Consider the following 89,555-nt stretch of genomic DNA (forward strand, 5'->3'; position numbering starts at 1 on the left):
CGACCTTCCTGCTTATACCTGTCGGCTTTACGTCACAGCGTTCCGTGTAAGTATTGGGCTTTGACGATACTAGCCGCCTCACCCCACTGTGCCGCCTAAACCGCTTCCTGTTCGTCAGGCCAGCATTTTGCTTTCGGTTTCCTTCAGATCCGCAGTCACCCACGGCACCCTTACCGTTCAGCTAACACTTCCCCTTACCGGGTGTGTAGAGGACTTTCACCTCCAAGTCACCGGTTTGGTCACCACAACCAACCCGGTTGCGCTCACGCGCAACGCGCCATGCCCAGCGCACTAGAAAAAAAAGAGGTCAGCAACCACGCTGACCTCTTTAACGATAACTTTCGGATGTAACGAAAGCGTATTATTTGCTGCTCAGACGCTCTTTAATACGAGCAGCCTTACCAGAACGCTCACGCAGATAGTACAATTTAGCTCTACGAACAGCACCACGACGTTTAACATTGATGCTGTCTACGACTGGGGAGTGAGTCTGGAATACACGCTCAACGCCTTCGCCGTTAGAAATCTTACGAACAGTGAATGCAGAGTGCAAACCGCGGTTACGGATAGCGATAACCACGCCCTCGAATGCCTGCAGACGTTTCTTAGAACCTTCTACGACCCATACCTTAACTTCCACGGTGTCACCTGGACGGAACGAAGGTACGTCTTGCTTCATCTGCTCTTGTTCAAGCTGTTTAATAATGTTGCTCATAATAACTCTCTTACCCTAGGTAAACTGATATATCAAAGACATTCCCTTCAGGGATATGTCTGGATTAACTTATTGCCTTAGTCAGATATTCCTGTTGGAACTCTACTAGCAATATCCTCTGCTCGTCAGTCAGAGCTAGGTTTTCTAGAAGTTCAGGTCTTCTAAGCCAAGTCCGGCCAAGCGATTGTTTCATACGCCAGCGATTAATCTCAGCATGGTTACCCGACAGTAGAACTGATGGAACCACCATACCATCTAATACCTCTGGGCGGGTATAGTGTGGACAATCCAGCAATCCATCAGCAAAAGAGTCTTCTTCTGCCGATGACTGATGCCCCAGAACTCCCGGGATAAACCGGGAAATGGAGTCAATCATAGCCATAGCAGGGATCTCACCGCCACTAAGCACGTAATCACCGATAGACCACTCTTCGTCAATCTCAGTTTGAATAACCCGCTCATCTATCCCCTCATAGCGACCACAAATCAGAATCAATTTCTCATTTGTTGCCAGCTCACAAACTCCTTGTTGAGTAAGTTTGCGCCCCTGAGGTGAAAGATAAATCACCTTCGCATCTTCGCCTGCCGCAGTTTTTGCTGTATGAATGGCTTCCCTTAAGGGCTGAACCATCATCAACATGCCTGGACCACCACCATAAGGCCGGTCGTCAACAGTACGATGCCGGTCATAGGTAAAATCCCTCGGATTCCAGCATTCAATACTTAACAAGCCATTTTTTACTGCTCGGCCAGTTACCCCATAATCGGTTATTGCGCGGAACATATCAGGAAACAGGCTAATAACCCCAATCCACATTACAGTGTCCCACTCATTTCAACCGTTTATAACCGGAGTTTAAAAACCAGGATCCCAGTCTACTTCAATAGTTTTAGTAGCGAGATCGACTTTCTTGATAACCTGCCCATCAAGAAACGGAATTAACCGCTCCTTGATACCGAATGCATCTTTCAGGTTTGCTTTAACTACCATTACGTCATTAGAGCCGGTTTCCATCATGTCACTAATAGTACCCAGGCTATAACCTGCTGTGTTCACTACTTGGCATCCTATAAGGTCCTTCCAGTAGTAATCACCAGCATCCAGCTCCGGCAGTTGCTCTGAATCCACGATAATTTCGCAATTAGTCAGCAAATTCGCAGCATCCCGATCATCAACACCTTTAATTTTGATGACCATATCCTGATTATGGTATTTCCATGCTTCCAATTCGATGTGCTGCCACCGGCCTGCACGTTGGATAAGCCATGGTTGATACTCAAAAATGCTTTCAGCATGCTCGGTGGAAGAAAAAACTCTGAGCCAACCACGAATACCATAAGCCGAACCTAGTTTTCCCAATACAATTGGTTCCACAGGAAGCTCAAAACTGGCTTGTTTGCTCATAGTTACCACCACGACAGATTAAGCTGCTTTTTTTGCGTCTTTGATCAGTGTAGAAACACGATCAGACACTGTTGCACCCAGACCAATCCAATGCTCAATACGGTCCAGATCTAAACGCAGTGCTTCTGCATTCCCTGTTGCAATAGGGTTGAAGAAACCAACGCGCTCAATAAAACGACCATCACGCGGGCTGCGGCTATCGGTCACTACTACTTGGTAAAACGGACGCTTTTTGGCGCCGCCACGAGCTAAACGAATTGTTACCATAACATCCTCATTAGTTAACAAAACAATCAGACTTCATCGAGGAATGAAGTCCGGTTGTCAGATAAAAAGCCCGAAAATTTTACTCACTTTGGCGCAAAAAGCAATCCAAAGTGGATATTCTTCGAGACTTTATCAATTAACGGCCCATAAATCCGGGTGGCATCATGCCTTTCATGCCACGCATCATTTTCGCCAGACCACCTTTTTTCATTTTCTTCATCATGCGCTGCATTTCATCGAATTGTTTAAGCAGGCGGTTAACATCTTGAACCTGGGTACCAGAACCATTAGCAATACGACGCTTACGGGAACCTTTGATAATTTCTGGTTTTTCCCGCTCCTTACGCGTCATCGAATTTATAATAGCTTCCATTTTTACCAGCACTTTATCATCCATCTGGGATTTCACTGCATCTGGCACTTGAGACATCCCCGGCATTTTACTTAACATGCTAGCCATGCCGCCCATATTGCGCATCTGCTTAAGTTGATCCAGAAAATCACTAAGATCGAATCCATCGCCTTTCTTCAGTTTGGAAGCCAGCTTTTCTGCCTGAGTGCGATCAACTTTACTTTCAATCTCTTCAATCAGGGAAAGAACATCACCCATTCCAAGAATACGAGATGCAATACGATCTGGATGGAAAGGCTCCAATGCATCAGTTTTTTCACCAACACCTAAGAATTTGATCGGCTTACCGGTAATATGACGAATAGACAACGCAGCACCGCCACGAGCATCACCATCGACTTTGGTCAACACAACACCTGTCAGAGGCAATGCTTCATTGAAAGCTTTTGCCGTATTAGCGGCATCCTGCCCAGTCATAGCATCAACAACGAATAAGGTTTCTACCGGATTGATGATTTCATGAACTTGTTTGATTTCATCCATCATGGCTTCGTCAACATGCAGACGACCAGCAGTATCTACTAAAAGCACGTCATAGAATTTCAACTTGGCGTGCTGTACAGCTTTCACCACGATATCAACTGGTTTCTCCTGAGCATCAGAAGGGAAGAAATCGATGCCGACCGTTTGTGCCAATGTTTCAAGCTGTTTAATAGCGGCTGGACGATAAACATCCGCAGATACAACTAAAACTTTTTTCTTCTGTCTTCCTTTCAGAAAATTACCCAGTTTAGCAACGCTAGTTGTTTTACCAGCACCTTGCAAACCTGCCATTAATACAACAGCTGGAGGCTGAGTAGAGAGATTCAGTTCACTGTTAACTTCTCCCATCGCCTTGACCAGCTCATTCTGAACAATTTTGACGAATTCCTGGCCAGGTGTAAGGCTCTTGTTAACTTCGTGGCCTACCGCACTCTCTTTAACGCACGAAATGAAGTCACGCACTACAGGCAATGCAACATCAGCCTCAAGTAAAGCCATGCGAACTTCGCGCAGTGTTTCTTTAATATTGTCTTCAGTCAGTCGCCCACGGCCACTGATATTGCGCAACGTGCGCGATAGTCTGTCGGTTAAATTATCAAACATTGTCTCTGCTCAATTTTTAAAAATGGGCTGCCTGTAAAGCGTATTTTGAAAATTATAACACGATGATAAAGGGATCTCTGCACAGAGATTTGCACTGATGAATGAACAACGGTTGGAGGCTATCCTTGCTGGCGTTATACTTAAGCTTGGTTCAACCTAAAACTATCGTTAAAACGACTAACGCTATGCCAGTATTCTTTATAATTGCTCTACTCGCTTATTTATTCAGCCTGGTACTGATTATTCCCGGCTTATTGCAGAAACCTAATGGATACCGCAGACTGGCATTGATTTCTGCGATTGTAGCCTTAATTTGTCATGCTATTGCGCTTAAATACCAAATCTTTCGCGTCGGCAGTGGGCAGAACCTCACACTACTGAACTTGGGTTCTATTGTTAGTTTGCTCATCTGTATCATAATGACAATTGTCGCTTCCCATGGTCGTGCCTGGTTTCTGCTGCCCATAGTATATAGTTTTGCCATAATAAATCTGGCATTAGCTAGCCTTATGCCAGGTGAATTTATTACCCATTTAGAAGCTAGCCTTGAATTATCCATTCATATTGGTCTAGCGCTTCTTGGTTATGCGACCTTACTCATTGCCGCGCTGTATGCTTTACAGCTTAGGTGGTTAGATCATAAGCTTAAAAATAAGAAACTGACTTTTATTCAAAATATGCCCCCATTGATGTTCATAGAACGCAAAATGTTTCATATCACTCAGGTTGGCGTAATATTGCTGACTCTGACACTCTGCACCGGTATTCTTTACATGGACAATATTTTCAGTAAGGAAAATATCCATAAAGCAGTTTTGTCTATCGTCGCTTGGTTTGTCTACATTGTTTTATTATGGGGTCATTACCATGATGGATGGCGCGGTAAACGAGTCATCTGGTTTAACCTAATTGGTGCATTTACCCTGACGCTCGCCTATTTTGGTAACCGATTGCTACAGGAAATTATGATTTATTAAGAATCATGATGGTCAATCAATAGTTAGAAGGAAACCTGCTTTGGAGCATGTCCCAACAAGCACATTAATTATTATTTTAATCATTATGCTTATTGTTTCTGCATACTTCTCCGCTTCAGAGACAGGTGTAATGACACTAAACTGCTACCGCTTACGTCATCTGGCAAAGCAAGGAAGCCGGACTGACTGTTGATGAATACGGAGATATTCAAGGGCTGGTAACTGTTGAAAATATCCTCAAAGAAATTGTTGGTGATTTTACAACATCAATGTCTCCTTCCCTGTCTGAAGAAGTTTCACAACAAAGCGGTGGAACTATTTTAGTTGACGGAACAACCAATATCCGCGAATTGAATAAAGCTTTTGACTGAGCATTACCTGTTGATGGATCACAAACTGTTAATAGTATGGTACTTGAAGAATTAGGAGACATACCTTCTCTAAATGTACAAGTACAAATCGGTAAATATAATTTTGAAGTACTTTCAATGAACGATAATGTTATTAAACAAGTTCGAGTAACACCTGATTAGCCAACTTTCTGAACAAGAAACACAGACAACCCAGACAATTTCTGATGAAAACCTCACACCGCCGGAAGTACGTAACCACAACCTCCAGCGGCATATTCCTGTTAATATCTTATCTCAGGAATTCGAAATATCATCACTACTGAACTATACGCGCAATTCTGTCAGTTTTTCTTCTGGCAATGCTAATTCATCATTCTTATTAACACGAACATCCGAATCAAGAATATGGTGTGCAATATCCTGAGCTTCTGCCAGTGAATGCATGTGATAAGTACCGCACTGATAAACATTCAGCTCTGGAATCTGACTCTGATCTTTCACTTTCAAGACATCAGCCATAGCCGCTTTCCATGCATCCGCAACGCGGGTTTCTGCTGGTGAGCCAATCAAGCTCATATAAAAACCTGTTCGACATCCCATTGGCGATATATCAATAATTTCAACACCTTCGCCATTGAGGTGATTGCGCATAAAACCAGCAAATAAATGTTCAAGTGTATGAATGCCCTTCTCAGGCATAACTTCTTCATTTGGTACACAGAAACGTAAGTCAAAAACTGTGATGGTATCGCCATGAGGAGTCTTCATGGTCTTAGCAACTCTTACAGCGGGTGCCGCCATACGAGTATGATCAACAGTAAAACTATCCAGTAAAGGCATTTCTTCATCTCCATAAAAAATTCAGATTTTTACAAGCAAATGAAACCTTTTCATCTGCCACCGGTTGTAAAGAATGAAAGACGCGTCATTATTATCCCTATTTCTAAAGAATTCATTTGGCCACTTTTACTTAGTGGCCATCTTCTTTCCTAACACCCTGTCTGTTGTTTCAGATACTCATCAAAACTAATGGTTTCTTCTTGTTCCAACGCGCCTTGTCGCTCCACGGAAGCTCTGCGTTCTATAGCGAACTGTTCGTCGCTAATAACCTCATATTCTTCATTAATCAATTGCTGATGATATTCATCTGCCAACTCTAGCCCAAAACTACCAATGCCTTGGATCTTCATTTTTTCCAACACACGAGCCGATAACGTTAGTGATGAATCATCAAACATAGCAATCAATTCTTCACAAACCTTCTGATATTGTGTGCCAGAACAACTATCCAATATTACAGCAACCCGTTTCAAGTCATTGAGTAATTCTTGGCCAACTTTTATTAACGGCTCTTCTACATTTCCACAACCAAAACCTATTACTTGCCCTGGTTTACGTCCTTCAAGGATTACCCTATCCCAGTTTTTGCGGCAACAATCCAACTCATCACTGCTCATTTCCGGCGCTTCAGCGAGCACACACCATATTAAAAATAGATCAAGAAAACGAATTTGTGTTTCATCGACACCAATCGCTGTAAATGGATTAATATCCAATGAACGGACTTCAATATATTCCACGCCCCCACGCAGTAAAGCATCAGAAGGCGATTCATTCTCTTTTATGACACGCTTAGGCCGGATTGGTGCATACAACTCATTTTCAATCTGTAAGACGTTTGTATTGAGCTGAATATGTTTATCACCTTGCTTAATTCCCAATCTAGCAAACTCTTCAGAGGGTTTGTGAATTGCTTTTTTCAGTTCCGCCACGTAGGTTCGTAAATTATTAAACGTAATATTCAGATCACTTTGTGATTTATTGGTATATCCTAAGTTACTCATCCTCAATGAAGTAGCATAAGGCAGATAACAAGTGCCCTCTTGTACTTGTTCAAAAGACAAAGAAGTCTCTCTACCACGCAAGAATGAAGAACAAATCGCAGGGGAGGCCCCAAACAGGTATGGGATCACCCATCCAAAGCGATAATAGTTACGGATCAGTCGGAAGTAACCATCAGAGATCTTATCCTTACCACTCTCCGCATCTTCAACTCCAGCCCATGCCTGCCAAAATTCAATTGGTAATGAAAAATTATAATGAACCCCCGAAATGGTCTGCATTAGAGCGCCATAACGATTCTTCAAACCTTCACGGTATAAGGTTTTATAACGACCAATATTCGATGTGCCATACTGAGCCAAAGTAATATTTTCTTCCGCATCAATAAAACATGGCATACTCAAAGGCCACATTTTTTCCTTACCCAACATACGCGCTGCATGACGATGAATATCTCTAAGAAACGAAATAGTATTTTTTATGTCATTATCAACTGGTGTTATGAATTCTAACAATGACTCTGCAAAGTCAGTAGTAATCCATTTATGCGTAAGCGCTACGCCAAGTGTTTCAGGGTGCTTCGTTACTGCCAAATGACCATCTGGAGTAATACGCAATGCTTCACGCTCAACACCACGACGAATTCCCTTTAAAATTGTCGGATGCGCCTCTAGCCATGACAGAGCTTTTGATACGTCCGGGATCAATTCGACCTCCCGTAGTGTTTTAGAAGAATTTTTATAAGCGTTTACTTTATATTAAACGAGGCGAATTGTCGCTGATTAGATATATAAGCCAAAACGTTTCAGTTCCATATGGAAGCTAATTATGGAAAGGAATAAAAACAAAAGCCCCGGCTATTTAGCCGGGGCTTAATATGGCGCATCCAGAAGGATTCGAACCTCCGACCGCTCGGTTCGTAGCCGAGTACTCTATCCAGCTGAGCTATGGATGCGTATTCTGTTTTTTATCCCGGTAAGAAGGCAACAGCTGCTTTGATTACCCGAATGACACCCTGAACAACTTCATCTCAAGGCTAAATATGGCGCATCCAGAAGGATTCGAACCTCCGACCGCTCGGTTCGTAGCCGAGTACTCTATCCAGCTGAGCTATGGATGCATATTCTGTTTTTTATCCCGGTAATAAGGCAGCAGCTGCTTTTATTACCCGAATGACACCCTGAACAATTTCATCTCAAGGTTAAATATGCGCATCCAGAAGGATTCGAACCTCCGACCGCTCGGTTCGTAGCCGAGTACTCTATCCAGCTGAGCTATGGATGCGTGATTTAAATGGCGGTGAGAGAGGGATTCGAACCCTCGATGCAGCTCTTAACCGCATACTCCCTTAGCAGGGGAGCGCCTTCAGCCTCTCGGCCATCTCACCTTACGCTTTCTTTCGAACTGTGGCTAAGAACTTTTGTTTAAGCTCCTCGTCACTGCGTGGCGCACATATTACTTTCCCAGACTTATAAGTCAAACAATTTTTCTAAACCCGTGTTTGTTTGAACATTTAGCACACAGAGCGGCCAGTTTAACATCGAAAAGTGTGCTTTATCAGCAGTAAATTATCTCAAAATTGAAATTTATGTAAGTCATTATTCACTACAATAATAACATCATAGGCATTGCCTTTTCTTACCAATAGAAAAACAAAAAAGAGGAAACAATAGGTAGGAATAAAGACCCATAGGATACTAACAGAGGGGGAAATACCTCAAAAATGGCGCCCGGTTCCGGTTCTGACAGAGATAGGACGCCAACTTAGAGTCAATAAGTTGTTGGCTGAGATTTTTCGGCCTGAATTCGCTGATAAATTTCTTCACGGTGAACAGAAACTTCTTTAGGGGCATTCACACCAATACGAACTTGGTTACCTTTAACCCCCAGTACTGTAACTGTTACCTCATCGCCTATCATGAGTGTTTCACCAACTCGACGAGTCAGAATAAGCATTCTTTGCTCCTTGAAAATTTAAAAGAGTCGGGTCATTAGGTTTCCCCGCTATTATCCATCAAACACCGTGAAAACGTAAAACAATGGTATATGCTTAAAGTATAAGCAATTTTGAGCGCATTTCCTACATATTATAGTTTAGCCAAAATAAATATGCACTCAACCTTTTAACAATTTCACAACAAGATTTCAAGGCACCATAAAATAACGATTATAGTGCCTTTAAAACTCAGGTAACTTAGGTAATACCGCTTATAAACGCGATGCTACCCAATCTTCCACGCTATCCAAAGCAGACGGTAATGCCTTAACATCAGTCCCCCCCGCTTGAGCCATATCAGGACGACCTCCACCCTTGCCACCGATTTGCTGAGCTATAGAAGAAATTAATTCACCTGCTTTTATTCTAGCAGTCAGATCCTTTGTGACACCAACAATTAAGCTGACTTTATCATCACTTATAGTAGAAAGCACAATAATTGCTGAACCTAGTTGATTTTTAAGATCATCGACCATAGTTCTCAACGTCTTAGGTTCTGTATTATTCAATTGGCTTACCAATAATTTCACACCCTTCACTTCTTTCGCTTTGCTTGCCAAAAAAGAGCTTTCCTGTGCTGCGTTTTGATCTTTAAGCTGTTGAAGCTCTTTTTCTAGTACCTTGGTTTTATCCAGTATTCCCCGTACTTTATCGTTCAGGTTATTGATATCACCTTTCACCAATTGAGCAATATCCTGAAGCAAATCATCCTGTTGATACACAGATTCTAGTGCTTTCTTGCCTGTAATTGCTTCTATTCTACGTATACCAGCAGCAGTACCAGACTCAGCAGTAATACGGAATAAACCAATATCACCAGTACGGCTTGCATGAGTTCCTCCACATAACTCAGTGGAAAAATTCCCCATTGAGAGTACACGGACTTTCTCTTCGTATTTTTCACCAAATAGTGCCATTGCCCCTTTAGCTTTCGCTGCTTCCAGATCCATTAATTCAGTAATGACAGGTGAATTCTTACGAATTTCAGCATTAACTAGATCTTCTACCTGACGGATCTGTTCCAGTTTCATCGCCTCAAAATGCGAGAAATCAAAACGAAGATATTTATCGTTAACCAAGGAGCCTTTCTGAGATACGTGTTCACCCAAAATCTGACGTAGTGCAGCATGTAACAAATGGGTTGCTGAATGATTTAAACGGATCGCATCACGGCGTTCTATATCAATAACAGCATTGATCTCATGGTTTACACTTAAGGTCCCCTTTTCAAGCATACCGATATGACCGATAGCTTGACCATATTTTTGTGTATCAATAACACAAAAAGCACAATCAGCATTACTCAGAATACCTGAGTCACCAACTTGTCCACCGGACTCAGCATAAAAAGCTGTTTTATCCAATATAACAATTGCTTCTTCACCTGCTTGAATTTGATTGACTGATTCACCATGACAGAAGATAGCGGTTACTTTTGTCTGCTGTTCGTTATGAACGTAACCAGAGAAATCACTGCGCTCATCAACCTTAATCAGTTCGTTATAATCCGCACCAAAACCACTTGATTCACGTGCGCGACGACGCTGATTTTCCATTGCTACTGCGAAACCGTCTTCATCAACCTTAATATTACGCTCACGACAGACATCAGCGGTTAAATCCACAGGGAAACCATAGGTATCGTACAGACGGAATGCAGTTTCACCATCCAGGATATCACCGGACAATTTTACTAGTTCATCGTCCAGCAACTGAAGCCCACGTTCCAGAGTACGGGCAAATTGCTCTTCTTCTGTCTTCAAGACCTGCTCAACAATGGCTTGCTGGCGTTTAAGCGCTTCTCCCGCAGCGCCCATCACTTCTATCAATGGTGCAACCAGTTTGTAGAAGAAGGTATCTTTAGCCCCCAACATGTTACCGTGACGGATAGCGCGGCGGATAATGCGGCGCAGCACATAACCACGATTTTCATTAGAAGGAATGACGCCATCACAAATCAAGAAAGCACATGAACGAATATGATCAGCAATAACCCGCAAAGATTTATTACTCAGATCATCTGTAGCACCAGTAACATTCGCTACAGCCGCAATCAAGTCACTAAACAGATCGATCTCATAATTGGAATTGACATGCTGTAGTACAGCCGCAATACGCTCTAACCCCATTCCAGTATCTACGGATGGTTTTGGCAATGGTTCCATCACGCCGTCAGCATGGCGGTTGAACTGCATAAAGACGATATTCCAGATTTCAATATATCTGTCACCATCTTCTTCCGTGCTTCCAGGCGGTCCACCCCAAATATGGTCACCATGATCATAGAAAATTTCAGTACAAGGGCCGCAAGGTCCAGTATCACCCATCTGCCAGAAGTTATCTGATGCATAAGGAGCGCCTTTATTATCACCAATGCGGATAATTCTTTCTGCGGGTATTCCAACCTCATTTTGCCAGATATCATAGGCTTCATTATCGGTATGATAGACAGTCACCCATAATTTTTCTTTAGGCAAATTGAACCAATCTTTGCCCGTCAGAAGTTCCCAAGCATAGTTAATAGCATCATGTTTGAAATAGTCACCAAAACTAAAATTACCCAACATCTCAAAGAAAGTATGATGACGCGCGGTGTAACCTACGTTTTCTAAATCATTATGCTTACCACCGGCACGAACACAGCGTTGAGCAGTTGTTGCTCGGGAATAAGATCTTTTGTCCAGTCCAAGAAATACATCCTTAAACTGATTCATTCCTGCGTTGGTAAACAGTAGAGTTGGGTCATTATTTGGAACCAAAGAACTACTTGGTACTACCTGATGCCCTTTAGTATGAAAAAAGTCGAGAAACGCTTGACGGATCTCAGCGGTGCTTTTGCTCATAATTGTCCCGAAATCAAGCTGGAAAAAACAGATTTATGAATTGGTCAGGTGGAATGTTCATCACCTATTTTCAACTCACGAATAAACAAAGTGGGGATAAGATAAAATTTCTTCTATTAGAAGTAAAATCCCAGATACATCCATTCGCCGACAGCATTGTAAATCGTCTGGGTATTTTCTGAAAGCATGATCGCATTATACGGATAACACTTGCTCTCTCAAGAAGGAACCGCACCATCATTAATGCGGTTAAAGTTTAATAGTAAACTAAGCTTAGTAATAAAATTTTACCGATGTAATACATCCTGTCTTTATTACAAGAAATTTACCATTTCATAGGCCATGACTGCTTGTTCAGAACTGATCTAATATAAGATTCCGCATAGACAAAAAAGCATATTTCACCACTTATTATCCAGAACACAACGCATTACTCTTGCTTTTATCCCTGTCCAATATTAGACAGGGGTTACGGAAATTCTTGCTAATACAGACTATCGATACAGTTAGACTAAAATTCTTCGTTATTAATCTCTTCGCTTCCGCTGTCTCCGTCTTCATAGTCAGAAGCGGCGCTGCTAAATTCTCCAGCATTATGTAACAACATTTCGCGTAATTTTTTATCCAACTCAGTAGCAGTTTCAGGATGTTCTTTCAGATAGGTAGTAGCATTCGCTTTTCCCTGACCAATTTTATCACCATTGTGGCTGTACCATGCACCTGCTTTTTCTATCAGTTTATGCTTCACACCTAAATCGATTAATTCCCCATAAGTGTTGATGCCTTCACCATACATAATCTGGAATTCTGCTTGCTTAAATGGCGCCGCCACTTTGTTTTTCACAACTTTAACGCGAGTTTCACTCCCAATAACCTCTTCACCATTTTTTACAGAACCAATGCGACGAATATCCAGACGGACAGAAGCATAGAATTTCAGTGCATTACCACCGGTTGTCGTTTCAGGGTTACCAAACATGACACCTATTTTCATACGGATCTGGTTAATAAAGATCAACAGTGTATTGGAGCTTTTCAGGTTACCCGCTAATTTGCGCATTGCCTGGCTCATCATACGCGCTGCCAACCCCATATGAGAATCGCCAATTTCCCCTTCTATCTCAGCTTTTGGTGTTAAGGCAGCAACGGAGTCCACAATAATGACATCAACCGCACCGGAACGCGTCAGCGCATCACATATCTCAAGAGCTTGTTCACCCGTATCTGGTTGAGAACACAATAGGTTATCAATATCAACACCGAGTTTCTTAGCATATACAGGATCAAGAGCATGTTCAGCATCAATAAACGCACAGGTTTTACCTTCGCGTTGTGCTGCGGCAATAACCTGTAATGTGAGCGTTGTCTTACCAGAAGATTCTGGCCCATAGATTTCAACAATACGCCCCATCGGCAAGCCACCAGCACCTAACGCAATATCCAGTGACAGTGAACCAGTGGAGATAGTTTCAACGTCCATTGAACGGTCTTCGCCCAGACGCATAATGGAACCTTTACCAAATTGTTTTTCAATTTGGCCTAGTGCCGCTGCCAGTGCTTTTTGTTTATTTTCATCAATAGCCATTTTTACTCCCTCGTAAGCAATGAAAGGTTACCTCACTGCCGATGAATAATTGTCTGATACTAAAATGTTACCTGCAATTATACTGTATAATCATACAGCATCAAGCTAATTTTTTATAATCACTAATAGCAATGTCTTTAGAGAATAGATTGCAGCTTGAAGGCGAACTTCATTTCGATCGCCGTTAAAACAGCAATGACGGGTGACAACTTCTATTCCATTTTCTGTACGGTGTGCAAACCCAAACCATACTGTACCAACAGGTTTTTTTTCGCTGCCTCCATCAGGACCAGCGATACCACTGACAGAAACGGCAAGATCTGCTTGCGCTGCTTTCAATGCCCCTATTGCCATTTCTTTCACAACCTGCTCACTGACAGCACCATATTGTTGTAAAACTGTTTCTGATACACCAAGCATCTGATGCTTGGCTTTATTGCTGTATGTCACAAAGCCCCGATCAAAATAAGCGGAACTACCAGCAATATCCGAGATTACTTTCGCTAGCCAACCACCTGTGCAGGATTCAGCAAAAGTTACCCACCGTTTTTGCTGTTTCAGTTTCTTTCCCAACTCAATACTAAGCTGAGTCAAAATTTTTTCATCCATAACACACCTTTTATTCAGCAAAAGATCAATTTTTTTGAAACCGATTCCAAATCCACAAACTAGTAATTGTCAGCGCAAACAATGCACCAAAACCTATTCCTGCAGTAACAACCGGGACACCTATTTTTACGGCCAGTGAATACAAACCAAGCATCAGCAACATGGCTGTATTTTCACCTAAATTCTGCACTGCAATTGCATTACCCGCTCCAACTGTTTGTCTTCCTCTTTCCTGCAATAATGCATTCAATGGAACAACAAACACTCCTCCTAAAATACCGAGAATAATTAATATGATATGAGAAGCCCAAATATTCTGCTGAACAGCAAAAATTGCCACCATCACACCAATTAGAATGCCAGCCGGCATACAACGGTACACTGTCTTCAAAGTAATAAGACGGGCAGCAACACCTGCACCAATAATAACCCCAATAGCAACCATGACGTTAAGTACTGTTGGTGTGCTGTTATCAGTAATTCCCAGAACGACAGGTACCCATAAGACCAACAGAAATCTCAATGTTACACCCGCTCCCCAAAACAAACTGGTGCCAACCAAAGAAAACCGTGCTCCTTTGTTATACCAAAGAATACAACATGCTGAAATAAAGTCTGTCAGCATCCTTTTCAAATTCCAATCCCTATCTTGATGGACTGCCGATAAGCGAGGAATGAAGAAATTAGCAATGGCAGCGATACCATATATTGATGCACAAGCAAATAACGCGACGGTCAAGTTCCAATCAGATAAAAAACCACCAGCAACAGAACCAATGAGAATAGCCATTATGGTTGAAGCCTCCATTAAACTATTAGCTTTCACCAAACGATCACCATCGGTTAGTTCAACCAAAATTCCGTATTTAGCCGGTGAATATGAAGCTGCACCAATCCCAACCAAAGCATAACCAAAAAATGGATCGTAACCCAGGCAAATACTAAGCGCGCCCAATAACTTGAAACTATTAGCAAATAACATCACTCTGCCTTTTGGGAAGCCATCTGCTATTTTCCCCACAAAAGGCGCTAATAAGATATACGCAACGACAAACATAATCTGCAATATCGGCTGGCTCCAGTCTGGGTAAAGCTGTACCTTCAACTGTGCCAGAATTGCAAAAAACAGAGCATTATCTGCAAAAGCCGAACAAAACTGCGATATTAATACTGCTTTCATACCGCGGGTTAATAGCGGTTGAGCCACAACAGAAGATTTATCCACAATTGCTATTCCTGTCCAGCTTCAGTTATTTTATGTTTCATTCTACCGAGAATAGTACAGAATCCCTGCTCATCAATTGAAACAATATCTCCGGTGTCGTACCAACCAGACTGGATATTCCCATACTCATCTTCCGCCGATGGTTGTTCCAAATGATTTGGATCTTCAACTCTCAGATACCCTTTCATCATATTCGGGCCTCGCAATTGCAAACATCCTCCTTCTTTGATACCTGCTACCGATATCAAACGGAATTCCATTTCCGGCAAAATTCGCCCGACAGTACCAACTTTAGCCATCATTGGCACATTTAATGCAACAACAGGCGCACACTCTGTCATTCCATATCCTTCCAAAATGCGAATACCGAATTTATCTTGCCAAATGCGCTTAGTATTTTCAGAAAGCTTTTCAACACCAGCCAAAACATTGCGAAGACGTGCAAAATCATATTGATGAGCAAAAGAGGCATAATTTTCCAGGCAAGTGGATGTGCCTAATAATACAGTGCAATTGCGTTCATATACCAATTCTGGCACCATCCGATAATGCAATGGATTTGGGTAGAGAAATATCCGGCAACCCGCCAACAGAGGAGTCAATAGGCCAACAGTCAATCCAAATGCATGAAACAATGGTAAAGAAGACATAAAACGATCAAGTGGATTGAAATCAGTAATAGTTTTTATCTGTTCCACATTGGCCAATAAACTGGAATGACTATGAACTACTCCCTTTGGTACTGCTTCTAAACCGGACGTAAATAACACCAAAGCGTCGTCATCGGGTTTTTGTTCCACCATCGCTTGCTTCGGAAGAAGGAGGTGCCACAAGATCCATAATTTATCCAGAAAAGTAACCGTACCTTCCAAATCCTCAAGATAAACCCAATTAACTTCGGTAACCTGTTCAGATAAATAAGTTAACTTCTCCTTTTTCAGAAACTGCCGAGAAGTCACAATAGTTTTAATACTAGCTGCTGTTACAGCATTTTTCAGCCCATTACTATCCACCGTATAGTTTAACAGAGCGGGTATTCTTCCCCTCAAAGATGCCCCGAATATCGCAGACACCATAATAGTAGAATTTGGTAAAAGAAAACCGACACGTTCCCCCTGACAGGTAAAACGCTGCAAAACACAGCTGATACCCAGTATTTTTTTGAGTAAACTGTTATAACTATCCTCTTTAAAAGAAATATCTTCAATACAGGGCTTAAAACGACCAAATCGTTTCTGTGCAGCTAATAAAGATTCAAATATTGTTTCTTGCGGACGAGCTGCCATTCGTGCACTCATCATTATTTGATGCAAGCGTTCTCCCGCTAAACGACGTTTCTGTTCCGCATTAGGTGCATCTGGCATCGGTAATTGTGTAGCTGGCAGGATTTTTATTGTCACCTTCGGAAAAAGATGCAATTTGAAAATACCTTTTAATCGACTGAATATCGTTTTTTCCAACCCTTCAATGCGTACAGGCACTACCACCGCTTCCGATATCGCTGCAATAAAAGCTGCCCCATCATAGGTTTTCATTAAAGAACCGGTAACAGTAATTCTCCCTTCAGGAAAAACAACTATTGGTCGTCCTTTTTCTATTTCTCTGACGAGTAACCTGACTGCCATGGGATTGATTGGATCTAAAGGAACTATTTCAACATAGCGCCTTACCAGTTTCATAAAACCACGGTTGGCAATGCTGGAATAGACAGCGAATACCGGCTTGGTTGGTAAGAAGAGTGTTAGTAAAACACCATCAAGAAAAGAGACATGATTAGGTGTAATAAGACATTTTGGGTAGGTAAATTGTTTAAGATCCCCTTCTATTGTTAAACGAAACATTAAACGAAAAACAAACTTTAGAAATTTAAACAACATATCGGTATCTCAGCTTATTTGAAAAATAAATAGAAAATACTATTTATTACTCAATACCATAATATTCTTATTTTTAAATAAAAAAAAATTCTCAAATAGCGTTAAGAGATTATTCTGGAAAGAATAATTTCCTTCACACAAGTTGTAATTTTTTCCGGTGAAAGTTGTGCATTAATAATATGATTTGCACATTCACAATAGAGTTTTTCCCTTGCTGCAAGCACTTCTTCCATTTCTTCAACAATAGATTTTCCTGTCAAACTGGGACGTTGAGTATTTTCCGGCTGCTGCATTAATCGTTCTGCTAATATGTCAGCTGAAGTCTGAAGATAAATCACCGTACCATTTTGCTGCATATATTGGCGATTTTCAGCTGAAAGAATGATTCCGCCACCCGTGGAAACAACCCGATTTTTTTGACTAACTTTTTGTAAAGCCTGACTTTCCAATTGCCGGAATTGTAGCCATCCTTGCTGATTAACAATATCAGCAATTGTCATATTACTGGTTTGTTGAATATGATGGTCGGTGTCAATAAATGTGTACGATAATTCATTCGCTAATAGTTTTCCAACCGTCGTTTTTCCTGCTCCACGTGCACCTACAATAAACAATATTTGGTTCATTGCCTGATATCCTTGGTAAATTTCATCATTAAAAATATATTAGCACCTATAGTAACCAGTACTTTACATCAACGTAAAATCAAAAGTTAATGATACATGGAAAAAACTACCCCAAGGCATGATTCTACTGATATCTCAATTAATCAAATACGCTTTTGGGGTAACAATAAAACAGATTATTTACGGATTAGATCATCGCCATAACCAACCCATTTATACGTAGTCAGCGCATCCAATCCCATTGGGCCACGGGAATGTAGTTTCTGAGTACTGACTGCAACTTCTGCTCCCAAACCAAATTGCCCACCATCAGTAAAGCGAGTACTGGCATTCACATAAACCGCTGCGGAATCCACCTGACGAACAAAATAGTCAGCATTGTGCAAAGATTGCGTCAAAATTGCATCAGAGTGGGATGTACCGTATGTACGGATATGGTTAATTGCCTGTTCAATATCACTGACAATTTCTACATTCATATCCAGAGATAGCCATTCATCGCTGTAATCTACTTCTGTTACCTCTACGACCTTAGCAGGACCCTCTTGCAAAAATTCCATTGCTGACTTACTTGCATGGAGAGTAACACCTTGTTCTTTCATGTCTTCGCTCAGCACAGGCAAAAAGTCTGCCGCGATTTTCTCATGCACCAGCAAAGTTTCCAAAGCATTACAGGCGCTTGGGCGTTGTACCTTAGCGTTAGTGATTACAGTCAATGCCTGATTAAAATCCACACTTTCATCAACAAAAATATGACAGACACCAATCCCCCCAGTGATAACCGGAATAGTTGATTGCTCGCGGCACAGTTTATGCAACCCAGCACCACCACGTGGAATCAACATATCCACATAACGGTCCATTTTCAGTAGCTGAGTGACTAATTCACGATCCGGTTTATCTATCGCCTGCACGGCAGCGGCAGGCAACCCACTCTGTTCAAGTGCGCGCTGAATCACTTTAACTGTTGCCTGATTGGTGTTGTGAGTTTCTTTACCACCACGCAAAATAACCGCATTACCGGTTTTCAAACACAGAGATGCAACATCAATAGTGACATTAGGGCGCGCTTCATAAATCACCCCAACCACCCCAAGGGGCACACGACGACGCTCCAACTTCAAACCACTGTCGAGCAAACTGCCATCAATGACTTGTCCAACCGGATCAGATAAACGGCATACTTGGCGAACATCATTCGATATCGCTGCCAAACGTTCAGATGTCAGTAACAGACGATCCAACAATGCTTCATTCATCCCCTGTTCACGGGCCTGAATCACATCAAACTGATTAGCGTCGAGAATGACAGCACTTTCCTGTTCCAGCAAATCTGCAATATGGATTAATGCCTGATTTTTCTGTTTTGTACTTAGCTGTGCCAGTTGCCATGAAGCCTCTCTGGCAGCCTTTCCCATTTGTTCTAACATTATGAATCCTTAACTCACGATCATGTCGTCACGATGAACCGCAACAGCACCATATTCATAACCGAGGATTTGGCTTATCTGTTGTGAATGATGGCCGGCAATCAAGCGCAAAGCATCACTATTATAGCGGCTAACACCACGTGCCAAATCCCTGCCAGACAGACTACGAATGCAGATAACCTCTCCTCGGGAGAAATTGCCTTTAATATTTTTAATCCCTTTCGGTAATAAAGAGCTGCCTTTTTCACAGATTGCAGTTCCAGCACCGTGATCAACAATAATTTCACCCGCAGGAGGTGCACCAAAAATCCAACGCTTACGGTTTTCCATCGGACTTGGCAACCCATGGAAGCGAGTACCAACTGGGTTACCTTCAATGACATCAGAGATGACATTAGGTTTACTGCCCGCTGCAATAATCACATCAATACCAGCGCGACCGGCAATCCCCGCAGCCTGAAGTTTAGTTGCCATTCCCCCCGTTCCTAAACCAGAAACGCTACCACCAGCAACCATACGTAATTCATCACTGATGTCATAAACTTCCGGGATAAGTTCTGCATTTGGATTGCTACGTGGATCAGCGGTATATAACCCTTCAATATCAGTCAACAATAACAACTTATCTGCTCCACCCAAAATTGCTGCCAATGCAGATAAATTATCATTATCACCAACTTTAATTTCGGCAGTAGCAACCGCATCATTCTCATTGATTACAGGAACAATACGATTATCAAGCAAAGCATGTAGAGTATCTCTGGCATTTAAAAAACGTTCACGATCTTCCAAATCTGCACGAGTCAATAGCATCTGTCCAACATGAATGCCATAAATAGAAAAAAGCTGCTCCCATAACTGAATCAACCGGCTTTGGCCTACCGCAGCCAATAATTGTTTAGAGGCAATAGTAGCAGGCAAATCAGGGTATCCCAGATGTTCCCGACCTGCTGCAATAGCACCGGAAGTCACAATTATAATGCGGTGGCCTTTTCCATGTTGCTGAGCGCATTGGCGTACAAGCTCCACAATATGGGCTCGATTGAGACGACGCGATCCACCCGTCAGTACACTTGTTCCCAGTTTCACAACCAATGTTTGGCTGCTATTCATCATATTTCTGCCGTTATATTTAATTAAAAAACAGTGTTCAGTTTTAACAGGAGAGAAGCATTATGCCAACAGGCATCACGCTAAATTGAAAAATTGTTAGTTTAAAACAAACTTATGCTATTAATTTCAACTGAAAATGCGCTAACTCTTCAGAACACACTGTTTTAATCTACAAGAGTCAATGGCTTCGATAAAGCATGTGAGAGAATCCTGTAAATTGGTTAGAAATCATAAAGTAAGAACAATTAATAACAGATCTTATTTTTCAACCATTGACTGGTCTCTTGTAGCGCCTTATTGAAACTGCTGTAAACAGGCGTTGTCGGAATAGCAAGTAATTTACTATCTATAGACGACATTGCTATCAGCTTCGACTCTTCTTTCGAGCTGAAAATATCATTCTGCCAGTAACCTGCCAACATAGGAACGGGGCAACGCCGGCCTAACAAACCTTGTTTTTTAAGAGAGTAACAGCTGAGTTCAAGACGAAACGCATTTTCATCCACATTATCAATACCCAACCTGCTGGCAAACATATCAAGATACATTGCTGGCGCATTTTGCTGGCGCTCAACACTATTGAGCCATTCATGAACAATAGCACCAAGAACAGCAATACCTTTAATACGTTTAGATTCCAAATAGGCTAACCGGACAGCAACATTAGCACCAAAACGGAAACCAAAGATGCCAACCCGGGTATGGTCAATCCAGGGGATTTCTCTCAATTGATGGATAACTTGCTGATGAAGAGTACAAGAATCTTGTGTCAACTTTAGACGTGAAGAATAACCTATTGAAGGCATATCCACCGTCAACATGGCAAACCCGAGAGGAGCCAAATAATCGCGGAATAGCCGATAATAATCACTTTGCAAATTATCCAGGCTGCCACAAACCAAAATGGTTGGAGACGGTCCCTGCGGTTGCTGAGGCAAGTGAAGGAAACCGGTCACACAACCGCCTTCTTTCAGTTTGAACTCTATTTTCCTCAACTGATAGTCAGAGTAATGAGCTGCATTTTCATAAGCTTTATTTGCCAAAATAACTGCCTGCTGAGACAACTCATCACCTTTAAGATGGGGATAACCGGCAATGCTATACAAATTGGCTGCTTTCAACCAGAAACTGCCAGCTTCTGGCGTTTGTCCCGTCTGCAATGCTTTCTGCTGCCAGAACATAGCCTGATGTGACCACTCAAAAACCCAGTTACCTTTACGATATCCAACTACAGTATCCAATAAACCATCATTACTACGTTGGGAACTTGTTATGGCAATCCGGCACAATACTTCTTCTATTTCAAATGGATCAACTCCCCGCCAAATCCACATCAACCGGTTAATCATACGATACCAGCGCCTGTGGCTATTACCGTCCAACGTATTGTAATTACCGGTAATCAATCGCGAATAGCGGCGCTTTACCAGCGTAGAGGTTTCCTGATGTTTTTGCCTTGGCTTAAAAAGTGATTCTGAAAGATTCTGTTTTGCCATAACAAATGCTGACTTTATTTGCCTTCACAAATTGGTGGAACGAACACTACACCCATATCCCAAGGTTGCTCAATCCAGGTATCTTGTGGAATATCAATAATATAATCATCAACCAAAGGACGACCTGCCGGCTTAGCAAAAATAGTCACAAAATGAGCTTTTGGGTACATTTCACGAATAGCCTGAGCGGTGCCACCAGTGTCAACTAAATCATCGACGACGATGAAACCTTCACCATCACCTTCTGCTTTCTTCAATATTTGCAGCTCACGTTGATTATTATGGTCATAGCTGGAAATACAAACTGTATCTACATGACGGATACCCAGTTCACGCGCAAGGAGCGCTCCAGGTACAAGGCCCCCACGACTGACAGCAATGATGCCTTTCCACTGTTCGACAGGAAGCAAACGTTGTGCCAATTTACGGGCATGTATTTGCAACATATCCCAGGTTACGACGTATTTTTCGCTCATAAGAATTGATCCCGGCAACTAAGAATATTTCAGAAAAGATTTTTTGCAGAAAAAAGTTGCGCGAGATTATAGTGATTTAAGTGAGCAAAAACCAGCGGAAACAGGGAATCGACGAATCATATTATTCTTACCAAAAGAAAATGGTATTCTGAGTTTAACAACATCATAGCGTTAAGCGCTCGTAATAATAAAACCTATATCTCGGGTAGAGATTAGTATTTTCATCTTATTGAAATGCAGTCACAGGAGATTCGTCGTGTCAGAACTATCACAATTATCCCCTCAACCTCTATGGGACATCTTTGCCAAAATCTGCTCTATTCCTCACCCTTCTTATCATGAAGAAGCGCTGGCAACTCACATTGTGCAATGGGCTCAAGAGAAACGCTTACATGTTGAACGAGATCAGGTTGGCAACATTCTGATCAGAAAGCCAGCCAGTAAAGGACTGGAAAATCGTAAGGCGGTTGTTCTACAAGCACACCTTGATATGGTGCCGCAGAAAAACAACGATACAGAGCACGATTTCACTAAAGATCCTATCCGCCCTTATATTGATGGGGAATGGGTTACGGCACAAGGTACAACACTCGGTGCCGATAACGGTATTGGTCTGGCGTCAGCATTAGCTGTATTGATTGATGACAATGTAAAACATGGCCCGCTGGAAGTTTTACTGACCATGACGGAAGAAACTGGAATGGATGGTGCTTTTGGCCTGCAACCGGGCTGGCTTAAAGCTGATATTTTAATCAATACCGATTCAGAAGAAGAAGGCGAAATCTATATGGGTTGTGCTGGCGGTATCGATTTCACGGCAACTTTAGCACTGACTCGTGAAGAAGTTCCGGCTAACTACAAAACATTAAAACTGATAATCAAAGGTCTCAAAGGCGGGCATTCCGGTTGTGATATTCATTTGGGGCTGGGTAATGCCAACAAACTTCTGGCACGATTCCTTGCCGCCCATACGGAGGAATTGGCGCTCAAACTGCTCGATTTCCAAGGCGGTACTCTGCGTAATGCTATTCCACGTGAAGGCCATGTCATTGTTGCCATCCCCGCAGATAGAGCAGCACAGCTTACCCAATTGAAAGATAAATACCTTGGCATACTGAAAAACGAATATGCCATAGTCGAGAAAAACCTGACTATATTGCTGGAAGAAGTTGAAACCAATATTCAGGCATTAACTGATGACTGCCAAAATCGTTTTATCTCATTGTTAAACAGCACTCCTAATGGTGTTATCCGTATGAGTGATGTCATCAAAGGTGTGGTAGAAACCTCGCTAAACGTGGGTGTTGTTGCTATGGAGCAAGGTAAGGTGAACGTTATTTACTTAATCCGTTCGCTTATCGACAGCGGCAAATCTTACGTCATCAGTATGCTCTCTTCTCTGGCTAAACTGTCGAATGCTGAAATTTCCGCTAAAGGTGATTATCCCGGCTGGCAACCAAATGCAAATTCCCCAGTCATGCATTTGGTACGTGAAACTTATCAACAACTATTCGATAAGACACCTAATATTATGGTGATTCATGCAGGACTAGAATGTGGATTATTCAAGAAACCTTATCCTGATATGGATATGGTATCCATCGGGCCAACTATCACAGGCGCTCACTCCCCTGACGAACAGGTTCACATTAAGAGTGTCGGGCAATATTGGCAACTGCTGACCGCAGTCCTGAAAGCCATTCCTGAAAAAGTTTAATCAGCTCTCCCCTGCCTCGATGTGATGGTAGGGGAATTACCATTCAAGCAAAAGCTGCCGCTCAATCTGCGGGTCCTGCAAAGTCACATGCAGACCGACTAAACGAACACCACGCCCTTCCCGCCGGGATACCCATGTTTTCTGAGCCAATTGCAGTAAATCCTGTTTATCCAATAGTGGATGAACATGCTCCTGAGTGGTTAGTTGAAAATCATCAAATTTCATTTTAACCCCTTGACGGGCAATTCTCAGATCAGGTTTAACGTGACTCAATCGTTTTTCTAATTCCAGATATAAACTTTCTATAAGTTCAATACACTGTTCCCATTGATGAATATCACTTACCAGTGTCCGCTCCACACCAACCGATTTTCGCAGACGATCTGGGTTCACCAATCGCTCATCAATACCGTGACAACGATCCCAAAGTACCTGACCAAATTTCCCCAACTGTTTCACCAAAACAATGACGTCATACTTTTGCACATCAGCGCAAATTTCTAATCCCATATCAGCCAGCCGTTGCACCGTGACTTTGCCAACACCTGGGATTTTTCGTAAAGGTAAAACCTTAACAAAATCAGCCAATTGATCAGGAGGAATGACATACTGCCCATTCGGTTTATTTATATCAGAAGCGATTTTTGCCAAAAATTTCACCGGTGCAATACCGGCTGATGCCGTCAATTGTAGTTCATCAAAAATAGATTGACGGATTTCTTGCGCTATAAGAGTGGCAGACCCATAACAATAATGACTATCAGTCACATCCAGATAAGCTTCGTCCAATGAAAGAGGCTCTATCCACTGTGTATAACGGGAAAATATCTGACGGATATGTAACGAAACCTCCTTATACAACGCCATACGCCCCGGAAGAACCTTAAGCTGAGGACAAAGTTTCAGCGCCATTGCAGTAGACATTGCACTACGTACCCCAAAACGACGGGCGGGATAATTAGCAGTACTAATCACACCCCGTTTGTCTGCACTGCCACCCACAGCGATTGGAACATGACGAAGTGACGGATTATCACGCATTTCAATAGCCGCGTAGAAGCAATCCATATCAATATGAATAATCTTTCGCATTCTGCTTTAGCCCGTCAACAACAACTGTATAAACATACATAAAAACAGACTTAATAACAACATAAAGAGAATGTCATCGCATTACTGTTAAAAATATTTTGTTAAGAAAAATAAATTAATTAATACCGTTATTAACTCTTTACTGACCAATTATTTTCGTTAAGTGACCTATCCTTTAAGTGCAACTTTATTTAGTGACACTTCAAGGATGCTTATGATAATGAAAAATAGCGGTAAACCACAAAAAACCCCAACGACAGCGACGATAAAACAAATTAATCGTACTCTTTATTATGCTTTATCAGGCATGATTATGCTGAGTACTGGCCTACCAGGCTATCTGGCTGCACAAGAAAATAGCGAACAAAAAGCAAGAGAAAAACTGGAAAAACCAGAGAAAGTCATCACACTTTCTACACTTTCTGTTATTGGCGAATTGAACAATAGCGTCAGTGCTGGTAGCTCAGTATTGAAAAAAGAGGATATCGAACGTACCCAGGCAGATAATATTGCCGAGCTACTCGATCAACTTCCCGGCGTCTCTATGTCAGGATCGCCTCGCCCAGGCGGCCAAACCCTTAACATCTGGGGAATGGGCGACACAGAAGACGTTAAAATCATCCTAGATGATGCACCAAAAGGATTTGAGAAATATCGCCAAGGCTCTATCTTTATTGAACCCGAATTAATCAAACGAGTCGATGTCGATAAAGGCCCACATAATCTACTGGATGGGAATGGCGGATTTGGCGGAACAGTTAAAGTGGTCACCAAAGATGCCAGTGATTTATTACGCCCGGGAGAAGATTTTGGTGGATTACTAAAATACAGTTATCACACTAATGATCGCCAAAATATTTATAGCAGCGCAGTCTATGGCCGGACAATAGAAGGCTTTGCTGACGGTCTGTTATATATGAGCAAACGAGATGGTGGCAATATTAAGAGACCAGATGGTACCCGTTTTGCTTTCTCTAAAAGTGATCAGGCATCCTACTTACTAAAAACTAACTTTTATTTAAACGATACTCACGCATTAACGCTTTCCGCTATGCGTTCTGAATCTAACGGCTGGCAACCATGGGCAGCAAAACGTGATGAAATAGCCGTTCCGTCAGAAGCCGAGATTGAAAAATATGGTTGGAATGAAGCCTGGCGCCGGAAATTGGTTTACCGTGATCAAACAGACCAAAATTACACAGCTAAATGGAATATTGCACCGGAAGATAATCCATTACTTAACCTAACAGCAACTTATGCTTATTCCAAAACCGAACAACATGATAAACGCTCTAAAAAAGCCCATAATAGTTTTATTGGTTCATTGGGAAATGAAAGCTGGATTGACTATGTGGATAACGTAGTAGATATAAATAACAAAAGTGATTTTATAACCGGACCAATAGAACATACATTATTAGCTGGAGTTCGTTGGCATAAAAATCAACGTAGTACCCTTATCCATGATAGAAGTAAAGACAAAAAACCTGAATATAATCATGGCTATTTTCAGCCAACCTATATGCCTTCAGGCGAGCAAAAAACGAATAGTTTCTATTTGCAGGATACAATGGTTATCGGCAGTGTTACTGTGACGCCCGGTGTTCGCTATGACCATATCACCAATATTGGCAAACCCAATATCGCGGCAATCTACAATGATAACTCACCAAATGTAGGTCATGATTATCGCAATGTCACCTATACTGGCTGGTCTCCTCATTTTGGCATCATGTGGAAAACAACACAAAACCTGTCACTATTTTCAGATATCAGCCGGACATGGCGCGCTCCGTTGGTGGATGAACAGTATGAAATGCAATATGCCAAGGCAAGTGTCACTGCCACCAGCCGTAACTTGGATGTAGAAAGAATAACTGGTTTACGCTTCGGTGCGATTCTGAATTTCAATAGCCTGCTGGCGGACCAAGATAGTTTGCAAATCCGTACGACTTTATTCCGTAATAGAGGCAAGGATGAAATATTTGCCCGTCGCGGAATAGTATGTAAATCACCGGATTGCGGAAAGCCTTTATCCAACTACCGTAATTTACCGGGATATACCATTCAAGGATTGGAAATCGAGACTTTCTACGACAGCAATTCCTTGTTCGGAAAACTTTCTTATTCGACTATCCGTGGTCAAAGAGATGCTTCACCACGCAATCCTTGGGGTAATAAAACCTGGATTGCGGAAATTCCACCCACTGCTGCTCGCACTATGTTAGGCATAAAAATCCCTCAATGCCAGATGGCAATAGGCTGGACCGGAGATTTTGTCCGTAAACAAGACAGATCGCCTAAAGATGGAGATCCAATGGCAACACTCTGGTCAATACCCAAAAGCAAAGGTTATGTACTGCATGGCTTATTCGCCAGTTGGCAACCTACTTTCTGGCAAGGTATTGAAGCGCGTGTCACGGTCAATAACCTGTTTAATCGTGATTATTACCCATATCTCAGTGAATCTGTTGCTGGGGTCGGGCGTAACGTTAAATTCAGCGTCTCACTGAAGTTCTAACATCCCACTAAAAAGTTCCCTCTATATACGAGGGAACTCACTTAAGGCCAACAGCTTGACAGATGATGACAATATGAAAATAGTTGGAAATCATAATAACAACACCAAAGACATGCCTAAAATTAATAATTCTGCGCAACAATTTTACTTTGAACATCATGACTGGTTATACAACTGGCTACGCTGTAAAGTCCCTTGCCCCTGCCATGCTGAGGATCTCACACAGGACACTTTCCTGAACGTTCTATCAAGTTCAAATTTGTCAGACATCCGCCAACCACGGCCTTTTCTGGCGACCGTAGCTCGCTGCCTGGTTGCCAACTATTACCGTCGAAGAAAGACCGAAGAGAACTATTTGGAATATATAAACTCGACACCAGAAATGACCATGCCCTCTGCTGAAAGCAGAATTTCCGCATTTGAACAGCTTGAAAAACTTGAGATCACTCTTGATAAATTGCCTGTCCAAGTAAAAAGCGCTTTTTTGCTGGCACAGCTACAGGGACTGCGTTGTAGCGAAATAGCGGATCAACTTGAGGTTTCTTCCCGTTCAGTAAAACAGTATTTGCAACGAGCACATAACAAATGTAAAAAAATTCAAATTTTTACTTAAAATTTAAAAACCATGTTACATTCAAGTTGATTTCATTTAGAAATTATTAATGAAGTTGATTATTCTATATTAACTATAATTGGCTATCACGGAGAAAATTATGCGACACGGAATTACCGCTATAATCCTGCTTTGCTGCTCTGTCAGCGCTTTCGCAACACCACCACAAATTATCGCCCATCGTGCTGGTACAGGTGATGCACCTGAAAATACCGAGTACGCAATTTCCAAATCCTTAGAGAATAAAGCAGATGCTATTTGGATCACTGTTCAGCTTTCAAAGGATGGTATTCCAGTACTCTATCGTCCATCCGATCTAAATAGCCTAACCAATAAAAGCGGACCGGTTTCTGCTTATAAAGCAAAACAATTGGCAAAATTCGATGCTGGTTACAAATTTGGCTCTGATAGTGACCATCCATTCCGTAATAAAGGATTAGGTATCCCAACTTTGGAGCAAATTTTAAAAAAATACCCAGATACTTTCTTCTATATTGATCTGAAATCACCGGATGCAGATCCAGCACAGCAAGCCAAATCACTGGAAAAAGTACTGACCAAACAGCAGGCTTTTACTCGTACCCGTTTCTATTCCACTGACGAAACCTACCTTAAGGCATTACCAAAAGAAATTCAGCGCTTTGAAAGCCGTGATGAAACCCGCACCATGCTGGCAAATATCACCATGGCTCATCAATGTGATATTCCTGCAAATACCGACACCGCTCGTTGGTATGGTTTAGAAATGCGCCGTAACGTAGAAGTTGTTGAGAAATATACGCTTGGTGAAGCGCGCTCCAAATCAGTATTAACATGGGATAACGAAGCAATGAAGTGTTTCCGTGCCAAGGGTGGAGCCAACATCATTTTATTTGGCATTAAAACTGAGGAAGATTTCAAACAAGCTAAAGAGCTTGGTGCCGATGGTGTGCTGGTGGATTCTCCCAAGCTGTTCAGTACCTTAAAAACAGAATAAGAATTTAGGATTCCCGGCAAGAAACTCTTCCAGTAATTATTTTGCAGGAACACTTTCCCCCATATATACCTGTTATCTTTCAAGTTGCCTCTTTGTTGGCTGCACTCACTCACCCCGGTCACATAGTTCTCTATGCTCCCGGGGATTCGCTCCCTTGCCGTCGCGATCCATCTTGAAATCTATTGGGACTAGGGTAAATAAGGTGCGAATACATATAAAACGCATTTTCCAAACTCAAGATAAGCTTTTTAATAATCAATCCCCAATTTCTTTAAGCGTGAGATCAATGTCGTTGGATTCATTCCCAACAATTTTGCTGCGCCGTCATCACCAAAAATTTTCCCCTTGCATTGTTTAACGGCAAGAGAGAAATTTTTAATTTCCAGGTCTTTCAGTTGTTGCATAGTCAGCACATCTTCGATTTGTTGAAACTCATTATAAATATTCTGATGCGTAGTTTCATTTTGTTGTTGATCTTGCTCCAGCAAATATTTAAAGGAAACAGCACCTTGTTTGGCTGTAATTAATGCGCGTTCAATGACATTTTGCAATTCACGAATATTACCCGGCCAGTCATATTGCTGTAGTTCTAAAACATGCTTTTGTGAAAATGGTAGATAATTAATTTTACGCTTGTCACAAATCAACTTAGTAAAGTGTGTAACCAAAAGAGGAATATCTTCTTTACGGTCACGTAAGGCTGGTGAAGAAATCGGGAATACATTTAAACGGAAATACAGGTCTTCACGAAAGCGTTTATGTTTAACTTCTTCTTTTAAATTACGGTTGGTGGCAGCAATAATCCTCACATTCACATGCCGCGTTTTTTCTTCGCCAACCCTCTCAAAAGTTCCTTCCTGTAACACACGCAGCAATTTACTTTGCAACTCGACAGGAATCTCGCCTATTTCATCTAAAAACAGTGTACCCTGGTCCGCTAGTTCAAAACGTCCAGCGCGATCACGCACCGCTCCAGTAAATGCCCCTTTGACATGTCCGAAAAATTCACTTTCAAACAGTTCAGAAGGAATGGCAGCACAGTTAACCCGAATAAGTGGTTGCTCTTGACGGTCACTGGATTGGTGAATGGCACGGGCAATCAGCTCCTTGCCTGTACCTGATTCACCATAAATCATCACGTTGGCATCGGTTGAAGCAACCACCTTGATTTTTTCAATAATCTGTAAAATGGATGCGCTACTGCCAATAATTTCATGATATTGATTTTCTTGTAAAATTTCTTCCTGCAGATATTCGTTTTGCTGTTCCAGTCGGCTTTTTAAATCTTGCAGTTCTTCAAGGGCATGGGTCAGTTGTTTTTCGGTATTCAGCCGATCGGTAATATTGCGGAACACCACTACCGCGCCAATAATTTCACCGCCACGCATCACTGGGGTACTGGTAAATTCCACGGGAAAACAACTGCCATCACGACGCCAAAAAATTTCCTGAATACCTTCATGCACAATACCGTCATGTACCGCCGCATAAATTGGGCACTCTTCTACAGGATAATCTTCACCATTTTCATGGGTATGGTGATGAATCTGATGGATATTGTTACTTAATACATCTTCAGGTTGCAGCCCCAACATTTTAGCCCCAGCAGGGTTAATAAAGGTACACAAGCCTTGTTTGTTAATACTGTAAATACCGTCACCAACTGAGCTCAGCAATAAATGTTTGCCTGTGTCAGAGTCAATAAATAGTTCTTGTAAGGCTTGCGATTCCTTTAAACCTGTGCAGACAGCTTCATCAGCATTTTTATTGGGTTGCCGCAGTTCTAACTCTTTGACATCCACCAGCGACCATATCAGCAAGGTTTTATTTTTATAGGGCAATGAAATAGAAGTAATATCCAACTGGATTTTTTCACCATTTTTATCCAAGGTATACAGCTCATTGTTCCAGGCCCGACCTTTTACTAACGCTTCTTCGGTAAATGCCACAAGGTACGGCAGCTGTCTGAAATGACCAAAAATGGAAGTTACCGTTTTTTGAATAATTTCATGACGTTCATATCGTAATAATTGGGTGGCGCTAATATTCACATCAATAAATTGATTTAGGTGTGGATCTAACACAATTAATGCCTGTGGCGCGTATTCAAACACCAACGGGCGAATCGAATTTTCAGAAACTACCCAGTCCGAGATAAAATCAGTCGTATTCATACTATGCCCGTCATCTTTCAAGTTGCCTCTTTGTTGGCTGCACTCACCCCGGTCACATCGTTCTCTATGCTCCCGGGGATTCGCTCCCTTGCCGTCGCGATGCAACTTGAAATCCATAGGGTATATGAAATTTCATAATTAAAGTTATGAAATTTCATAATACTACGAAAAATCCTAATTCCCTAGTAGTCCAATTTATCTCCATGAAAAATACTTTTATAGAAATTAAATGCTATTTTTCAATGTGATAAGCATTCACCTCCGTTCTAAAATATAACCTGGCACAGCTTTCGCAATAATACAAACAGACTACATGTTGGTTCATTCACAAATAACATTGAACTAGGAGCTGCTTATGCCAAAGATCGATATTGAACAATATAAAGACGGTGATTTTCTTGTTGATTATGAGGAAAAAGTGTTTGAGGACGTCAAAGCCCAGCCAGGTGAAAAGGCACTGGTGACTTTCCATACCGTTGCATTTGAAGGATCAATTGGCTTGGTCAATGTGTTACAGGCAAAACGTTTGTTGCGCAAAGGCTTTGAAACCAAAATTTTGCTTTACGGCCCAGGTGTACAACTGGGTGTACAACGTGGTTTTCCAACTTTAGGGGCGGAAGCCTTTCCGGGTCATCTAGCCGTCAACAATCAGTTGAAAGCCTTTATGGCAGAAGGTGGCGAAGTCTATGCCTGCCGTTTTGCGTTACAAGCGTTTTATGGTCAAACCGAAAAAGCGCTGATTCCGGGAATTCGTCCAATTAATCCATTGGATGTGATGGATTTAAAACTGCTGATGCGTCGCGATAATGCCTTGATCATTGATACCTGGACTGCATAAAAACATAAACTAGGGGATAAGGTTATGAACCGAATAATTAAAGCTGCCGCAGTACAATGTAGTCCTGTGCTTTATAGTCAAACCGCAACAGTAAAAAAAATCTGTGACATTATTTTAGAGCTTGGAAAACAGGGAGTGCAATTTGCAGTCTTTCCTGAAACCGTCGTGCCTTATTACCCTTATTTTTCCTTTGTACAACCGCCATTTGCCATGGGTAAAGAGCATTTAAAGCTGTTGAATGAATCGGTGGTTGTACCTTCCGAAGCAACCTTAACGATTGGTCAAGCCTGTCTTGAGGCCAACATGGTGGTGTCGATTGGCATTAATGAACGTGCAGGCAGTACGATTTATAACGCGCAACTGTTATTTGATGCTGATGGTTCAATCATTCAGCATCGCCGCAAAATTACCCCAACTTACCATGAACGAATGGTGTGGGGACAAGGTGATGGCAGCGGTTTACGTGCCATTAATTCTGCAGTGGGACGTATTGGTTCGCTGGCATGTTGGGAACATTACAACCCGTTGGCACGTTTTGCTTTAATGGCAGATGGTGAGCAAATTCATGCCGCTATGTTTCCGGGTTCGTTGGTAGGGCAAGTCTTTGCCGATCAAATCCGCGCCACCATTCAACACCATGCATTAGAGTCCGGCTGTTTTGTGATCAATTCCACCGCATGGCTGCATCCTGAACAGCAGCAGCAGATTATGCAGGATACTGGCTGTGATATCGGTCCAATTTCAGGGGGATGTTTTGCCGCCATTGTTTCTCCCGAAGGCAAGCTCCTGGCTGAACCGGTTACACAAGGGGAAGGTTATTGCATTGCCGATCTGAATTTCAGCCTGATTGATAAACGCAAGCGCATGATGGATTCGGTTGGACATTATAGCCGTCCTGAATTGCTCAGCTTATTGATTGATCGTCGTCCAACACAGGTATTACACGAACTGAAAGTTGAAACGTCAGATCAAAGTCATCCCGAAAAGCTCTCAAAACTCAATGAAAAACATGTCGAAACCGTATTGATGTAAACCTAATCGATAGGGGGTTAAAGATGTCTGCAGTACAACTATTAACCGATTTGCAATGTAATGGTCTGAAATGGGAAGGCAAGTTTGGCTTGTCCCGTAAAGGCGGCGCTGGACCAAGTGATCATAAAGCGCTGAGCCTTGACGGGCTGACCATGATGATTCCGGTGCTGAACCTTGCAGCACAAGATTCTCCCTATACCGCCAAACCTGAACCGCACTCTGACAAAGTGATTGTCTTTAAAAACCGGATTCCTGTGGCGACCTTAACTGCGACTGCACGGCCACGTTTTTACGATTTAAAAACCGCAGAAGGCATTGCCTACGAACAAATTGCCACCTTACATAGCCGTGATGTGCTGGCGACAACGGTGTTACAACATTGCATTCGAATGAAAGACAAAGCAACTGCCTGCCAATTTTGTTCGATTGATCAGTCTTTAAAAGAAGGTCGAACCTTGATCCGTAAGCGCCCGGAACAATTGGCGGAGGTCGCGAAAGCCGCCGTTGAACTGGATGGCGTCAAGCAAATGGTGATCACCACAGGCACGCCAAATACGGCAGATCGTGGGGCAAAGATTTTATATGACTCAGTTAAAGCGATTAAGGCTCAAGTCGAGTTGCCAATACAAGTACAGTGCGAGCCACCTGATGATTTTGCCTGGTTTCAACGTTTAAAAGATGCAGGAGCGGTGTCGATTGGGATGCACCTAGAGGCAGTGAGCGAGCGTGTACGGCAGAAAATTATGCCGGGCAAAGCCGAAGTATCGTTGGAAAAATATTTCGCGGCATTTGAAACAGCCGTCGCAGTGTTCGGTCGCGGACAGGTTAGTACCTACATTTTGGCCGGTTTGGGTGACACCGAATTGGAAATCGTCGAGATGACCGCCAAACTAACCGAAATTGGCGTGTATCCGTTTGTGGTCCCGTTTGTACCGATTCGAGGCACCCCCTTAGAACATCACCCTAAACCCGATCAAGCCTTTATGCAGTCGCTTTACTCGAAAATTGGACAGCAACTCAAACAACATGGTTTGAACTCGGAAAATACTCAAGCCGGCTGTGCCAAATGTGGCGCTTGCTCTGCTCTGAAAGCATATGAATAAGGAGAGTGTGATATGGAACTTTCTCACTCCCCTTATGAAGGTCTGAAACCATTTCTTAGCGATGACATTACCATCAAAATTGTGTCGGAAGATTGGGAATATCGCCAATATTATCGTTTGCGTGAAATGACCTTTCGCGATGAACAGAAAATCTTGCAAGAAGATCGTGACGAATATGATGTTAAAGCATTAGGTATCGTTGCCATCGGGAAAATATTCGGTGAGCATGACCAAGTAATTGGCGCCGTGCGGATTTTCCCTGATGGCGAACAGACATGGTATGGCGGGCGTTTATGTGTAGAGCCTTTATATCGACGTCGCCACATCATTGGTAAAGCCTTAATCAATACCGCGGTATCAACCGCCAAGAACCTGGGATGCCGTACTTTTTTAGCCACCGTGCAAAGTCAAAATGAACACTATTTCCAAAGGTTGTGTTGGGATAGTTTGCGTCGGTTGACCGTTGCTAACATTCCACATGTATTGATGCAGGCACAGATTGAAAACTATCCATTACCGCATGTCCCAATGCAAACCTATATGCAAAAGGAGACGCAATGATGGAGCTCAATCAATTACTCAAAATGTTAAAACAGACACCCGCTATGCTGTCCAAACAGGCAATAGCTAACCGTGTTTCAATCAATACAACTTGCCATGTGAATTCATTGGATAGCTTATATACCTATCCCGGAGATGACACGGCAGCAGTGTTGCTAAATGGTCAATATATATTGCACGCCTGTGAAGGCATGTTACCCAATTTTGTGGCTAATCATCCTTATTTTGCAGGATGGTCAGCGGTCATGGCGAATATAAGTGATATTGCTGCAATGGGTGGTCGGGCATTATCAGTAGTGAATAGTTTGTGGCATACCAGTAACGAACATGCCCTGTTGTTAATGCAAGGTATGCAGGATGCTTGTCGTGCTTATGGTGTGCTATTGGTTGGCGGGCATACCAATCTTGGAGTTGTTTATCAGCCCACTTTATCCGTTGCGATTCAAGGCATAGCGCAAAAACTGCTCTCAGTGTTGCATGTCAAACCACAACAAAAAATTCTGATTGCTTTAAATTTGCAAGGGCAATTCCACCCCGAGACCACTTATTGGAAATGCTTTGAGCATGTGCCTGACCACATTTTACAGTCACAAATTGCCTTGTTGCCGCAATTGGCAGAGGCAAATCTGGTTCATGCCGCCCGTGATATTAGCAATGCTGGCATCTTAGGCAGTTTATTGATGCTGCTCGAAGCCACGGCATCAGGGGCACATATTAACCTAGATGCCATGCCTAAACCTGATGATGTGGACTGGTTTAAATGGCTACAAATCTTCCCCAGTTTTGGTTTTCTACTGACCGCCGATGCAAATGAATGTGAAGAAATTATCGAGCTGTTTCATCGTCAAGGCATTACCAGCGCGGTGATTGGTGAAACCAATGTCAATGGTGTAGTTACCGTACAGCAACAGCAGCAATACGACATATTTTGGGATTTTAACCACCAGGTGTTTACCGGTTTTTGTTATGCCGATGCTTTAAAAAAGTTACCGGCTCAATCCGTACAGATTAAACCTCAAAGTCAGCAGGAGTCTATGTTATGCCCAGTGTGAATTTTACTGTGAAATGGCCTGATGGGAAGTTGACTCAATATTACTCACCCTCAACGGTGATTTATGAATATCTATCTATTGGACAACCTTATCCAAGTGCGCAGTTCTTGCATCAAGTTGAAAATGGTCTGCATGCCGCATCGAAAAGGGTACGGGCACGTTATGGCTTTTTCTGTAGTTCGGCCATGGACAATCTGGCGCTGATCAAACGCCAGGCCAAACTCTTCGGGCTAAATCCAGAAGATCAAATTGAAGTGATTGAAATGACGAATCAATGAGAGGGATATTCCATGTTAAGTATCCAAAATCAAATGTTACAGCCCAATTATGATGTGGTGATTGTTGGTGGTGGTCAGGCTGGTTTATGTATCAGTCATTATTTACAAACAGCAGGCATTGACCATGTGATATTGGAAAAAGAATCCAAGTTAACTCATAGCTGGCGTCGTAAACGTTGGGATAATTTTACCTTAGTAACACCGAACTGGCAGTGTTTATTGCCTGAACATCCTTATCAAGGGAACGACCCCGACGGTTTTATGACAAAGCCTGAGATTGTGGCCTATCTTGACGAATTTATTGAAAAAACCCATCCTCCTGCCATTTTAAATATTCAGGTAGAACACGTGGAAAAAGTGGCCGCACATCAGTTTGTCATTAAAACCAATCACGGAACAACCACAGCCAAACAGCTTGTCGTTGCAGCAGGTGGGTATCACACCCCGATTTATCCAAAACTCAGTGATGCCTTGCCAGAGCATGTGAAAGTGATGCATTCGGAAGAATATTTAAATGTAGATCAACTGCCTAAAGGTGCGGTGTTGGTGGTCGGGTCAGGGCAATCCGGTGCACAAATTGCCGAAGATTTACATCTGGCAGGCAAAAAAGTCTATTTATCGACAGGCAATGCCCCACGTTGTGCTCGCTTTTATCGCGGCAAAGATGTAGTGAAATGGCTGTTTGATATGGGTTATTACGAAACGACTGTCAAAAATCATCGTTACAGTGAAGAAGTACGTAACAGTACCAACCACTATGTTACAGGGAGAGACGGTGGGCGTGATATTGACCTGCGTAAATTTGCCTTAGAAGGAATGCAATTGTTCGGACATTTTGATGACTTTAAAGAGGGTCAATTCTGGTTTAAACCTAATTTATCAGAAAACCTAGACAGTGCTGATGACACTTATAATCGCATTAATGCCTCGATTGATGAGTATTTAGAGAAAAACAATATTGCAACCGATGAACCTGCATCGATGTATCAACCTGTTTGGCGGCCTGAACAGGAAATCACCCACATTGATTTAGCAAAAGAAAATATTACTTCTGTGATTTGGTGTATTGGTTTTAGACCAGATTATTCATGGCTTGATTTAGATATTTTTCAAGCCAATGGTTATCCAAAACATGACCGTGGTATTACTGTCGATCCGGATGTCACGTTTATTGGTTTGCCGTGGTTATATACATGGGGCTCCGGGCGTTTTATGGGGATTGATCAGGATGCCGCCTATGTGGTGCAGCATATTGAGCAACAAATAAGTCAGCAAAATATAGATATGTTATATACTTTAATTAAAGGTGCTAAATCTGAAATCAAAGATAAAAGAATATCTCAAATGTGAAATTCCTCACTTCACCTGACAGAAGATTTTTAAACTCTCCAGGTGATATAGAACGGTCAGATCACTGGCTGTTCTATATCACCCTGGACCCTATCAAGAGCCTGTCTCGCCCTGAGGCTGAAAAATCCGGCACGAAAGAAAAACATGATGGTGCGAATACATTAATTAAAGGACAAGGCATAACGACGGGTTATTGGCATCTCTCTATTGTTTAACGCTGAGAATATCGCTCATTTCAACAATTAATAATATGACATCATTATTATAAGAATAATAACTTCAAAAAAAATATCATAAGTATTTTATATTTACCTCCTGATATTTATCCGAAAATTAACCGATATAAAAAATCATATCTAATTCATCACCAACGTATTAATATATAATAATAGAAAGCCTTGCAGTAATTATTAAATTCATACTAAATAATACATCTCTTCAATAAATAAAGTACTTTGGCCTTTAACTAAGGATAAAAAACATGAAAGACGACGCTTTATATGACCCTATTGCACATCTTTACGAGAGCTTTTCAGATACTGCTGCCCATGTCAAAGTAGAAATCAGAACTATCTTCGATCTGGCAGGAGATATACACGGGAAATCAGTGTTAGATTTAGCCTGTGGCTATGGTCTCTTTAGTCGAGAATACAAGAATCGTGGCGCGTCAAAAGTCATCGGAGTCGATATATCAGAGAACATGATAGCCATTGCGAAAAGCAAATCACAACAATACGGTGACGATATCGAATTTCACGTAAGAAATGTCTGCAAAATGGAATCATTTGGCAAATTTGATATAGTCAATGCAGCCTGGTTATTCTGCCATGCAGAATCTATTGAAGACCTTGAAACTATGTTCCGTGTCATTGCCGCTCATCTCAAGCCTTCTGGTAAATTAATTGCATATACCGTTGAACCTGATTGTCAATTAGAAAAAGTTAATTATGAGAATTATGGTATAAAAATTCTGAGTAAAGAGCCCGTGAAAGACACAATTTTCGTGAGAGCTGAATTTCTTACCACACCACCCAGCCCTTTCACTATGTATCATTGGAGTCGTGAACAACATCAAACAGCGATTCAAAAGGCGGGGTTCAAACAATTTAGATGGCAAAAACCCATGCTGTTAGAAAGCGATATTGCGGAATATCCCCCAGGTTTTTGGGATGATTATCAACGAAATTGCCTTGATACAGCTCTTATTTGTCAATTTTAACCAGATAATGCCCTGATCCGCAGTCTTTCCTACACAAATCCCCCGATTGAAAATCGAGGGATTTTTTTGAATTTCCCTCGTCCCGCCAGACAACGCTTCCAGACCTCCAACCTGACCATTTAAAAGCGTGAATATAAAGAGATTAAAACTTTCATATAAACAGGCTAATTTAATTCAAAAAATGAAATTTTCAAACAAATAGTAAATTATGTTTAATATAAATTTATTAAACATTAAAAAAGAATTGAAAATAAATCAGCTCTTTCCGAAAAAAGGATAAATAAGTAGATGAATGGCTTTAATACCGGGGTTCCTTTCTAAAACACAGGGGCTTTTATTTACTTGTTCGAGTTAATCGTTTTATTTGTCGGAAAGGGTTGGGAAAACAGAATTTAAAGCATTTTATCTAATCATTTTCATACTTATAAATTCATTCTCACCTCATCAGGTTAAATCAGATTTAGATGTGAGGCTTTGCTCTGTTACTCAGTTTTAAGCATGATAAAAGCCTAAGCCTGTAAAGGGTTTAAGTTATTATATAATCAATGTGGATTTTTTTTACACAATGATGTTATACTCAAATTGGAAACTCCATCCGTTAAATACCGATGTGACAATTTTTGATTTTAAGAATATTAAAGGAAGTTTCGCGATGACATATATACCCAATAGATTTCAAGATGCATCGCGACGGCAAGGGAGCGAATCCCCGGGAGCATAGATAACTATGTGACCGGGGTGAGTGAGTGCAGCCAACAAAGAGGCAACTTGAAAGATAACAGGTATAAAAGATATAGGCCCTCTTGGGAAGGTTATATGGGAGATTTTCTAACAGGTAATGTTGGAATTAATCAATTCAGGAATCAATATCAGTCCTTTAATGCGATTGATCTTGAGAAACAGTTAAATGAGAATACAACGTATATTGCACTGCTATCCTTAGAAGAAGCGAAAAATGTTTTAGAGGATATTGATTCTCCAAAACCCAAAAGCCCATTTATGAAGAAAGTGTTTTCGGTTGCCGATCCCATATCACCCTATGCAAGTAATATACGCGATGCTTTTGACTTTACAAATGTAGTAAGAGAATTTAAAAGATTAGGAATTAAAGCCACAGAGTATGTTGGTAAACATGGGCAAAAATATATTAAAATTTCAGGTCATGCGGGGCTTAGAAAAATCATCACGGCTTCAAGATACAGCGCTTCTAATATGAAGATAATATCTATGGGGATAGGGCAACAAGGGATAAACAGTGGCATAGTTAAAGGAGTTAAATTCAGTATATTATTTGCCGCAGCTTATCGAACGGTTGAATATATCTTTAAGGATGAATATACACTGGCTGATTTCTTAGACAATATTTCAATAGATCTGGCTAAAGCGGCAGTAGCAGCTTTTGCTTCTTGGGTTACAGGTGCTTTTCTTTCATTTTTATTTGTGACAGGTGGTAGTGTAATTGTTGTGGCCGGAGCAATGCTTATTGCAGGTGTTTTAACGACATATATACTTGATACTGTAGATAAAAAATTCAAAATTAGTGAAACTGTGGTTAATTTGATCAAAAAAGAAATGGAGAGAAAACCAAGAACGCCAGAAGCTAATTTCAATCAATTTCTTTATAACTGGGTAAATTATGGTAAATAAAAAAAAGATTATGCATATCATCGGCGCTTTTACTATTTTTATTTTAGCGCTATCAGGTTTCTTTTTGACTGGGGAAAATTTAATTTCCTTAGTTAAAATGGAAGATAAAATAACATTCTCAGGGCCTGTTTTTATAATATTTTTTTCTTTTCCTTTTCTTTCATACCTTATAGTTTCTGTTATTTTCCTTAATATAACAAATCGCTATCCAAAACATTACGATAGTTTCATTAACTGTTTTTTAGTGATATCTATTGTTTCATTTATTTTAAGTTTCCCCCTATCTTTTTATGTGGATTATAAATTAAAAAGTGAGAATTATTTAATATGTAAAAAAATATCCTGGAGGTCGCCTAATACCTATGTAAAAAACATTAAGCTATGTGATTAACATTATTGTGTTTAATTTCTTCCTAGCTGTGGTGATTATGAAAAACAAGAAAAATATCTTACCAATAATCTGTGCTCTTGCTATTTTTATTTTATCGTCATGCACTTTCTTTTTGACAGGAGAGAATTTAATTTCTTTAATTAAAATGGAAGATAAAATAACATTCTCAGGTCATATTTTTATAATATTTTTCTCTTTTCCTTTGATTTCATATCATATGATTTTAGTTATTATTGTTTATATAACTGGTAGTTATCCTAAACATCATGATACCTATGTTAAATACTCAGCCGTAATAGCTTTTTCTTCATTTATTTTAAGTTTTCCTCTATCTTTTTATGTGGATTATAAATTAAAAAGTGAGAATTATTTGGTATGTAAAAGAATATCCTGGGCGTCACCTAATACCTTGTAAAAAATATTAAGCTATGTGATTAACATTATTGTGTTTAATTTCTTCATAACTGAGTGAATTATGGTAAATAAAAAAAAGATTTTGCATATTATAGGAGCTTTTTCCTTTATTATTCTAACGTTATTTACTTTTTTTTCTAGCGGAGAAAATTTAATTTCCTTAATTAAAATGGAAGATAAAATAATATTCTCAGGCCCTGTTTTTATGCTATTTTTTGCTTTCCCTTTCCTTTCATACTTTATAGTTTCTGTTATTTTCCTTAATATAAAAAATCGCTGGCCAAAACATCACGATAGTTTTATTAACTGTTTTGGGGTGATAGCCATTGTTTCATTCTTTTTAAGTTTCCCCCTATCTTTTTATGTGGATTATAAATTAAAAAGTGAGAATTATTTAATATGTGAAAAAATATCCTGGAGGTCGCCTAATACCTATGTGAAAAACATTAAGCTATGTGATTAATATTATTGTGTTTAATTTCTTAATAACTTGGTTTATGGTAAATAGAAAAGAGCTTGTACATACCCGATTAAACTCACTTTACACTGTTTTAATCGGTCGCATTTAATCTGACATCCATTCAGCTCAGCTAAACGTGGTTTCGTATACGCTTTAATAACTCTGCATACCCGGACTTACTTGCCCAAATCTTGATGATTTTTGCTCTACTTGGTATATCTTGTTCCCCCTCACAAAATGACGTCATTTTGTCACACATATTGACTTTTGTTAAAACAGTGTTAGATTAATCAATGAAGGAAACTTAGCATTTCACCAAATAATATGTTCCGCTAGCTCCAAATAAATAGTGTAAGAGAGTAGTGGATATCTATAATGAACTAATAATTAAGAACTAACAACCGCAATGCAGTAGGAGTAAAGCTTATGGCCACATTAGCAAATGAAAGAATCACTACAAGGGTGAGTTCAGAGACTAAAGAGTTACTCGAAAGAGCGTTATCATTATCAGGGTATGCAAGCTTGAATAGCTTTATTGCAAATGCTGCTGTAGCAGAGGCAAAAAGACTTATTGAACAAAATATGCGTATTCGATTGTGTCAAGAAGATGCATTGGCGTTTGTTCATGCATTGGAAAAACCAATCAAGGTAAATGAACGTTTCCTTCGTGCTGCTCGTAGACATAAAGAAACAATAACAAATGAAGATTGAACGTTTAGATAAAAACAAACACAACAGAAATAATTTTGACTGTGGTGAACCCGCGCTAAACAACTATTTGAAAGCAGTATCGGGACAACATGATAAAAAGGACTTATCAAGAACATTCGTCCTGACAAGTAGTCAAAATGGAACTCAAATAAAGGGATACTATTCCCTAGCACTATGCACGGTAGAACTAGACGAACTACCAGAAAAAATATCGAAAAAATACCATTCAACACTACATTGCGCACTTATTGGTCGCCTGGCTATAAGTAAGTCATTTCAACGCCAAGGATTTGGTGAAATCTTACTTATAGATGCAATTCGAAAAGCTATGGAGTCGTCAAAATCTATTCCCACCCCAATGATTATCGTCGATGCTAAAAACGACATAGCCCAAAAACTGTATATGAACGTAGGGTTTGAGGAATTTCCTCAGACAAAGAGTAAACTGTTCATGCCTATGACTGTTGCAATAGAAATGATAAAAAGGGTAGATCTGATGTAACATATCAAAAGCAGGCAAATACACAATTCAGTCTCGGTTCAAATTATTTTCTCGCCCTATTAACGCTTAAATACCCATTCAACCCACTTTTTATACCCATCTCCCCCCTAATACTAAAAACTCGCGTTGCTCTCAATTATACCCGTCATCTTTCAAGTTGCCTCTTTGTTGGCTGCACTCACGCATCCCGGTCACATCGTTATCTATACCCTTCATCTTTCAAGCTGCTGCTTTGTTGGCTGCGTTCACTTACCCCAGTCACATAGTTATCTATGCTCCTGGGGATGCGTTCTCTTGCCGCCGCTCTGCAACTTGAAATCTATTGGGTATATGCTCCCGGGGATTCGCTCCCTTGCCGTCGCGATCCATCTTGAAATCCATTGGGTATAGCATTCAGGAAAGAGAATTCCGCAAATTCGTTAAACTCAGATAATCCGATGTTTCTCTAATTGAACCTGCCGAGCCGCTTCACGCGCCATTCGCTTTTTACGGACATCACAAGGTTCTGGACAATCACAGACTTTTTCTACACCAATGCTGCCTAAACCACCACAGCTCCCTTGTATACTTTTACGTTTAATCATATAGCCCAACGACATTCCCGCAAAAGCCAGCAGGAAAAAGACAAAAGCTGCAATAAATACTTTCAGCACTTATTTCCCCTCCTCATTGATTTTTCTGTAGATATGGCTCAAAGGCTTTACTGTAACGCTCTTCAAAACCTTTTTCCGTTTTTACAATCATAAAAACCGGGATATTAAGTTTTTCTGCAACTTCCATCCCTTTTTCCGGCCCTAAAACATTCAGTCCGGTAGAAAGCCCATCAGCACTCATACAAACCGGAGCAATCACTGTAATAGAGACTAAATTATGAGAAATAGGGTTTCCTGTTTTTGGGTCAATCGTATGTGAATAACGCACACCATCTTGCTCAAAGTAATTACGGTAATCACCAGAAGTCGCTATCGACATATTCCCAGGCATTATCACTTCCTGAGCATTTTGTGCTATACCAGTGTCAGATGGCTTTTCAATTGCAATCCGCCACGGTAGATCTTTTCCACTATGGCCTGATGTGCGAACTTCACCGCCAATATCAACCATATAATCCTGAATATTCTGCGATTCCAAATATTCAGCAACAACATCTACGCCATAACCCTTAGCGATAGATGATAAATCAACATACAACTCTGGAACGGTTTTAATCAGGTTATTACCTTCTACCGCCAATTTTTCAATCCCAATCCATTTACGGCGTTTTTCCAGTTCACTCGCAGAAGGTGCTTTCGTCACACGGCCTTCAGGGCCAAACCCCCATAAATTAACCAATGGGCCAACCGTCACATCTAAAGCACCATCGGTTAATTTATTAATGTAGATCGCTTCTTTAACCACTCTAGCTGTCGCTGGCGATACCGGGAATGGCTGATTAATTTCACGACTTTGATTAAAACGACTCAATTCAGAATCAGGACGATATGTCGACATCTGATCGTTAACTTCCTCCAGCAAACGATCAATCTCTTTTTGCAGAGTTTCTAGCGAAGGCGCCGACGAACCCGTGACAAATTTAATGGAATAGTAAGTCCCCATTGTTTGCCCATGAATATTTTTCTGCTCCAGACCATCACATGCCGCCAATAGCAACACTGCAAACATTAACGCTATCCAGCTATTTATCTTTTTACGCACAGTTAATTACTCTTTCCGAATTGTTAGCGCCCACAAAATTGTGGGCGCCCGTCATTAAAATCAAATCACTTATGGCTTATCAGCCACCGAAATCATCCAACATGATGTTTTCATCTTCGACACCGAGATCTTTCAACATCTTGATCACCGCGGCATTCATGACCGGAGGCCCACACATGTAAAATTCACAATCTTCAGGCGCCGGATGATCCTTCAAATAATTCTCATACAGAACATTATGGATAAAACCGGTGTAGCCATCCCAGTTGTCTTCAGGCAACGCATCGGATAGGGCCACATTCCAGGTAAAGTTTTCATTTTCCGCTGCTAGCTGATCAAAATCCTCTGTATAGAACATTTCACGTTTAGAACGGGCACCATACCAGAAACTAATCTTACGTTTGGAATTCAATCGGTTAAGCTGATCAAAGATATGAGAACGCATTGGTGCCATACCTGCACCACCACCGATGAAGATCATTTCCGCATCAGTATCTTTTGCAAAAAATTCACCAAACGGGCCAGAAATAGTCACTTTATCACCGGGTTTCAGTGACCAAATATAAGAAGACATGATTCCCGGAGGAGCTTCTGAATTCTTTGGCGGCGGCGTCGCAATACGAACATTAAGCATGATAATACCGTGTTCTTCTGGGTAATTCGCCATTGAATAAGCACGAACTGTCGGCTCTTTCACCTCAGAAACGAAACGGAACAAATTAAATTTATCCCAGTCTTCACGGTATTCTTCCGGTACATCATAATCCGCGTAATGCGCAATATGTGGTTCAGCCTCAATCTGAATATAACCACCTGCACGGAAAGGCACAACTTCCCCATCAGGGATCTTTAATTTCAGCTCCTTAATGAAAGTTGCCTTGTTATCATTGGAGATAACTTCACATTCCCATTTCTTAACACCAAATATCTCTTCTGGCAGGTCGATTTTCAGGTTCTGTTTTACATTGACCTGACAAGCCAAACGGCAGCCCTCTTTTGCTTCACGCTTATTAATATGAGAAAGCTCCGTCGGCAAAATATCGCCACCACCATCTTTAATTTTTACGCGGCATTGACCACAAGAACCACCACCACCACAAGCAGAGGATACAAAAATACCCTGGCTTGATAACATATTTAGCAATTTATCACCGGCTGGAGCCGTAAAGCTCTTTTCCGGATCACCATTAACTTCAACTTTAATATCCCCAGTGTTAACTAACTTTGATTTTGCGAACAAAATTAGGGCCGTTAGTACCAACACGATTAGGGTAAACATCACTACGCCTAAAATTATTATATCCATGAACTCTTCTCGCCCTTATAGCTGCACACCGGAGAAGGACATAAAGCCCAATGCCATTAAACCCGTGGTGATAAAGGTGATCCCCAACCCTTTCAAACCAGCCGGAACATCAGCGTATTTCATCTTTTCACGGATAGAAGCCAACAGAACAATTGCCAGCATCCAACCTATACCTGAACCAAAGCCATACACGATGGATTCAGAAAAGTTATAGTCACGCTGCGCCATGAAAGAGACACCACCGAAAATCGCACAGTTAACGGTAATAAGTGGCAAGAAAATGCCAAGAGCGTTATAGAGCGACGGAAAATAGCGATCAAGGATCATTTCCAGAATCTGTACCAACGCCGCAATCACTCCGATAAAGGTGATAAAGTTCAGGAAGCTGAGATCAACCCCTTCAACCAATGCGCCATCACGTAAGACCAGGTTATACACCAAATTATTGGCAGGAACAGAGATCCCCAGCACCACTGTTACCGCAATCCCCAGACCAAACGCCGTAGCTACATTTTTCGATACCGCCAGGAAAGTACACATTCCGAGGAAGAAAGCCAACGCCATATTCTCAATAAAGACCGCGCGGACAAACAGGCTAATATAATGTTCCATGTTGTCAGTTATTCCTTCTCAACCTGCGCCGGTTTCAAAGTCCGCAGACCCCAAATCAGCATACCAATAATGAAAAACGCACTAGGTGCTAACAGGAACAATCCGTTAGGTTGATACCAGCCACCATTCTGTGCCGATTCCATAATGGTAATACCGAACAGTTTGCCGGAACCAAATAGCTCACGCAGGAAGCCAACCAGTACCAAAATAACACCGTAACCCAAGCCATTACCGATACCATCCATAAAGCTTTCAATAGGTGGAGATTTCATCGCATAGGCTTCTGCTCGCCCCATCACGATACAGTTAGTAATGATAAGACCAACAAATACAGATAATTGCTTGGAAATTTCATAAGCATATGCCTGCAAAATCTGATCTACGACGATAACCAGCGATGCAATAATTGCCATTTGTACAATGATTCGCACACTGCCAGGGATGTAATGACGGATCAACGAGATAAAAAAGCTGGAAAAGGCAGTAACCAATGTTACCGCTATTGTCATTACCAATGCGGTTTCCAGTTTGGTTGTTACAGCCAGCGCTGAACAGATCCCCAAAACCTGCAATGCAATCGGGTTATTATCCAATAGTGGCCCAAGAAGGACGCGTTTTATTTCTTTGCTATCAGCCATCTTTCAACGCTCCTTCGCGTACTTTTTTCAGGAACGGACCAAAGCCGTTATCCCCTAACCAGAAATTAAACATATTCTGCACACCATTAGAGGTCAGAGTCGCACCAGACAAGCCATCAACACCATAAGAGTCATCAGTAGCCGCGCCGCCACGGACAATTTTGATCGCCGGATTACCTTCATCGTTATACAGTTTTTTACCTACCCACTGCTTACGCCATTGTGGATTATCAACTTCGCCACCCAGCCCCGGTGTCTCACCGTGTGAATAATAAGTGATACCACGAGCCGTCTTACCGTCCACATCAACGGAGATAAAGGCATACATGACAGACCACAGACCAGAACCATAAACAGGCAGAACAATTTCTCGAGTTTTACCCTGCTCATTCTTTATCAAATAGACTTCGGCCATATTGGCACGACGGCGTATTTTTGCCAGATCCTTCTCCGGTGGTAATGCGATACTGGTATCATCACTGCGCAACGCATCGTTCAGGTTAAACTTGCCCTGACTGCTTTCAAGCGTTGCCGTCTCCAGATTTAATAACTCAGTTTTAATACGGCTTTTGAATGTTTCTTTAACTTCATCAGCGCTCATTTGAGGTTTCAATAAGCCAGCAACATCGAGAATATTACGTTGTTTATCCAGCAGTTTTTGTTCCTGTTGCTGAGATTTTAATCCCACCGCCGAACCTGCCACAACAATCGAACAAACGAGACATAGCACAAAAACAACAATAAACGTTCTGCCGATGCTGTCATTATTTTTTGGTTTATCATTAGCCACGGGCTTTTCTCCGCTTAACATTGGCTTGCACTACCAGATAATCAAACAATGGCGCAAACAAGTTTGCGAACAGAATCGCCAACATCATACCTTCTGGGTATGCTGGATTAACGACCCTAATAAGAACGCACATCACACCAATCAGAATGCCGTACCACCATTTACCTTTATCGGTAAATGAAGCGGATACCGGATCTGTCGCCATAAAAATCATACCAAAAGCGAAACCACCCAAAACCATATGCCAATACCACTGCATAGCAAACAACGGGTTAGTATCTGAACCAATAGCATTCAACAGGTAAGAAGTTGCAACCATACCCAGCATGACACCAGCAACAATGCGCCATGAAGCAATACGGGTAAACAGAATGATTGCGCCACCAATGAGAATCATCAAAGTGGACACTTCACCAATAGAGCCAGGAATATTGCCAATGAAAGCATCCATCCAGGTAATAGGCTGACCAGTAACCGTATTCACCAATCCATGACTACCACCAGCCGCCCACTGAGACAGAGGAGTTGCACCAGAAAAACCATCAGCCGCAGTCCATACCAAGTCACCTGAAATCTGTGCCGGATAAGCAAAGAACAGGAAAGCACGGCCAGCCAGCGCCGGGTTTAAGAAGTTACGACCGGTACCACCGAAGACCTCTTTCGCAATGACAACACCGAATGTAATACCCAGCGCCGCCTGCCACAAAGGAATTGTTGGTGGAACAATCAACGCAAACAGAATAGAGGTAACGAAAAATCCCTCGTTAATTTCATGTTTACGGATAATGGCAAACAGCACTTCCCAGAAGCCACCGACTAAAAATACAACGATGTAAACGGGCAGAAAGTAAGTTGCACCAAGCAACATTTTACTGCCCCAGCCAGCATCCAGTGTCAGTGATGCACCCAAAAACTGAGCAACACGATAGTGCCAGTCAGATGCCAGAAGTTGTTGTAACTCTGCGCCACTGTATAAGTGATACAGTGCAGGAATCGCCTGCTGACCAACGTTATACATTCCCCAAAACATTGCCGGGAATACCGCCAGCCATACCGTGATCATCATACGCTTTAGATCGATAGCATCGCGGACATGAGCACGACCAGAAGTTACTGTACCTGGTGTATAAAAAATCGTCGTTACCGCTTCATACAACGGATAATATTTTGCTAACTTGCCCCCGGGCTCAAAGTGATGCTCAATTTTTTCAAAAAAGTTTTTCAGGCCCATGGATCATCCTTCCTGCTCAATCTTAGTCAGCACTTCACGCAGCACCGGACCATATTCATATTTGCCCGGGCAGACGTAGGTACAAAGTGCCAAATCTTCCTCATCTAACTCCAGGCAACCCAGCGCCTGAGCACTGTCAGTATCGCCTGCCAGCAAATCCCGCAGTAAATGCGTTGCCATAATATCCAAAGGCATAACACGCTCATAGTTGCCGATTGGTACCATAGAACGTTCACCGCCATTGGTTGTGGTTGAAAAAGCAAAACGCTTATTCTTCAGGAAATGACCAATAGTAGTACGAGTAATGGAAAATTTATCAGAACCCGGCATGATCCAACCGAACAGCTCTTTTTCACGGCCTTCACGCAAAACAGAAACCAGAGTGTGGAAACGACCAAGATAGTGATGAACTTCATCTGACTGAGTACCGCACAATACGGAGCCCGAAATAATACGATTTTCACCCTCTTTAAGCTGATCCTGAGTTAACTCAAGCAGATCAGCCCCTAAACAAGTACGTACAAGACGCGGTTTCTCAACCTGTGGACCTGCTAGCGCAATAACACGGTCAGTATAAAGTGTACCGGTAGTGAATAATTTACCGATAGCAATCACATCCTGATACCCTAGGTGCCACACCGTTTTAGTCGCACTGGTGGGTTCAATAAAGTGAATGTGAGTTCCAACTAATCCCGCAGGATGTGGGCCAGAGAACTGATTATAAGTGATTTGTGCATTACTACTGGCATTTGGCAAATTTCCTACACCATGGCAAACATGGACTTTACCTTCTGTCAGTTTAGTCAGCACATTCATGCCATCAATGAAAGCCTCTTCTTCGGTAGCAATAATAACCTGTGGATTTGCAGCCAGAGGCTGAGTATCCATAGCAGTTACAAAAATTGCTTTTGGCGTGGAACCTGGAACAGGACTTCGACTGTAAGGACGGGTACGCAGAGCAGTCCATAACCCGGAATCGATGAGATTCTTTTCTACTTGTTGACGGGATAACTGAGAAAGTTGGATTCGATCATAACGGTCAAAATTAACCTGTTCGTCTCCCGTTATCTCAATCACGATTGACTGTAAAACACGTTGCTCCCCGCGATTAATCGCCACAACCTGCCCACAGGCCGGACTGGTAAAAACCACACCTGGATTCTTTTTATCTTCAAAAAGAATCTGCCCTTTTTTAACATGCTCACCTTCCTTAACCAACATAGAAGGACGCATTCCAACATACTCTTCACCTAACAGTGCTACATGGCGAATCGTCGGACCGTCTTCTATTACTTGAGCAGGCGCTCCTGCTATCGGGAGGTCGAGTCCTTTTTTAATTTTAATCATAAGATTTGCACAAGTTTATCAATTAAATCATATGCTACAAATTACCTGGTGGTAACATAGCCACTCTATAAAAAACCCTTTAAGCCACGAATCGCACCCGGGTTATTATTCTCCGATAATTATTACGATTTTCTTAATCTCCGGGCGGCAATTTTAACATCTCCCCCCTTAGGCTGTCTGACTAATCAAGTGATTTACTTCAAGCAAACAGGAATAATTTTGGCACTGAACCGTCAATAAATCGTAAAAAACGAATAATTATATCACCTTTATCGACAGTTGATTATTTTTTAATCTTAAAGTCACTTTGTAGAAAAAAGCCACGGTTATTATTCTTTATTCACAAAGTTGATAATTCATGGCAATCTTAAGCTAAATTTTTAATGAATTCCCTACGTTTCTATACGGTAGTCACATGAAAAAAACAGCTGCTTTTGCTGCAATAATATTGATGCTTTTTAGTTCACTCCTGCCTATCTATGCCCGGGATACTCCCTTTGATTTAAAGTCAAATCCATCTGAACAACCTGGTTATCCTGTATTTATCCAGATATTCAAAGAAGAGCGGATACTAGAGCTTTATACTAAAGACAATCATGGAAGCTACCAACTAGCTAAAAGTTATCCCATCTGTAATTACTCTGGCGGCCTTGGCCCCAAAACCATGGAAGGGGATCTGAAAAGCCCGGAAGGATTTTATCGTATAAAAACCAATCAATTAAATCCGAATAGTCGGTATTACCGATCTATTAATCTGGGTTTTCCAAATGAATACGATAAATCCAGAGGTTATTCCGGTAACTATTTAATGATCCATGGAGAATGTAAATCTGTCGGTTGTTACGCTATGACTAACAATTACATGGATGAAATCTACCATTATGTAGAAAGTGCATTACTAAATGGACAATATGAAATTAATATCAATATTTATCCATTCAGAATGACACCGCAAAATATGTTACGTCACCGGGCATCTTCCCATTATATATTTTGGCTACAATTACAACCGGCCTATGAGTATTTTGTAAAAAACCGCCGACCGGCAGCTATCAGCGTCATCAATGGTCAATATGCCGTTAATGCTATACCTCTTAAATCGCCACTTTTGCAAAATCAATCACAATATGCGTTCACCAAGGTGAAATAATGCATAGCAACCCGGCTCGATCCGATTCCAGGATTCATTGCCAGTTAAAGGCTGGGTAACAATGACGGAAACGACATCATCCGGCTGAGTGTGCTGCTGAAAATCAATTTCAACATCCTGATCCAAAAGTTTTGCTTTCCCAAACGGCGCACGGCGGGTAATCCAGTGAAGATGCGTTGAACAATATGCCATTACAAAACATCCATCTGACAATAGCATATTAAATACCCCTTTTTTTCTCAGTTCATCCGCTAATGACGCGATGAAACGAAATACTGCCGGCCAGTTAGAGGGCGTCCTTGGATATTTTTGTGAGAGTCGATGCAAAATCCAGCAGAAAGCATGTTCACTGTCAGTTTGCCCGACAGGACGATATTGGCCTGTTTCAAGCTGACGATAGCCTTGAAGCTGCCCATTATGGGCATAAGTCCAATTACGTCCCCACATCTGACGAATAAAAGGATGTGTGTTTTCCAACGCAACATTACCGCGGTTAGCCTGTCGGATATGAGAAATTACCACTCTGGATTTAATCGGGTATTCCTGCACGAAGCGGGCAACAGGTGAATAACAACCTGGTTGATGATCTTTAAATGTGCGACAACCCCGCCCTTCATAAAAAGTGATCCCCCAACCATCTTTGTGGGGTCCAGTATGACCACCACGCTGAATCAGACCACGCAAACTAAAGCAGATATCTGTTGGCACATTTGCACTCATGCCAAGTAACTCACACATTTCCCACCTCTGTAACCTGTAAAATCAGGCTTTAACCATCTCTTTTTCAATCAGTTGAATCAGGATATGAATAACTTTGATATGAATTTCCTGAATACGATCTGCATAACCAAAATGCGGGACACGAATTTCCACATCAGCGGTTCCTGCCATTTTGCCACCATCTTTGCCTGTCAGCGTAATTACTTTCATGCCTTTCAAATGAGCAGCTTCAATTGCTTTAATAATATTACCGGAATTACCAGAAGTAGAGATACCCAGTAATATATCTCCCTCTTTCCCTACAGCTTCCACATAACGGGAGAAAACAAATTCATAACCAAAATCATTACTAACGCAGGAAAAGTGACTGACATCAGAAATCGCAATCGCCGGATAGCCAGGGCGATTTTCACGGTAACGGCCTGTCAATTCTTCAGCAAAATGCATCGCATCACAATGCGAGCCCCCATTACCGCAGGACAATACCTTGCCACCCGCTTTAAATGAATTAGCCAGTAATACTGCTGCTTTTTGAATTGCTTCAATATTTGCATCGTCACTTAAAAACTTTGCCAGCGTATCCGCGGCCTCGTTCAATTCACTACGGATCAGGTTTTGATACATAGGCTCCTCACTTCGGTCAGGTAATTTAATGTTGTGCCGAACGGCAGTTTACCGGATCAAGAGAATTGAAAGAAGACAGCATCACGTTTCTGGAGAATTAATCCGTAGCCAATCACCATGAGTTTGTGAGCTACATTGTAATTAAGATGTAAAGATATTGATAAAAACAATTTCCTGGTCTAAAAAGAAAAGAACAACACAACAGGTCCGACCTCTGACAACTTACCTGACCCTGAGATTAACCAGGAGCTTTTATTATGACCACATTGAGCATTGTTCTATTCTTAGTATTGATTGGGATACTTTGCTATCACAAAGTCACTCTCAGTCTTAGCAGCCTACTACTCCTTGTCTATACCGTCTTGATGGGCGCTATCGATGCATGGAGCTACTGGATGCTGTTACCCATGGCCATTATTCTGTTCCCGCTGAATTTTGCGCCAATGCGTCACTCCTTACTTACTGTTCCGGCCTTAAACGCCTTCCGTAAAGTGATGCCAAGTCTGTCCCGCACAGAAAAAGAAGCGCTTGACGCCGGTACTACCTGGTGGGAAGGAGACCTGTTCCGCGGTAAACCTGACTGGAAAAAATTACATGACTATCCAAAACCTCAACTGACCGCTGAAGAGCAAGCATTTCTCGATGGACCTGTAGAAGAAGCTTGCCGTATGACCAATGATTTCCAAATAAGCCACGAACTGGCTGATTTACCACCTGAGTTATGGCGTTACCTGAAAGAACATCGTTTCTTTGCCATGATTATCAAAAAAGAATATGGTGGTCTGGAATTCTCAGCTTATGCACAAGCACGAGTGTTGCAAAAACTGGCAGGAACTTCCGGCATTCTGGCCATCACTGTCGGCGTACCTAATTCCCTCGGCCCCGGTGAATTGTTGCAGCATTATGGCACCGAAGAGCAGAAAAACCGCTATCTACCTGGGCTTGCCCGTGGTGAAGAGATCCCATGCTTTGCACTGACTAGCCCGGAAGCTGGCTCTGATGCCGGAGCTATCCCAGATACTGGCGTCGTTTGCATGGGAGAATGGCAAGGTAAACAAATTCTAGGTATGCGTTTAACCTGGAACAAACGCTATATCACACTTGCCCCTATTTCTACTGTGCTTGGTCTGGCTTTCAAACTGTCTGACCCAGACCATTTACTGGGTGATACAAAAGAATTGGGCATTACCTGTGCACTGATTCCAACCAATGTACCGGGAGTAGAAATTGGTCATCGTCATTTCCCACTAAATATCCCATTCCAAAATGGCCCAACTCGCGGTAAAGATGTTTTCGTGCCAATCGACTATATCATTGGTGGACCGAAAATGGCCGGACAAGGCTGGCGTATGCTGGTTGAGTGTCTGTCTGTTGGCCGTGGTATCACTTTACCTTCAAATGCAACAGGGGGATTGAAAAGCGTTGCTATGGCAATTGGCGCATACTCTTATATCCGCCGTCAGTTCAAAATGCCAATTGGTAAAATGGAAGGAATTGAAGAGCCACTGGCACGCATTGCGGGTAACGCCTACCTGATGGACGCAGCTTCAACGCTTGCTACAACAGGTATTATGCTGGGCGAGAAACCTTCGGTATTATCCGCTATCGTCAAATATCACTGTACCCACAGAGGCCAGAAATCTGTTATTGATGCGATGGATATTGCTGGTGGTAAAGGTATTTGCCTTGGTCCATCTAACTTCCTTGCCCGTTCTTATCAAGGTGCACCTATCGCTATTACCGTTGAGGGTGCCAATATTTTGACCCGCAACATGATTATCTACGGTCAAGGCGCTATCCGCTGCCATCCTTATGTTCTTGATGAAATGGCCGCAGCTGAAAATAACCGTATTAAAGATTTTGATAAGGCATTGTTTAGTCACCTTGGTCACGTTGCCCGTAATATGTTACGCAGCTTCTGGCTTGGCCTGACTAATGGCCGTACCAGCAGCACACCCGTCAATGACGCAACACGCCGTTACTATCAGCAATTAAATCGCCAATGTGCCAACCTTGCTCTGTTATCAGATGTGGCAATGGGTGTATTAGGTGGCAGTCTGAAACGCCGTGAACGTGTTTCCGCCCGCCTTGGAGATATTCTAAGTCAAGCTTATCTGGCTTCAGCAACGTTGAAACGCTATGAGGATGAAGGTCGTCAGAAAGAAGATTTACCGCTAGTACAGTGGGCTGTTCAGGATAGCCTGTACCAGGCTGAGCAAGCGATAGATAACCTACTACGTAACTTCCCAAACCGACTGGTTGCTGGCCTGATGCGCATTATTGTCTTCCCATTAGGACGCGTACATTCAGCACCATCTGACCATCTGGATCACAAATTAGCACAGCTCTTACAACAGCCTTCAGCTACCCGTGATCGCATTGGTCGTGGTCAATTCCTGACACCAAGCGAGCATAATCCTCACGGATTATTGGAAGAAGCTCTGCAAGATATTATTGCCGCAGAGCCGATCCATGCCCGTCTGAGCCGCGAAGCGGGTAAACGTCTCGGCTTTACCCGCCTGGATAAACTGGCAGAACAAGCACTCGCAGAACGTAAGATTACTCAAGAAGAGGCTGAAATTCTAAGACGTGCTGAAGCAAGCCGTTTGCGCTCTATTAATGTTGATGAGTTTGAACCGGAAGCACTGGCTGTTCCTGCTTCAGTTAAAAAGCCAAAAACAAAAGCGGCCTGATACTGACGACTGAAAAAGAGTGAACATTCATCACGGGGCGATAATTGATAATATCGCCCCGTATTTTATACCCAATAGATTTCAAGTTGCAGTGCGGCGGCAAGAGAACGCATCCCCAGGAGCATAGATAACTATGTGACTGGGGTAAGTGAATGCAGCCAACAAAGAGGCAACTTGAAAGATAGCAGGTATATACTCATGTAAAGGATATTTCTTCCAATACTAATAACTCTTCAATCGTTTGACGACGACGAATCAATTGAAACTTACCATTAATAAACAGCACTTCGGGGATAAGCGGACGGCTATTGTAATTAGAAGACATTGACGCACCATAAGCACCAGTATCATGGAAAACCAAATAATCGCCAACCTGAACAGGTGGCAATATTCTTGGCGCAACACCCCCTCCCTCAACCTGGGTAAAAACATCGCCGGATTCACATAGCGGACCTGCAACTAACGTTTCCCGCAATGGAAATTGCTCGATCTTACGTCCATCAGCAGGCAACACTGAGATATGGTGATAACTGCCATACATGACTGGACGCATTAAATCATTGAACCCCGCATCCACCAGAACATAATTACGGCTACCCATCTGCTTAACCGCCCGAACCTCTGTCATCAGAACGCCAGATTCCGCAACCAAAAAACGTCCCGGTTCAATTTCTAGTTCAACTTTATGACCTAAATGCTGCTCAATTCTTTTACGAGCATCATCCCACAATCCAAAATAATGAGCGATATTAATCCGCTCATCTCCCTGCTGATAAGGAGTTGATAAACCACCACCCGCTGAAATTGCCTGAATATCTTCACCACAGAGAATAACCTGCTCAACCATTGCATCGCACACACTGGCAAGGTGCTGATAATCAACACCAGAACCGATATGCATATGTAAACCAAGCAACTTCAATTCATAGTGACGTATTTTCTCAATTGCCTGTGGCAGATCCTGATACCAAATACCATGTTTGCTGTTTTCACCACCCGTATTGGTTTTCTGGCTATGACCATGACCAAATCCCGGGTTAATCCGTAACCATACCGGATGCCCTTTTCTATATTGACCAATATGCTCCAACATATCGATAGAACCTGCATTTACTGGGATATCCAATTCAGTTACTTGTTGCAACGTCGACACATCGATTAAATCAGCAGTAAAAACAATGTCTGATTCTGCTTGCCCTGGACAAAACCCGGCCAGTAAAGCGCGCTCAATTTCCCCTGGCGAAACAGCATCAACTTTCACACCATACTCACGCATCAAGCGTAAAATATGAGTATTAGAACACGCCTTCTGAGCAAACCTAACTACATCAAACTGACATAACAATTTAATTTTTTGAATAATGGTTTCACTATCGTAAACCCATAACGGGGTACCATACGTTTCTGGCAGACAACTCAAACTCTCCGGCATCCGACCAAGACAACTATTGCGGGTAAAAAGACTCATCAAGGTTTCTCTCACAAAGTCAGCAGATAACCCATTATTGGCAGTAAAAAACAGGAATAAAAATATCCATTTCGTTATAGTCTATTCATCTGTGATATAGAATTATTATCTGGAGGAATAATTTATGTCTTCTTGTTCATGGCGCCATATTGAAATTTTCCATGCGGTAATGACGACAAAAAACCTGACAGAAGCGGCTATTTTATTACAAACATCACAACCAACAGTCAGTCGTGAATTAGCACGATTCGAGCATCTAATACAATTCAAACTATTTGACAGAGTAAAAGGCCGCCTGCGTCCGACAGCACAAGGATTGCGCCTTTTTGAAGAAGTTCAGCGTTCTTATTATGGACTTGAAAGAATAATGAATGCGGCTGAAAGTATCCGCAAATTTCAGCATGCCCGGCTTTCTATTGCTTGCTTACCAGTATTCTGTCAATCATTGTTACCAAAAGTTTGCCACAATTTCACTCGCCAATATCCTGATACCAATTTGACAATCATTCCGCAAGAATCCCCTCTGCTAGAAGAATGGTTGTCAGCTCAACGCTATGACCTTGGTTTGACTGAACATTTGCAAACACCACCAGGTACTCAGAGAGAAACCCTGGTAACGATGAATGAGATTTGCATACTGCCCGTCGCCCATCCACTCAGTCATAAATCATTACTTACTCCGGAAGATTTCAGAGAGCAAAACTTTATCAGCCTGTCGATAACAGACAGCTACCGCCAACTCATTGATGGAATATTTACCGAACATCATGTTAACCGCCGGATGATTATGGAAACTCACAGCGCTGCGTCAGTATGTGCCATGGTACGTGAAGGTATCGGTGTTTCTATTGTTAATCCGTTGACCGTACTTGATTATCTAGACAGCCAAGGCAAATCTGAAATATGCGCTCGCCCATTTAGTATTAACATTCCTTTTACTACCAGTCTGATAAAGCCCATTCATCGCCCTTCTTCTGCGCCAGTCGATACTTTTATTGAACACCTAAAAGCACAAATTGCCCTGTTTCCTCAAAAACTAAAATCAGCTTTTCAGCATTAGTGCTTGCCAGTATGGGGAAGAAGCAAACCATTGAACCAGAAAATCCAGTAATGCTCTCAACGTCGCTGGCATATTTTGACGACTAGCATAAATACCATAAATTCCCATAGACTGAGGTTGATATTCTGGCAACAATTGAATCAATTTTCCTGATGCCAAATGCGAAGCAACAGAATAATAAGGTTGCATGGCGATTCCCGCCCCTTGCAACGTTGCCTCCATTAATACAACCGATTCATTAGCACTTAAAGTACCGCTAACAGGAACAGAATACTTTTCCCCTCGGCGTTCAAATAACCAAAGACTTTTACCAAAGAAGTTATAAGTCATACAGTTATGCAAAGCTAAATCAGCAGGCTTTTGCGGGAGCATTTTTCCTGCCAGATAAGAAGGAGCAGCACAAACTACAGAATGGCATGTTGATAACGGTCTGGCGATCAAATTCGGTTCCAGATTATTCGTGATACGTAACGCTAAATCTATCCGCTCTTCAACCAAATTTATTGCCTTATTGCTCATCTGCATATCAATGGCTATCTGAGGGTAAATTTGCATAAACTCAGGGATAGCGACAGACAGTGCACTCATTGCCAGAGACTGAGAGCTGCTTATCCGCACAAGACCACTAAGTTCCTGTGCCTCCACTGGCTGGTGAACTGGTATTTCCTCTGATAATTGCAATAGTTTACGGCTGCGCTGATAGACAATCTCTCCTGCTGATGTCAGGCTGATCTTTCGCGTTGTGCGATGTAACAGACGTACTCCCGCCCATTTTTCCATTTCAGCCAGATAACGGGATACCATTGCCCGTGACATATCCAACCGTTCCGATGCAGCAATCATGCTGCCTTGTTCTACAATTATAGTGAACACTTGCGCAGCAGTGACTCTATCCATCAATTAGCTCGATTTATGCAACAAATAATTGCCAATTATGTGGTTTTTCCACCGAAAAACGCAACTTATTATAAACCTCGTTCATACAACATCAGGAATTCAATCATGACTCGCAAAACAAAATTAAACATCGCGCTGGCTGGTATCCTTTCTATGGGTACAGTTTCTCTGGCACAAGCCACTGATCTGAAGCTGGACGTTTACAATCCAGGTGAAAAAAGCATCTTTCCTGTCTCTTCTGAAATCATCAGTGGTGATAAAGAAGTTGTATTGATCGATGCCCAATTTCAAAAAAATGATGCTGAAGCACTAGTCAAAAGAATTAAGGATACCGGTAAAAAACTGACCACCATTTACATCAGTCAGTCCGATCCTGATTTCTACTTCGGCCTTGAAGTACTGACCAAAGCGTTTCCTGATGCAAAAGTCGTTGCATCACCAGAAACCATTAAAGAAATCAACCAGACCAAAGATGGCAAACTGGCTTATTGGGGAGGTGTCCTGAAAGAACAGGCACCCAAAAAGGTTATCGTGCCGAAGCCGCTGGAAGGTAACACTTTTACAGTTGATGGTGAAAAGCTGATCGTCGAAGGTCTTGATGGCCCTGCGGCTGACCGTACTTTCGTTTGGATACCAAAACTAAAAGCGGTAGTAGGCGGTGTTACCGTTTCAAGCAACATTCATGTCTGGATGGCAGATACACAGACTAAAGATTCTCGTAAAAACTGGATGCAGACATTAGATCGTATAAAAGAGTTGAAACCGACAATTGTGGTTCCGGGACATTTCATTGGTAATACTCCAATGACGTTGGAATCCGTTCATTTCACGCAAAATTACCTGACTGTTTTTGAGAAAGAATTGTCAAAAACGAAGGATTCTAAAGCACTGATTGCAGCAATGGAAAAGCACTATCCAAAACTTGGAGACAAATCCAGTCTCGAATTAAGTGCTAAAGTGCTGAAAGGTGAAATGAAGTGGCCCCAATAAGTGAATTAACTCTTTCTCAGGAATAAGTAATATGCCCGGAATGACTCTGCATTATATCTATGATCCACTATGTGGCTGGTGTTATGGCGTTTCCTCTCTGATACAAGCAGCACAAGAGGTCGCACATGTGAAAATTGAATTGCATGGCGGCGGCATGCTGACAGGTGATAACAGACGCCAAATAGACAACGCATGGCGTGATTATGTCCTTAGTCAGGATAAACGAATAGCAAGCCTTACCGGGCAAGTTTTCAGTGAACAATATGTCACACTGTTAAACGATAAATCGCTGATTATGGATTCATTACCACCAATATCAGCCATTCTTGCAGCAGAAAAGCTGGCTGGTAAAGGTGTTGAAATGTTACTGGCAGTACAAAAAGCGCATTATGTTCGTGGATTAAAAATCAGCGAAACTGAAACATTATTGAATTTAGCAAATGAATTACAGCTTAATTCACAACTGTTCCAGCAAGAGCTGACACTGAATAATGAATCAGAAAGTCTCCGACATATTAGTAAAAGCCGTGAGCTATTAGCACAAGTCGGTGGCTCAGGTTTCCCCACTTTTATTCTAGAAAATGACAGAAATGAGCTATCTGTTATTTCTCTTGATAAATATCTTGGGCAACCAGAGCGCTGGCAATATGCCCTGATTCACTCTCAATTTTAATACCACAGTTTTAAGACCACAATTTTAAACTCCTGGCGCCCATAACTTAAATCAGTTACCGGGCGCCATCCACGATAACCCATCAACTCCCTTTAAATTCAAGTAGATCATGATGATCGCAGAAATAGCTATATATGGGCCAAAGGCAACAGACTCCTGGTAATTTCCTCGTATTCTCCACATCCACAAACAGCCAATAACACCAAACAGTGAGGATAAAAACATTAATAAAGGAATTGCACCAATCCCCAACCAGGCACTAACCGCCGCCATTAACTTAAAATCACCATATCCTAACCCTTCTTTATGACAAATTATTCTGAATAACCAATAGAACAACCATAAAATCAAATAACCCGCAATCGCACCTGTCACAGCTTGTTCGATAGGCACAAAAGTTTGATTCAAATTTAATAATAATCCTAACCATAAAAGGGGATAAATTATTATATCTGGCAATAACTTAATTTTCATATCAATAAAAGAAAGTATAATTAGCATCCAAATAAACATTAAAACAATATATAAATAAAAATCCAATGGAAAATAAATCATAAAAAAAGCCGTTATAAACAGTGTCACCAATTCAACCTGGAAATAACCAAAAGCTATTTTTTCATATCCATAAATAATCTTAGGAAATAATGATATCATTTTATTCAGAGTTATTCCTGCTACTATTCCAGTAAAAACAGCCAGAATACAAACATTAATATTAAAATACACTTAATAAAACACCCCTAACTTTATTATATAATTAACGTTTTAATTAAATAACAAAACAAATATTCATTATATTTTTAGCATAAAAAGATAATAATAAACCTTTCTACTTTAAAACAACAAAATAAATATAAAACAATCAAATTAGATATAAATATGCGAGCGGACTCGCAATATCTATCCAGAGATAAAAATCAGTGTTAGAGATAACTTGATAGTTGGATTGGGCCTCCCTTATCATAGTCACCATTATTTATTGCCATGTGTACAGCTATACCCCGCAGATAAGGAAAGAAAAGCATGCGTATACCCCGCATTTATCATCCGGAATTACTCTCATCTAACACTGAAATTTATCTGAGTGATGAGGCAGCTAACCATGTCGGGCGGGTACTCAGAATGAGTCATGGTCAACAGCTACAATTATTTGATGGCAGTAATCAAATCTTCAATGCTGAAATTACAGAAGCCAATAAAAAATCGGTCAAAGTACATATCAGTAATAGCACATTTGCCGATAATGAATCACCGCTTAATCTCCATCTGGGGCAAGTCATATCCCGCGGTGAGAAAATGGAATTCACCATCCAAAAATCTGTAGAGTTAGGAGTAAATACCATCACACCGCTAATATCCGAGCGTTGCGGTGTAAAACTGGATGGAGACCGACTGGCTAAGAAACTTCAACAATGGCAAAAGATCGCTATTGCCGCTTGTGAGCAATGCTGTCGTAACCGTATACCTGAAATTCGTCCAGTTATGCAACTTGAACAATGGTGTGCGGAAAATGACGGTAGTTTAAAATTGAATTTACATCCACGAGCCAGCCAAAGCATCAACACACTGCCTTTACCTGTGGAAAAAGTACGTTTACTGATTGGCCCTGAAGGTGGTTTATCAACAGATGAAATTGCTATGACGGCTAACTACCAATTTACTGATATCCTGCTAGGACCACGCGTCCTGAGAACAGAAACCACAGCGCTCACCGCAATTACTGCATTACAAGTGCGTTTCGGCGATTTGGGTTAAGGAGAAAGAATGATCAAACTCGGAATAGTGATGGACCCAATTTCATCCATCAACATCAAGAAAGACACAAGTTTTGCTATGCTATTGGAAGCACAACGCCGTGGCTGGGAACTCCATTATATGGAGATGAGCGATCTCTATTTACACCAAGGAGAAGCTCACGCACGTACCCGCCTATTGCAGGTAGAAAACAACCCTCAGCAATGGTATCAACTTAATAAAGAACAGGATCTGGCATTAGAAACATTAGACGTTATCCTGATGCGTAAAGATCCCCCATTCGATACTGAATATATTTACACTACATATATTCTAGAGCGTGCTGAGGCGAAAGGTGCTCTTATTGTCAATAAACCCCAGAGTCTGCGCGATTGTAATGAAAAACTATTCACAGCCTGGTTCCCTGATTTAACGCCAGATACATTAGTTACCCGCAATGCTATTCGCCTGCGTGAATTCCATCAGAAACATGGTGATGTCATCTTTAAGCCTTTAGATGGCATGGGTGGTGCATCCATATTCCGCCTGAAAAAAGATGACCCAAACGTTGGTGTTATTATTGAAACCCTGACGGAACATGGCAGCCGCTTTTGCATGGCACAAAATTTCTTGCCTGCGATAAAAGAAGGCGATAAGCGGGTATTAATTGTCGATGGTGAACCTGTTCCTTATTGTCTGGCGCGCATTCCAGCGCAAGGTGAAACTCGTGGTAACCTTGCTGCAGGTGGCCGTGGTGAAGCACGCCCACTTTCAGAAAGTGACTGGGCTATAGCCAAAGCTGTTGCTCCTACTTTACAAGAAAAAGGGTTAATTTTTGTTGGACTGGATATTATTGGTGACAAACTAACCGAAATTAATGTCACCAGCCCAACCTGTGTACGCGAGATAGAAGCCGCTTTTCCTGACATTTCAATAACTGGCATGCTGATGAATGCTATTGAAAAACGATTAGAGAAATAAAAAACTCTTTTTGTTAATTTGCCTGTCAAGATTTGTCATTTACACTTTTAGCCCACATACTATGGGCTAAATAACTCTCACACAGCCAAGTTAATTACTAAAAATAAAATGAATCTACAGCACCATTTTCTTATCGCCATGCCCGCATTATCTGATCCTTACTTCAAACGCTCAGTTGTTTACATTTGTGAACACAATGAAAATGGGGCAATGGGATTGGTGATAAATAAACCTATTGAGCAAATCTCTGTTCGGAAAGTTCTACAAAAACTGAAAATATCACCAGAAGATCAGGATGAAAGTATCAATCTAAATAAACCTGTCATGACGGGAGGCCCCCTTGCTGAAGATCATGGTTTTATATTACACACGCCAAAACCAGGTTTTAGCTCAAGTATTAAAATCTCTGATGACACAATGATAACTACATCCAAAGATGTACTTGAAACCCTGGGTACGCCTCGTCAACCAAAACAGGTATTAGTCACGCTGGGATACGCAAGTTGGGAAAAGGGTCAACTCGAAAAAGAGATAATGGAGAATAGTTGGCTGACAGCAAACGCAGATCCACATATCATTTTCAACTCACCAATTGCGGACCGCTGGCGTGAAGCTGCATCTTTGCTCGGCATCAACATCTACAATATTGCTTTACAAGCAGGACATGCATAGATGAATAACCGCACAATAATGGCTTTCGATTTTGGCACCCGCAGCATCGGCGCAGCTATTGGGCAGGAAATTACGGGTACTGCCAGAGCATTAACCTCGTTTAAAGCCACGGATGGTATCCCTAACTGGCAACAAATCGAAAAATTACTCAAAGAATGGCAACCTGATCTGGTTATCGTTGGCCTGCCTCTCAACATGGATGGTACTGAGCAATTTGTAACAATACAGGCCCGTAAATTTGCAAACCGGCTGCATGGCCGGTTTGGTGTACAAGTTGAGCTACAGGATGAACGTCTGACAACTGTTGAAGCCCGTGCTCATCTATTTGACCGTGGTGGTTACAAAGCCTTAGATAAAGGAAAAGTAGATGCTGCATCTGCTGTCATTATTCTAGAAAGTTGGTTTGAGCAACATTATTAACAAAAGTCACTAATAGCACTTTCTTTAACTTTCACCCCTTCCTGTTCTGCGAGTAATCCCTGTAATTTACGCTGCTGCCAGCCTTGCTCATAGGTTTGCATCCCACTGGCAGCGCCTGTCTGCATAAGCGTTAATATCTGATGATTTTTCCCCTCCCGTATCAGATGACTAACCGCTTGATTAACTACCAATATTTCATACACAGCAATTCGCCCTCCTCCCCGCGCCGAAACTAATTGCTGTGCTATCACTGCCTTTAAACTCCCTGCCAATTGGCTACGTACCCATCCTTTTTCTTCAGCTGAAAAGATATCCACCAGCCGGTCGATTGTCTGTATAGCCCCTCTGGTATGTAAAGTTGAAAATACTAAATGCCCGGTTTCTGCCGCAGTTAACGCCAGGCGAATTGTCTCTTTATCCCGTAGTTCACCCAACAGTAGTACATCAGGATCTTGTCGGAGAGCCCCTTTCAATGCTTCTTGATAGCTGGACGAATCCAAACCAATTTGTCGTTGTTGTATCAGGCAATTGCGACTACGATGGACAAATTCCACAGGATCTTCCAATGTAATAATGTGCTGACAACAATAACTATTCAGCATATTCACAATGGCAGTTAACGTTGTTGACTTCCCACTACCTGTAGCCCCCGTTACCAGGATCAATCCACTTTTTTCTCGCAAAATCATTTCACCGATAATGTCAGGCGCTTTTAATTGCTCCAAAGTCAGGCACTGAGATGCAATTAAACGTAAAACTACTGACAACCCAGATTGCTGGCGAAAAAAGTTCCCTCTCAATCTTTGACCATTTTCCGTCTCCAGCACAAAATCCACATGTCCACTAATTAATAGCTGTTGCCGCTGATTTTCTGATAAAAATTGCCGTCGCCACTCTTCCAGCAATGCATTATTTACCGATGGCAGTTGAGTTTGTGGATAAAGCGCACCATCTATACGTAATACAGGAACCTGCCCAACACAAAGATGCAGATCTGAAGCATTATGCTTTACACTAAGGGCCACTAACTTATCCATATTCATTTTTTAATCTCCTGAGTCACCATGAACAATATTGAACAAAATTTACAAGATGTCAGGACCCACATAGCCATTGCCGCACAGAAATGCGAACGCGCTCCAGAAGAAATCACCCTACTTGCAGTAAGTAAAACTAAACCTGTGGAAGATATCGAAAAAGCCATCACTGCCGGACAACGCCAGTTTGGTGAAAATTATGTGCAGGAAGGGGTAGAAAAAATTGCTCATTTTGCAAATCGTGATGATCTGGTATGGCACTTTATCGGTCCATTGCAGTCCAATAAAAGCCGGTTGGTAGCAGAAAATTTTGACTGGTGCCACACCATTGACCGCCTAAAAATAGCACAACGACTGAACGAACAACGCCCAGAAGGAATGAAACCACTGAATATTCTTATTCAAATAAATATCAGTGATGAACAGAGCAAATCAGGTATTCAACTTGATGAATTATCAATGCTGGCAGCCGAAGTGAATAAACTTCCCAATGTGAAGCTACGCGGTTTAATGGCAATCCCGGCACCGGAGCCTGACCATGAACGTCAATTAGTGGTTTTCAGGAGAATGGAGCAAGCTTTCCTGAATCTGAAAACTAAATATTCTCAAATAGATACCCTTTCAATGGGGATGACTGACGATATGGCTGCTGCTATTCATTGTGGTTCCACATTAGTACGAATTGGAACAGCCATTTTCGGTGCACGTCAGTATCACAACTGACCATTTCAACGCTACGAGGTATTTAATGGAAAAACGTAAAATTACCTTTATTGGTGCAGGAAATATGGCTCACGCCATCATTGCTGGATTGGTAAAAGGAGGTTATCCCACTGAGTTAATTAATGTTTGTTCTCCAGGTAATACTCGCCGTGATGTACTGGCAAAAGAATATGGCGTCAACAGCAGCAGTGATAATATTCGCTACGCACAGGAAGCTGATGTTATTGTTCTGGCGGTAAAACCGCAAGTGATGGCAGATGTTTGCCAACCTCTAAAAGATCACGTGGATTTCAGTAACAAACTGGTTCTGTCTATCGCCTCAGGTATTTCCGTTGCACGCTTTAATGCTTTATTACAAGGCAAACTTAATATTGTTCGTATCATGCCAAACACGCCGGCATTAGTTGGTCAAGGATTAAGTGGATTATTCGCATCTGAACAAGTCAGCCGGTCTGACCGTGATTTCACTCAAGCATTAATGAACAGTGTCGGTAAAACCTATTGGGTAAAAGATGAAAACGGCATTAATGACATTATCGCCGTAGCAGGCAGTGCACCGGCTTATTTCTTCCTATTTATGGAATCAATGCAACAGGAAGCAGAACGTTTAGGTTTTGATAGCCAAACAGCTCGTGAAATTGTGTTGCAAACGGCAATAGGTTCTGCGGCACTGGCCGCATCAAATGTCGATCTCCCTTTTGCAACCCTGCGTGAACAGGTAACATCTAAAGGCGGTACTACTGCGGAAGCATTACGTATCTTTTACGAAGGCAAATTGCCGGAAACCGTATCCAACGCTATGCAGGCGGCTATTCGCCGGGCACAGGAAATGGAAAAACAATTTTAATTTTATCAAGGCTGCTAAATGCAATTTTTAACCTTTATTCTATCCACAGTTCTGGATTTATACATTGCTGTTTTATTACTTCGTGTATGGATGCAATGGGCGCGCTGTGACTTTTACAACCCATTTGCCCAATTTATCGTGAAAATGACTCAGCCGATCGTTCGGCCATTACGCCGAGTTATACCAGCTATTGGCTCGCTCGATACTGCCTCCATTGTTTTCGCTTACGTTCTGGTATTGTTTAAATTCATCATGCAACTTTGGTTCAGTTCCGGGACATTTACCTTTATCACGCTTTTCATCCCTATTGGGTTAATCGAATTGCTGACAGCAGCAGGTAAACTGGTATTTTGGCTGGTGTTGGCTCGTGCTCTACTAAGCTGGATCAGCCAAGGGCGCAATCCGATTGACTATGTTCTGATGCAATTGACAGAACCATTAATGGCACCTATCCGCCGTATTATCCCAACAATGGGCGGCCTTGATTTTTCAGCAATGATCGTCATTTTGATCCTCTACGCCCTGAACTATCTTCGTGCTGATGTTCTCTCATGGTTAATACAGTAAATAAAAATTAAATTGGATTCAAAATAATGCAAAAAGTCGTTCTGGCAACCGGCAACCCCGGAAAAGTTCGTGAACTGGCACAATTACTGGCTGATTTTGGTCTGGATATTGTCGCTCAAACTGAGCTAAACGTAGATTCAGCCGAAGAAACTGGGCTGACATTTATTGAAAATGCCATTCTTAAAGCTCGCCACGCTGCACAAGTTACTGGCCTACCGGCGATTGCGGATGACTCTGGTCTATCCGTAGACATCCTTGGCGGCTCTCCTGGTATCTATTCAGCCCGCTATGCAGGTGAAAATGCCACTGATCAGCAGAATATGGAAAAACTGCTAGATTCGATGAAAGATATTCCTGATGATCAACGTCAAGCTCAGTTTAACTGTGTGCTGGTTTATATGCGCCACGCGGAAGATCCAACGCCGCTGGTATTTCATGGCCGCTGGACGGGGATTATCACACGCCAACCTGCCGGTAATGGTGGGTTTGGTTATGATCCTATCTTCTACATACCGGAATTAGGTTGTACTGCGGCTGAATTAACTGGTGAACAAAAAAATGCCGTTTCACATCGTGGGCAAGCACTAAAGATGATGTTGGATACACTAAGTAATGCTTAAACTCCCACCACTTAGTCTTTATATCCATATTCCGTGGTGTGTACAAAAGTGCCCTTACTGTGATTTCAACTCTCATGCACTGAAAGGTGATGTTCCACATCAAGAATATGTTGACCATTTATTGGCAGATCTGAAAGCAAATCTGTCAATGATCAAAGGGCGGGAAGTTACCACTATCTTTATTGGTGGCGGAACCCCCAGCCTACTCAGTTCACAAGGGATGCAACAATTACTGGATGGTGTTCGTACTCTCTTACCCGTGTTGCCGCAAGCTGAGATTACCATGGAAGCCAATCCCGGTACTGTGGAAGCCGACCGTTTCAGCGGTTATCAACAAGCAGGTATTAACCGAATATCCATTGGCGTGCAGAGTTTCAGTCCAGATAAACTGGTACGCCTTGGCCGCATTCACGGGCCAAATGAAGCCAAACGAGCGGCACGTTTAGCCGCTAGTCTGGGGCTACGCAGTTTTAATCTGGATTTGATGCATGGTTTGCCAAATCAAAGCCTTAATGAGGCCCTCGATGATTTACGTCAGGCAATCGCATTATCACCACCGCATCTTTCATGGTATCAATTGACCATTGAACCCAATACCAGTTTTGGTTCCCGCCCTCCAGTGCTGCCTGATGATGATGCTTTGTGGGATATTTTTTCACAAGGTCACCAATTGCTGACAGCAGCGGGTTATCAACAATACGAAACTTCTGCTTATGCCAAACCAGGTTACCAATGTCAGCATAATCTCAACTACTGGCGTTTTGGAGATTACCTTGGTATTGGCTGTGGTGCTCATGGAAAAATCACATTTGAAGATGGTCGTATTCTGCGTACAGTAAAAACCAAACATCCTCGTGGATATATGCAGGGGCGCTATCTGGATAAACAAAATCAGGTAGAAAATGAAGATCGGCCATTTGAATTTTTTATGAACCGATTCCGTTTACTAGAAGCAATGCCAAAACAAGATTTCAGTGATTTCACTGGATTATCTGAAGCTTCAATCCGCAACCCAATAGATCAAGCCTTAGCCGCAGACTATCTTTCTGAAACAGCAACACATTGGCAAATTACACAGAAAGGTAAATTATTCCTGAATTCATTATTGGAGCTATTTCTTTAACACAAAATTATCTCCGCAAAATTCAGTTTCACAAAGATCATCTGGTACATGAAAGGGTTTCGAATCTATTCATAATACATTTATCCCCACTGGGCTTCAGTGGGGATTTCCAGACAGTAAAACTGATTGCTCAGTAGCAAATTACTCTTCAGCAAGGCTAATTGTCCCACTGAAAATCCTCACCTTCCTAATATCAGAAGAAGTATCCTTTTGGTGAATTGATAACGCCCCCGAGATTAAAATGCCCGATGTTTCAATGAATAAAGATAATAGGGTAATGCCCTAAATATTTAGTTAAAACAGATACATTTATATAGAAAGTCATTATATTTTATATGTCATTACTGCAATCAAAAATAATATATACCATTCATCCTTCAAGTTGCTACTTTGTTGGCTGCTTTCAATTACCCCAGTCACATAGTTATCCAGGCTCCTGGGGATGCGTTCTCTTGCCGCCGCGCTGCAAATTGAAATCTATTGGGTATATAAGTTACAATTCAATTACAAACAATAAAATGCCAATATATTTAAAAAATAATTATCCTAAAGCAACAACATCAATATTCCTTCAATTCTTCCTGAAAATATATTTATCCACGAGGACAATAGTTAAATAAGACTCCAAAATAGCGCTGCATCTTATGCCACTAATAATTCTATGTATAACAATGGGTTGAAAAAGGCCATGTGTAGCAGAATTATGAAATATTATTTAACAATGATCATCAATAAACGCATTAATCCCAATCAAATAAAATTAAAAAATATATTTACCACGATATTATAAAAATAAATTTTTAATATATGTGAATTGCGACACAATAATATCATTTAAATTATCTCAAATACGACTATATTTAATTTATGCTTGATTATATTTCTATTTATAAGCATGAACACTTTTAAAAACATCTTTAATTTCACTTTGCTTGGGGTAAAAAATGAATATTGAAAATAAAGAAATGTTATATACCTTGTCCAAAGAAGAGCTAGCCACAGAACTAACTCCATATTATCAAGATTTTTATGATCAACTTTCCGATCATCAAAAGGAAAATATTAGCTTTGACATGGTTGTAAATGATGCTTACAAGAGATTGCATTTTAATAATTCAACTCCAACTGACACTGATGTGGGATTAAAATTAATAGAGTACGCAGGTGAATCTCCATGCACTCATGCAATTGGTATAGTTGTCGCAGATGCTTTTAAACTTGCATTTAAATTCATGGGTATACATAAACCCGAAAGAGAATCAGCCACACTGATATTATTGAAAAAATTAGGTCATGAGGCTATACATGAGTTATTTACTATAGTTCATAACCTTAAGAATTCTAATTCTATTACTGATAAATCAAAACATACCTGGTCATTAATTTCCGCAGTGGAGGATATTTTAGGTATAACTGGAATAACTGATTGCTTAAAAGAAACAATGCATTGGTATAACTGGATGATTACTGGAATAACTGCAATAGCACAATTAACTATATGGTTTGCTACAGGTGGAACGGCATTTATTGCAGAAATAGCACTGGCTGGCCCTGCTATATCCAGAATGGTACTTGACTCTGGAAACGCAATTAATACTTGTTCATAAAACCTTTATCTTTAATCTCATTTAATTATCAAGGAACTTATTATTTATTTATAAGTTCCTTTCAATATAAATATCCCATTTCATATCACAAATGCAAACAGGTTAAATTATAACTATATAAAGTCAATAGTAATTACTGGCCACTCATTGAATATGAAAATTATGAAATTTCTCTTTGTTATATTTTTATATTTCACCAAGTGGAACAACCCAGTATTTTACAAAGACCTTCGTATTAATTTCAATTAATAAAAACAAGGAGGTAAATAAATATTCATAATAATATACTTACTTTATTTGAATACTCAATTCGGTTGTATATGAAGAACCATCCATAGCAGACTTATTATTTAAATTAACTCAATCCTTTATTTGGCAAATACTGAAATAAACCATGACCAAATGAAATACTTAAAAAAACCCATAAAGACTTATATACCCGTTATCTTTCAAGTTGCTTCTTTGTTGGCTGCACTCGCTCACCCCGGTCACATAGTTATCTATGCTCCCGGGGATTCACTCCCTTGCCGTCGCGATGCATCTTGAAATCCATAGGGTATATACCGAATGAACTTCAAGATGCTTGAGTTTTCAGACATAAAAACATTTAAATTCAATAACATAGTCATTTTTCAAACATGCACTTTTAAGTATCTTGAGTATATACTGATTTAAAAGAAAGAGAGCCTGATAATATCTGACAGTTACCAGTATAATAACCGATAACTGCCATCACAGATCTAAACCACTATATATATTGTAGAACTTTAATCACTACCACACATTTAACATGATCAAAGCCACCTGATTAAAGAGCATCCTCAACAGCATTAATTTGTGCCGTTAAGCTTTCTAAACCACCACCAGACAAGTACCACAGGTCAGATTTTAGATAAGTAATTTTGCCATTCTTATACGCTGAAGTGGATTTTACTTTATCATCTTCAAACTGTACTTTGTCCAGCTTACCTGCATGAATTGCTTCACTGCGATCAATAATTAAAATCACATCCGGATTAGCCTGAGCAATCATTTCAGAAGTGACTACACGGCGTTTAGTTTTATCTTCATCAGCAGTTGCGGGTAATTCCGCTCGGTGTGCCTTAACCACGTCATATACTACGCTCTGGTCACTCAGAATTAATTTACCTGCGTTATGCAGTAATACTAAGACCTTTGCACCAGAAGACTTAGCTTTATCCTGAGCTTTAGCAATTACTTTTTCCAACTCAGCAATTTGCTCTTTCACTTCACTCTGTTTGCCAAACAATTCACCTAATAACTTTAGGTTACTTTCAACTGAAACCAGGTAGTTTGTACTATCCGTTCCCAGATTAATTGTAGGTGCTATTTTTGACAGCTTTTCATAAGAAGGACCCTGGCGGGCAGTGATAACGATCAGATCCGGTTTAATTTGTGCCAATTTTTCCAAATTTGGCTCTTTTATACCACCTGCATTTTCTACCCCTTTAGGCAAATTATTGCGGAGATATTCAGGCGTATTACCAATAGGTAGTGCAACAACCCGATCTGACAATCCTAATTTAGCCAATGAATCATAAGTACCGAAATCAAATAAAACGACTTTCTGAGGATTCCTTTTAACCTCAGTTTCACCAGAGAGATGTTTAACTGTAACCTTATCATCAGCTTGAGCTGTAACGGCATTTGGAGTGAAGACAGCAGACGTCTGACTAACTGCGGAATGGCTTGCAACAACAAATAATGAAGCCAGAACAACAGGAATTATCTTTTTCATATATCGCGCTCCAAGAAAGAATAATAGTAATAACCTGCATTCTAGGTGGCGAGAAAAATATGTCAATCTAAATAAGAATCAATTTCAAATCGATTCTTATTTGTGATTATTGGGAATTACTTAATAGAATTCAGTAATTCAATTCGTTGTTGTTCAAGAGCACTTACTTTACCGCAAACCTTTTTGCCAAAACGCTGGAAATCTTCTTCTTGTACTTTCCATTCAGCTTTCAAATTATTCTGCAATCCACCTAAACTCCCCAGCAAAGATTGTAGTGCCTGATTATTATCACCGTTCAGACTGAACTGTTTATTACCAATCTCATTAATGCTGTCCTGCAAAACCCCACCAAGGCTTTGTTCAATTAAGCTGCGACTATCTTTTTCAACTTGTTTAATTGCCTGATGATGGAATGCCATACCATCCGAACGGATTTCAATAATCTGGTCTATCTGCTTATTCAGTCCTGATTCGAGTTCAGACAATCGGTTACGCACATTACTATCCTTACCCATAGTATCAACAACAACTTTATCCAAAGATTTACGGGCAGTTATCAAATGCTTACTCGTCTCTTGTTTTATCCAGGGTAAATCCTGCCGCAAAGCCTGCTGATAATGTCGTGCTTTCTGACGCTGTTCAGTATTTAAGTTCAGGCTCTTACCGTCACGGATAATCGAGCCATCAGGTGAAATCTGGAGATTGCCACTTGCTCCCACAACCTGAACTGATTTAGACGTGATAATAATGTCATTCTGTGGATTTACCTGACATTCATAACCTGCCTGGGCCTGAGTAACAAATAGCAAAGATATTGCAATAATCGTCTTGCGTAACATATTTTCTCCTAAGAAAACCACCTGAGAGTTAAAAAACTGATCGACCTATACGATCTGCTAATAACTCTAAGGCAGCACAACCGGCTAAAGAGTTCCCTGAACGATCTAACTCTGGTGACCAAACAGCAACAGTAAACTCTCCCGGCACTACACACACAATTCCACCACCAACACCCGATTTTCCCGGCATACCAATTCTGAATGCAAATTCACCTGAACCATCATACATACCACAGGTCATCATCAATGCATTAATCTGCCGGGTCTGGCGGGGGCTTAAAATCTGCTGTTCAGAACCAATCGTACTCCCCTGATTCGCCAAATAAACGAAACATCTGGCAAGTTCAATACAGTTCATTTTTAAAGCACAATAATGGAAATAAGTTTGCAACACAGCGAGCACATCATTATCGAAATTACCGAAAGATTTCATCAAATAGGCAATCGCCGCATTCCGGTGAGAATGTTCCATTTCAGAACGAGCAACTTTGTTGTCATAACAAATGTCAGAACAACCAGCAAGTTTGCGTACAACTTCCAGCATTCGTTGTTTAGGTGCACTCAACCGCGACTGCAACATGTCACATACAACCAATGCACCCGCATTAATAAAAGGGTTACGGGGTTTACCTTTTTCCAGTTCCAACTGAACTAATGAGTTAAACGGCTGACCGGAAGGTTCCTGCCCGACTCGCTGCCAAATTTCCTGTTCCTGATAACGCGTCATCGCTAAAGTCAGGCTAAATATCTTAGAAATAGATTGAATCGAAAAACGCTTCTCAGCATCCCCAGCATGAAATATCTGCCCATCAATAGTGCAGATAGCTATTGCCAGGTGATCAGCGGGAACTTCCGCCAGTGCAGGAATATAATTTGCCACTTTCCCTTGGCCAATCAGGGGGCGGACTTGTCGCAAAATATCCGACAATAACGTGTTAGAGAACGTTGTACTACTCACTGATTTTACTCCAGACAAGGGCACCCGATTAAAACTAATAGGTACCCCTGTTGTTATTCAGGCTATTTTACAGCGATATGTAATCAATCCCACCAAACGTCAAACAATTCTGAAGTCATGACATCTTCCATACCACGATCCTTCAGCCATTTCTCAACCAATTGGCGATGTTCTTCTGTACACATACCAATTTTTTGCAGGCAGATTAAACCTTCCCAATGCAAATAACCACTGGCATCTAATGCTAAGCCATTAGACTCAATTAACTCATCAATAAATGCATCAACAGTACTGTCGATAACATCAATAGGCGTGTTAGATGGAAAACTCCACTTAACAGAAAAGCCTAATTCTTTGAATTCATCAATATGCATCTTTTTACGCAAACGACGACTGCGGTTTTTAGCCATTATTTAATCCTCTTATACATGATATCCCACACGCCATGCCCCAACCGCTGACCGCGCAATTCAAATTTCGTTACCGGGCGTGAAGATGGGCGTGGTACATAATCACCATTTTCAGACAAATTAAGGTAATTATCCACGCTATTCATCACTTCCAACATATGTTCAGCATATGGCTGCCAGTCAGTCGCCATATGGAATATACCCCCCACCTTTAATTTACTTTTTATCAGTTCAGCAAATGGTGGCTGTACAATCCTGCGTTTATTATGACGTGCTTTATGCCAAGGATCTGGAAAGAAAAGCTGTACCATTTCCAGGCTATTATCTGGGATCATATTCTCCAGCACTTCAATAGCATCATGGCACATCACCCGCAAATTGCTGATTGCTTCATTTTCAGCAGAAGCCAGGCAAGCACCAACACCAGGCATATGTACTTCAATCCCGAGAAAGTTTTTTTCAGGATTTTGGTTTGCCATTGTGACAAGAGAGGCTCCCATACCAAAGCCAATTTCCAACACAATAGCGGCCTCACGTCCAAAAAGTGCCCCCATATCCAGCTTTTCTGCTTGATATTCAACGCCCATTTTTGGCCAAAGATTATCAAGCGCTTGTTGCTGACGATTAGTTAACCGACCCTGACGGCGAACAAAACTCCGGACACGACGCAGTGCCCTGCCATTCTCATCAAATTCCGGCGAAATTACGTTATTTATCATAGTATTTCTGTCAGTTTTAGCGACATTTATTCAGGAATTCATGGCTGCTTTACTGGCAAACCACCTAAAGAGAGCGCATTATCCAAAGATGGGCGATTTTAGCAAGCCCGGAAGTTACAAGTACAATTTTAATCCCAAATTGCGCAATGCCACGAAAACAAAGTTCCGGTTTACAGCGAGGTTACACTATGTTGCAATCCTGTTCACGAAACACTGATTTTCCCTAAAGATAATTATCCTAATGATAGAAGCAAAGCAATTCTCCCAAGTGGTATTGGATTGGTACCACCTTTACGGTCGTAAAACTCTGCCCTGGCAACTGGAAAAGACGTCTTATCACGTCTGGCTTTCAGAAGTGATGTTACAACAAACGCAAGTTGCAACAGTCATTCCCTATTTTCAGCGCTTTATTTCACGTTTTCCTAATGTGGCTTCACTTGCCGCAGCACCACTTGATGAAGTCCTTCATTTATGGACTGGCCTTGGTTATTACGCCCGTGCCCGCAACCTACATAAAGCAGCGCAACAGATTGCAGAACAATATTATGGAGAATTCCCGACAACATTTGATGATGTCGTCGCCCTACCTGGTGTCGGTCGTTCAACAGCGGGTGCAATCCTTTCGCTTTCTCAGGGGAAACATTTCCCTATCCTTGATGGCAATGTTAAACGAGTACTGGCTCGTTGTTACGCAGTGGAAGGCTGGCCGGGTAAAAAAGAGGTTGAAAACAGCCTTTGGCAAATCAGTACCAACGTAACACCGGCAGAAGAAGTGGAATACTTTAATCAAGCAATGATGGATTTAGGCGCAATGGTTTGTACTCGCAGTAAGCCAAAATGCGAAATTTGCCCGTTGAATCAAGGATGTATCGCTTATGCAAACCATAGCTGGACAAAATATCCGGGTAAAAAACCCAAACAGAGCATTCCTGAAAAAACAGCTTATTTCCTGTTGATGCAAAATAACGACTCTGTCTGGCTGGAGCAGCGCCCACCAACCGGGATCTGGGGGGGTTTATTTGCGTTTCCTCAATTTGAAAGTATAGATTCATTGAATGACTGGCTGGAACAATCCGGTATTTCTCACAGCAAACATGAGCAACTTACCGCATTCCGCCATACATTCAGCCATTTTCATCTGGATATTGTACCGATAAAAATAAATATTTTATCTTTTGCTGCCTGCATGGATGAAAATAAAGGACTTTGGTATAACTTACAGCAACCCGCAACTGTTGGGTTGGCAGCACCAGTTGAATATCTGTTACAACAGCTGAGCTGAATCCCACACCCGCTATATTTGAGGATTTATTATGAGCAGAACTGTTTTTTGTACTTTCTTACAACGCGAAGCCGAAGGACTGGATTTTCAGCTTTATCCGGGAGAGTTAGGCAAACGCATTTTCAATGACATTTCCAAAGAAGCTTGGGGTCAATGGATGAGCAAACAAACCATGCTAATCAATGAGAAAAAGCTTAATACCATGAACCCGGAAGATCGCAAATTGCTTGAACAGGAAATGACTAAATTTTTATTCGAAGGCCATGATATTCAAATTGATGGATATACTCCCCCGGAAAAATAATATATTAGCTTTCATCAGAGCCGCTGGCTCTGATGTTGTATTCAACACCAGATGGCAATGTAAGATGAAAAAATTGTTAGCTCTGTTTGTTATTGCCCCACTTCTCGTTTCCTGTACTAATACCAAAAATATCGAATACAACGAAAAATATATAAAAGATACCAATGGCTTTGATATTTTGATGGGCCAGTTCGCTCATAACATCGAGAACATTTGGGGATTGCACGAAGTATTAATTGCAGGCCCAAAAGATTACGTTAAATACACCGATCAATATCAGACCCGCAGCCATATCAATTTTGAGGCTGGGACGATCACGATTGAAACAATTTCTCCGACTGAGCCAACGGCACATTTGCGTCAAGCCATTATTTCTACTTTATTAATGGGTGATGATCCAGGTTCAGTTGACCTTTATTCTGATACTAACGATATTCAGATCAGTAAAGAACCATTCCTTTACGGGCAGGTTGTGGATAATAATGGCCAGCCAATCCGTTGGGAATGGAGAGCAACACATTTTGCAGATTACCTGATTACCAATAAATTACAGAAACGCCAGTCCGGTTTACATATCATCTGGTCTGTCACTATGCAATTAGTACCAAACCACCAGGATAAACGTGCACATAAATATCTGCCGTTGGTTCGTCAAGCTTCCATCAAATATGGTGTGGATGAATCCCTGATTTTGGCAATTATGCAAATAGAATCCAGTTTTAACCCGTATGCTGTCAGCCGTTCTGATGCACTTGGGCTAATGCAGGTTATGCAATATACCGCTGGTCGTGATGTCTTTAAGATGAAAGGCAAATCAGGACAACCAAGCCGCAGTTATCTGTTTGATCCAGAAAATAATATTGATGCCGGTACTGCATATTTATCGATATTACAAAACAGTTATCTGGGAGGCATCACTAACGCAACATCCCGCCGTTACGCAGTAATAACCGCTTATAATGGCGGTGCAGGCAGCGTATTACGGGTATTCTCCAGTGATAAGAAAAAAGCGGCTCAAATCATTAATAGCATGGCACCGGGTGATGTTTATGAAACTTTGACGACCAAACATCCATCAGCAGAATCACGCCGCTATCTGATGAAAGTCAATACTGCCCAGAAAAGTTACCATCACTAGAATATTAAAATGTTAAAACAATAAAGCAATAACGGAGAGCAGTTTTTCTACTCTCCGTTATTTTTTGCTTATATTTTTAGCCATCAGACGACGAATTTTGGAGCATAAATTACCATTTCAGAATAAATCTATTGACGAGTTCTACCAAATACGGTTTAATGCGCCCCGTTGCCCGGATAGCTCAGTCGGTAGAGCAGAGGATTGAAAATCCTCGTGTCGGTGGTTCGATTCCGCCTCCGGGCACCAATTCAAAGTGCGTTGGTTGAGAGATAAAAAAGCTCAACGGGCGTTCGATACTGGGACCTAAATGCATCGTTACAGTTGACTTAATCTTGCATCGCTTCGATATAGAGTATAAAGGTTCTAGATTCAGGATATCTGAGAAATCAGATGTCCCTTTCTGTTCGAGCGCAATACTTACAAGTTCTATTGCAACTGTCAAGCCATCCAAACTAAAATCAATGAATTAATTAACACGATGTTGTATATCGGTTGTCCGGACTTCCCAATTGATCAGAAAAAGGTCAGTGATGGGAGATTGCATCGATTCAAAAAAATTCCCTATCTTGCGACAAGGAATTTGTAATAGATTAAGACAAGTTCAATCAATAGCAGGCATATTCTGCTTTATCCGATTAACATTTCTCCTCTCTCTGGCTCAGCATCGATATATAGCATTAATTCACGCTCCAACGCACGCCCGGCAGTATCCAGATTGATATCAATATATTCCATCGTCGTAGTAATACTGCGGTGTCCCAATAATCCGCGTACCATTTGCAAATTACGATCAGGCGCTTTCATCAGTTCAGTTGCCAGAGTATGCCGGAAACGGTGTGGGCCCACATCAAAACCACACTCCTTTGACAAGCGCCGAAAGAATGATTTTATCGTCTGTAACTGGTCGGTTTCGTTTCCTCTGTCTGTTTTGGCGGTAAAATAGTCCACACAAAACAGGGGATCATTCAGTTTTGCCCCAGCGGCCTGAGCACGTTCCAGCAAAATTTCCAGTCGCGGATACAACCATTTCACCACCGGCACCTGGTGTTCATAATGGTTCTTACTCCCCTCGGAGCAAAGAATAATCCGACGTTCTTTCAGATCAACATCTCCAAGCCGAATATGTAATAGCTGATTTTGCCGCATCCCGGTATAACGCAACGTATCCAGTACCGTCAGCCAATACCAGGTCGGATATAATGCACAGCGGGCGTTAGCACTTCATTGATTCACAACTACTATCCAGATATCGCAGATGAAATCAGGAGGATAGCAGATAATGTTCCCCGACGTTCTCAGGCAACATTACGTGAAAAGTTAAACGATGCAAATGCCAAAAACAAAGTTTTACGGGATGAGATCCACCAACTTCAGCTTCGAATATCAAAGCTGGCAACCATCAATGAAATGCTGAATTACAATCTAAAAAACAAGCTTTCTCGAAATAAATAAAAAATAAACCAGCACTCAATTAGCCAACCACTTTCCATAGGCATCAATATCAATCATTGGCACAGTGCCACTAAATTGAAGCTGTGCGATAAGCCTGAAAAGAAAAGCGGTAGCAGGCTTATTTCCAGGTTCAAAATTGAACTTGCCATCAATATTATTGAAGTAAAAATGCCCATGTGATGCAACACAGCCAATATCAAGTCGTCCATCTGATAAATCCCCATTGAGAGCTTTGTCAAACGACGTCCCCAATGCAGGACTCCAGTCACTTTCAAAAGTAAGTAACCCTCCCAAAATTGGAATGAGTGGTTTTGCTGGATATGTCCCGCCAGCATGCGGAATTGGAAGGCTGGTACGATGAAGTCTGCGAACACTTGCAACTTTTCGTTGTGCATAAGCAACAAGATCTGCTGACGCTGATTGCTTTGCTTCGAAAACCGCATAGACACTTTCTGCTGGAACAATTATTTGTTCATTAAATTTGAAAATGAATGGTGAGTACTGCCTGTCAAAAACAACCACATCAATCTGATCACTAAAATTACCCAAACTATCAACTACAAAAGCATTAGCTGCCTGATAGCGTTTGGGAAGATATGTATCAAGCATTTCAATCCATACTCCTTCACTGGCATCTCCTTTAGCCCCTGGATGATGGAAAGCTTTACGTGCAGTTCCCAGTCGACGCTGAATGTCTTCATGTAACGATGCAAATAGTTGAGAAAGTGACCAATCTGACATAATAGATTCCTTTATTCAGTAATACTTATACGTTGCATAAGCATGTATGGCCCATAATACTATTTATGGGCATTTATCTGTTCTATATTACTAGTGGTCAATAAATGCGGGTGTTGGTGTCATTTTATTGACTACCTGTAGCGCAGAATGGACTGACACTGCGTTATATGGGTAGGCCGCAAGAATTATTGATGGAATTAGCCGCTGGGTAATATCTGAGAAAGTAAATCCAGGAGAATTAGTGTCTCTTGGACCGGTTAACCTGACTAATTCTTCTATCGCCGTAGAATTTAACCCCAATCCCGTAAGTTTTGAATGCAACAAATAGTGTCGTTGCTCATCATTTGGTCGGGAAAATGTTAAAACCTCAGCAGCACGACGCTGGACAGCCGGATCGAGAGCTTTCAACCGGTTAGTACACATAAGAACTGCCGCTGGTAGTTTCTGATTGGCGATCCGGTCTATTCCACGAATGAAAGCGTTAACACCAGCACGATCCTCATGGTGCATCTGAGCATTTTCCCGGGATTGAGCCAATGCATCAGCTTCATCAATCAATAGCAAAACCGCACCACGAGCTTTTCCATTCGTGTTTTTTAATTTATCTGCTGCCTCAATGGTGTAATCAAATGCAGCTGAAACCAGCTGAGTCATTTCGCCAACTCTACCCTGCCCTCGGGTAGCAAGGCTCAAAGGATACAACGTAATATCAATATTTTCCTGTCGGGCAACAGCATCACCAATGGTTTCCGCCAGCTCTGTTTTACCTGAGCCCACATCCCCAGCCAATACGACTAAAGGTGGTCGTCTGAGTACCGTATCAACAGCCGCACGAGCATCTGGATGATATTTGTTTGCCCATTCCTGAATCCCATAAGGATTTACAAGTAAGCCTAATATTTTTGATAATCGATCTTTATGCTCATCAAGACCAACTAAACGGGCCAGACGCTCCTGAGGCTCAAAGTCAGGGAAGTTAATGCGTCGCTCAAACAATTCATCAAGTGATGGTTTTACGTTCATACAAAATTCCTTACGCTAGTGCGAGTGAGGGAGCGACCACCGGCCGAATAAGTCTTATCATTTTCGAGGTAGCCATCAATGCCCGGAGACTGGGCACTAACCCGTTTAAATGGTAGATCTTTCAAAGCATTATCTTTTTCCGATTGGGTAGCATTGAGATATTTCGAGCTATAAGTCATAAAACTATAGAATGATGCCCCCGACACATCTTTTCCTGGACGAATTTTTCCGGGGTCATCATCTGTACCTGGACCAAGCAAGTCACCTGCGGTATATCGAAGAGTCGGCTCGATCCAGTTATTATTTTTCTGAAAACCGTAAGTCACCTCTCCCAAATATCCTGCCTTAAGAAACACAACCAATTCTTCTTCGTATTCTTCAATGTCGGCATCACTGGGGTAACCATAAAAACGCTGCATCCGCCGCAAGTCAGTTGCAACTTTAGCAGCCATGTGACGAGCGTGGGTTACGCTGAAAGTTTGTGTCTCTGCTACCGTATAACTATAAGAAGACATAGTGATTTCACCCCTGGAATGAAGAACCGAAAACTTTCTGCCAATAGGTTATGGTTAATTGCTTAGTTGGTGCATAGAGTGCAGCATCAATAGCGTCACCGGCATCCATTGCGGCCTCAATGATGGCGTCTACATTAGACTGTGTATATAAACGAGCGACATTATTATCAGGATTAACGGGATCGATAATCTTCACTAAGTCTGATAACTTGCCTATTTTTGACGCAGGATAATTATCCTCGAAGACAATACGCTCACGTAATTCAGTGCTCACCAGATAGGTAAAAAATGCTTGTAAAGCTTCCGGATAGTTCGATAAATCCACACCATTATCCAGTAATTTTGCAAGGATCAATTCAATCATGAACGATTTAAAGCGAAAATTTGGGCGCTCTTGCTTCATCAAACGTGCCCAATATTTAGCTAAACGAACGACCTGAGCAAAATGCTTCGGGGCAGCACGTTTGCGGGCTTTGATGAAATCAAGGTGCAGAGGAATGTTGGTTTCAAGGAACGAACCATCTTCCTGGCTTATCAAATGACCTCGCCAGTCAGGTAACCCCGAATACAATACAGGGACAATATCGACATCTAAGCCAGAGCCCCGGAAGGAAACCGTTACTGAGTATGTCTGGGGTTTAACCTGATCAGGACTAAAGTTAGGAAATGCTTTACGCAATCTATCAGCAAGATAGTCAAGTAACTCACGTAAATCCTGTGGTGCATCAGATCCACTGATATACACAGCCACATCAATATCGTTTAACGAACGAAGGGCAGTTCCTTTAGCCAGACTACCTGATGGAATCATTCGCTTTAATGAAAAGTCGGGATGATCGAAAAGATACCCTTCCAGTTTGTTCTGTAATCGCTTGGCCTGTTCCCTGAATTCATCAGCCTTTACTTTTGGAAGATTTACCTTATCTTCGGCAAATCGCGCTATAGTTTTATGGTCGACATGTTCTGTTGACATCTCATCCTCACTAGAAGCCTTCACTCTATCCAAGCCGGACGACATGTCATGTTCATTTTCGTCGGCCACAAAGTTCGGTATAGCGAACTTTTTATAAGAATGAGTGCATTTTTCATACTTGTCAAACTTTTTGTTCGGAATAGTGGTACAATGATGAAAGAGATAAATGAGGAGATGTAACAATGGCAACCCATCTTGGCGAAAAACTTCGCGATTTGCGTAAACAGCGTGGATTGACACTGGAAAAACTCGCTGACATGGCTGGACTCAGTAAAAGCTATCTATGGGAACTGGAAAATCGCGAGTCTCAACGTCCTTCGGCAGAAAAGCTTACCGCCCTGGCAGATGCACTGGGAGTTGGGACTAGTTTCTTTTTAGAAGATGACCTTCGCGAACCGGAAGAAAGGCATCTTGATGATGCTTTCTTTCGTAGCTATAAAAATCTTGAACCTGAAGCTAAAGCACAGTTAAGAAAAATATTGGACACCTTTAAAAAGGACTTCTAGTTATGCCAGAACAAGAGATATGGACGCCTCAAAAAGCAGCTATTCGGCTAACAAAAATTTGCGATACTTTCAGTGAGATTCACGGCACAGAACGATTTCCTGTTAACGTTGGTGAATTGTCTCTGGGGGCGGCAGAGTTATTCCAATGGGCTGACCCTATAGTAAAAATAGAACCCGTTGACATCAAAGGATTTGATGGTGCATTAATTGCCAATGAAGCCCGCAGCCGTTGGATGCTACTTTACAATAACGGTTTAACATCCCCTGGTAGAATTCGATTCACTCAGGCACATGAGCTGGGACATTACATACTTCATCGTCTAAATCGTGATGAGTTCAGATGTAGCAGTGATGATATGCTATCCTGGGAAGATAAAAATATTGAATCAGAAGCAGATTTATTTGCTTCTTACTTACTGATGCCATTCAATGACTTCCGAAAACAGTTGACGCCAGACGTTGATATTGAAGTATTACGTCAGTATGCGATTCGTTATGGAGTATCGCTGACAGCTGCTGCATTGAAATGGCTTGAATGTACTGAAGAAAATGCCGTATTCATTTTATCTCGTGACGGGTACATGAAATGGGCCTTTTCCAGCCCCGCAGCTCGCCGTAACGGAGCCTTCTTTCGCACACAACGCAATGTTGTAAGTATTCCAGAAGGATCGCTTGCTGCAAACCAGAACATTTCAATGGAAAGAGCAGGAATGAAGATCCCTGCATCAATTTGGTTCCCTCATGCAGATAAAGACGCTTCAGTACGTGAAATGAAAATACAATCAGAGCAGTATGAATATGTCATCACCCTTCTAATCCTTTCCCGAAAAACAACTGTATGGCCTCCTTTTCATGGGGAAGATGAGTAAAGTTCTTTTTCAAATAAAGTAGCATGTATGTTTAGCAAGCAAAAATAATTAGTTAAAAACATCAATACAACTCATTCATATTGTTAAACTTAACAAAACATAACAGTTAACATGGGTCCATAAGGGGTAAAATACTGGCCAGCCTGGTCATGACCTAATTCCAGCGCCATGAAAATAGACCCCAGAAAATCACCGACCTCATACTCCAGTCCCATAATAACTTCACTCAGCAAACGACTCAGCCGGAAGGCATCTTCACGGGAATAACGTTTAACCCGCTGCATATAGTCCGCTTCAAATTCCTCATTTTGCAACAGCGCGTTATACAATGAACAGGCTGCCATATGCACAAAATCACAGAACACCTGCCAGCGGTTTTCATGGGGCGCAATCTGGTTAAACAGTCTGATAAAAGCCTGTTTATGTGGATTCGGTTCCCGGTAAGTTGCCGCCAATGGCAGTTCCACAACGTTATCGTCAGTTGGATCATTATCTTCATCCGCATAACCACGGTCAGACGCCACCGGCGGTAACAACAACCATTCAGAATGTGATGATCTGTCCGGTTCGCCAGTATCAGCGGGTTCTGTCACCGGGATCCGAGCATAGTTCAGATACGATGGCTGGCTGGCGAATAACGCCAATGCCTCGCTGGCCTGCCCCAACTCTTCCGGAAACAACCTGCCTTCTGGCTGGTCATGCCGTTCCCAGTGATATATTCGGGCTAAAGCACTGACAGCCATCAGCGGCGTGATACACTGATCAATATGGCGCTGAACCACCTCATCATATTCCAGCATGGTGTCATTCAGCGGCAGACCATAGTGCTCACTGAGCAACACGGTAGCCATCTGCTGCCACAATTCCACCTGGGTCGGTAACTGCTGTCTGCAGTCTTGCAAATAATCCATAGCACGGCGGGCATCATTAGCCACCTGAAATAACCACCACGGATCTGAACCCAAAGTATGTTCCCAACGTACTGTATTATCAGGATATACCGGGTTACCCCGAATACCGGTTAATCCCGCCATAAACGCCACGCCCAATGCTGTCACCCATTGTTCCCGGGCTTCATCCAACTCACTTTGGGTTGTCAGGCCAAAGCGGTTTAACCGGGACGGATGGCCAGTGGCATAAACCAGTTGATGCAACAAGTCATGCCAGTATTGTGAATCTTCAACGTAGTCCCGCCGGACAGGCAGCTCAATACGATCATGCAATGGTCGGTAAACGGGCATAATGCCCGACCGATGAACCACCGGGATCCCACTGGCCGTCACCAGTTGCTGAACAGCGGTAAAACCGGGAGCCGGACGGGGAGGTAAAGGAAAAGCGGGTTGAAGTTCTGTCGGCAATCCTTCACATTGTTCCAGATTAATGACACGTATCAGCGACATTGAAGGCCGGTAACGGACGATGGTTGTCGGTTTTTCACCGTTGACCACCCATCCGCCTAACGCTCTTAAATCATCACCGGTTAACCAGCGGTTAGATATCAACTGCCGCTGCAACATAGTTTGCCAGAGCAACAGCACATTGATACCGCTAAACGGTTGTCTGGTCAGCGCATGCTGAGGCAAACCGTACTCACTGGCCGCTTGCCAGGGCGCCCATCCACTTTCCAGGCTGTCTGTAAGACGTCGGGTGATTAACCGGCAGATATCATCCGGTAGGTAAGAAAGGGTCATCATCTTTCCTGTCTAAAATTAAGGAAGAGACCCTTCCACAGGGAATCGTCTCTCCCTGGGGGATAAATAATTAGCGCATGAAATAATTAGCTATTTTGGCCGGTAACGCGGTCAGCCAGTGATACATTGCTGACAAGTCAACCTCGTAAGCGTGAAGCATCAAACACACGCCTGTCACCAGCGACGTTAATGCTATCCCGGTCAACAGCCAGCGACGACGCTGCCTGAGTTTTTTCTCCTTTAGCTGCGCCTGTTGATACAGGAACAGCCCCAGCGTCTGCAACTCACTGAACCGGTGAAATTCCTCACGCCGTAAGGCTTCACAAGCCTCATCGTAACGCTCAAGCTCGGTCGGATGATGACGAGCAAGAAAACAGCGATAACCATGATTTCTCAGCGTGTGATTGTCGAATTGCGCCTGCAGCCACTGATTAAACCGGCTACGGGTTTTTCTGAATATTTCCGGTTCAGCCAGCGCCTGCACTGACAGGGACTGGGACGGTTCCCGAATGTGTTCTTTCGTCGTCATGGTACTCATAGGGTTAACTCCTGTTGTAAAAAAATGACTGACGGCGTTAACCCTCACGGGTTTCCCCGTCAGGGTAATCAATAAATTAAGCGTCCAACGCAATCAGCAACCGATCAGATTCATGTTTAAGCCGCAGCGCTTGCCACAAAGGAGCCTTCATGTCGCCGTCGTGCGGCAAACAGAAAAAACCAAACGTCACCTCACATACTCCCGGCTTTGCTGCCGACCAGGCTTTGAATGCCTGGTAAATCAGTTGATGAAACCGTTCTGTTTCATATTCTGGCGCAGACGGATAACTTACCATTCGCCGCCAGACTGGCTCTTCAATCGCCACGGCCGGCATCACCGCCCGGGTAACGGCAGTCAACGTCTCATTGACCATTATGCGGCCTCATCATAAGCCTTCGACAAACTACGCTGTCTCAGCAGACGCGTGAGCATCTGTTGCGCCGAATCCACCGCTTCCGTTTCATCGATAAGGTACCGCTCGCCATAAAACGGCTCCGGACTCTCCTCACCGAAATACAGCAACTCCACACCCGGTTTGTAGCTGTGTCTATCTCTGACCACAACCGGTCTCCCGCACGACTTGGCGTCGTCAGAGAGTTGCCATTTACCGGCATACACCGTGTGTCTTCGCGCATGAGCTGCTGGTAGTCTCACCTGTCTTCGACGTAATAGCCGGGACATAACATGGTAAAATGACAGCGAAATCCAACGAATAACGCCCCAAAGTACTGTCACAAAGATCATTAACATCGTTCGTCTCCTTTATCCCCATAACAACTGGAAAACCAGCAACAGCACACCTAACGTCAGGATCCCCGCAATTTTGAACAGCGTTATCATGCCCAAAAGTTTAAGGAGTGCGTCACGATCACGGTAGTCACATTCATCACGGATCAAATCGCGGATAAGTGAACGTTGTTTCGGGGTTAATGTCTCTGAAGCCGGCAGGATTGTCGGATCAGAAGGTGAATGAAAAGCAGGCATTAACAGCTCCTGTTACCGGAAACCTGCCCTTGACCGGGACAAGTCCCGGGAAGTGAAAAACGATGTCCGTCAAGAACATCATGCAAAGTGAATCAATCCGTCAGGTCAATCCTTATTAGGACGCCTTTAAGATACGGGAACTGGCCCTGTTATCGCCAACCCGGGAAACACGCCTCACTTGGGTTAAATAAAAATTCAGTTCGAATAAGCAGATAATATTTAATCAATAGCCGCGAGTATTTTTTCAGCTTCTGAATGTCCACGAGCATAACCATACAAAGCATGAAAAGCTTTAATATCGTCGTCCTGCTCACTGAAATCGGCCAGTTCATACAGAGAGAACAGCGTCACCGTGATGCCAAAAGCCTCCGCTGACATGATCCCCTCAAAACCATTATCCTCAACAAACACACGATATTGTTGTTGAAACGTCGGAACGGCATAAAAAATGCCATTTGACAAAACACGGCCCTCCCAGAAATCGCCCTGATACCCGGGACATAACCGAATGGCCCGGCGAAAAAACATTTTCTTTAACAACGCCTCAAGCCAGCTTTGTGTCGAAAACAGTTCTTCAAACCGGACAGATTTCACCGATATTTCCGTTGATAACGATAAAGTTTGCATAATATTTCCTCGAATGAAAAAAACGAGGAACACTCTCCCTGTATCAGGGAAAAGTCTTCCCCGTCAGGGTGGTAGTCAGAATGGGTATCACGGTATTAACCGCTTATCCCGCAGGTAGAAAATCTCATGACGCCAGTCATCACAGCAATCATCATCACTGCTGTCAACAGGGTCAAACAGGTTTCCTATACATGGTTCGCTTGTACGGGCAGACTCGTGAGTTTCAAAGCCGCGTTTTATATTTCCTATTAGCAATCCTTCTGATTACTAAGGAGGATTGTCACCCATCGGGAAACTAAACGCCCCCACTGGGTCAGTAAAATTGCACCTTCATCACTGATGAGTGATACCCGTTTTCAAAGGATAAACGGATTTGCCGTCCGAAGACGCCATCTCTCAGGCTACAATGGCATTGAAATCAGTCACCCGAAGGCGTTCCTCTCAGACTGCGGGAACATTAACGATCGCTTACGCGACAACGAATACTGCCTTAAATTAATCAAGGTCCATCTCAACGTCAAGCAAGCTTTTCATACTGCATAGAATCATCATTTATGCTCTTCAAAACGTGAGCACAATGACAGGCCGAACAGTTAACAAAAAGCAAAACTAGCATAGATAAATCCGCAATAACATAGCACCTGTTCTGCCAACTGAGCTAAAAGTCATCATCTAACCTAATCATAAAAGGTAATACCCAATCACTAATTGACGATAAATGTCACATTTATATGTAGTTTCATTCTGAAATTAAAATAAAAAAATGTGATTCATATCACAAGTTAAAACAAAAAATTAAATTATTTTGAAATCATTAACATTGATTATTAAATGATTAATATTAATCTATTTTTCATACAATACTGTTACAAAATAATCACATTGGCCTGTTTTTTGCGTTGTCATATAACCTCTTGTTTTTGCTGCTATCTTAACCTAATCCCCGTTTTTAATTGCCTGAGTGATAATCAACCCTAAACATTGATCGCTAAGTGAAATTTATGGTTAATACCGCTTC

Annotated in this window: 90 protein-coding genes, 5 tRNA genes and 3 pseudogenes; 44 read left to right on the top strand and 54 right to left on the bottom strand. The window is 41.8% G+C overall.

Translation table 11 applies throughout. The features are described from left to right. Nucleotides 1–361: 361 nt before the first annotated feature. The 5 genes from rplS to ffh form a co-directional block, all read right to left on the bottom strand. Complete coding sequence (rplS, locus tag BO26_RS07365; RefSeq protein ID WP_015835322.1) at nt 362–715, bottom strand: 50S ribosomal protein L19; 354 nt, start codon at nt 713–715, stop codon at nt 362–364. Nucleotides 716–779: 64 nt separating this feature from the next. Continuing rightward, entirely contained in the window at nt 780–1,532 is a 753-nt protein-coding gene (gene trmD, locus BO26_RS07370) for a tRNA (guanosine(37)-N1)-methyltransferase TrmD (protein WP_036770529.1), read from the bottom strand. Nucleotides 1,533–1,571: 39 nt separating this feature from the next. Then, on the bottom strand, nt 1,572–2,120 hold the full coding sequence (gene rimM / locus BO26_RS07375) for a ribosome maturation factor RimM (protein WP_036770532.1): 549 nt from the start codon (nt 2,118–2,120) through the stop codon (nt 1,572–1,574). An 18-nt stretch (nt 2,121–2,138) separates the two neighbouring features. After that, nucleotides 2,139–2,387 carry a 30S ribosomal protein S16 gene (rpsP, locus tag BO26_RS07380; RefSeq protein ID WP_036770534.1) on the bottom strand — a complete coding sequence of 83 codons (249 nt, stop codon included), beginning with the start codon at nt 2,385–2,387 and terminating at the stop codon, nt 2,139–2,141. Nucleotides 2,388–2,523: 136 nt separating this feature from the next. After that, nucleotides 2,524–3,885: a signal recognition particle protein gene (gene ffh / locus BO26_RS07385; protein ID WP_036770537.1), complete on the bottom strand. Its 1,362-nt coding sequence runs from the start codon at nt 3,883–3,885 to the stop codon at nt 2,524–2,526. Between the two features lie 185 nt (nt 3,886–4,070). Between ffh and BO26_RS07390 the strand changes: the two genes are divergently transcribed. The 3 genes and pseudogenes from BO26_RS07390 to BO26_RS21995 form a co-directional block, all read left to right on the top strand. Continuing rightward, nucleotides 4,071–4,862: a cytochrome C assembly family protein gene (locus BO26_RS07390; protein WP_036770708.1), complete on the top strand. Its 792-nt coding sequence runs from the start codon at nt 4,071–4,073 to the stop codon at nt 4,860–4,862. Nucleotides 4,863–4,947: 85 nt separating this feature from the next. After that, the gene (locus tag BO26_RS24615) at nt 4,948–5,055 is read left to right on the top strand and encodes a hypothetical protein (RefSeq protein WP_420864692.1); all 108 of its coding nucleotides are present in this window, start codon (nt 4,948–4,950) and stop codon (nt 5,053–5,055) included. Then, nucleotides 5,033–5,395 (top strand): annotated as a pseudogene (locus BO26_RS21995) (transporter associated domain-containing protein); the annotation flags it as partial. The gene BO26_RS24615 and the pseudogene BO26_RS21995, both read left to right, overlap by 23 nt. Before the next feature lie 144 nt (nt 5,396–5,539). Here BO26_RS21995 and luxS read toward each other — a convergent pair. The 17 genes and pseudogenes from luxS to gpt form a co-directional block, all read right to left on the bottom strand. Then, nucleotides 5,540–6,055, bottom strand: a complete 516-nt coding sequence (gene luxS, locus BO26_RS07395) for an S-ribosylhomocysteine lyase (RefSeq protein ID WP_036770539.1) — start codon at nt 6,053–6,055, stop codon at nt 5,540–5,542. 149 nt (nt 6,056–6,204) lie between these two features. Beyond that, nucleotides 6,205–7,764 carry a glutamate--cysteine ligase gene (gene gshA / locus BO26_RS07400; RefSeq protein WP_036770542.1) on the bottom strand — a complete coding sequence of 520 codons (1,560 nt, stop codon included), beginning with the start codon at nt 7,762–7,764 and terminating at the stop codon, nt 6,205–6,207. Nucleotides 7,765–7,935: 171 nt separating this feature from the next. After that, nucleotides 7,936–8,012: transfer RNA gene (locus BO26_RS07405), tRNA-Arg, on the bottom strand. An 88-nt stretch (nt 8,013–8,100) separates the two neighbouring features. After that, nucleotides 8,101–8,177, bottom strand: a tRNA-Arg gene (locus BO26_RS07410). Between the two features lie 90 nt (nt 8,178–8,267). Then, nucleotides 8,268–8,341: transfer RNA gene (locus tag BO26_RS07415), tRNA-Arg, on the bottom strand. Nucleotides 8,342–8,351: 10 nt separating this feature from the next. Further along, nucleotides 8,352–8,444: transfer RNA gene (locus tag BO26_RS07420), tRNA-Ser, on the bottom strand. A 383-nt stretch (nt 8,445–8,827) separates the two neighbouring features. Further along, nucleotides 8,828–9,013: a carbon storage regulator CsrA gene (csrA, locus tag BO26_RS07425; RefSeq protein WP_002209449.1), complete on the bottom strand. Its 186-nt coding sequence runs from the start codon at nt 9,011–9,013 to the stop codon at nt 8,828–8,830. Nucleotides 9,014–9,265: 252 nt separating this feature from the next. Continuing rightward, nucleotides 9,266–11,896, bottom strand: coding sequence for an alanine--tRNA ligase (alaS, locus tag BO26_RS07430; RefSeq protein ID WP_036770550.1), 2,631 nt, complete (start codon nt 11,894–11,896; stop codon nt 9,266–9,268). Nucleotides 11,897–12,407: 511 nt separating this feature from the next. Beyond that, a complete protein-coding gene (recA, locus tag BO26_RS07435) occupies nt 12,408–13,481 on the bottom strand; it encodes a recombinase RecA (protein ID WP_036770552.1) in 1,074 nt (357 codons plus the stop codon). Between the two features lie 105 nt (nt 13,482–13,586). Further along, complete coding sequence (gene pncC, locus BO26_RS07440; protein WP_036770554.1) at nt 13,587–14,090, bottom strand: nicotinamide-nucleotide amidase; 504 nt, start codon at nt 14,088–14,090, stop codon at nt 13,587–13,589. Nucleotides 14,091–14,115: 25 nt separating this feature from the next. Further along, complete coding sequence (gene lplT / locus BO26_RS07445; RefSeq protein ID WP_051690905.1) at nt 14,116–15,270, bottom strand: lysophospholipid transporter LplT; 1,155 nt, start codon at nt 15,268–15,270, stop codon at nt 14,116–14,118. A 56-nt stretch (nt 15,271–15,326) separates the two neighbouring features. Next, a pseudogene (gene aas, locus BO26_RS07450) lies at nt 15,327–17,192 on the bottom strand (bifunctional acyl-ACP--phospholipid O-acyltransferase/long-chain-fatty-acid--ACP ligase); the annotation flags it as partial. A 101-nt stretch (nt 17,193–17,293) separates the two neighbouring features. Continuing rightward, a complete protein-coding gene (gene aroL / locus BO26_RS07455) occupies nt 17,294–17,818 on the bottom strand; it encodes a shikimate kinase AroL (protein WP_036770558.1) in 525 nt (174 codons plus the stop codon). A 176-nt stretch (nt 17,819–17,994) separates the two neighbouring features. Continuing rightward, entirely contained in the window at nt 17,995–19,248 is a 1,254-nt protein-coding gene (proA, locus tag BO26_RS07460) for a glutamate-5-semialdehyde dehydrogenase (protein WP_036770560.1), read from the bottom strand. Between the two features lie 9 nt (nt 19,249–19,257). Next, nucleotides 19,258–20,361 carry a glutamate 5-kinase gene (gene proB, locus BO26_RS07465; RefSeq protein ID WP_036770712.1) on the bottom strand — a complete coding sequence of 368 codons (1,104 nt, stop codon included), beginning with the start codon at nt 20,359–20,361 and terminating at the stop codon, nt 19,258–19,260. Between the two features lie 245 nt (nt 20,362–20,606). Further along, nucleotides 20,607–21,857, bottom strand: coding sequence for an esterase FrsA (gene frsA / locus BO26_RS07470; protein ID WP_036770563.1), 1,251 nt, complete (start codon nt 21,855–21,857; stop codon nt 20,607–20,609). A 14-nt stretch (nt 21,858–21,871) separates the two neighbouring features. Further along, on the bottom strand, nt 21,872–22,333 hold the full coding sequence (gene gpt / locus BO26_RS07475) for a xanthine phosphoribosyltransferase (protein WP_036770566.1): 462 nt from the start codon (nt 22,331–22,333) through the stop codon (nt 21,872–21,874). A 256-nt stretch (nt 22,334–22,589) separates the two neighbouring features. On the opposite strand from gpt, the gene pepD reads away from it, so the two are divergent. Continuing rightward, complete coding sequence (gene pepD / locus BO26_RS07480; protein ID WP_036770569.1) at nt 22,590–24,050, top strand: beta-Ala-His dipeptidase; 1,461 nt, start codon at nt 22,590–22,592, stop codon at nt 24,048–24,050. A gap of 36 nt (nt 24,051–24,086) precedes the next feature. On the opposite strand, the gene dinB is transcribed toward pepD, so the two are convergent. Next, entirely contained in the window at nt 24,087–25,142 is a 1,056-nt protein-coding gene (dinB, locus tag BO26_RS07485; RefSeq protein ID WP_036770572.1) for a DNA polymerase IV, read from the bottom strand. Nucleotides 25,143–25,350: 208 nt separating this feature from the next. Between dinB and BO26_RS07490 the strand changes: the two genes are divergently transcribed. The 3 genes from BO26_RS07490 (at nt 25,351) to BO26_RS07500 (ending at nt 29,252) form a co-directional block, all read left to right on the top strand. Further along, nucleotides 25,351–27,663, top strand: a complete 2,313-nt coding sequence (locus BO26_RS07490) for a TonB-dependent hemoglobin/transferrin/lactoferrin family receptor (RefSeq protein WP_036770575.1) — start codon at nt 25,351–25,353, stop codon at nt 27,661–27,663. Nucleotides 27,664–27,736: 73 nt separating this feature from the next. Next, nucleotides 27,737–28,276 carry a sigma-70 family RNA polymerase sigma factor gene (locus BO26_RS07495; protein ID WP_236637389.1) on the top strand — a complete coding sequence of 180 codons (540 nt, stop codon included), beginning with the start codon at nt 27,737–27,739 and terminating at the stop codon, nt 28,274–28,276. Nucleotides 28,277–28,376: 100 nt separating this feature from the next. Then, entirely contained in the window at nt 28,377–29,252 is an 876-nt protein-coding gene (locus tag BO26_RS07500; protein ID WP_036770578.1) for a glycerophosphodiester phosphodiesterase family protein, read from the top strand. A gap of 248 nt (nt 29,253–29,500) precedes the next feature. Here BO26_RS07500 and BO26_RS07505 read toward each other — a convergent pair whose 3' ends face one another. Beyond that, nucleotides 29,501–31,426, bottom strand: coding sequence for a sigma 54-interacting transcriptional regulator (locus BO26_RS07505; RefSeq protein ID WP_036770579.1), 1,926 nt, complete (start codon nt 31,424–31,426; stop codon nt 29,501–29,503). Between the two features lie 355 nt (nt 31,427–31,781). Here BO26_RS07505 and BO26_RS07510 point away from each other — a divergent pair, with 355 nt between their 5' ends. From BO26_RS07510 to BO26_RS07580, 15 genes are all read left to right on the top strand, one after another. Next, nucleotides 31,782–32,264, top strand: coding sequence for an MSMEG_0572/Sll0783 family nitrogen starvation response protein (locus BO26_RS07510; protein WP_036770581.1), 483 nt, complete (start codon nt 31,782–31,784; stop codon nt 32,262–32,264). Nucleotides 32,265–32,288: 24 nt separating this feature from the next. Next, nucleotides 32,289–33,296 (top strand): Nit6803 family nitrilase, encoded by a 1,008-nt coding sequence (locus tag BO26_RS07515; RefSeq protein ID WP_036770583.1) that lies wholly within the window; start codon nt 32,289–32,291, stop codon nt 33,294–33,296. A gap of 23 nt (nt 33,297–33,319) precedes the next feature. Beyond that, nucleotides 33,320–34,399 (top strand): MSMEG_0568 family radical SAM protein, encoded by a 1,080-nt coding sequence (locus BO26_RS07520; protein WP_036770585.1) that lies wholly within the window; start codon nt 33,320–33,322, stop codon nt 34,397–34,399. 12 nt (nt 34,400–34,411) lie between these two features. Beyond that, nucleotides 34,412–34,960, top strand: a complete 549-nt coding sequence (locus BO26_RS07525; RefSeq protein WP_036770587.1) for an MSMEG_0567/Sll0786 family nitrogen starvation N-acetyltransferase — start codon at nt 34,412–34,414, stop codon at nt 34,958–34,960. Continuing rightward, complete coding sequence (locus BO26_RS07530; RefSeq protein WP_036770590.1) at nt 34,957–36,012, top strand: sll0787 family AIR synthase-like protein; 1,056 nt, start codon at nt 34,957–34,959, stop codon at nt 36,010–36,012. Before BO26_RS07525 ends, BO26_RS07530 begins: the two co-directional genes overlap by 4 nt. After that, entirely contained in the window at nt 36,000–36,290 is a 291-nt protein-coding gene (locus tag BO26_RS07535) for an MSMEG_0570 family nitrogen starvation response protein (protein WP_036770592.1), read from the top strand. Before BO26_RS07530 ends, BO26_RS07535 begins: the two co-directional genes overlap by 13 nt. A gap of 12 nt (nt 36,291–36,302) precedes the next feature. Then, entirely contained in the window at nt 36,303–37,640 is a 1,338-nt protein-coding gene (locus tag BO26_RS07540) for an MSMEG_0569 family flavin-dependent oxidoreductase (RefSeq protein WP_036770595.1), read from the top strand. Further along, a complete protein-coding gene (locus BO26_RS07545; protein WP_036770598.1) occupies nt 37,637–37,855 on the top strand; it encodes a hypothetical protein in 219 nt (72 codons plus the stop codon). Before BO26_RS07540 ends, BO26_RS07545 begins: the two co-directional genes overlap by 4 nt. A gap of 266 nt (nt 37,856–38,121) precedes the next feature. Continuing rightward, the gene (locus BO26_RS07550; protein ID WP_036770600.1) at nt 38,122–38,859 is read left to right on the top strand and encodes a class I SAM-dependent DNA methyltransferase; all 738 of its coding nucleotides are present in this window, start codon (nt 38,122–38,124) and stop codon (nt 38,857–38,859) included. 816 nt (nt 38,860–39,675) lie between these two features. Next, a complete protein-coding gene (locus BO26_RS07555; RefSeq protein ID WP_081861867.1) occupies nt 39,676–40,506 on the top strand; it encodes a hypothetical protein in 831 nt (276 codons plus the stop codon). A 97-nt stretch (nt 40,507–40,603) separates the two neighbouring features. Next, nucleotides 40,604–40,897 carry a DUF1240 domain-containing protein gene (locus tag BO26_RS07560; RefSeq protein WP_338049116.1) on the top strand — a complete coding sequence of 98 codons (294 nt, stop codon included), beginning with the start codon at nt 40,604–40,606 and terminating at the stop codon, nt 40,895–40,897. A 37-nt stretch (nt 40,898–40,934) separates the two neighbouring features. After that, a complete protein-coding gene (locus BO26_RS07565) occupies nt 40,935–41,312 on the top strand; it encodes a DUF1240 domain-containing protein (protein ID WP_338049111.1) in 378 nt (125 codons plus the stop codon). A gap of 60 nt (nt 41,313–41,372) precedes the next feature. Then, nucleotides 41,373–41,774: a DUF1240 domain-containing protein gene (locus BO26_RS07570; RefSeq protein WP_036770605.1), complete on the top strand. Its 402-nt coding sequence runs from the start codon at nt 41,373–41,375 to the stop codon at nt 41,772–41,774. A 423-nt stretch (nt 41,775–42,197) separates the two neighbouring features. Then, nucleotides 42,198–42,482, top strand: coding sequence for a type II toxin-antitoxin system TacA family antitoxin (locus tag BO26_RS07575; protein ID WP_015835368.1), 285 nt, complete (start codon nt 42,198–42,200; stop codon nt 42,480–42,482). Next, nucleotides 42,472–42,984 carry a GNAT family N-acetyltransferase gene (locus BO26_RS07580; RefSeq protein ID WP_036770608.1) on the top strand — a complete coding sequence of 171 codons (513 nt, stop codon included), beginning with the start codon at nt 42,472–42,474 and terminating at the stop codon, nt 42,982–42,984. The genes BO26_RS07575 and BO26_RS07580 overlap by 11 nt, the downstream gene beginning before the upstream one ends. Before the next feature lie 425 nt (nt 42,985–43,409). Here BO26_RS07580 and nqrM read toward each other — a convergent pair whose 3' ends face one another. The 8 genes from nqrM to BO26_RS07620 all read right to left on the bottom strand — a co-directional run bounded on the left by nqrM (nt 43,410) and on the right by BO26_RS07620 (nt 50,603). Then, nucleotides 43,410–43,637: a (Na+)-NQR maturation NqrM gene (nqrM, locus tag BO26_RS07585; protein WP_036770609.1), complete on the bottom strand. Its 228-nt coding sequence runs from the start codon at nt 43,635–43,637 to the stop codon at nt 43,410–43,412. Nucleotides 43,638–43,650: 13 nt separating this feature from the next. Next, a complete protein-coding gene (locus BO26_RS07590) occupies nt 43,651–44,646 on the bottom strand; it encodes an FAD:protein FMN transferase (RefSeq protein WP_051690904.1) in 996 nt (331 codons plus the stop codon). Between the two features lie 112 nt (nt 44,647–44,758). Beyond that, nucleotides 44,759–45,985 (bottom strand): NADH:ubiquinone reductase (Na(+)-transporting) subunit F, encoded by a 1,227-nt coding sequence (gene nqrF / locus BO26_RS07595; protein WP_036770613.1) that lies wholly within the window; start codon nt 45,983–45,985, stop codon nt 44,759–44,761. Nucleotides 45,986–46,000: 15 nt separating this feature from the next. Next, the gene (gene nqrE / locus BO26_RS07600) at nt 46,001–46,597 is read right to left on the bottom strand and encodes an NADH:ubiquinone reductase (Na(+)-transporting) subunit E (RefSeq protein ID WP_015835373.1); all 597 of its coding nucleotides are present in this window, start codon (nt 46,595–46,597) and stop codon (nt 46,001–46,003) included. Between the two features lie 8 nt (nt 46,598–46,605). Beyond that, complete coding sequence (locus tag BO26_RS07605) at nt 46,606–47,235, bottom strand: NADH:ubiquinone reductase (Na(+)-transporting) subunit D (protein WP_036770615.1); 630 nt, start codon at nt 47,233–47,235, stop codon at nt 46,606–46,608. Next, on the bottom strand, nt 47,228–48,025 hold the full coding sequence (locus BO26_RS07610) for a Na(+)-translocating NADH-quinone reductase subunit C (RefSeq protein ID WP_036770617.1): 798 nt from the start codon (nt 48,023–48,025) through the stop codon (nt 47,228–47,230). Before BO26_RS07610 ends, BO26_RS07605 begins: the two co-directional genes overlap by 8 nt. After that, nucleotides 48,018–49,256, bottom strand: a complete 1,239-nt coding sequence (locus tag BO26_RS07615; RefSeq protein ID WP_036770619.1) for an NADH:ubiquinone reductase (Na(+)-transporting) subunit B — start codon at nt 49,254–49,256, stop codon at nt 48,018–48,020. Before BO26_RS07615 ends, BO26_RS07610 begins: the two co-directional genes overlap by 8 nt. A 3-nt stretch (nt 49,257–49,259) precedes the next feature. Further along, complete coding sequence (locus BO26_RS07620) at nt 49,260–50,603, bottom strand: Na(+)-translocating NADH-quinone reductase subunit A (protein WP_036770622.1); 1,344 nt, start codon at nt 50,601–50,603, stop codon at nt 49,260–49,262. Nucleotides 50,604–51,018: 415 nt separating this feature from the next. Between BO26_RS07620 and BO26_RS07625 the strand changes: the two genes are divergently transcribed. After that, a complete protein-coding gene (locus tag BO26_RS07625; RefSeq protein ID WP_036770624.1) occupies nt 51,019–51,753 on the top strand; it encodes a L,D-transpeptidase family protein in 735 nt (244 codons plus the stop codon). Here the strand turns inward: BO26_RS07625 and BO26_RS07630 are convergent. Both BO26_RS07630 and lpcA read right to left on the bottom strand, forming a co-directional pair. Continuing rightward, nucleotides 51,724–52,491, bottom strand: coding sequence for a class II glutamine amidotransferase (locus BO26_RS07630; RefSeq protein ID WP_036770627.1), 768 nt, complete (start codon nt 52,489–52,491; stop codon nt 51,724–51,726). The two genes, BO26_RS07625 and BO26_RS07630, sit on opposite strands and share 30 nt — an antisense overlap. Nucleotides 52,492–52,515: 24 nt before the next feature. Further along, nucleotides 52,516–53,097, bottom strand: a complete 582-nt coding sequence (gene lpcA, locus BO26_RS07635) for a D-sedoheptulose 7-phosphate isomerase (protein WP_036770630.1) — start codon at nt 53,095–53,097, stop codon at nt 52,516–52,518. A 257-nt stretch (nt 53,098–53,354) separates the two neighbouring features. Between lpcA and fadE the strand changes: the two genes are divergently transcribed. Continuing rightward, nucleotides 53,355–55,790, top strand: a complete 2,436-nt coding sequence (gene fadE / locus BO26_RS07640) for an acyl-CoA dehydrogenase FadE (protein WP_036770633.1) — start codon at nt 53,355–53,357, stop codon at nt 55,788–55,790. Nucleotides 55,791–55,986: 196 nt separating this feature from the next. Here the strand turns inward: fadE and lysA are convergent, their stop codons facing one another. Further along, on the bottom strand, nt 55,987–57,258 hold the full coding sequence (gene lysA / locus BO26_RS07645; protein WP_036770636.1) for a diaminopimelate decarboxylase: 1,272 nt from the start codon (nt 57,256–57,258) through the stop codon (nt 55,987–55,989). Between the two features lie 124 nt (nt 57,259–57,382). Between lysA and BO26_RS07650 the strand changes: the two genes are divergently transcribed. Then, nucleotides 57,383–58,318, top strand: a complete 936-nt coding sequence (locus BO26_RS07650; protein ID WP_036770638.1) for a LysR family transcriptional regulator — start codon at nt 57,383–57,385, stop codon at nt 58,316–58,318. Here the strand turns inward: BO26_RS07650 and BO26_RS07655 are convergent. Continuing rightward, nucleotides 58,301–59,215 carry a LysR family transcriptional regulator gene (locus BO26_RS07655; protein ID WP_036770639.1) on the bottom strand — a complete coding sequence of 305 codons (915 nt, stop codon included), beginning with the start codon at nt 59,213–59,215 and terminating at the stop codon, nt 58,301–58,303. The genes BO26_RS07650 and BO26_RS07655 overlap by 18 nt on opposite strands. Before the next feature lie 105 nt (nt 59,216–59,320). Between BO26_RS07655 and BO26_RS07660 the strand changes: the two genes are divergently transcribed. Together BO26_RS07660 and BO26_RS07665 are read left to right on the top strand one after the other, a co-directional pair. Beyond that, nucleotides 59,321–60,205 carry an MBL fold metallo-hydrolase gene (locus BO26_RS07660; protein ID WP_036770641.1) on the top strand — a complete coding sequence of 295 codons (885 nt, stop codon included), beginning with the start codon at nt 59,321–59,323 and terminating at the stop codon, nt 60,203–60,205. A 31-nt stretch (nt 60,206–60,236) separates the two neighbouring features. Then, nucleotides 60,237–60,878: a DsbA family protein gene (locus tag BO26_RS07665; RefSeq protein ID WP_036770643.1), complete on the top strand. Its 642-nt coding sequence runs from the start codon at nt 60,237–60,239 to the stop codon at nt 60,876–60,878. A 51-nt stretch (nt 60,879–60,929) separates the two neighbouring features. On the opposite strand, the gene BO26_RS07670 is transcribed toward BO26_RS07665, so the two are convergent. Next, a complete protein-coding gene (locus tag BO26_RS07670; RefSeq protein ID WP_036770646.1) occupies nt 60,930–61,604 on the bottom strand; it encodes a prepilin peptidase in 675 nt (224 codons plus the stop codon). Between the two features lie 297 nt (nt 61,605–61,901). Here BO26_RS07670 and rsmE point away from each other — a divergent pair, with 297 nt between their 5' ends. The 4 genes from rsmE (at nt 61,902) to ruvX (ending at nt 64,685) form a co-directional block, all read left to right on the top strand. Beyond that, nucleotides 61,902–62,633 carry a 16S rRNA (uracil(1498)-N(3))-methyltransferase gene (gene rsmE, locus BO26_RS07675; RefSeq protein ID WP_036770648.1) on the top strand — a complete coding sequence of 244 codons (732 nt, stop codon included), beginning with the start codon at nt 61,902–61,904 and terminating at the stop codon, nt 62,631–62,633. A 9-nt stretch (nt 62,634–62,642) separates the two neighbouring features. Continuing rightward, the gene (gshB, locus tag BO26_RS07680) at nt 62,643–63,593 is read left to right on the top strand and encodes a glutathione synthase (RefSeq protein WP_036770650.1); all 951 of its coding nucleotides are present in this window, start codon (nt 62,643–62,645) and stop codon (nt 63,591–63,593) included. A 108-nt stretch (nt 63,594–63,701) separates the two neighbouring features. After that, nucleotides 63,702–64,265 carry a YqgE/AlgH family protein gene (locus BO26_RS07685; RefSeq protein ID WP_036770653.1) on the top strand — a complete coding sequence of 188 codons (564 nt, stop codon included), beginning with the start codon at nt 63,702–63,704 and terminating at the stop codon, nt 64,263–64,265. After that, entirely contained in the window at nt 64,266–64,685 is a 420-nt protein-coding gene (gene ruvX / locus BO26_RS07690; protein WP_036770655.1) for a Holliday junction resolvase RuvX, read from the top strand. Here ruvX and BO26_RS07695 read toward each other — a convergent pair. Further along, on the bottom strand, nt 64,682–65,728 hold the full coding sequence (locus BO26_RS07695) for a type IV pilus twitching motility protein PilT (protein WP_036770657.1): 1,047 nt from the start codon (nt 65,726–65,728) through the stop codon (nt 64,682–64,684). The two genes, ruvX and BO26_RS07695, sit on opposite strands and share 4 nt — an antisense overlap. Nucleotides 65,729–65,749: 21 nt before the next feature. Between BO26_RS07695 and BO26_RS07700 the strand changes: the two genes are divergently transcribed. The 6 genes from BO26_RS07700 to BO26_RS07725 all read left to right on the top strand — a co-directional run bounded on the left by BO26_RS07700 (nt 65,750) and on the right by BO26_RS07725 (nt 71,209). Beyond that, nucleotides 65,750–66,445, top strand: coding sequence for a YggS family pyridoxal phosphate-dependent enzyme (locus BO26_RS07700; protein ID WP_036770659.1), 696 nt, complete (start codon nt 65,750–65,752; stop codon nt 66,443–66,445). 25 nt (nt 66,446–66,470) lie between these two features. Next, nucleotides 66,471–67,292 (top strand): pyrroline-5-carboxylate reductase, encoded by an 822-nt coding sequence (gene proC, locus BO26_RS07705; protein ID WP_036770661.1) that lies wholly within the window; start codon nt 66,471–66,473, stop codon nt 67,290–67,292. A gap of 18 nt (nt 67,293–67,310) precedes the next feature. Continuing rightward, nucleotides 67,311–67,859 carry a YggT family protein gene (locus BO26_RS07710; RefSeq protein WP_036770662.1) on the top strand — a complete coding sequence of 183 codons (549 nt, stop codon included), beginning with the start codon at nt 67,311–67,313 and terminating at the stop codon, nt 67,857–67,859. A gap of 26 nt (nt 67,860–67,885) precedes the next feature. Continuing rightward, complete coding sequence (locus BO26_RS07715) at nt 67,886–68,479, top strand: XTP/dITP diphosphatase (RefSeq protein WP_036770665.1); 594 nt, start codon at nt 67,886–67,888, stop codon at nt 68,477–68,479. Then, the gene (gene hemW, locus BO26_RS07720) at nt 68,472–69,602 is read left to right on the top strand and encodes a radical SAM family heme chaperone HemW (protein ID WP_036770667.1); all 1,131 of its coding nucleotides are present in this window, start codon (nt 68,472–68,474) and stop codon (nt 69,600–69,602) included. The genes BO26_RS07715 and hemW overlap by 8 nt, the downstream gene beginning before the upstream one ends. 944 nt (nt 69,603–70,546) lie before the next feature. Beyond that, nucleotides 70,547–71,209, top strand: coding sequence for a hypothetical protein (locus BO26_RS07725; RefSeq protein WP_036770669.1), 663 nt, complete (start codon nt 70,547–70,549; stop codon nt 71,207–71,209). 808 nt (nt 71,210–72,017) lie between these two features. On the opposite strand, the gene BO26_RS07730 is transcribed toward BO26_RS07725, so the two are convergent. The 5 genes from BO26_RS07730 to trmB form a co-directional block, all read right to left on the bottom strand. After that, nucleotides 72,018–72,968, bottom strand: a complete 951-nt coding sequence (locus BO26_RS07730; protein WP_036770671.1) for a siderophore ABC transporter substrate-binding protein — start codon at nt 72,966–72,968, stop codon at nt 72,018–72,020. 116 nt (nt 72,969–73,084) lie between these two features. Then, nucleotides 73,085–73,807, bottom strand: a complete 723-nt coding sequence (locus BO26_RS07735) for a YggN family protein (RefSeq protein ID WP_036770673.1) — start codon at nt 73,805–73,807, stop codon at nt 73,085–73,087. Nucleotides 73,808–73,835: 28 nt separating this feature from the next. Beyond that, complete coding sequence (glsB, locus tag BO26_RS07740) at nt 73,836–74,765, bottom strand: glutaminase B (protein ID WP_110882709.1); 930 nt, start codon at nt 74,763–74,765, stop codon at nt 73,836–73,838. Nucleotides 74,766–74,848: 83 nt separating this feature from the next. Then, nucleotides 74,849–75,175, bottom strand: a complete 327-nt coding sequence (locus tag BO26_RS07745; protein ID WP_036770675.1) for a YggL family protein — start codon at nt 75,173–75,175, stop codon at nt 74,849–74,851. Next, nucleotides 75,175–75,894 (bottom strand): tRNA (guanosine(46)-N7)-methyltransferase TrmB, encoded by a 720-nt coding sequence (gene trmB, locus BO26_RS07750; RefSeq protein ID WP_036770678.1) that lies wholly within the window; start codon nt 75,892–75,894, stop codon nt 75,175–75,177. Before trmB ends, BO26_RS07745 begins: the two co-directional genes overlap by 1 nt. 241 nt (nt 75,895–76,135) lie before the next feature. Here trmB and mutY point away from each other — a divergent pair, with 241 nt between their 5' ends. The 4 genes from mutY to BO26_RS07770 all read left to right on the top strand — a co-directional run bounded on the left by mutY (nt 76,136) and on the right by BO26_RS07770 (nt 78,864). Then, nucleotides 76,136–77,176: an A/G-specific adenine glycosylase gene (gene mutY, locus BO26_RS07755; RefSeq protein ID WP_036770680.1), complete on the top strand. Its 1,041-nt coding sequence runs from the start codon at nt 76,136–76,138 to the stop codon at nt 77,174–77,176. A gap of 31 nt (nt 77,177–77,207) precedes the next feature. Next, on the top strand, nt 77,208–77,480 hold the full coding sequence (locus BO26_RS07760) for an oxidative damage protection protein (protein ID WP_036770682.1): 273 nt from the start codon (nt 77,208–77,210) through the stop codon (nt 77,478–77,480). A gap of 64 nt (nt 77,481–77,544) precedes the next feature. After that, nucleotides 77,545–78,618 (top strand): membrane-bound lytic murein transglycosylase MltC, encoded by a 1,074-nt coding sequence (gene mltC, locus BO26_RS07765; protein WP_036770721.1) that lies wholly within the window; start codon nt 77,545–77,547, stop codon nt 78,616–78,618. Between the two features lie 170 nt (nt 78,619–78,788). Next, nucleotides 78,789–78,864, top strand: a tRNA-Phe gene (locus tag BO26_RS07770). 381 nt (nt 78,865–79,245) lie between these two features. Here the strand turns inward: BO26_RS07770 and BO26_RS07775 are convergent. Then, nucleotides 79,246–79,830 (bottom strand): annotated as a pseudogene (locus BO26_RS07775) (site-specific integrase); the annotation flags it as partial. Between the two features lie 12 nt (nt 79,831–79,842). Here BO26_RS07775 and BO26_RS23425 point away from each other — a divergent pair. Next, the gene (locus tag BO26_RS23425; protein ID WP_157835532.1) at nt 79,843–80,070 is read left to right on the top strand and encodes a hypothetical protein; all 228 of its coding nucleotides are present in this window, start codon (nt 79,843–79,845) and stop codon (nt 80,068–80,070) included. 15 nt (nt 80,071–80,085) lie between these two features. Here BO26_RS23425 and nucC read toward each other — a convergent pair whose 3' ends face one another. From nucC to BO26_RS07795, 4 genes are all read right to left on the bottom strand, one after another. Then, a complete protein-coding gene (nucC, locus tag BO26_RS07780) occupies nt 80,086–80,811 on the bottom strand; it encodes a CBASS effector endonuclease NucC (RefSeq protein ID WP_036770685.1) in 726 nt (241 codons plus the stop codon). A 90-nt stretch (nt 80,812–80,901) separates the two neighbouring features. Further along, entirely contained in the window at nt 80,902–81,834 is a 933-nt protein-coding gene (cap6, locus tag BO26_RS07785) for a CBASS phage resistance system CD-NTase-associated protein Cap6 (protein ID WP_036770686.1), read from the bottom strand. Beyond that, nucleotides 81,831–82,349: a CBASS phage resistance system CD-NTase-associated protein Cap7 gene (gene cap7 / locus BO26_RS07790; protein WP_036770688.1), complete on the bottom strand. Its 519-nt coding sequence runs from the start codon at nt 82,347–82,349 to the stop codon at nt 81,831–81,833. The genes cap6 and cap7 overlap by 4 nt, the downstream gene beginning before the upstream one ends. 7 nt (nt 82,350–82,356) lie before the next feature. Beyond that, nucleotides 82,357–83,391 (bottom strand): CBASS oligonucleotide cyclase, encoded by a 1,035-nt coding sequence (locus BO26_RS07795; RefSeq protein WP_477707014.1) that lies wholly within the window; start codon nt 83,389–83,391, stop codon nt 82,357–82,359. 113 nt (nt 83,392–83,504) lie between these two features. Here BO26_RS07795 and BO26_RS07800 point away from each other — a divergent pair, with 113 nt between their 5' ends. Together BO26_RS07800 and BO26_RS07805 are read left to right on the top strand one after the other, a co-directional pair. Further along, on the top strand, nt 83,505–83,828 hold the full coding sequence (locus tag BO26_RS07800) for a helix-turn-helix domain-containing protein (protein WP_036770692.1): 324 nt from the start codon (nt 83,505–83,507) through the stop codon (nt 83,826–83,828). Between the two features lie 2 nt (nt 83,829–83,830). Continuing rightward, nucleotides 83,831–84,697: an ImmA/IrrE family metallo-endopeptidase gene (locus tag BO26_RS07805; RefSeq protein ID WP_036770694.1), complete on the top strand. Its 867-nt coding sequence runs from the start codon at nt 83,831–83,833 to the stop codon at nt 84,695–84,697. An 89-nt stretch (nt 84,698–84,786) separates the two neighbouring features. On the opposite strand, the gene BO26_RS07810 is transcribed toward BO26_RS07805, so the two are convergent. From BO26_RS07810 to BO26_RS07835, 6 genes are all read right to left on the bottom strand, one after another. Continuing rightward, nucleotides 84,787–86,391, bottom strand: a complete 1,605-nt coding sequence (locus tag BO26_RS07810) for an ArdC-like ssDNA-binding domain-containing protein (RefSeq protein ID WP_236637390.1) — start codon at nt 86,389–86,391, stop codon at nt 84,787–84,789. A 67-nt stretch (nt 86,392–86,458) separates the two neighbouring features. Further along, nucleotides 86,459–86,926 (bottom strand): hypothetical protein, encoded by a 468-nt coding sequence (locus BO26_RS07815; protein WP_036770696.1) that lies wholly within the window; start codon nt 86,924–86,926, stop codon nt 86,459–86,461. Between the two features lie 76 nt (nt 86,927–87,002). After that, nucleotides 87,003–87,260: a hypothetical protein gene (locus tag BO26_RS07820; RefSeq protein WP_236637391.1), complete on the bottom strand. Its 258-nt coding sequence runs from the start codon at nt 87,258–87,260 to the stop codon at nt 87,003–87,005. A 38-nt stretch (nt 87,261–87,298) separates the two neighbouring features. Continuing rightward, nucleotides 87,299–87,676 (bottom strand): hypothetical protein, encoded by a 378-nt coding sequence (locus BO26_RS07825; protein WP_036770702.1) that lies wholly within the window; start codon nt 87,674–87,676, stop codon nt 87,299–87,301. Between the two features lie 12 nt (nt 87,677–87,688). Next, nucleotides 87,689–87,910 (bottom strand): hypothetical protein, encoded by a 222-nt coding sequence (locus BO26_RS07830; RefSeq protein ID WP_036770705.1) that lies wholly within the window; start codon nt 87,908–87,910, stop codon nt 87,689–87,691. Between the two features lie 219 nt (nt 87,911–88,129). Next, nucleotides 88,130–88,537: an antirestriction protein gene (locus tag BO26_RS07835; protein ID WP_051560679.1), complete on the bottom strand. Its 408-nt coding sequence runs from the start codon at nt 88,535–88,537 to the stop codon at nt 88,130–88,132. Between the last annotated feature and the right edge of the window lie 1,018 nt (nt 88,538–89,555).

Source organism: Photorhabdus australis DSM 17609 (assembly GCF_000711895.1).
Lineage (GTDB): Bacteria > Pseudomonadota > Gammaproteobacteria > Enterobacterales > Enterobacteriaceae > Photorhabdus > Photorhabdus australis.

Coding starts and splice junctions, on each gene's coding strand:
- BO26_RS07710 (WP_036770662.1), top strand. CDS start 67,311: ATGCAATTTTTAACCTTTATTCTATCCACAGTTCTGGATTTATACATT.
- BO26_RS07650 (WP_036770638.1), top strand. CDS start 57,383: ATGTCTTCTTGTTCATGGCGCCATATTGAAATTTTCCATGCGGTAATG.
- gpt (WP_036770566.1), bottom strand. CDS start 22,333: ATGAGCGAAAAATACGTCGTAACCTGGGATATGTTGCAAATACATGCC.
- rsmE (WP_036770648.1), top strand. CDS start 61,902: ATGCGTATACCCCGCATTTATCATCCGGAATTACTCTCATCTAACACT.
- alaS (WP_036770550.1), bottom strand. CDS start 11,896: ATGAGCAAAAGCACCGCTGAGATCCGTCAAGCGTTTCTCGACTTTTTT.
- BO26_RS07660 (WP_036770641.1), top strand. CDS start 59,321: ATGACTCGCAAAACAAAATTAAACATCGCGCTGGCTGGTATCCTTTCT.
- BO26_RS07570 (WP_036770605.1), top strand. CDS start 41,373: ATGGTAAATAAAAAAAAGATTTTGCATATTATAGGAGCTTTTTCCTTT.
- pncC (WP_036770554.1), bottom strand. CDS start 14,090: ATGGATGAAAAAATTTTGACTCAGCTTAGTATTGAGTTGGGAAAGAAA.
- BO26_RS07625 (WP_036770624.1), top strand. CDS start 51,019: ATGAAAAAAACAGCTGCTTTTGCTGCAATAATATTGATGCTTTTTAGT.
- BO26_RS07530 (WP_036770590.1), top strand. CDS start 34,957: ATGATGGAGCTCAATCAATTACTCAAAATGTTAAAACAGACACCCGCT.
- BO26_RS07745 (WP_036770675.1), bottom strand. CDS start 75,175: ATGGCTAAAAACCGCAGTCGTCGTTTGCGTAAAAAGATGCATATTGAT.
- BO26_RS07665 (WP_036770643.1), top strand. CDS start 60,237: ATGCCCGGAATGACTCTGCATTATATCTATGATCCACTATGTGGCTGG.
- mutY (WP_036770680.1), top strand. CDS start 76,136: ATGATAGAAGCAAAGCAATTCTCCCAAGTGGTATTGGATTGGTACCAC.
- ruvX (WP_036770655.1), top strand. CDS start 64,266: ATGAATAACCGCACAATAATGGCTTTCGATTTTGGCACCCGCAGCATC.
- hemW (WP_036770667.1), top strand. CDS start 68,472: ATGCTTAAACTCCCACCACTTAGTCTTTATATCCATATTCCGTGGTGT.
- BO26_RS07525 (WP_036770587.1), top strand. CDS start 34,412: ATGGAACTTTCTCACTCCCCTTATGAAGGTCTGAAACCATTTCTTAGC.
- BO26_RS07630 (WP_036770627.1), bottom strand. CDS start 52,491: ATGTGTGAGTTACTTGGCATGAGTGCAAATGTGCCAACAGATATCTGC.
- gshB (WP_036770650.1), top strand. CDS start 62,643: ATGATCAAACTCGGAATAGTGATGGACCCAATTTCATCCATCAACATC.
- BO26_RS07825 (WP_036770702.1), bottom strand. CDS start 87,676: ATGTTAATGATCTTTGTGACAGTACTTTGGGGCGTTATTCGTTGGATT.
- BO26_RS07700 (WP_036770659.1), top strand. CDS start 65,750: ATGAACAATATTGAACAAAATTTACAAGATGTCAGGACCCACATAGCC.
- BO26_RS07695 (WP_036770657.1), bottom strand. CDS start 65,728: ATGAATATGGATAAGTTAGTGGCCCTTAGTGTAAAGCATAATGCTTCA.
- proB (WP_036770712.1), bottom strand. CDS start 20,361: ATGAATAGCAGCCAAACATTGGTTGTGAAACTGGGAACAAGTGTACTG.
- nucC (WP_036770685.1), bottom strand. CDS start 80,811: ATGTCAGATTGGTCACTTTCTCAACTATTTGCATCGTTACATGAAGAC.
- BO26_RS07605 (WP_036770615.1), bottom strand. CDS start 47,235: ATGGCTGATAGCAAAGAAATAAAACGCGTCCTTCTTGGGCCACTATTG.
- BO26_RS07495 (WP_236637389.1), top strand. CDS start 27,737: ATGAAAATAGTTGGAAATCATAATAACAACACCAAAGACATGCCTAAA.
- recA (WP_036770552.1), bottom strand. CDS start 13,481: ATGGCTATTGATGAAAATAAACAAAAAGCACTGGCAGCGGCACTAGGC.
- BO26_RS07560 (WP_338049116.1), top strand. CDS start 40,604: ATGGAAGATAAAATAACATTCTCAGGGCCTGTTTTTATAATATTTTTT.
- BO26_RS07620 (WP_036770622.1), bottom strand. CDS start 50,603: ATGATTAAAATTAAAAAAGGACTCGACCTCCCGATAGCAGGAGCGCCT.
- BO26_RS07535 (WP_036770592.1), top strand. CDS start 36,000: ATGCCCAGTGTGAATTTTACTGTGAAATGGCCTGATGGGAAGTTGACT.
- BO26_RS07390 (WP_036770708.1), top strand. CDS start 4,071: ATGCCAGTATTCTTTATAATTGCTCTACTCGCTTATTTATTCAGCCTG.
- BO26_RS07815 (WP_036770696.1), bottom strand. CDS start 86,926: ATGAGTACCATGACGACGAAAGAACACATTCGGGAACCGTCCCAGTCC.
- BO26_RS07505 (WP_036770579.1), bottom strand. CDS start 31,426: ATGAATACGACTGATTTTATCTCGGACTGGGTAGTTTCTGAAAATTCG.
- aroL (WP_036770558.1), bottom strand. CDS start 17,818: ATGAACCAAATATTGTTTATTGTAGGTGCACGTGGAGCAGGAAAAACG.
- lplT (WP_051690905.1), bottom strand. CDS start 15,270: ATGAAAGCAGTATTAATATCGCAGTTTTGTTCGGCTTTTGCAGATAAT.
- BO26_RS07730 (WP_036770671.1), bottom strand. CDS start 72,968: ATGAAAAAGATAATTCCTGTTGTTCTGGCTTCATTATTTGTTGTTGCA.
- BO26_RS07615 (WP_036770619.1), bottom strand. CDS start 49,256: ATGGGCCTGAAAAACTTTTTTGAAAAAATTGAGCATCACTTTGAGCCC.
- BO26_RS07555 (WP_081861867.1), top strand. CDS start 39,676: ATGGGAGATTTTCTAACAGGTAATGTTGGAATTAATCAATTCAGGAAT.
- rplS (WP_015835322.1), bottom strand. CDS start 715: ATGAGCAACATTATTAAACAGCTTGAACAAGAGCAGATGAAGCAAGAC.
- proA (WP_036770560.1), bottom strand. CDS start 19,248: ATGTTAGAACAAATGGGAAAGGCTGCCAGAGAGGCTTCATGGCAACTG.
- BO26_RS07520 (WP_036770585.1), top strand. CDS start 33,320: ATGTCTGCAGTACAACTATTAACCGATTTGCAATGTAATGGTCTGAAA.
- nqrE (WP_015835373.1), bottom strand. CDS start 46,597: ATGGAACATTATATTAGCCTGTTTGTCCGCGCGGTCTTTATTGAGAAT.
- BO26_RS07550 (WP_036770600.1), top strand. CDS start 38,122: ATGAAAGACGACGCTTTATATGACCCTATTGCACATCTTTACGAGAGC.
- proC (WP_036770661.1), top strand. CDS start 66,471: ATGGAAAAACGTAAAATTACCTTTATTGGTGCAGGAAATATGGCTCAC.
- trmB (WP_036770678.1), bottom strand. CDS start 75,894: ATGATAAATAACGTAATTTCGCCGGAATTTGATGAGAATGGCAGGGCA.
- BO26_RS07715 (WP_036770665.1), top strand. CDS start 67,886: ATGCAAAAAGTCGTTCTGGCAACCGGCAACCCCGGAAAAGTTCGTGAA.
- rimM (WP_036770532.1), bottom strand. CDS start 2,120: ATGAGCAAACAAGCCAGTTTTGAGCTTCCTGTGGAACCAATTGTATTG.
- BO26_RS07500 (WP_036770578.1), top strand. CDS start 28,377: ATGCGACACGGAATTACCGCTATAATCCTGCTTTGCTGCTCTGTCAGC.
- rpsP (WP_036770534.1), bottom strand. CDS start 2,387: ATGGTAACAATTCGTTTAGCTCGTGGCGGCGCCAAAAAGCGTCCGTTT.
- BO26_RS07565 (WP_338049111.1), top strand. CDS start 40,935: ATGAAAAACAAGAAAAATATCTTACCAATAATCTGTGCTCTTGCTATT.
- csrA (WP_002209449.1), bottom strand. CDS start 9,013: ATGCTTATTCTGACTCGTCGAGTTGGTGAAACACTCATGATAGGCGAT.
- BO26_RS07760 (WP_036770682.1), top strand. CDS start 77,208: ATGAGCAGAACTGTTTTTTGTACTTTCTTACAACGCGAAGCCGAAGGA.
- luxS (WP_036770539.1), bottom strand. CDS start 6,055: ATGCCTTTACTGGATAGTTTTACTGTTGATCATACTCGTATGGCGGCA.
- BO26_RS07490 (WP_036770575.1), top strand. CDS start 25,351: ATGCTTATGATAATGAAAAATAGCGGTAAACCACAAAAAACCCCAACG.
- trmD (WP_036770529.1), bottom strand. CDS start 1,532: ATGTGGATTGGGGTTATTAGCCTGTTTCCTGATATGTTCCGCGCAATA.
- BO26_RS07685 (WP_036770653.1), top strand. CDS start 63,702: ATGAATCTACAGCACCATTTTCTTATCGCCATGCCCGCATTATCTGAT.
- nqrF (WP_036770613.1), bottom strand. CDS start 45,985: ATGGATATAATAATTTTAGGCGTAGTGATGTTTACCCTAATCGTGTTG.
- BO26_RS07735 (WP_036770673.1), bottom strand. CDS start 73,807: ATGTTACGCAAGACGATTATTGCAATATCTTTGCTATTTGTTACTCAG.
- cap7 (WP_036770688.1), bottom strand. CDS start 82,349: ATGTCTTCTTATAGTTATACGGTAGCAGAGACACAAACTTTCAGCGTA.
- BO26_RS07820 (WP_236637391.1), bottom strand. CDS start 87,260: ATGCCGGCCGTGGCGATTGAAGAGCCAGTCTGGCGGCGAATGGTAAGT.
- BO26_RS07810 (WP_236637390.1), bottom strand. CDS start 86,391: ATGATGACCCTTTCTTACCTACCGGATGATATCTGCCGGTTAATCACC.
- BO26_RS07575 (WP_015835368.1), top strand. CDS start 42,198: ATGGCCACATTAGCAAATGAAAGAATCACTACAAGGGTGAGTTCAGAG.
- BO26_RS07510 (WP_036770581.1), top strand. CDS start 31,782: ATGCCAAAGATCGATATTGAACAATATAAAGACGGTGATTTTCTTGTT.
- dinB (WP_036770572.1), bottom strand. CDS start 25,142: ATGCGAAAGATTATTCATATTGATATGGATTGCTTCTACGCGGCTATT.
- BO26_RS07835 (WP_051560679.1), bottom strand. CDS start 88,537: ATGCAAACTTTATCGTTATCAACGGAAATATCGGTGAAATCTGTCCGG.
- lpcA (WP_036770630.1), bottom strand. CDS start 53,097: ATGTATCAAAACCTGATCCGTAGTGAATTGAACGAGGCCGCGGATACG.
- BO26_RS07540 (WP_036770595.1), top strand. CDS start 36,303: ATGTTAAGTATCCAAAATCAAATGTTACAGCCCAATTATGATGTGGTG.
- BO26_RS07515 (WP_036770583.1), top strand. CDS start 32,289: ATGAACCGAATAATTAAAGCTGCCGCAGTACAATGTAGTCCTGTGCTT.
- BO26_RS07655 (WP_036770639.1), bottom strand. CDS start 59,215: ATGGATAGAGTCACTGCTGCGCAAGTGTTCACTATAATTGTAGAACAA.
- BO26_RS24615 (WP_420864692.1), top strand. CDS start 4,948: ATGCTTATTGTTTCTGCATACTTCTCCGCTTCAGAGACAGGTGTAATG.
- mltC (WP_036770721.1), top strand. CDS start 77,545: ATGAAAAAATTGTTAGCTCTGTTTGTTATTGCCCCACTTCTCGTTTCC.
- BO26_RS07725 (WP_036770669.1), top strand. CDS start 70,547: ATGAATATTGAAAATAAAGAAATGTTATATACCTTGTCCAAAGAAGAG.
- BO26_RS07830 (WP_036770705.1), bottom strand. CDS start 87,910: ATGCCTGCTTTTCATTCACCTTCTGATCCGACAATCCTGCCGGCTTCA.
- fadE (WP_036770633.1), top strand. CDS start 53,355: ATGACCACATTGAGCATTGTTCTATTCTTAGTATTGATTGGGATACTT.
- BO26_RS07580 (WP_036770608.1), top strand. CDS start 42,472: ATGAAGATTGAACGTTTAGATAAAAACAAACACAACAGAAATAATTTT.
- BO26_RS07805 (WP_036770694.1), top strand. CDS start 83,831: ATGCCAGAACAAGAGATATGGACGCCTCAAAAAGCAGCTATTCGGCTA.
- BO26_RS07590 (WP_051690904.1), bottom strand. CDS start 44,646: ATGTTTGCAGTGTTGCTATTGGCGGCATGTGATGGTCTGGAGCAGAAA.
- lysA (WP_036770636.1), bottom strand. CDS start 57,258: ATGAGTCTTTTTACCCGCAATAGTTGTCTTGGTCGGATGCCGGAGAGT.
- ffh (WP_036770537.1), bottom strand. CDS start 3,885: ATGTTTGATAATTTAACCGACAGACTATCGCGCACGTTGCGCAATATC.
- frsA (WP_036770563.1), bottom strand. CDS start 21,857: ATGGCAAAACAGAATCTTTCAGAATCACTTTTTAAGCCAAGGCAAAAA.
- BO26_RS07800 (WP_036770692.1), top strand. CDS start 83,505: ATGGCAACCCATCTTGGCGAAAAACTTCGCGATTTGCGTAAACAGCGT.
- cap6 (WP_036770686.1), bottom strand. CDS start 81,834: ATGAACGTAAAACCATCACTTGATGAATTGTTTGAGCGACGCATTAAC.